Below are 113151 nucleotides of genomic sequence, written 5' to 3'. Positions count from 1 at the left end.
TGCGCTGTCGCAGCGCGAAGGCATCGATGTCTGGATGAGCGAAGGCACCTGGCTCGCCACTGGGGCCCCCGACTATGCGGGGCGCCTGCACTTGGCCCGCGATGGCGAGGCCATTGAGGTGGGCGAATTGCAGGTCCAGCCCTTCACCGTGCCCCACGATGCCCGCGAGCCCCTGCAGCTGCGCTGCACCGACGGTGCCCGCACTCTCGCCGTCCTGACCGACCTGGGCCATGCCAGCGCCCACGTCATGGCCCGGCTGGCCGGCGTGGATGCCCTGCTGCTGGAGTTCAACCACGACGTGGCGCTGCTGTCGCAGTCGCGCTATCCGCCCTTCCTCAAGCGCCGCGTCGGGGGCAACTATGGGCACCTGTCCAACACCGCGGCGGCCGAGATCGCCCGGGCCGTGAACCACGGCGGCCTGCGCCATGTGGTGGCGGCCCATCTGTCGGAGCAGAACAACCGGCCGGACCTGGTGCGCCAGGCCATGGCCGAGGCACTCGGCGCCGCCGCCCACGAGATGCTGGCGGCCGACGCCGCCGAGGGCTCGCCCTGGCTCGACGCCTGAGCCTTCAGGACCGCCACCGCGCGCCTCCGGCCCGCGGGCACCGCTTCACAGGCCGGAGAGCCGGGTGCTCATGAACAGCGACTCGCTGAACGGCAGGGATTCGGGCCCGTCGGCGCTGCCGCTGTTGATCATGCCGGTCATTTCCTCGGCCGAGATCGGCTTCGAGAACAGGAAGCCCTGAAGCTCGTCGCAGCCCATCAGCATCAGCAGCTCGCACTGGCCCTGCGTCTCCACGCCCTCGGCCACCACCTTCAGGTTCAGGGCCTTGCCCAGGCTGACGATGGACGCGGCGATGGAGCGCGCGTCCTCGCTGTGCTCGAGGTCGGCCACGAAGGCGCGGTCCACCTTCAACTCCGAGGCGGGCAGGCGCCGCAGGGCGGCGAGGCTGGAATAGCCCGTGCCGAAGTCGTCGATGGAGACATGCAGGCCCAGCGAGCGCATGCGCTCGAAGGTGGCGGTGGCGGTGTCGGTGTGCTGCATGGCCACCGATTCGGTGATCTCGCAGGTGAAGCGGTTGGGCTGCAGGCCGTGGCGCTCCAGGCACTGGGCGATGTGGTCGACCAGGTCTTCCTCCTGCATCTGCAGTGCGGAGATGTTGACCGCCACGCGCATGCGCAGCCCCATCGCCCGCCAGGACGCGGCCACACGGCAGGATTCCTCGATCACCCACCGGCCCAGCATGCCCATCAGGCCGGCGGACTCCGCCATGGGCACGAACACGGCCGGCGCCACGTTGCCGCGCACCGGATGCTGCCAGCGCAGGAGCGCCTCGGCAGCGGTGATCTGCAGGGACTGGGCATCGACCTTGGGCTGGAAGAGCAGGCGCAGCTCCTTGTTCTCCACCGCCGCGCGCAGGTCGTTCACGAAGAAGGCCTGCGCCCGCGCCTCCTCGGCGAAGGCGGGGTCGTAGACGCAGACCTTGCCCTCGCCATTGAGCCCGGCGCCCGCACGTTCGGCGGCCAGAGAGGCGAATTCGATGAGCCGGCCGCGATCCTCTGGAGCGCCCGCCATGGCCACACCGAGCGAGGCGACGAGGATCACTTGACCCTTGGCGGACTGCACCGGCAACGCCAGTTGCTCGAACGCCAGCTCGGCCACTTCGAGCAGGTCGGCACGGTTGCCAGGGATCGCCAGCGCGAACTCGCCCCCTTCCAGGTGCGCGGCCGTCGCGCCCGGCGGCAGGCAGCCCGACAGGCGCTGGGCGGCGAGCTTGACGATGAAGTCGCCGAATTCCTGGCCAAAGGCCTGCCGCATGCGCCGGAAGTGGTCCAGCAGCACCACGACGACCCCGTGAGAGCCGACACCCGCCAGATCGTCGAGCGAAGCATCGAGCCCCTTGCGGTTGCGCAGGCCCGTCAGGGCGTCGCCCCACTCCAGCTCATGCTTCTGTAGCGAGACCGCCTGCAACTCGCGCCGGATGCCCGCCGACTTCCAGCGCTCCCGCATCATCAGCAGCAGCGCGACGAGCGCGGCCAGCAGGCTCAATCCGATCAGGCCGAGCGAAACCTCGTCGAAGGCAGCGACTTTCATCGGAAGGACAGGCGAAACGGAAGGACGTCAGGGAGTCATCCAGATGATCGTCACTTTCGATCAGCTGAATCGAATCATGTCTACATTTATCAACAATTTACAACTTATGTCGCATTTAATGTGAGCAGACTGTGTCGCTGGCGCGCACGCCGACCGACCGACGCGCGCCTGAACCGACGGCCTCTGGAGGCCGTCACCCGTCGCCGCAAGCGGTTCAGAGGCCCAGGATGGAGGCCGGGAAACCAGGACGGCCCCGCGCGAAGGCATCGTCCATGCGATGCCGCAGCGACTCGACGGCCGCCTGTGCACCGCTGCTGCTGCCGCGGCTGAGCACGGGGTCGTGCCGCTCGACCGTCCAGCCCGGCGTCCACAGCCCGCTGGGCAGGTCGGCGGCATCGCGGTCGGCGCAGATCCGGCACTCGATGATGTGGTCCCAGCGCTGGCGCCAGGCGACGAAGCGCGGATGGCGCTCCCGCAGCAGGCGGTCGTCGCGCATCACCAGGCGCAGGCGGCGGGCGCTGCCTGCCCAGGCCTGGAGCGCCTGGATGACCGCGGCCTCCCCGAGCGGCCAGTCGGCGAACCGAGCGTCGGCGCACCACAGAGCCGGCCAGGCGCGGTCGGCCGCCGCGGCGAAGGCCTCGCGCAGCCGGTCGGCGAAGACCGTGGGCCCGTCGAAGGGGCCCGCGCTGAGCCTCAGCTCATCGGGCATGCACCCACCCGGCTTCGCACCAGTCGCCCAGCAGGGCCAGGGCCTCGGCGCTGGCCTTCGCCAACTCGCGCGAACCCAGTTCGCGGCGATCGGCCAACCGGCGCATCAGCACCGCGTCGCGGCCGCCGGCCAGCAGGCTTTCGCCGTTGATGAAGACATGGCGCACGTCGTAGAGCATGCGGGTGCGCCGGTCGAGCCGCACGGCCTCGACGCGCTCCGGCCATTCGCCGGGATCGAACCAGACGTTGGGCTTGGGCTCGGTCAGGGACTCGCCCAGCGCGCAGTCGATGCGCGTGGACTGGGCCAGCGCCTTCTGGACGGCGTCGCGGGCAAAGGCCTGCAGCGCCTCGGGGATGGCGGCCGGCGACTCGGAGGCCGGTTGGCCGGGGTCGGCATAGCGCCGGCCGGGTGCTTCATCGTCCGAGACGATGTCGCCCAGCCGCATGAGCAGGTCGGACGCCAGTTCGGTCTGCGCGGGCGCGCGCAGGCCCACGGAGCAGGTCATGCAGTCGCCACCCACGGCGACGCCGTCATGGGCATAGCGCGGCGGCAGGTAGAGCATGTCGCCGGGTTCGAGCACCTGGGTGTCCTCGGGCTCGAAATGGTCCAGGATCTTCAGAGGGGGGCCGGGGCGCAGCGTCAGGTCCTTCTGACGGCCCCAGGACCAGCGGCGGCGTCCGCTCACCTGCAGCAGGAAGACGTCGTAGCTGTCGAAGTGCGGGCCGACGCCCCCGCCATCGCTGGCATAGCTGATCATCACATCGTCCAGCCGTGCCTCGGGCAGGAAGCGGAAGGGTTGCAGCAGCGCGTGGACCTCGTCGTCGTGCAGGTCGACGCCTTGCACCAGCAGCGTCCATTCGCGGCGGCCCAGCGGCGGCAGGCTGCGCCGGGCGAAGGGGCCGTGGCGCAGGCGCCAGCCCTGGCGGGTGTCATGGGTGACCAGGCGGGATTCCACGCCCTCCTCGCCAGCGAGTTCGAACAGGCGGGCGCGCGACATCGGTGGGACGGTCATCGGCAGCGCCTGGCGCACCAGCAGGGGTTTCTTCTGCCAGTGGCGGCGCATGAAGGTGTCGGCGCTCAGTCCTCCGAGCAGGGGCAATCGTTGTGTCAGGGGCATGGTGGGAGAATTCTCATATGGAAATCACCCCCCAATGCGTGGTCGCCCTGACCTGGACCCTCAAGGACACCCTTGGCGAAACCCTGGACGTGCTCACCGAGCCCGTCGAATTCCTGGTGGGCGGCGACGACCTCTTCGATGCGATCGAGACAGCGCTGCAGGGCCACGGCCCCGGCGCCCGCGTGCAACTCCACCTGGAGCCCGAACAGGCCTTCGGCGACTTCGACGAGCACCTGCTCTTCCTGGAGCCGCGTGCGCTGTTCCCGAAGGAAGTGGAAGAAGGCATGAGCTTCGACGGCGCCGCCCTGCCCTCCGGGGTCAATCCGGACATGCCGAAGAACGTGCTCTACACCGTGGCCGAGATCTACCCCGAGCACCTTGTGCTGGACGGCAACCATCCGCTGGCCGGCATCGCCCTGCGGCTGGACCTGACCGTCAATGCCGTGCGCGAAGCGACCGAAGAAGAGATCGGCCGCGGTACCGCCGGCACCGGCTTCTTCCGCTTCGCGCCGATGGCGCCGGGCAGCGACTCGCTGCACTGAGCGCCCCATTTGCCGCGTCGCGACGACGCGTGCCATGAAGCACAAAGGCCGGCGCCCGAAGGGGCCGGCCTTTGTGCATTCAGGTGCGATCAGTAGCGCGAGATCTGGCCGCCGTCGATGCGCACGCGGTCGCCGATGCGCAGGTCGCCGGGGCTGGGCACATCGAAGCTGCGGTAGCCGCCATTGCTCATCTGCACGGAGACGCGATAGCTTTCGTAGACGCGGCCGGCGCCATTGCGTGCCTCGACCGCGTTGCCGGCCAGCGCGCCACCCACCACGCCCAGCATGGTGGCCGCCGCGCGGCCGGAACCATGGCCGATCTGGTTGCCCAGTACGCCACCCACCAGGCCGCCCACCACGGCGCCGCCGCCCGAAGGCGCCACCGGCGGCGTCTCGCTGCGCAACACCTCGATGTTGGCGACGATGCCGGTTTCGACATACACGGCCTGGTTGTAGGCAGGGGCCGCCGGGTACACCGGTGCCGCTGCGGGCTGATAGGGATAGCGGGTCTGGTACACCGGCACCGGCGTCACGCAACCGGCGAGCAGCGCGGCGGCGGTCAGGGCAACGGCCGGAACGGCCAGGGAGCGAATCTTGTTGTGAATCATGGTATGGATCCTCGACAGGCGGGCCTGCCCTCGGCTGATCGACTGCGCCGCCGCACCATGCGGCGTCGCGCGCGACCGCCCACCTCGGGGGTTGGAGGCGGACGCGCGGCAAAGGTTCTGGAAGGCACCCTTGCTCACAGCCGAAACAACTTCTGGGAGATGCTTACAGCTTTCCGGTGGAGCCGTAACCGCCGGCACCACGCTGGGTGTCGGCATCGAAGGTCTCGACGACGCGGAAGTGGGCCTGCACCACCGGCACGATCACCAGTTGGGCCAGGCGCTCCATGGGCGCGACGACGAACGGCGTCTGGCTGCGGTTCCAGGCGCTGACCTTGAGCTCGCCCTGGTAGTCGCTGTCGATCAGGCCGACGAGGTTGCCCAGCACGATGCCGTGCTTGTGGCCGAGGCCCGAGCGGGGAAGGATCAAGGCCGCAAAGCCAGGATCGGCCAGGTGGATGGCCAGCCCCGTGCCGATGAGCTCGCAGGCGCCGGGCGCCAGGGTCAGGGGTTCTGCCAGGCAGGCACGCAGGTCCAGGCCGGCGCTTCCGGGCGTGGCATAGGTGGGCAGTTGCTGGACCATTCGCGCGTCGAGCACGCGCACGTCGATCTTCATGGGGAGGACTGTCTTCGAGGGTTGGGCCGTGCGGCAGTGCCGCCGGCGGGAGGTCGGGGTTTGCCGTTCTGGGGGCCTTGACGAAGGCCGGCCAGCAACTGGCGGGCAACTGGCGCTGCAGCGCCGCGCCGGATAAAGCGCCTGAACACCGCGGCACCGAGGGCTGCCAGCAGCACAAGGACGCCGACAGGCGCGCCAATGGCCCACAGCACGAGAAGGCCCACGATTCCCGCCGCGGCCCAGCCCGCCACGCCTGGTGGCGCCGACAGGTCGCCCGGCGCGCTGCGCGGGCCAGGCGAAGAAGTCGCACCCGGCGACGCAGTACCGGGCGGCACCGATGCTGCGGCTGCCGAAGGTCGATCCTGTCGCGCGTGGACACGCTGCAGCGACTCGGCCGTCAACTGCTCGACATAGCGCACGAAATCGCCATTGCGGGGCGTGTTCCAGTCGGTCTCGTTCATCGGCAGAAGGATGGGAAGCCTCAGCCGCGCCACGGCCGCAGCCGGACAGCGATTTCGGAGGCGAGTTCGCGGGCGAGCGCGAGCTTGGAGGCCCGCGGCAGCTCTCGTGCGCCCTGCTCGTCGACCAGCAGCAGGCTGTTGTCGTCCTGACCGAAGGTCAGCGGCCCGATGTTGCCCACCAGCAGCGGAATGCCCTTGCGCTGGCGCTTGGCCTTGGCATGTTCGAGCAGGTTTTCGCTCTCGGCCGCGAAGCCGACGCAGAACAGTTGCCGCCCACGCGCCCGCTCGCCCTGTGCGACGGTGTGCAGGATGTCGGGGTTCTCGACGAAGCGCAGCACCGGCGTCTGGCCACTGCCGTCCTTCTTGATCTTGTGCATCTGCGGATCGGCCGGCCGCCAGTCGGCCACCGCCGCCGTCGCCACGAACACCGAGGCATCGACCACGGCCGCCTGCACGGCCTGCAGCATCTGCTGGGCCGAAGCCACGTCCACGCGCTGCACACCACGCGGCGTGGGCAGGTGCACCGGGCCGGCCACCAGCGTGACGCGGGCGCCGGCCTCGCGCGCGGCGCGGGCGATGGCGAAGCCCATCTTGCCGGAGGAATGGTTGGTGATGCCGCGGATCGGGTCCATGGCCTCGAAGGTGGGGCCGGCGGTGACCACCACATGCTCGCCCTGCAGCACCTTGGGCTGGAAGTGGGCCACGACCTCTTCGAGCAGTTCGGCCGGCTCCAGCATGCGGCCGTCGCCGGTCTCGCCGCAGGCCTGCCAGCCCTGGCCCACGCCCAGCACCCGGGCGCCATCGTCTGCGAGTTGGCGCAGATTGCGCTGGGTGGCCGGGTGGGCCCACATCTCGCGGTTCATGGCGGGCGCCACGAGCAGCGGCACGCGCTGCAGCGGACGGGCCAGGCACAGCAGGCTGAGCAGCTCGTCGGAGCGCCCCTGCACCAGCCGTGCGATGAAGTCGGCGCTGGCCGGCGCCAGCACGATCGCATCCGCCTCCCGGCCCAGGTTGATGTGGGGCATGTTGTTGGCCTGCCGCGCGTCCCATTGCGACAGGTACACGGGCTGGCCGGAGAGCGCCTGCATGGTCACCGGCGTGATGAACTGCGTGGCGGCTTCGGTCATCACCACCTGCACGGTCGCGCCGGCCTTGACGAACAGACGGCACAGCTCGGCCGACTTGTAGCAGGCCACACCGCCGGTGAGGCCCAGGAGGATGTGCTTGCCCGCCAGGTCTTGTTGCATCCGGGCAGTGTAGAGGGAGCGCCGCCCGGCCCCAGCCCTGCGTCACGCGATGTGACCGAACTGAAAAGAGGACATCGGCCGGCCGGTACAATCTCAATTTCCCATCCGCGGGCCATGGCGCCCGCGTCCGGCAATGACCAAATTCGTCTTCGTCACCGGCGGTGTGGTGTCGTCCCTCGGCAAGGGTATCGCTTCCGCCTCCCTCGCCGCCCTCCTCGAATCCCGCGGCCTCACGGTCACCCTCATCAAGCTCGATCCCTACATCAACGTGGATCCGGGCACGATGTCCCCCTTCCAGCATGGCGAAGTCTTCGTGACCGACGACGGCGCCGAAACCGACCTCGACCTGGGCCACTACGAGCGCTTCATCACGACGCGCATGCGCAAGTCCAACAACTTCACCACCGGCCAGATCTACAAGTCGGTGCTGGAGAAGGAGCGCCGCGGCGACTACCTGGGCAAGACGGTGCAGGTGATCCCGCACGTCACCAACGAGATCCAGGAATACATCAAGCGCGGTGCCGGCATCGGCACGCCGCACGAGGTGCAGATCGCCATCGTCGAGATCGGCGGCACGGTGGGCGACATCGAGTCCCTGCCCTTCCTCGAGGCCGTGCGCCAGATGAGCCTGAAGGCCGGCCCCAACAACAGCGCCTTCGTGCACCTGAGCTACCTGCCCTGGATCGCGGCAGCCGGCGAGCTCAAGACCAAGCCCACGCAGCACACGGCGCAGAAACTGCGTGAGATCGGCATCCAGGCCGACGCCCTGCTGTGCCGCGCCGACCGGCCGATTCCCGACGAGGAGCGTGCCAAGATCTCGCTGTTCTCCAACGTGCCCGAATGGGGTGTGATCAGCATGTGGGACGTGGACACCATCTACAAGGTGCCGCGCATGCTGCATGAGCAGGGCCTGGACGGCCTCATCTGCGACAAGCTGCGCCTGAACACGCCGCCGGCCAAGCTGCAGCGCTGGGACGACCTGGTCTACGAGGTGGAGCATCCGCAGAAGGAAGTGACCATCGCCATGGTCGGCAAGTACGTCGACCTGTCGGACAGCTACAAGTCGCTCAACGAAGCGCTGCGCCACGCCGGCATGAAGAACCATGCCCGCGTGAAGATCGAGTACCTCGATTCCGAGACCATCCAGCCCGACAACGTGGCGCGCCTGGACAAGTACGACGCCATCCTGGTGCCCGGCGGCTTCGGCCAGCGCGGCGTGGAAGGCAAGATCTGCGCGGCCCGCTTCGCCCGCGAGAACAAGATTCCCTACCTGGGCATCTGCCTGGGCATGCAGGTCGCCACCATCGAATACGCGCGCAACGTGGCCGGCCTCAAGGGCGCCAACAGCACGGAGTTCGACCCCAATGCCAGCGTCCCCGTGATCGCACTGATCACCGAGTGGAAGGACGCCGACGGCACCATCAAGACGCGCACGGCCAAGTCCGATCTGGGCGGCACGATGCGCCTGGGCGCGCAGAGCTCCGACGTGATGCCAGGCACGCTGGCCCACAGCATCTACGGCGACGTGGTGACCGAGCGCCACCGCCACCGCTACGAGGCCAACGTCAATTACCTGGACCAGCTGCGCCAGTCCGGCCTGGTGATCTCGGCGCTGACGCAGCGCGAGCAGCTGACCGAGATCGTCGAGCTGCCGCAGGACGTGCATCCCTGGTACATGGGCGTGCAGTTCCACCCCGAGTTCAAGTCCACGCCCTGGGACGGCCATCCGCTGTTCAACGCCTTCGTGCGTGCGGCGCTGTCGCACCAGGGCTCGGACAAGAGCGCGCTGAAGGTCGTGGCCTGAGCGGCCGGCGCCAAGGAGCAAGCATGAAACTGTGTGGCTTCGACGTCGGGCTCCAACAGCCCTTCTTCCTGATCGCCGGGCCCTGCGTGGTCGAGTCCGAGCAACTGCAGATGGACACCGCGGGCCAGTTGAAGGAAATCACCAGTTCGCTGGGCATTCCCTTCATCTTCAAGAGCAGCTTCGACAAGGCCAACCGCTCCTCGGGCACGAGCTTCCGCGGTCCGGGCCGCGAGAAGGGCCTGGCCATCCTGGCCAAGCTGAAGCAGGAGCTTGGCGTGGCGGTGCTGACCGACGTGCATTCCGAAGAGGACATCGCCGAGGCCGCCCAGGTGGTCGATGTGCTGCAGACGCCCGCCTTCCTGTGCCGCCAGACCGATTTCATCCGCGCCGCTGCCCAGTCGGGCAAGCCGGTGAACATCAAGAAGGGCCAGTTCCTCGCGCCGCACGACATGAAGAACGTGATCGACAAGGCGCGCGCGGCCGCCCGCGAGAAGGGCCTGCCGGACGACAACTTCCTGGCCTGCGAGCGCGGCGCGAGCTTCGGCTACAACAACCTGGTCAGTGACATGCGCGGCCTGGCGATCATGCGCGAGACCGGCGCACCGGTGGTGTTCGACGCCACGCATTCTGTGCAGCTGCCGGGCGGCCAGGGCACCAGCTCCGGCGGACAGCGCGAATTCGTGCCGGTGCTCTCGCGCGCCGCGGTGGCCGTGGGCGTGGCAGGCCTGTTCATGGAGACGCACCCCGACCCCAAGAACGCGCTGTCCGACGGCCCCAACGCCGTGCCGCTCAAGCACATGAAGGCGCTGCTCGAGACGCTGGTCGAACTCGACCGCATCACCAAGAAGAACGGCTTTCTGGAAGACAGCTTCAACGCATGACCCTGCCGCCCAGCCAGGACCGGATCGTCGCCGCGCTGCGCAACGCGCTGCCGCAGGCGCGGGCTGCCTGGCTGTTCGGCAGTGCGGCCTCTGGCCGCTTCGGCCCCCACAGCGATCTGGACATCGCAGTGGATCTACCGGCCCCCTTGTCGCCCGAGCTTCGGTGGGAAGCCTCCGAACAAATCGCAGCGCAGTTTGGCGTCGACGTGGACCTGCTGGACTTCCGGCGCCTGTCCACCGTGATGCAGCATCAGGTCCTGGCCACCGGCCGCCTCCTCTTCAGCCTGGACCCGGTGGCGCTGACGGGCTACTGCGCATTCGTGCTCAGCGAGTACCAGCACATGCAGGCATGGCGGCAGCCGATGGTGAAGCAACTGGCCCATCGACTGCTTCGCGCGGGAGAAGCGCGTCCATGACGGCCCTTGCTGACGCCCTGGCGCAAAAGAGCGCCCGTCTCGAGCGCTGCGTGCGCCGCGCCCGCGAAGAGCTGGCTGCGGCGGCAGACTTCATGACCGATTTCTCGCGTCAGGACGCTGCCATCCTCAACGTGCAACGTGCCTGCGAACTGGCGATCGGCATGGGCAACATGGTGATCGCGGCCCAGGGCTGGGCGTTGCCGGGCAGTGCGCGCGAAGTGTTTGCGACACTGCAGCAAGAGGGCGTGATCGACGCCGACCTGGCGGCTGTGCTGGGCCGCATGGTTGGCTTTCGTAACATCGCGGTCCACGAGTACCAGAGCCTGGATGTGGCCATCGTGGTCGCTGTCATCCGGCACGAGCTGGACGGGTTGCTGCGCTTCGCCGGCCTGTTGCTGTCGCGCCAATTCCCCGATTCGAACTGAAGGACACCTGCAACATGCCCAGCGGCTACGTCATCGCCCACGTCGAAGTCACCAACCCGACGCAGTACGAGGAATACAAGAAGTGGTCCTCCGCCGCCATGCAGGCGCATGGCGCCGAGGTCTGCGTGCGTGGCGGGCAGGTCGAGCCGCTCGAAGGCACCTGGCAGCCCACGCGCGTGGTGCTGCTCAAGTTCGCCACGTTCGAGCAGGCCAAGGCCTTCTACGAGACCCCCGAATACAAGAAGGCCCGCGAGGCCCGTGCCGGCGCCGCGATCATGAACATGATCGCCGTCGAAGGCGTCTGAGCGCGGCACGCCCGCCTGAACCGATTTCAAAAAACCGGAGAACCCTGAATGAGTGCCATCGTTGACATCGTCGGCCGCGAGATCCTCGACAGCCGCGGCAATCCCACCGTGGAATGCGACGTGCTGCTGGAAAGCGGCACCATGGGCCGTGCGGCCGTGCCCTCGGGCGCCAGCACCGGTAGCCGCGAAGCCATCGAGCTGCGCGACGGCGACAAGGGCCGTTACCTGGGCAAGGGCGTGCTCAAGGCCGTCGAGCACGTCAACACCGAGATCAGCGAAGCCGTGCTGGGCCTGGACGCCTCGGAACAGGCCTTCCTGGACAAGACCCTGATCGACCTGGACGGCACCGAGAACAAGAGCCGCCTGGGCGCCAACGCCATGCTGGCCGTGTCGATGGCCGTGGCGCGCGCTGCGGCCGAAGAGTCCGGCCTGCCCCTGTACCGCTACTTCGGCGGCATGGGCGGCATGAGCCTGCCGGTGCCGATGATGAACGTCATCAACGGCGGCGCGCATGCCAACAACAGCCTGGACCTGCAGGAGTTCATGATCATCCCGGTGGGCGCGCCCAGCTTCCGCGAAGCGCTGCGCTACGGCGCCGAGGTGTTCCATGCCCTCAAGAAGATTATCGACAGCCGCGGCATGCCCACGGCCGTGGGCGACGAAGGCGGTTTTGCCCCCAGCGTCGAGAACCATGAAGCGGCGATCCAGCTGATCCTGGAAGCCATCGACAAGGCCGGCTACACCGCCGGCGAGCAGATCGCCCTGGGCCTGGACTGCGCCGCCAGCGAGTTCTACAAGGACGGCAAGTACGTGCTCGAAGGCGAAGGTGGTCTGCAGCTGGAGGCCGCAAGCTGGACCGACATGCTGGCCACCTGGTGCGACAAGTACCCGATCATCTCGATCGAGGACGGCATGCACGAAGGCGACTGGGCCGGCTGGAAGCTGCTGACCGAGCGCCTGGGCAAGAAGGTGCAGCTGGTGGGCGACGACCTGTTCGTGACCAACACCAAGATCCTGAAGCAGGGCATCGACCAGAACATCGCCAACTCGATCCTCATCAAGATCAACCAGATCGGCACGCTGACCGAGACCTTCGCCGCCATCGAGATGGCCAAGCGCGCCGGCTACACCGCCGTGATCTCGCACCGCTCCGGCGAGACCGAAGACAGCACCATCGCCGACATCGCCGTCGGCCTGAACGCCGGCCAGATCAAGACCGGCTCGCTGTCGCGCTCGGACCGCATGGCCAAGTACAACCAGCTGCTGCGCATCGAGGAAGACCTGGGCGACGTCGCGAGCTACCCCGGCCGCGCCGCGTTCTACAACCTGCGTTGATGCGCCGGTCTTCCAGTTCGGGCGTGGTGCGGGCCACGGTGCCAGTGCAGATCGGCTGAGCGGCGATGCGCACGCGCCTCGTCATCCCGGCCATCCTGCTGTGCCTTCTCGGCCTGCTGCAGCTCCAGCTGTGGACAGGCCGCGGCAGCCTGCCCGACGTGTCCAAGCTGCGCAAGAACCTGGAAGACCAGAAGACCGCCAACCTCCGCGCCCAGCACACCAACGAGCGGCTCGAGTCCGAGGTCAACGACCTCAAGGAAGGCATCGAGATGGCCGAGGAGCGGGCGCGACAGGAGCTGGGCATGGTCAAACCCAACGAGATCCTGGTGCAGATCGCGCGCTAGGACGGCGCGTCAAGAATGCGCGCGCTGCCGCTCCCATGACACCGCGCCTCGGCACCGGCAGCGTGATCGCCGTCTGGGGTGTGTCGGCGGCAGACGGGGAGCAACTGGTCGACGCGCTGGCCCGCCGCTTCATGCAGCGGGGCATCAAGGCCATCGCGTTGGTCGGGATGGCGCCGACCGACGCACCCGAACGCCCGCCGGCTCCCGCCGATGCGCTTGCACGGGCCCATGCCTGGCGCATGCGGATCGATCAAGCGCGCCATGACGCACTCGTCGTGGCGGCCGGCAGTCCCATCGCCCTGCTCGCCCAAAGGGGCGTCCCGGTCGAAAGCTGGCCCCCCTCGCTGGTCGCCGCCGAGCGCGGCCATGCCTTCACCCTGCTGCTGCCCCCACAGGACACGGCAGGCCACGACGAGCAGGTTCTCGACGGTCGCTTGCGGGCGGGGTTCGCCGCGGCAGGCCTGCCTTGCGCCGTCATTCACGGCCGCGACGCCGCCCAACACATGTCCCGCGCCTGGTCGGCGCTGCAGGCAGCCCTGGATGCGCGGGAAGAGGCACCGGCCCCCCCGCGCCACCTGCGCGCGCCGGCGTGGAACTGCGAGCGCTGTTCCGACCCTGACTGCGAGCACCGCCTCTTCACCGACCTGATCGCTGCCCGGCAGACGCCGGCCGCGGGCTGACCCACTCATGCACCTCCGGACATCCGCCCCCTTCCCCATCCGCCGCGCGCTCGCCGCCTGTGCCGCACTGATCGCACTCGCGGCAGGAATGCCGCCCGCCGCCCAGGCCGCGGCCACTACCGTGACGGTCGAGAACCAGACGAAGCCGACGCGATGCGCCGAGGAAGACAACGTCTCGCTGCTGCTGCGTGGCGGCGTCAAGCGTTTCACCGTCGAGGCGCTGCAACCCGGCTACATCGAACGCATCGCGCAGGACACCACCGCCCCCGACTTCTCCGGCTGCAACTTCGACGGCGGCGATCATCCGACCGACCCCAAACACCGCTTCGAGCCACGCACCGTCACCTTGCACGAGGACGCCAAGTGGCGCATCGTGGGCATGACGCTGCCGGTGTTCTGGCGGCCGCAGCAGGTGCCGGTGGAAGTGGACGGCAAGCGCGACCGCGGCTTCCACATGATCCAGGTCTATCGCCGGATCGACGGCCAGATGAAGGAAGCGCTGGTCATGTACCCCTCGGACGGCTACTGGCGCATCAAGCCGTTGCCGCTGGCCCGCTTCGGGGACGGCGTCTACGGCTCCTCGATGCTGCTGGGCCCGGTGCGCCAGGAGGGCCGGCCGGTGGTCAACATCCGGGACATCCGCATTCGCACACAGCCCGATATCCGCTTCGACCTGCGATTCGCCGGTGGGGGCGCTGCACGCATCCGCCTTGCCGAGGTCAGCCGCGAGCGCACGGCGCTTGACGTGCGCTTCTCGCGGCCGGTCCGCGGCATGCAGCCCTTCTCGGTGCTGCGGTCGATGTATGTGGCGGCAGACAACGCCGACATGAGCGAGGTCCGCTGGCACGGCAGCGGCGACGCCGGTGCGGTGGCGCACACGCAGCCGCTGCCGGACTTCGGGCGCGCCTCGGGGGTGGGAGAGGTGCGCTTCGGCCGCAGCGAGCCCTCCCGACACAACACCAGCGCCCCGGACATCCGCTACAGCGCCTTCGAACGCTGAGGACGGCCGCGGCCCGCGCCCTCACAGTACGTCTTCGGGCAGCAATTTCAGCAGGAGCCAGTCGCGCACGCGGTCGATGACGTTGGCACCGGGCTCTTCGTCGAGCACCGCCTCGCTGCCGTCCGTGTGGTGCTCGATCCACTGCACGTCGTCGACGTCCTTGCGAAGGCGCAGTTCGTAGGCGCCCAGTTCGCGCACCGGCATCAGCGCGCCGAACTGCTCGATCAAGGCCGGGCTCTCGATGATGACGCCCACCTCGGTATTGAGGCGGGCGGAGCGCCCATCGAGGTTCATCGAGCCGATGAAGACGCGCTCGCGGTCCACCAGCATGATCTTGGCGTGCAGCCGCGCGCTGGAATGCCGGAATTCGCCGAAGCGGCGTTCCTTGGGCACCAGCCGCGAGCCGAGTTCGTAGATCTTCACGCCGGCCTTGAGCATGGCGAGCCGGTAGCGGGCATAGCCGGAATACACCAGGGTCTCGTCCGTGGCGTCCAGGGAATTGGTGAAGACCAGCACCTGAACGCCCCTGGCGGCCTGCTCCCGCAACAGTGCCAGGCCGGCCTGGCCCGGGACGAAGTACGGCGACACCATCAGCACCTCCCGCCGCGCGCCGTAGAGCATGGCGATGGTTCGCTGGCTCACGCTGTCGGCAAAGCTGGCTTCGGGGTCGTCGTAGGTGATCTTCTCGGGCACGTCCGACACCACGCGGCCGTCGCCTTCGGTCAGGAGCAGCCGGCCCGCGGCCAGCTGCACGCTCACGGGCGGGTGACCGAGCACATCGGTGGCCGCCTCGGGCAGCAGGTCGCGCCGGTCCTCGCAACGTTCGGCCAGCACGCGGCGGGTCCGGTCATCGTCGGGCGGCAATTCCATCAGGCTGCCGATGGGCCTCACCTGGCGGCTGTTCCAGAAGTCGTCGAAGCTGTTCGACAGCGCCGGCACCACCGGCCCGGCGGCGAGCAGGTCCATGTCGACGAAGTTGGCCTGGTCGCTGCGCATGAAGTATTCGTCAGCGATGTTGCGACCGCCCGTGATCGCCACGCTGTTGTCAGCCACTAGCAGCTTGTTGTGCATGCGGCGATTGACGCGCCGCAGATCGCCCAGGGAAAGCGCCACGCGCCAAGCCAATGGACCGCTGCGCACGGCGAGCGGATTGAACAGGCGCAGTTCGAAATTCGGTTGGGAGGCCAGGGCAGCGAAGAGCTGGTCCTTGCCAGGGGTGTACAGGTCGTCGACCAGCAGGCGCACACGCACGCCGCGGCGCGATGCATCGAGCAGTTCACTCAGGAAAAGCAGGCCTGTCGCGTCGTCCTGGAGGATGTAGTACTGCGCGTCGAGGGTCTTACGCGCAGCCCGGATCAGTGCAATCCGGGCATTCAGGGCCGTGGGCCCCTCGGGCATGAGCAGGAAGCCGGAACGACCGCGCGACGCCGCGTCCGCCGCGAGACTGGCCGCAGCGATATGGGCCAGGGGTGTGGGCCCAACGTCCGTCGCCGCGAAGGACGGTGCCGCGGCGACGGACGGTTCGGGCAGACTGGCACAGGCGGTGAGCAGCGCAACAAGTCCGAGCCCCAGGCACCGAACCAGCCATCCCACCCACGGAACCGGCGACGCGCCAGCATGAGCGTGGCGCGCCACGCGGCCGGCATGCGCCTGTGCCACTCAGCGAAGGCCGGTTACTTCTTGGGTTCGCCGGCTTCGGTCGGAGCCGGGATGGCGCCAGCCTTGTTGGCGGCGGCCATTTCCTTGCGCTTCTTCGCGCGCTCGGCCTTGCGCGACTCGTGCGTGCCCGAGATGGCCTTGGTCTGCTTCTCGGGAGCCGTGGCTTCACCACCGGTGGGAGCGGTGCCGCTCTTTTCGGCAGCGGTCATGTCGGCCTTGCGCTTCTCGCGTGCGGCGGCACGCTCGGCCTTGGTGGTCTTCTTGGCGGCAGGCGTCGGCGGTTCCTTGGTCGGATCGTCAGCCATCGCGGGGCTGGCGGCCAGAAGCGCGACGGCCAGAGCTGCAGTTGCCGCAAAGAGGTTCTTGGTGTTCATATCGTCCTCGAGATAGTTGATTGAAGCCGACCGCGAACGGCCGACACCCCATCGTGGAACCGGCTTACAAAAGCGTCAAGGGTTGTGACACAAGGAATCTGCTCCCATCCCCCCAATGGACCTGCCTCTGTGGCGCGGACGACACTCCGCGGAAGCCGCAGCTAAACAAAAAGGACAAAGCTGAACGATTACTGAACGATTGAACTGCCCGGCACCTGCCCCGGCGGCCCTGCAAAGATCTGGGCCGTGTCGACAGCATCGAAGCGGTATTGCTGACCGCAGAAGTCGCAGCCCACCTCGATGCGGCCCTGCTCGGCCAGGATGTCGTCGGCCTCCTCGCGGCCCAGGCTGCGGATCATGCTGGCGACGCGGTCGCGGCTGCAGGTGCATGCAAAGCGCGGGCCAAGCATGCCGTCGCGCGGCGCGAAGCGCAGCAACCGCTCCTCCCAGAACAGGCGCCGCAGGATGGTCTCGATGTCCAGCGACAGCAGTTCGGTCCGCGTGAGGCTGCTGGCCAGCGTCGAAATGCGGTTGTAGTCCTCGTTGCGGCCGATCTCGTCCTCGTCCCGCGCGGTGGCGCTGCCGGCCAGATTGGCCTCGCCGGCCAGCGGCAGGCGCTGGATCAGCAGGCCCGCGGCCACCTGCTCGTCGGCGGCCAGCACCAGCGTGGTGTCGAGCTGCTCGCTCTGCAGCATGTAGTGCTGCAGCACGTCCGATAGCTTGCCCAGGCGCTCGCCACGGTCGCCGAACAGGGGCACCACGCCCTGGTAGGGCTGCTGGCCCGGCAGGCGCTCCTTGGGATCGAGGGTGATGGCGCAGCGGCCCTTGTTGCCCACGTTCACCAGGTCGGCCAGGCCGGCGGTGGCCGGCACATCGCCCACCACGCTGGCCGTGGCGCGCAGGCTCAGGTCGGGCTGCGCTTCGGCCACGGCCACCTTGACCGGCCCGTCGCCGAAGATCTGGAGGATCAAGGAGCCCTTGAACTTGATGTTGGCCTGCATCAGCGTGGCTGCGGCGGTCATCTCGCCCAGCAGTTCGGCCACGGGCGGTGCATAGGCGCCCGTCTGGGTGTTGGCGGCGCGGCGGGCAAGGATCTCCTGCCAGGCGCCGTCCAGGCGCACGATCATGCCGCGCACCGGCAGGCCGTCGAAGAGGAAGGTGTGTAGTTCGCTCAAGGTTGCTTTCCTCGGCCGACGGGCCGGCGCACTGCGCCGAAGGGGTCAGCCGATCTTTTTGAGGCCCTTCGCGAAGCGATGGGCGTTTTCCACATAGTGCTGCGCGCTCTGGCGCAGCTTGGCGGCGGCAGCATCATCGAGCGTGCGCACCACCTTGGCCGGCGAGCCGATGATCAGCGAGTTGTCCGGAAACTCCTTGCCTTCGGTCACCACGCTGCCGGCACCGACGATGGAGTTGCGGCCGATGCGCGCATTGTTCAAGACCACTGCCTGGATGCCGATCAGCGAGCCGTCGCCGATGGTGCAACCGTGCAGCATGACCTGATGGCCGACGGTCACGTTCTCGCCGATGGTCAGGGGGCAGCCGATGTCGGCGTGCAGCACCGACAGGTCCTGCACATTGCTGTTGCGCCCGATGGCGATGTGCTCGGTGTCGCCGCGCACGACGGCGCCGAACCAGACGCTGGCGTTCTCGGCCAGGCTCACATTGCCCATCACCTCGGCGCTGTCGGCCACCCATGCGCCTTCGGCGAGTTGGGGGGCGGTGCCATCGAGTTCGTAGAGGGCCATGCTTGTCGTCTCCTTGTGTCGTGGGTGCACATGCGGGCAGGCCGCGGGCGAAAAATAGAATTGTAGGGATGCACCCCCGGTTGCGCGCGCTGCAGGCGCTTGTCCTTTCCGATCCCGCCCAGAAGGTGGCGGCCACCCGCGCGCTGGCAGCCGATTGCGCCCAGGCGCCGCCCGTCGACGCCTGCTGGACCGACCACGTCCGCATGCCGGACGACGGTGCGGGCGTGCCGGGCCGCCCTGCCCGGCCGGTCCGCGTGGGCGCCAAGGACGTGCCTACCCGCTCGCCCTTCACCGAGGAAGGCCGCGCGGCGCTGGTGCATGCCATCTGCCACATCGAATTCAATGCCATCAACCTCGCGCTCGACGCGCTGTGGCGCTTCGACGGCATGCCGGCCGACTACTACCGCGACTGGCTGCGGGTCGCGGACGAGGAGGCGCTGCACTTCACGCTGATCCACGGTCACCTGGAGTGCATGGGGTGGTGCTACGGCGACTTCCCCGGCCACGACGGGCTGTGGACCATGTGCGAGAAGACGGCCGACGACGTGGTCGCCCGCATGGCGCTGGTGCCCCGGACCCTGGAAGCGCGCGGGCTGGACGCGACGCCGCTCATCCAGGCCAAGCTCGCCCGTGTGGGCACGCCCGACGCGCGGGCGGCCATGGCCATCCTCGACATCATCCTGCGCGACGAGATCGGCCATGTGGCGGTGGGCAACCGCTGGTACCGCTGGCTGTGCGAGCGGGAGGGGCTGGAACCGCTGGCGCACTACCGGCGCCTGTACCGCGAGCATCAGGCGCCCCGGCTCAAGCCGCCGTTCAACATGGACGCGCGGTCGCGGGCCGGCTTCACGCCAGACGAACTGGAAGGGCTGGCGGCGGACGCGACATAGGCGCCTGTAGCGCGGACCGCGCATTGGCACGCCCGCCCTGGGCCGCCCGCGCCAACACGCCCCTTGCGCCCACTCAATCCGCCTTGATGCCCGCGGCGCGGATGATCCGGCCGTTGTTCTCGTATTCGGCCGCGATCTCCTTGGCAAAGGCCGCGGGGCTTCCGCCGGTCGGCACGTTGTCGGTGGTGGTCAGGCGCGAACGCATCTGGGGCGATTGCAGCGCGGTGTTGATCTCCGTGTTGAAACGGGCCTGCAAGGGCTGCGGCAACCCGGCCGGGGCGAAGACGCCGAACTGCGAAGAGAGGTTGGCGTCCTTGAAGCCCAGCTCGGTGAGGGTCGGCACGTTGGGCAGGCTCTCCAGCCGCGCCGGGGCGCCCACAGCCAGGGGCCGCAGCTTGCCGGCCTTGACCTGGATGGCCACCGCCGGGCCCGCGTTCGTGGACAGCACCTCGAACTGGCCCGACAGCGCATCCGTCATCTGCTGGCCGCCCCCCTTGTAGGGCACATGGGTGATGTCGACCTTGGCCGTCGCGCGCAGTTGTTCCAGCATGATGTGTCCCAACGATGCCGGCCCCGAGGTCGCCCACCGCACCGCGCCGGGCTGCGCCTTCGCCTTCGCCAGCACGGCGCGCATGTCCGCGCTGCCCTCGGCCGAGGTGGCCAGCAACACCACCGGCGAATACATGACGCTGGCCACCGGCAGCAGGTCGCGCAGCGGGTCGTAGGGCAGCTTGCCCAGATGCGGGCTCAGCACCAGCGGGCTGATGGCCGAGAAGCCGAGCGTGGCGCCGTCCGGTGCGGCCTTGGCGATGGCCTCCATGGCGATGGTGCCGCTGGCGCCCGCCTTGTTGTCGACGACGAAGGTGCTGCCGGTCTGCGCCGCCAGCCGCTCGGCCAGGGTGCGGGCCACCACGTCGGCCACGCCGCCGGGCGGATAGGCCACGATCAGGCGCACAGTCTTGGGCAGGTCCTGGGCCAGGGCCGGCAGGCCGGTGGCCGCGAGGGCCGCGCCACAGGCCGCGAGAACAGCGCCGCGGCACAGGCGCCGGCGCAGGTAGGAATCGGTCGTAAAGATCATGGCCGGATCATGCCAGCGGCCCTCGGCTTCGGCTGCCGCAGGCGGCCAGCCGCCCGGCTTCAGCCACGCGGATGGTGCCGCGCATGCAGCTGGCGCAGGCGTTCACGCGCCACATGGGTATAGATGGTGGTGGTGGAGATATCGGCATGCCCGAGCAACAGTTGCACCGCCCGCAGATCGGCCCCGTGGTTGAGCAGATGCGTGGCGAAGGCATGGCGCAGCGTGTGCGGCGACAGCGGCACACGCACGCCCGCCGCCTCGGCGTGCTTCTTGACGATCACCCAGAACATGGCCCGCGTCATGCCGGCGCCGCGCGCGGTGACGAACAGGTCGCCGCTCTGCTGGCCGCCCAGGATGGCGGACCGGGATTCGGCCAGATAGCGGCCGATCCAGCGCTCGGCTTCCTGGCCGAAGGGCACCAAGCGCTCCTTGCTGCCCTTGCCCATCACGCGCAGCACGCCCTCCTGCAGGCCGAGGTCGACCAGGCGCAGGCCCACCAGCTCGCTCACGCGCAGGCCGCTGGCGTACATCAGCTCCAGCATCGCGCGGTCGCGCAAGCCCAGCGGCGTGGCGATGTCGGGCGCGCCCAGCAGCGCCTCCACCTGCGCCTCGCTCAGCGTCTTGGGCACGCGCGCGGGCTGGCGCGCAGGCAGCAGGCGCAGGGTCGGGTCGGCCACGATGCGGTGCTCGCGCAGCGCCCAGCGGAAGTAGCGCTTGAACACCGTCAGCCGGCGGTTGGCCGAGGTGGCCTTGCCGCGCTGCGCAAGCCGCTCGCCCATATAGGCCTGTAGATCGCTCTCGCGCGCCGCCGGCAGTGTCACGCCGCGGGGTGCGAGCCATTGCGCCAGCAGCGAGAGGTCGCGCCGGTACGCGGCCAGCGTGTTGCGCGACAGGCCCTCCTCCAGCCACAGCGCGTCGATGAAGTCGTCGATGTCGGCAGGCGATGGCGTGGCGGCGGTGGAGGCCGGAGGGGTCATGGACATGCGGAAAAACAGGAAGCCGCCCGAGGGCGGCTCCAGAGAACGCCGCGCCCGCAGCGGCGGGCAGGGCAAGAACAGAACGCTCAGTCGAGCTTGAGATTCTGCTTCTTCACCACGTCCTTGTAGATCGCGAACTCGGCCTTGATCTGCGCGGCGAACTGTTCGGGCGTATTGGCCACGATGATCGAGCCGGTGTCCTCGATACGCTTGCGCACGGCGGGGTCTTCCAGCGCCTTGCGCGTGCCTGCGTTGATCTTGTCCACCACGTCCTTCGGCAGGCCCTTGGGGCCGAGGATGCCGTAGTACGCCATGCGGTTCACTGGCTCCAGACCGACCTCCTTGAAGGTGGGCACGTTGGGCAGGTCCTTCAGGCGCTGGGGCGCCGCCACCACGATGGGCACCAGCTTGCCGGCCTTGATGAAGGGCAGCGCCGAGGGCAGGTTGTCGAAGATCATCGGCACCTGGCCGCCGACGGTGTCGTTGAGGGCGGGGCCGGCGCCGCGGTACGGGATGTGCGTGACGAAGGTGCCGGTCATGCTCTTGTAGAGCTCCATCAGCAGGTGGCCGATGCCGCCGGTGCCGGACGAGCTGTACGAGTACTTGCCGGGGTTTTTCTTCAGCTCGGCCACGAAGCTGGCGTAGTCCTTGGCCGGAAAGCTCGGATGCACCGCGATCACGTTGGGCGTGGCGGCGATGTTGATGATGGGCGTGAAGTCGTTGATCGGGTCGTACGGCGTCTTGGGATTGATCGCCGGGTTGGCGGCCGTGCTCGACACCGTGGCCACGCCGAGCTTGTAACCATCGGGCGCGGCGCGGGCCGTCTCGGACGCGCCGACCACGCCGCCGCCGCCGGCCTTGTTGGTGACCACCACCGGCTGGCCCAGGATCTTGCCCAGCGGATCGGCGATGACGCGGCCCACGATGTCGGTGGTGCCGCCGGGAGCGAAGGGCACCTGCAGTTCGATCGGCTTGTCGGGATAGCCCTGCGCCCAGGCGGCGGGGGCAGCCAGCGAGCCCAGCAGGGCAGCGGCGGCGATGGCGTTCCAGTGGCGACGTTGCATCGGTTTGACTCCAGGTTCGTTTCTTGAAATGGGCGGATTCGCTTCCCGCGTGCGGCGCATCCTAGCGGCAGCCCTGCTGCCGGACCTTGAGGGAATACCTATAAGCGGCCCGTTTATGCTCCCCGGGTGAATTACGCGCAGCTGCTGTTTCCGGACTTCTCCCTCATCGCCTGCGGTTGGCTGCTGTGCCGCTACACCGCGCTGGACCGCCGGGTCTGGGACCAGGTGGAGAGCCTGGTGTATTACTTTCTCTTCCCGGTCCTGCTCTTCCATTCGATCGTGAAGAGCCCCATCGACTTTGGCTCCGCCACGCACTTGCTGGCCGCCGGGCTGGGCGTGGGACTGGCCGGCATCGCGTTCGCGTATGCGCTGCCCCATCTGCCCTGGCTGGGACGGCACATCGACCGGCGCGAGCACGCGGCCAGCGCCCAGGTGGCCTTCCGCTTCAACTCCTTCATCTGCCTGGCCGTGGCCGAGCGCCTGGCCGGCGCCGAGGGCCTGCTGGTGATCGCGGTGCTGATCGGCGTGTGCGTGCCGCTGATGAACGTCGCGGCGGTGTGGCCGATGGCGCGGCATGCCAACAGCGGGTTTCTGCGCCAGCTCGTGCGCAATCCGCTCATCATCGCGACGGCCAGCGGGCTGGTGATCAACCTGCTGGGCCTGCAGGTGCCCCACTGGATGCAGCCGACGCTCGGCCGGCTGGGCGCCGCCTCGCTGGCGCTCGGCCTGCTGGCAGCGGGCGCAGGCATGCAGTTCGGCGCACTCAACCGCGGCAAGGCGCTGGGCGTCGCGGTGCTGTCGATCCGGCACCTGGTGCTGCCGCTGGTGGCCTGGTGCCTGTGCCGGCTGCTGGGGCTGCACGGGGCCCAGGCGGCGGTGCTGATGGCCTTCTCGGCCGTGCCCACCGCATCGAGCGCCTACGTGCTCGCAGCGCGTATGGGCTACAACGGCGCGTATGTCGCGGCGCTGGTGACGCTGTCGACCCTGCTGGGCATCGTCAGCCTGCCCTTCGCGCTCAGCCTGCCGCGCTGAGTGCCGGCCTCAGGCGCGCGCGGCGGTGGGCGCCTGCGCCAGCGCCCAGTCGATGTGCTCGCGCAGCAGGGGCGCGGCGGTGTCGCGCCGCGACAGCAGCGCCGCTGCGGCCGACGCATCGCCCTGCCGCAACGCATTGCCCAGCGCGACGGCGATGTTGCGCAACCAGCGCTCATGGCCGATACGGCGGATGGGGCTGCCTTCGGTGCGGCGCAGGAACTCGTCCTCGGTCCATGCGAAAAGCTGCGCCAGCGTGACGCCCGTCAGGCCCTCGCGCGGATCGAAGTCCGGCAGTGCACTGCGCTGCGCGAACTTGTTCCAGGGGCAGGCGAGCTGGCAGTCGTCGCAGCCATAGATGCGGTTGGCCATCGCCGGGCGCAGCGCCTCCGGGATGACTCCCGCGTGCTCGATGGTCAGATAGGAAATGCAGCGTCGCGCGTCCAGCCGGTGCGGCCCGAGGATGGCGCCGGTCGGGCAGGCGTCGATGCATGCCGTGCAGCGGCCGCAGTGCGCCGCCACCGGCTCGGTCGGCGGCAGGGCGATGTCGACATAGATCTCGCCCAGGAAGAACATGGAGCCCGCCTCGCGGCTCAGCACCAGCGTGTGCTTGCCGCGCCAACCCTGGCCACTGCGACTGGCCAGCTCGGCCTCCAGCACGGGCGCGGAATCGGTGAACACGCGGTGGCCGAAGGGTCCGATCTCGGCGGCCAGCCGGTCGGCCAGCTTCTGCAGCCGGGCCCGCAGCACCTTGTGGTAGTCGCGCCCCCGGGCATAGAGCGACACGATGCCCTCGCCGGGCCGATCCAGCCGTGCCCATTCGACGGCCTGCCAGTCTTCCGGCGTCTCGCGCGGCAGGTAGTCCATGCGGGCGGTGATGACGCTGAGGGTGCCCGGCACCAGCTCGGCAGGCCGGGCGCGACGCATGCCGTGCGCCGCCATATACCCCATCTCGCCATGGAAGCCCTGGGCCAGCCATTCCGCCAGGCCGGGCTCTGCGTCGGACAGGTCGATGCCCGCGATGCCGATTTGGGAGAATCCGAGCTCCCCGGCCCACGCACGAATCCGAGCCACGAGTTGAGCATCGACCGCAGTCACCGCCCGATTGTAGAAATCGCCTCCCGCACGCTGCATTGGCAGGGCGAGGAGGACACCGCCCGCTTTGCCCAGTCGCTGGCGCAAGCCATGCAGGCCCGGCCCGAGCTGGGCCACGCGTTCATCGCGCTGCACGGCGACCTGGGCGCTGGCAAGACCACCATCGTGCGCCACCTGCTGCGCGCGCTCGGCGTCCAGGGCCGCATCAAGAGCCCCACGTATGCCGTGGTGGAGCCGCACACGACGCAGGACGGCCGGCCGGTCTACCACTTCGACTTCTACCGCTTCAGCGATCCACGCGAGTGGGAGGACGCCGGGTTCCGGGACCTTTTTGCCGGCCCCGGACTCAAGCTGGCCGAGTGGCCCGGCCAGGCGGCCGGCTACCTGCCCACCGAGGACCTCGCCATCCACATCGAAGCCATGACCCCAGACGCCGACGACGTGCGCCGCGTGCAGTTGCGCGCCTTCACCCCCAACGGCCAGGCCCTGCTGGCGGCTGTTGCGCCATGAGCCGTCGCCGCACGCCATCCCACCCTCCCGCCGCAACCGCCGACGATGCCGAGGCTGCGCCCATGACCCACGCCCTGCTCCCCGTGCAGCCCGAGCGCCGGCGCTGGCTGCAACAGGCGGGCAGCCTGGTGCTGCTGATGGGCGCGGCCGAGATCGCGCACGGCGCCTCCATCGTGGCCGTGCGCGTGTGGCCGGCCGCCGACTACACGCGCATCACCATCGAGTCCGATGCGCGGCTGCAGTCGCAGCAGCTCGTGGTGGGCGACCCGCCCCGCCTGGCGGTGGACATCGAGGGCATCACCCTCAACCCGGCCCTGCGCGACCTGGTCGGCAAGGTCAAGGCCGACGATCCCTACATCGCCGGGCTGCGGGTGGGCCAGAACACGCCCACCATGGTGCGCATCGTGTTCGACCTCAAGCAGACCGTGCGGCCGCAGGTCTTCTCGCTGGCGCCCGTGGCGGCCTACAAGCACCGGCTGGTGCTCGACCTGTACCCGCAGGAAGCGCTCGACCCGCTCGAATCGCTGATCGCCGAGCGCCTGCGCGACACCCGCACCGGCGCATCGCCTGCCGCCCCGCTGCCGCCTGCGCCCCCTGCCGTGGCGGTGGCGCCGCCGGTGGTCCAGGCCCCGCCCCCCGTGCCGGCACGGCCCGTCCCGGCCACCGATCCGTTGGGGGACCTGATCGCGCAGAAGGCCGTCCGTCCGCCCCCGCCTGCGCCGCCCACGCCCGTGGCGCCGGCGGCGCCCCCGGTCGTGGCCGAGGCGCCGCGCCCGGCGCCTGCGCGGCCACAGCGGCCCGAGCCCAACGTGGCCACCTCCACACGCACCGACCGCATCATCATCGTGGCGCTCGATCCCGGACACGGCGGCGAAGACCCTGGCGCCATCGGCCCCAACGGCACGCGCGAGAAGGACATCGTGCTGCAGGTGGCCCGGCGCCTGCGCGACCGCATCAATGGCAGCACCCTGGGCGGCAACCCGATGCGCGCCTTCATGACCCGCGACGACGACTTCTTCGTGCCACTGAACGTGCGGGTGCAAAAAGCGCGGCGCGTGCAGGCCGACCTGTTCATCAGCATCCATGCCGACGCCTTCACCACGCCGGCGGCGCGCGGCGCCAGCGTGTTCGCGCTTAGCCAGAACGGTGCCTCCAGCAGTGCCGCCCGCTGGATGGCCAACAAGGAGAACCAGTCCGACCAGGTCGGGGGCATCAGCATCGGCGAGCACGAGATTCAGGTGCAGCGTGCGCTGTTCGACATGAGCACCACCGCGCAGATCAAGGACAGCCTGAAGCTCGGTGGCGCCATGCTGGGCGAATTCCGCCGCATCGGCGCCCGGCTGCACAAGGGCGACGTCGAGCAGGCCGGCTTCGCCGTGCTCAAGGCGCCCGACATCCCGAGCGTGCTGGTGGAGACGGCCTTCATCAGCAATCCGGAAGAAGAAGCCAAGCTGCGCAGCGTGGCCTATCAGGAGGAGATGGCGGACGCTCTGTTGAAGGGCATCCACCGCTATTTCGGCCAGAACCCGCCTCTCGCGCGCAGCCGCGCGCTGTAATGCGGCGGCCTTCGCGCCGCGCGCGCGGCGTCTCTCAGGGCGGGACCGCCGCGACGCACAGCGGCCGGCGGACCGCTCCTACAGGCGCGAAGAGACCGACGAGCACACCATGCGCCCATCACATTCCAGAAAGGTGGACACCATGTTGAAGACTCGCACTTGGATTTCTGCCGCCGCGATCGGTGCGGCGGCCCTGATGGCCGGCTGCGCCGCGGGCCCGAATCAGCAGTTGGGTGCCGGCGTCGGCGCGCTGGGCGGCGCCGTCGTGGGCAATGCGATCGGCGGCAATACGGCCGCGACCGTGGGCGGCGCGGCCATCGGCGGTCTGGTCGGTAACGAGATCGGCCGCCAGCGCGACCAGCAGAACTACAACAACCAGTACTATTACCCGGACGGCAGCCGCCGCTATTGAGCGGAACGCCATCCATCAATGCCGGGGGCCGCGAACGCGGCCCCCGGCGTTTTTGCGCTGAGCAGCCTCAGCGCGCCGTTGCGGCCGGCGCGCTCGAAGCCCTCGAACCGCGCCAGGCGCCAAAGATGGCAATGAGGCCGGGCACCAGGATCAGCGCCCAGATGATCTTGTCCAGATGCTCGCGGACGAAGGCCAGGTTGCCGAAGAAGTAGCCCGCCGCGCAGATGCCCACCACCCACAGCACGGCCCCGCCGACGTTGAAGGCCGTGAACTTGGAGCGGCTCATGGCGGCCACGCCCGCCACGAAGGGTGCGAAGGTCCGGATGAATGGCATGAAGCGCGCCAGCACGATCGTGATGCCGCCATAGCGCTCGTAGAACGCATGCGCTTGGTCGAAGGCCTTGCGGTTGAAGAAGCGCGTGTTCTCCCACTGGAAGACACGGGGCCCGATGTGGCGGCCGATGGCGAAATTGCACTGGTCCCCCAGGACGGCCGCGGCCAGGAGCACCGGGATGGCGATCCCGAGGTTCATCAGCCCCGCGCCGCACAGCGCACCGACGATGAACAGCAGCGAATCGCCCGGCAGGAAGGGCATGACCACCACGCCCGTCTCCACGAAGACGATGAGGAAGAGCAGCACATAGACCCAGGTGCCATAGGCGGCGACGAAGGCCTCCAGGTGCTTGTCCACGTGGAGGATGAAGTCAATCAGGAAGGCGACGATGTCCATGGCGCGGCATTATCCGGGCCGCCTGTTGACGGATTCTTAAAATCCCGCCGTGAGCGCCCTCCTTTCCTCCTCCTCTGCCACCCGGCGCCCCATCCGGGACCTGCCGGACGAACTCATCAGCCAGATTGCCGCCGGCGAGGTGGTGGAGCGGCCCGCCTCGGTCGTGCGCGAACTGGTGGACAACGCCCTGGACGCCGGGGCGAGCCAGATCACGGTGCGCCTGGCCGCCGGCGGTGTCCGGCTGATCGCCGTCGAGGACGATGGCGGCGGCATCCCGCGCGACGAACTGCCGCTGGCGCTGCGCCGCCATGCGACCAGCAAGATCGCCAGCCTGGCCGAACTCGAATCGGTCGGCACCATGGGCTTTCGCGGCGAAGCGCTGGCTTCGATCGCCTCCATCGCCGAGCTGAGCCTGCTGTCGCGCCACGGTGGGGCGGACAGCGCCTGGCAACTGGACGCCCGCACGGGCGAACTGCGTCCTGCGGCCCGCAGCCAGGGCACGACGGTGGAAGTGCGTGAGTTGTTCTTCGCCACGCCGGCGCGCCGCAAGTTCCTCAAGACCGATGCCACCGAACTGGCGCACTGCATCGAGGCGGTGCGCCGCCATGCGCTGGCGCGGCCGGACGTGGGCTTCGCGATCTGGCACGAAGGCCGGCTGGTCGAGCAGTGGCGTATCGCGGACACGCCCGCCCAGCGCCTGTCGGACGTCTTCGGCGAGGATTTCATTGGCCAGAGCGTGCAGGTCGACCATGGCGAAGACGCCCTGCACGTTCGTGGCCATGCCGGCGTGCCGGATGCGGCGCGCAGCCGGGGCGACCAGCAGTTCTTCTACGTCAACGGCCGCTTCGTGCGCGACAAGGTGCTGCTGCACGCGGTGCGTGCCGCCTACGAGGACGTGCTGCACGGTCAGCGCCAGCCGGTGTTCGTGCTGCACCTGCAGATCGATCCGACGCGCGTGGACGTCAACGTGCACCCCACCAAGATCGAGGTGCGCTTTCGCGATGGCCGCGAAGTGCACAGCGCCGTGCGCCATGCCATCGAGAACGCCCTGGCGGCCCCACGCGCGGCCGGCGCGGCGAGCACGGACGACAGCGGTACCGGCCGGCCCGCCCCGCTGCTGCGAGGCTACGACGCGCCTGCTGCGGCGCCGGCATGGCGGCAGTCCGGCATTCCGTTCGCAGCCGAGCGGGGTGCCGGCGATTGGGCGGCCATGTGGCCCACCGCGCCTGCGGCACCGTCTGCAGCGGCGGCCCCGGGGGCGGACCAAGAGGCCGCCCCCACCCTGCCCAGCGGCCTGGGGGGCGCCCCCCTCCAGCCCCCCTGGACCGCCGGCGGCGCGGCGGCTGGCGCCCTGCGCCTCTCTTCCACACCGCCGGAGGTCACTGCCGCGGCAGCCAGCGACTGGCCGCTGGGCCGTGCACTGGCGCAACTGCAGGGCATCTACATCCTGGCCGAGAACACCCAGGGCCTGGTCATCGTCGACATGCACGCCGCGCACGAACGAATCGTCTACGAGCGCCTGAAGACCCAGCTCGACGGCCATGCGATCGCCAGCCAGCCACTGCTGATTCCCGCCACCTTCGCGGCCACGCCGGAAGAGGTGGCCACGGCCGAGACCTGCTCGGAGGTACTCGGCGCCCTGGGACTGGAGGTCTCGCCCTTCTCGCCCCGCACCCTCGCGGTGCGCGCTGTGCCGGCGCCCCTGGCCGACGGCGATCCGGTGGCCCTGGCCCGCAGCGTGCTGGCCGAGCTGGCCCAGCACGAAGCCACCACCGTCATCCAGCGCGCCCAGCATGAACTGCTCGCCACCATGGCCTGCCACGGCGCCGTGCGGGCCAACCGGCGGCTCACGCTGGACGAAATGAACGGACTGCTGCGCCAGATGGAAGCCACCGACCGCTCCGACCAGTGCAATCACGGGCGCCCCACTTGGCGGCAACTGAGCGTGCGCGATCTCGACGGACTGTTCCTGCGCGGGCGCTGAGACGGCTGGGCGGGAACGCGCCCGCGCCGGGGCTTGTGTAGGCAACTTCCTACACGGCGCTGGCACTGGGGTTTACACGGTCGTCGGAAAGGCGGGCACGCCCGTTGCATGCGGGCAAGGGTGTGCAAGGCCTGTAACGGGCCGTCACCCACACGGTGCTCAGGGGCCGCAGTTGCAAATCCCTGTGAACTTCGACCCGCCATCCGGTCTCTGTTTGCCCAATGAAACGTTGGTCCCTCATCGCGTCGGCCCTGTCTTTCACCGTCCTGGTCGGTGCAGGATGCTCCACGCTCGACGCCCAACAGCGCGAATGGATCTTTCAGCCCAGCGACCTCAGCTGGGGCAACACTGCCGAAATGACGGCGGGCATGGACGACGTGTGGATCGACTACCGCACGCCCGATGGCGATGACGTGCGGCTCCATGGCTTGTGGCTGGGCGACGCGCCGATGTCGCGCGACACGCCCGTGATGCTGTACCTGCACGGCGCGCGCTACAACGTTTCCGGCTCGGCGCCGCGCATCCGCCGCATGCACGAGCTCGGCTTCTCGGTGCTGGCCATCGACTACCGTGGCTTCGGCAAGAGCACCAAGACGCTGCCCTCCGAGGAATCCGCCCGCGAAGACGCGCGCGCCGCCTGGAAATGGCTGGCCGCCAAGTACCCCAAGCAGCGCCGCTACATCTTCGGTCACTCGCTGGGCGGCGCCATCGGCATCGACCTGGCCGCCGATGTGCGCGACGAATCCGGCACCATCGTCGAAGGCACATTCACCTCGATCTCGGACGTGGTGAGCAGCTTCAAATGGGGCTGGCTGCCCTTCAAGCCCTTCATCACCCAGCGCTTCGAGTCGCTGGCGAAGGTCAAGTCCATCGGCTCGCCGTTGCTGGTGGTGCATGGCTCGAACGACACCCTGATCAATCCCACCCTGGGCCGCAAGCTCTACGAGGCGGCCACGGGCCAGAAGATGTTCGTGCTGGTCGAAGGCGGCTCCCACCACAGCACCAACTCCGTCGGGGAGGCGCAGTACCGCGCCGCGCTGGCCCAGTTGTTCCAGATGAAGGAACGCGCACTTGGCACCCCAGCTCTCGCCACGGGCGAGCCGACGGCAGGCCTGAGCCGCCCCGCGGGTGGCGCCGCCGTGCCGCAGGCGGTGAAGCCGCCCCAGCCGCTGGGCACCTGAGCGCGGCCTGGCCACCCCTCGCTGCGGCGGGCGCCGGGCGATTTGCTACCCTCGGCAGGATGCCCGCGTGCTTCCCGGCTTCCTGCTCTCCCCCCTCGCCTGACCTTGCCCCGCGCGGCAGACGTTCACCGCGCCCGGCGCCCGTGCCGAGCGGCCCCTGCACATGACCGCGCACCTGCGCTACATCGCCTTGGCAGGCCCTACCGCCAGCGGCAAGACTGCCGCCGCGCTGGCCGTGGCGGCTGCGCTGCCGACGCCGGTGGAAGTGGTCAGCGTCGACTCGGCCCTGGTCTACCGTGGCATGGACATCGGCACCGCCAAGCCCACGCCGGACGAGCGCGCGGCCGTGCCGCACCACCTGATCGACATCCTCGACCCGGCCGAGCGCTACAGCGCCGCCGCCTTCGTGGCCGACGCCCAGCGGTTGATCGACCAGATCCGCCAGCGCGGTGCCCTCCCCCTGCTGGTCGGTGGAACGATGCTGTACTTCAAGGCGCTGCTCGACGGGCTGGACGCGATGCCGGCCGCCGATCCGGAACTGCGCCGGCGCATCGACGCCGAGGCCGCCGAGCACGGCTGGCCGGCCATGCATGCCCGTCTGGCGGAGGTCGACCCGGACACCGCCGCCCGCTTGGCGCCTGCCGACAGCCAGCGCATCCAGCGGGCGCTGGAGGTCTGGATGAGCAGCGGCCGGCCCCTCTCCGCCTTTCATCGCCGCGAGGGCGAGGATCCGACCCCTGATCCGCTGGCGAGCGGCGAGGCCCTGCTCCTCTCGCTGGAGACCGAGGACAGGGCCTGGCTTCACGCGCGCATCGCGCAGCGCTTCGACGCCATGCTGGCCGGCGGCTTCCTCGACGAAGTCGGGCGCCTGCGCCAGCGCAGCGACCTGGACCCGGCGTTGCCCTCGATCCGCTGCGTCGGCTATCGACAGGCGTGGGAGATGCTCGATGCCACGAAAGGCCGATTCCCCACGCGCGCGGAACTCGCCGAGTTGCGCGAGCGGGGCGTGGCCGCAACCCGCCAGTTGGCGAAACGCCAGATCACCTGGTTGCGCAGCATGCGCCGTCGCGAAGTGATCGCCTGCGACGCGACGACCGCGGCCGATCAGGTGGTGGCGCGGGTCCGGCAGGCGCTTGCGAAGGACGGGGCATGAACCGCCGCCCCCACCCAGAAACGGCGCCCGACGGGCGCGCGAAGGAGACGGCCTCGCGCGCCGTACCCCTCCGCATCGAGGGACTCGGCAAGTTCTATGGCCAGGGCGCGGACGCGCGACCGGTGTTCCGCCACCTGGACCTGACGGTCGCGCCGGGCGAGTTCGTGGCCATCGTGGGCGAGTCGGGCGTCGGCAAGTCGACGCTGCTGAACTGCATGGCTGGCCTCGACCACTGGGACGAGGGGCGCGTGCTGCATGGCCAGCGGGACCTCGGCACCATGGACGCCGAGCAGCGCGCGCTGTGGCGGCGCGCGCATGTCGGCTTCGTCTTCCAGGCCTTCCATGTGCTGCCCCACCTCGATGTCGCCCAGAACGTGGGGCTGCCCCTGATGCTGCTGGGCCGCAAGCAGGAGATGGCGCAGCGCGTCGCGCAGATGCTCGAGGCGGTCGGCCTGCAGGGCCTGGGCCAGCGGCTGCCGCAGGCGCTGTCGGGTGGTCAATTGCAACGCGTGGCCATTGCCCGGGCGCTGGTCCATCGCCCCGGCCTGCTGCTGGCGGACGAACCCACCGGCAACCTGGACCCGCCAACGGCCGGGAAAGTGATGGACCTGCTGCTGTCCGAATCGCGGGCCCACGGCGCCAGCCTGGTTCTGGTCACCCATTCCGACGCTGCCGCCGCCCGGGCCGACCGCCGGCTGCACCTGCGCACCGACGGTTTCCGCTGAACGCCGCCGAAGCGGCTGCGCTGGCACCTACTTGAGCAACGCGTCCGCGCCAGGCCGCTGCCAGTAGACGTAGAGCCAGGCCGGTGAGAAGCCTACCCGGGCATAGAGCGATCGCGCCAGGTAGTTCTCTGCCTCGACCTGGAGGAAGGTGCGGGTCACGCCACGCTGCACCGCCTCCGCACCCATCGCCGCCATCAGTTGACGCGCGAAGCCGTGGCCGCGAAAGCGCGGCCGGGTGCGCATGCCGTGCACGCCCATCCAACCCTCGGCAAAACAGCCGCTGCCCACGGCCGCCACGTCGCCTGCCTCGCCACCCGGGAGATCCTGCGTCAGTCGCAGGCTGACGTAGACCGCATCCCGAGCCCGGCGCAGCAGACGGACCCGGCTCTGACCGTCGACCGGATCGAAGCCCTCGCCCAGGTAGACGCGGGCCCAGTCGTCGCCCGGCGTGGGAGATATCTGGACGGCCTCCGGCCGGCCGTTGGCCGCCACGGTGGCCGGGTCGGCACACATCACCTGGGTGGGCCGGGACGGCACGTAGCCGCGCTGGCGCAAGGCTTCGGTGAGCGTCTCGAAGCCCGGCGTCTCGATGGGCAGGCGCAGCACGGCCGGCAGGCCATAGGCCTCGTAGGCCGCCTCGATGCGGGAAAGGACCGACGGGTCCTGCACGCCGTGGTGCAGGGGCACCGCGCTGCGCGCCCGGCCCACCGTGCCGCGGTCCAGTGCCAGCAGCCAGCCCGGCAATTCCTCCAGGGCATCGGGGGGCACCGCGGCCAGTGTGGCCCTTTCGATCGATTCAACGTTCACGCCAGCAACCATGACCCCATTGTGAAACGCTTCACCGTCTTTGACACCCGCCCGGCCCCCACAATCGCCCGATGTGTTCGCTGCTCAACACCTTCTCCTGGCAGGAGGTCCGCCACCATCCGTGGCGCCATCTGGCGGCCGTGCTGGCCGTCATGCTGGGCGTGGCGCTGGCGTTCTCGGTGCATCTGATCAACAACTCGGCGCTGGACGAATTCCAGCGGGCGACGCGCACCGTCAACGGCCAGCCGGATCTGGAGGTGCGTGCGGTGCAGGGCGATCTGGACGAAGCCCTGTTCGGGCAGTTGGCCGGCCTGAGGCAGGTGGCGCTGCTCAGTCCGGTGCTGGAGGCGCAGGTGCTGTTGCGCACCCGCGAAGGCAGGCTGGCCAGCCTGCGCCTGCTTGGATTGGACGCGCTGGTGCTGCCTGCCATTTCGCCTTCCCTGATGCCCATGCCCTTTCCGGGCCGCGGTGACGATCGCCTGGCCATGCTGCTGCCGGAACGCGCCTTCCTCAACGCGTCGGCGCGGCAATCGCTCGCCAGCGGTGCCGAGCAGCTCGAACTCCGCATGCCGGATGGCGCAGCCCGACGGCTCGACATCGCCGGCACCGTCGCGGCCGCCGGCCCGCCGCTGGCCGTGATGGACATCGGCGCCGCACAGGCCCTCCTGGGCCGGCAGGGGCGCCTGAGCCGCATCGACCTGCGCCTGGCGGCCGGCACCGACCGCGAGGCGCTCGCCCAGGCCATCCGCGCCCTGCCCGACTGGACGCCTGCCCTGCGGCTTGCCGAGCCGGCCGACGAGGCCCAGCGCATCGGCAACCTCTCCAGGGCTTACCGCGTGAACCTCACGGTGCTCGCGCTGGTGGCGCTGTTCACGGGTGCCTTCCTGGTCTTCTCGGTGCTGGCCCTGTCGGTGGCCAAGCGGGCGCAGCAGTTCGCCCTGCTCGGCGTGCTGGGGCTGACCGCGCGGCAGCGGCTGCGCCTGGTGCTGGCCGAGTCGCTGGCCCTGGGGGCCGTCGGCAGCGCCGCGGGTCTGGCGCTCGGGCTGGCGCTGGCCTGGGCCGCCCTCCGGCTGCTCGGCGGCGACCTGGGCGGGGGCTACTTCCGCGACGTGACACCGCCCCTGCGCGTCGACCCGGCAGCCACGCTCGCCTACGGCGTGCTAGGCACGCTGGCCGCACTGGCCGGCGGCTGGTGGCCGGCGCGCGCCGCGCAACGCCTACCAGAGGCGCAGACGCTCAAGGGCCTGGGCGACGCCTCGGGCCGGGGCGGCCGCCTGTGGCCGGCCCTCACCCTGATGGGCGCCGGCGGCGCACTCGCCTTGGTCCCACCGGTCCTGGGCATGCCGCTGGCCGCCTATGCCTCGGTGGCCTTGCTGCTGGTCGGGGGCATCGCCGCCCTGCCGTGGCTGATCCAGGCCCTTTACGGGTGGCTGGCGCCACGCCTTGCGGGCCGACTGCTGCCGCTGATGGCGATCGAGCGCGCGCGGCGCATGAGGGGCACCGCCGCCATCGCCCTGAGCGGGGTCGTCGCCAGCCTGGCGCTGTCGGTGGCGCTCACCGTCATGGTCGCGAGCTTCCGCGAATCGGTCACGCGCTGGCTGGACGTCGTACTGCCGGCTGACCTCTATGTCCGCGCGGCCGGTGCCGCAACGGGCGAACTGGCGCCGTTCGATGCCGACTTCGTAGCGGCCGCGCGGGCCATCCCCGGGGTGGCGCGGGTCGCGCCGCAGCGCATCCGACTGCTGCAACTGGATCCCGCGGCGCCCACCGTGAGCCTGCTCGCCCGCTCCATCGACCCGGAAGCGCCCGGCGACAGCCTGCCGCTGACGGGGCCGACGCTGTCCGCACCGCCCGGCCGCATCCCTATCTACGTCAGCGAGCCCATGCTGTCGCTGCATGGCGCGCGCGTGGGCGGCACGCTGGTGTCGCTCGATGCGGCATTCGGACTTCCGGCGGGCCGCTTCTTCGTGGCCGGCGTGTGGCGGGACTACGCACGACAGTTCGGCGCCATTGCGATCAGCCGGGACGACTACCAGGCCCTGACCAGCGATGGCGCGGCGAGCGAGCTGTCGCTGTGGCAAGCCGCCGGCGCGGACGAAGCACGCATCCGCCAGGCGCTGGACGGGCTCGCGCGCGTCCGGCTTGGTTCGGCTGACGCACTGGACATCGCATCGACCGCGCAGCTGCGCGCGGTGTCGCTGCGCATCTTCGACCGCAGCTTTGCGGTGACCTACTGGCTGCAGGCCGTGGCCATTGCCATCGGCCTGTTCGGGATCGCGGCCAGCTTCAGCGCGCAGGTGCTCGCGCGGCGCAAGGAATTCGGCCTTCTGGCGCACCTCGGCTTCACGCCGAGCCAGGTTCGCCGCCTCGTCGCCGGCGAAGGCGCCGCCTGGACCGGCATCGGCGCGCTGGCAGGACTGGGGCTGGGCATCGCCGTGGCCACCGTGCTGGTGAAGGTGGTCAATCCCCAGAGCTTCCACTGGACGATGGACATGCTGCTGCCACCTGGACGGCTGGCCGCGCTCTGCATGGCGGTGATCGGGGCAGGAACACTCACCGCCTGGTTCTCCGCGCGTGCCGCCGCCTCGCAGGACATGGTGCTGGCGGTCAAGGAGGACTGGTAGCGGCCCGAAGCGCCGGACGCGACGCGCAGCCCACAGCGCCGGATACGGCGCGGGTCCGGCGCCGCCTCATGGGGCGCGACGCCACCACGATCTGGAACCGGCAGCACGCCGAAACGCCGTCACCGTCGCCCAGGATGGGAAAGGAGCAGGCACAAAACAAAACCGCCTTGCTGAACTCCCGTGAGGGGCAGACAAGACGGTCTTGGACCTGAAGACTGGAGCGGGAAAACGGTCTCGAACCGTCGACCTCAACCTTGGCAAGGTTGCGCTCTACCAACTGAGCTATTCCCGCGTCTTGATCGGGCGCTGGAAGAGGCCTTGCGGCTTCCTCCAAAACTGGAGCGGGAAAACGGTCTCGAACCGTCGACCTCAACCTTGGCAAGGTTGCGCTCTACCAACTGAGCTATTCCCGCGTCTTGATCGGACGCTGGAAGAAGCCTTGCGGCTTCCTCCTTAAAACTGGAGCGGGAAAACGGTCTCGAACCGTCGACCTCAACCTTGGCAAGGTTGCGCTCTACCAACTGAGCTATTCCCGCAGAACCGAGCCTTAGATTATAGGGCTCTTTTTCGGGCCAGCGCAAGCGCCGACCCGAAATTCTTCAATGCTTGATCGACCCTTCGGTGCGCGGCTCGCCGGCGCGCTGCTTGGACAGCTCGGCCATGGCGGCGGCGGAAGCCGCCACCTCTTCTTCCGACAGCGGCTTGGGTTGCTTTTCGAGCGCCACTTCAAGCACCTTGTCGATCCACTTGACCGGCACGATCTCGAGGCCGTTCTTCACGTTCTCGGGGATGTCCTGCAGATCCTTGGCGTTCTCCTCGGGGATCAGCACGGTCTTGATGCCTCCGCGCAGAGCCGCCAACAGCTTTTCCTTCAGACCGCCGATGGCCGTGACCTCGCCACGCAGGGTGATCTCGCCAGTCATGGCCACGTCGCTGCGCACCGGGATACCTGTCAACGCCGAAACAAGCGCCGTCGTCATCGCAATACCAGCGCTCGGGCCGTCCTTGGGCGTCGCGCCATCGGGCACGTGGATGTGGATGTCCTTCTTCTCGAAGAGCTCATCCTTGATGCCCAGGCGACGAGCGCGGCTGCGCACCACGGTGCGCGCGGCCTCGACCGACTCCTTCATCACGTCGCCCAGCGAGCCGGTACGGGTGATGACGCCCTTGCCCGGCACCGTGGCCACTTCGATGGTCAGCAGGTCGCCGCCCACCTCCGTCCACGCCAGCCCGACCACCTGGCCCACCTGGTTCTGCTGCTCGGCACGACCGAAGCTGTACTTGCGCACACCCAGGAATTCGTGGAGGTTCTCGCTGTCCACGGTCACCTTCGGCGTCAGCTTCTTGAGCAGTAGCCCCTTGACCACCTTGCGGCAGATCTTGGAGAGCTCGCGCTCCAGCGAACGTACGCCGGCCTCGCGGGTGTAGTAGCGCACGATGTCGCGCACCGCGTCCTCGGTCACCAGCAGCTCATCGTCCTTCACGCCGTTGTTGCCCATCTGCTTGGGCAGCAGGTACTTCAGGGCGATGCTGGTCTTCTCGTCCTCGGTGTAGCCCGACAGGCGGATCACTTCCATCCGGTCCAGCAGCGCCGGCGGGATGTTCATCGAGTTCGACGTCGCGACGAACATCACGTCCGACAGGTCGAAATCGACCTCGACGTAGTGGTCGCCGAAGGTGTGGTTCTGCTCGGGATCGAGCACCTCCAGCAGGGCCGACGACGGATCGCCACGGAAGTCCGTGCCCAGCTTGTCGATCTCGTCCAGCAGGAACAGCGGATTGCGCGTGCCCACCTTGTTCAGGCTTTGCAGCACCTTGCCCGGCAGCGCGCCGATGTAGGTGCGTCGGTGACCGCGGATCTCGGCCTCGTCGCGCATGCCGCCGAGCGCCATGCGCACGTACTTCCGGCCCGTCGCCTTGGCGATGGATTGCCCCAGGGAAGTCTTGCCGACGCCCGGTGGGCCGACGAGACACAGGATGGGCGCCTTGACCTTTTCCACGCGCTGCTGGACCGCAAGATATTCGAGGATCCGGTCCTTGACCTTCTCGAGGCCATAGTGGTCCTCATTGAGCACCGTCTCGGCGTTCGCCAGATCGTGCTTGATCTTGGTCTTCTTGCTCCAGGGCAGGCCGACCAGCACATCGATGTAGTTGCGCACCACCGTCGCCTCGGCCGACATGGGCGACATGAGCTTGAGCTTCTTGAGCTCGGCGTCCGCCTTCTTGCGGGCGTCCTTGGGCATCTTGGCGGCGATGATCTTCTTTTCGATCTCCTCGATGTCCGCGCCGTCCTCGCCCTCGCCCAGTTCCTTCTGGATGGCCTTGACCTGCTCGTTCAGATAGAAGTCGCGCTGGTTCTTCTCCATCTGCCGCTTCACGCGGCTGCGAATCTTCTTGTCGACGTTGAGGATGTCGACCTCGCGCTCCAGCTGCGAGAACAGGCTTTCCAGCCGCTGCTGCACGTTCGACAGGTCCAGCACGGCCTGCTTGTTGTCGAGCTTGAGCGGCAGGTGAGCGGCGATGGTGTCGGCCAGGCGGCCGGCATCGTCGATGCTGGCGATGGACGTGAGGATCTCGGGCGGGATCTTCTTGTTCAGCTTGACGTACTGGTCGAACTGCTGCATCACCGCGCGGCGCAGCGCCTCGACCTCGGTACCCGCAGCACCGGCCGCTTCAAGCGGCACCACATTGGCCGAGAAATGCGTCTGGCTGTCTTCGATGCGCGCCACGCGGGCGCGCTGCTGGCCTTCGACCAGCACCTTCACGGTGCCGTCCGGCAGCTTCAGCATTTGCAGGATGGTCGAGACGCAACCCACCTCGAACATGTCGTCGACCGAGGGCTCGTCCTTGGCGGCAGCCTTCTGCGCGACCAGCATGATGCGGCGCTCGGCCTCCATGGCAAGCTCGAGCGCCTTGATGCTCTTGGGCCGGCCCACGAACAGTGGGATGACCATGTGAGGGAACACCACCACATCGCGCAGCGGTAGCAGCGGCAGATCGATGGGATCGGACGGCAGGGGAATGTGACCGGACATGGTGTTCCTCTTCAGGCCTTCTTGGCCGCCTCGCGATAGACGAGAAGCGGCGCCTTGTTTTCTTCGATGGTCGACTCGTCGACCACCACCTTTTCCACGTTGGACGCCGTGGGAAGATCGAACATGGTGTCGATCAGGGCACCTTCAAGGATGGAGCGCAGGCCACGGGCGCCGGTCTTGCGCGCCAGCGCCTTACGCGCCACCGCACGAAGGGCGGCGGGCCGCACTTCCAGCTCCACGCCTTCCATCTGCAGCAGCTTGGAGAACTGCTTGACGACGGCATTGCGTGGCTCGGTCAGGATCTGCACCAGCGCGTCTTCGCTCAGCTCGGCCAGCGAAGCCACCACCGGCAGACGGCCGACCAGCTCCGGAATGATGCCGAACTTGATCAGGTCTTCCGGCTCCACCTCGCTGAACACCTGGGTCAGGCTGCGCTGCTGCTTGCTGCGCACCAGCGCGCCGAAGCCGATGCCCGAGGCTTCGGTACGCGCCTCGATCACCTTTTCCAGCCCCGCGAAGGCGCCACCGCATATGAACAGGATGTTGGTGGTGTCGATCTGCAGGAAATCCTGATTGGGGTGCTTGCGTCCGCCCTGCGGCGGCACGCTGGCCATGGTGCCTTCAATCAGCTTGAGCAGCGCCTGTTGAACGCCCTCGCCCGACACGTCGCGGGTGATGCTCGGGTTGTCGGACTTGCGCGAGATCTTGTCGATCTCGTCGATGTAGACGATGCCGCGCTGGGCGCGTTCGACGTCGTAATTGCAGCTCTGCAGCAGCTTCTGGATGATGTTCTCGACGTCCTCGCCCACGTAGCCCGCCTCGGTCAGCGTGGTGGCGTCCGCCATGACGAACGGCACGTCCAGCTGGCGCGCGAGCGTCTGGGCCAGCAACGTCTTGCCCGAGCCGGTGGGGCCGATCAGCAGGATGTTGCTCTTGGACAGCTCGACGTCCTCGCCCTTGGCCCGTTCCTTGTGCTTGAGACGCTTGTAGTGGTTGTAGACCGCCACCGCCAGCATGCGCTTGGCCGCCTCCTGGCCGATCACGTAGTTGTCGAGGTTGCCCTTGATCTCGGTCGGGGTCGGCAAGTCGCCGCGTCCCTGTTCCCGCGCATCGCCGCCGGCGGGCAGTTCGTCGCGGATGATTTCATTGCACAGGTCGATGCACTCGTCGCAGATGAAAACGGAAGGGCCGGCGATCAGCTTCTTGACCTCGTGCTGGCTCTTGCCGCAGAAGGAGCAATAAAGCGTTTTCTCGCTGGAAGAGCCTTTTTTCTCGGCCATGAACGGATGCCCAAAACAGTAATGAACCAATGATAGCGAAAGGAAAAACGGCGTTTTCCGCAGGGAAAAACGCCGTTTTTCCTAGGACGGACACCGGCATTGCCGCCGGTGCGCCCGCATCAGCCACGCCGCGAGATGACCTGATCGACGATGCCGTAGTCCTTGGCCTCGTCGGCGGTCATGTAGTAGTCGCGCTCCGTGTCGTTCTTGATCTTTTCCAAGGGCTGACCCGTGCGCTCGGCCAGGATGCGGTTCATCTGGTCCTTGGTACGCAGGATGTCGCGCGCCTGGATCTCGATGTCCGTCGCCTGGCCACGGGCGCCGCCCAGCACCTGGTGGATCATGACCTTGGAGTTGGGCAGCGAGTAGCGCTTGCCCGGCGCCCCGGCCGCCAGCAGGAAGGCGCCCATGCTGGCCGCGAAGCCCAGGCACATGGTCGACACGTCGGGCTTGATGAACTGCATGGTGTCGTAGATCGACATGCCGGCCGTCACGCTGCCGCCCGGCGAGTTGATGTACAGCGAAATGTCCTTGTCGGGGTTCTCGCTCTCCAGGAACAGCAACTGCGCGACCACCAAATTGGCGGTCTGGTCGTTGACCTCGCCCACCAGGAACACGACGCGCTCCTTGAGCAGGCGCGAGTAGATGTCGAAGGACCGCTCGCCACGGCCCGACTGCTCGATGACCATCGGGATCAGGCCGAGGGCTTGGGTTTCCTGTGCACTCATTGGGTTTCTCCGCAAAAGATGGCGCAACTGTACTGCGCCGCATGCCGGGCTTCAGGCGGCGGACATTGCCGCCCGCGAAGCCGGTGCTGGAAAGCAAATGGGGCCTGTGCCGCACGGCACAAGCCCCACGAAGGAACGATCAGAAGGCAATCAACCTTGCTGCTGCATCAGCTCGTCGAAGCCGACGGCCTTGTCGCTGACCTTGGCCTTGCCCAGGACGAATTCGGTCACGTTGTTCTCGATGACCACGGCCTCGACCTCGGCCAGGCGGCGGTTGTCACCGTAGTACCAGCGCACCACGTCGGCCGGCTTCTCGTAGCTGGAAGCCAGCTCTTCGATGTGGGCCTTGATCTGCTCGGGCTTGGCTTCGAGGCTGTTGGCACGCACCAGCTCGGCCACCACCAGGCCCAGGCGCACGCGGCGCTCGGCCTGCGGACGGAACACGTCGGCGGGGATCGGGGCCTTGTCGGCGTCCTTGATGCCGCGCTGCTTGAGCTCGGCGCGGGCACCTTCGACCATGCGGTCGATCTCGGACTGGACCACCGACTTGGGCAGGTCCAGCTCGGACTTGGCCAGCAGCGCGTCCATCACGGCCGTCTTGTTGCGCGCCAGCAGGCGGAACTTGACTTCGCGCTCGAGGTTCTTGCGGATGTCGTCGCGCAACGCCTCGACCGTGCCTTCGCCGATGCCGAGGGACTTGGTGAAGGCCTCGTCGATCTCGGGCAGGTTGGCGGCCTCGATCTTCTTGACGGTGACCATGAAGTCGGCCTGCTTGCCGGCCACGTCCTTGCCGTGGTAGTCGGCCGGAAAGGCCAGCGGGAAGGTGCGGCTGTCGCCCACCTTCATGCCGCGCACGGCATCTTCGAACTCCTTGAGCATCTGGCCTTCGCCGACGATGAACTGGAAGTCCTCGGCCTTGCCGCCCTGGAAGGGCTCGCCGTCGATCTTGCCTTCGAAGTCGACCGTCACGCGGTCGCCGTCGGCGGCGGCGCTGTCCTGCGAGCGCAGGCCAAAGGTGCGGCGCTGCTTGCGCAGGATGTCGACGGTGCGGTCGATGGCCTCGTCGGTGACTTCGGTGGACACGCGCTCGACCTCGGCCTCGGCCAGCTCGCCGATCTTGACCTCGGGGTACACCTCGAAGACGGCGTCGAAGGCCACCTGGCCCTCGGGCGCACCTTCTTTTTCGGTGATGGTGGGCTGGCCGGCGACGCGCAGCTTGGCCTCGTTGGCGGCCTGCGAGAAGGCCTGGCCGACCTTGTCGTTCATCACCTCGTACTGCACCGAGTAGCCGTAGCGCTGGGCCACGACGCTCATGGGCACCTTGCCCGGACGGAAGCCGTCCATCTTGACGGTGCGGGCCAGCCGCTTGAGCCGCGAATCGACTTCCGCCTGGATCGTCTCCACGGGGAGCGTCAGGGTGATCTTGCGCTCGAGCTTCTCGAGGGTTTCAACGTTCACGGTCATGGTGTGAATCTCTTCCAAATGAAGGATGCTGGTGCGCGGGGGGGGACTCGAACCCCCACACCATTGCTGGCGTCAGGACCTAAACCTGGTGCGTCTACCAATTTCGCCACCCGCGCAGCTCCGGACTTTTCAGCCGATGGTGGATGATGAACAGGGCGACCTCGCCGCGAAGGCAGGGCCGCCCTGACAACAAACTAGAGGCATGGAGCACCGGATTAGGTGCCACCGACGGCAGTGGGGATCACCCGCCACGCACCGCCTGCCTGAAATTGGTCAATCGCGCATTCTAATCGGGTTCGAATGCGCTTTCGGCCTTGCTCAAGTCCCTAATGGGCAGCCGCAGGAGCGGCCGGTGTGTCCGGTTCCGACGGCGCCACGGCGTCGTCGTGGCCGATGCGGAACCAGGCCGCATACATGGCCGGCAACGCCAGCAGCGTCAGCGCCGTCGCCACGATCAGCCCACCCATGATGGCGACCGCCATCGGCCCCCAGAACACACTGCGCGACAGCGGGATCATCGCCAGCACGGCTGCCGCCGCCGTCAGCACGATCGGTCGCAGCCGCCGTACCGCCGACTCGACGATGGCGCGGCGCGTCGGCACGCCGGCCGCGCGGTCCAGCTCGATCTGGTCGATCAGGATCACCGAGTTGCGCTGGATCATCCCCATCAGTGCGATGACGCCCAGCATGGCGACGAAGCCGAAAGGCCGGTCCAGCAGCAGCAGCGCCGCGGCCACGCCCGCGATGCCCATCGGACCCGTCAGGAACACCAGCAGCGCCCGGCTGAAGCTGTGAAGCTGCAGCATCAGCAGCGTGAATACGGCGAACAGCATGATGGGAATGCCCGCCATGATCGAGGCCGACCCCTTGCTGCTCTCCTCCACCGCACCGGCCACCTCGATACGCACCGGCGGCTCGCCGCGGGCCTGCCACTTCGCCTCCAGCGCGCGCAGCGCGGGCAGCAGCTGCTGGGTGACAGTCGCGCCCTGCATGCCGTCCACCACGTCGCCCTGCACGGTGACGGCATAGGCGCGGTTCCAGCGCCAGATCACGCCCGGCTCCCACGCGAAATGCGGCTGGGCGATCTGCAGCAGCGGGATCGAACGGCCAGCGGCAGTCGTCACGTACGCATCCGTCAGGTCGGAGATGGCATCGCGCTCCTCACGGGCTTGGCGCAGCACGATGTCGATCAGCTTGTCCTGCTCGCGGTACTGGCCGATCGGGTTGCCGGTGTAGATCCCGCGCGAGGCCTGGGCGATGGACTGGCTGGTCACGCCCAGGGCGCGCGCCTTGGCCTGGTCCACGTCCATGCGGATGGACTTGATGGACTCGTTCCAGTTGTCGTTGACGCCCACCATGGACGGGTTGGTGCGGACCTCGGCCTTGACCTCGTCGGCCAAGCGCCGCAGCGTGGCTGGATCGTCGCCCACCACGCGGAACTGCACCGGATAGGGCACGGGCGGCCCGCTCGCCAGCAGCTTCACGCGGCCACGTACTTCCGGAAACTCCTGCGCCAGCAGGGTCGGCAGCTGGCGGCGCACGGCGTCGCGGGCCTTCAGGTCCTTGGTCAGCACGATGAACTGGGAGACGTTGCTCTGCGGAAAGGTCTGGTCCAGCGGCAGGTAGAAGCGCGGCGCGCCCGAGCCGATCCAGGTGGCCACGCTCTGCACGCCTTCCTGCTCCATCAGGCGCCGCTCCAGCCGCTTGACCACGGCCTCGTTGGCCTCGAAGGCGGTGCCTTCGGGAAACCAGGCGTCGACCATGATCTCCGGCCGGTTCGAGTCGGGAAAGAACTGCTGCTGCACCCGCGTCATGCCCAGAATGCCAAGCGCCAGCACGGCCAGCGTGGCGCCGATGGTGATCCAGCGGTGGTTGACGCACCAGCCCACCGCACTGCGGAAGCGGTTGTAGAAAGGCGTGTCGAAGAGCTCGTGCGGAGGCGCGTCGGGGTCGTGCGGTTTGACCTTGAGCAGCAGCGTGCCGAGGTAGGGGACGAAGTACACCGACACGATCCACGACAGCAGCAGCGCGATGACCGTCACCGCGAAGATCGCGAAGGTGTATTCGCCCGTCGTCGACTTGGCAATGCCGATGGGCAGGAAGCCCGCCGCCGTGATCAGCGTGCCGGTGAGCATCGGCATGGCCGTCACGTCGTAGGCGAAGGTGGCGGCGCGGCGCTTGTCGTAGCCCTCCTCCATCTTCCGCACCATCATCTCCACCGCGATGATGGCGTCGTCCACCAGAAGGCCCAGGGCGATGATCAGCGAGCCCAGCGAGATCTTGTGCAGCCCGATGCCGAAGTAGTCCATCGCCAGGAAGGTGACCGACAGCACCAGCGGAATGGTGATGCCCACCACCAGGCCGGGCCGCCAGTCGATGTGCCAGCCGAAGCGTCCGCCCTTGTGCAGTCCCAGCGCGATGAAGCTCACGCCCAGCACGATGACCACCGCCTCGATCAGCACCTTGACGAACTCGTTGACCGAGGTGGCCACGGTGGCGGGCTGGTCCTGCACCTGGTCGAGCCGCATGCCGGCGGGCAGCTGGGTGTTGACCTGGGCGACCGTCTCTTGCAGCGCCTTGCCCAGCGCGATGATGTCGCCGCCCTTCATCATCGAGATGCCCAACCCGATCACCGGATCGCCCTGGTAGTGCACCTTGACGCTGGGCGGATCGACATAGCCGCGCTCCACGCGCGCGATGTCGCCGAGGCGCAGCTGGTTGCCCGAGCTGCCACGGATCGGCATGGCTCTCAATTGGTCGAGGTCGGTGAACTGGCCGCCGACCCGCACCTGCAGCACGTCCTGCGGCGATCGGATGGTGCCGGCGCTCTCCACCGCGTTCTGGGCGCCGAGCTGTTGCAGCACGGCATTGAGGTCCAGACCCATCTGGGCCAGCCGCTTCTGCGAGACCTCGACGAAGACCTTCTCATCCTGCACGCCGAACTGCTCGACCTTGGCGACATCCTTCACACGCAGCAGGCGCAGGCGCAGGTCGTCGGCCACGGTCTTGAGTTCGGCCGGGCTGAAGCCCTGACCCCGCAGCGCGTAGATCACGCCGTACACGTCGCCGAAGTCGTCGTTGAAGAACGGCCCCTGGATGTTGCCGGGCAGCGTGTAGCGCATGTCGCCGATCTTCTTGCGCACCGTGTACCAGACCTGCGGCACCTCCGATGGACGGGCCGCGTCCTTCAGCTCGAAGACGACCTGCGACTCGCCGGGCTTGGAGTAGCTGCGGATCTTGTCGGCATAGGGCACTTCCTGCAGCGTGCGCTCGATCTTGTCAGTGACCTGCTCGGCCACCTGCTGCGCGGTGGCGCCGGGCCAATAGGTGCGCACGACCATGGCGCGGAAGGTGAAGGGCGGGTCCTCGTCCTGCCCCAGCTGGAAGTAGGCCGCGAAGCCCAGCACCATCAGCACCACCATCAGGTAGCGCGTGAGCGGCGCGTGGTCCAGCGCCCAGGCGGAGAGGTTGAAGCCTGAAGGCTTCTCGGACAGCGCGGCGGACATCAGCGGGCCCCGCTGGCGGCCGGGGCCGGTGAAGCGGCCGGGGCCGCGGCTGCCGCAGGCGCGCTGGCGGCGCCGGGGTCCTGTGCCGCATAGCGGTCCCGGTAGACCGTCACCTTCTGCCCCGGCGCGAGCACATGCACCCCGGCCGTGACCACCTGCATGCCGGGCGCCAGGCCCTTGGCGATCACCGCCTCGTTGCCGTCGGCGGTGGCGATCTCCACCGCCTGCGACTTCACCGTCATGCTGGCCGGATCCAGTACCCACACCGCCGAGCCCTGCCCCTCCTGGCGCAGCGCGCTGGTCGGCAGCTTGATGACGGGCGTGCCGGCCAGCGACAGCGCGCGCGGCTTGGCATAGACGGTGGCGCCCAGCGCCGGCGCCTGCGCGGCGTCGACCGCCACCTTCACGGTGTAGGTGCGGGTGACGGGGTCGGCGCTGGCGGCCACTTCGCGCACGCGGCCTTCGAGCGTCTCGGTGCCGGGCGACCAGCCGCGCACCGCCACGGCGGAACCGATGCGCACCTGCGGCGCACGGTCCTCCGGCACGGCGAAGACGACATCGCGCGGACCATCCAGCGCCACGCGCACCACGGACGTGCCGGCCGCCACCACCTGGCCCGGCTCGGCATCGACCGAGGTCACGACGCCCGGCGCATCGGCCGTCAGCACGGCATAGCCGGCTTGGTTGCCCTGCGCGCTCAGCTGCGCCCGCGACTGGTCGAACTGCGCCTGGGCGGACTTGAAGCTGGCCTCGCGCCGTTCCATCTCGGCGGCGCTGATGAAGTTCCTGGCCCGCAGCTCGCGGTAGCGGGCCAGGTCGGCCTCGGCCAGGTCGCGCTGCGTGCGCGCGGCGCTGGCCTGGGCCTGGGCCGCCTCGACCGAGAGGCGCAGATCGCGCGGATCCAGCTCCGCCAGCACCTGGCCCGCCTTCACCCGCTGGCCCAGCTCGGCCTGCCGCCGCAGCACCTTGCCGCCGACCCGGAAGCCCAGGCGCGATTCGACCTGCGCGCGCACCTCGCCGGCGAATTCGGGCTCGCTCGCAAAGGGGGTGACGGCCACCGTCATCAGCTTGACGGCGCGCACGGGTTCCTCCTGGGCCGGCTGGCGCGAGCAGCCCGCCAGGAGGGCCGCAAAGGCGCAGAGCGCGAGTGATCCCTGCACGAGGCTCCGCGGAGCCCGGTTGGTAGTCGTATGAGGCATGGCCTGGCGCCGGCCGTGAGCGGCGGCGGAACAACGGGTTGAGGCACTGGCCACAATTAATGACCGACGAGTCAGCAATCTTCGGGGAAGGGCCTTCGGGCTGTCAATCGCACCGACGCAACGCGCAGCGTCCGGCCGGCCGCGCGGGCGACGTTCAGTCGAGCGGGGCGAAAGGAAAGGCGCTAGAGGCGCTGGCCCATTTCCACCAGCCGGTTCTCCGGCAGATGGAAATAGTCCGAGGCGCGGCCCGCGTTGCGCTGCAGCCAGCTGAACAACGCCTGCCGCATGCCGCTGAACGCCGGCAGCCGCCGCCGGCCCAGCGAGGCGCGGGAGATGAAGTACGAGGTGGCCATCGACTCCACCGCCAGCCCCTTCTGGTAGGCCAGCATGCGCACGAACTCCGGGACGTTCGGCGGCTCCATGAAGCCGTAGCGCACCTTCACGGCCCAGATGCCGTGGCCCAGGTTCTGCGCCTCGATGCGCTCGCGCGCCGGCACGCGCGGCGTCTCGCAGGCCAGCATCTGCATCACGAAAACCTGCTCGTGCAACACCTGGTTGTGGTGCAGGTTGTGCAGCAGGGCATGAGGCACCGACAGCGCATCGGCCGTGAGGAAGACGGCCGTGCCACGCGCGCGGAAGGGCATCTCCAGCACCAGCGAATCGACGAAATCCGGCAGCGGAATCAGCTCGGCCACCAGCTCGGCGCGCGTCAGCCGCACGCCCTTGGCCCAGGTGCTGAACAGCACCATCGCCACCACCGCCACGGCCAGCGTCAGCCAGCCGCCGTCGGCCACCTTGAGCGTGTTGGCCACGACGAAGGCCAGGTCCACGCCCACGAAGACGATCACGCCCAGCAGCACCGCCACGCGGTTCCAGTGCCACAGCCGCCAGGCCACCAGCCCAGCCAGCAGCGTGGTGGTGACCATGGTGATCGACACGGCGATGCCGTAGGCGGCCGACAGCGCGCTCGAGCTGCGGAAGCCCAGCACCAGCAGCAGCACGCCCACCATCAGCAGCCAGTTGATCACCGGCACGTAGACCTGCCCGATGGATTCGCCGGAGGTCTGCACGACGCGCATGCGCGGCAGGTAACCCAGCCGCATCGCCTGCGCCGTCAGCGAGAAGGCGCCGGAGATCACGGCCTGCGAGGCGATCACGGTGGCCATGGCCGCCAGGCCCACGACCGGCAGCAGCGCCCAGGACGGGAAGAGCCGGAAGAAGGGGTTGTCCACCGCCTGCGGATCGGCCAGCACCAGCGCGCCCTGGCCGAAGTAGTTGAGCACCAGGGCCGGCAGCGCGATCAGCAGCCATGCGAGCCGGATCGGCCGCGCGCCGAAGTGGCCCATGTCGGCGTACAGCGCTTCGCCGCCGGTGAAGGCCAGGAACACCGCACCCAGCACGGCCAGAGACTGGGCCCGGTGCTCGACCAGGAAGCGCACTGCATGGCGCGGGTCCAGCGCCTCCAGCACGGCGGGCTGCTCGATCACCTGCATCGCCCCGCTGACGCCGAGTGTGCCGAACCACAGCAGCATCACCGGCCCGAACACCTTGCCCACCGCCCCGGTGCCGCGCCGCTGCACCATGAACAGCAGCACCAGGATCACCAGCGTGAGCGGGATCACCCAGCGCTGCAGCGCGGGTGCCTGCACTTCCAGGCCCTCCACCGCGGACAGCACCGAGATGGCCGGCGTGATCAGGCTGTCGCCATAGAACATGGCGGCGCCCAGCAAGCCCAGGCCGATGGTGGCCGTCACCATGGCGGGATGCGTGCGCCCCCGCCGGTCGGGCGAGCCAGCCGCATGGCGGGCCAGGGCCTGCAGCGCCAGGATGCCGCCTTCGCCGTCGTGGTCCGCCCGCAGCACGAAGACCACGTACTTGAGCGTCACCACCACCATCAGGCCCCAGAAGATCAGCGACAGAAGGCCCAGCACGGCCCCCGTGGTGAAGGCCACGCCGTGCTCCGAGTTCAGCGTCTCCTTGAAGGCATAGAGGGGCGAGGTGCCGATATCGCCGAACACCACGCCGAGCGCCGCCACCATGAGCGCCGGGCCGGCGGGTTGGGCGGAAGCGGAGGCGCCCTGGGGCACGGGAACGGCAGGAGCGGAAGCCATGGGGCGTGAGGGAAGTCGGGCTGGGGCGCAGCATAGCGCCGAGCCCCATCCGCCCGGCGTGCAAAGTCGGCACGCGGTCAGGAAAGCCACAGGTGCCGCGCACAATGCCCGGATGCCTCCCGCCCCCGCCCCGCCGATGCCTGCCCAGGCCGCGGCGCCCGACCACTACGAGAACTTCCCCGTCGCATCGTGGCTGTGTCCGCCGCGGCTGCGGCCGCCGATCGCCGCCATCTACCACTTCGCCCGCACCGCCGACGACATCGCGGACGAGGGCGATGCCACGCCGGAGCAGCGGCTGGCCGAGCTGGGCGCCTATCACGCGGACCTGGACGCCGTCTTCGCGAATGCGACCCCCTCGACACGCTGGCCCCAGGTCTTCGGGCCGCTGGCCCATGAAGTGCGCCGCTTCGCCCTGCCCCATCGGCTGCTGGCCGACCTGCTCGACGCCTTCGCCCAGGACATCGCCTTCACCCGCGACGGCCGCGCCTATGCCGACCGCGCCGAGTTGCTGGATTACTGCCGCCGCTCGGCGGACCCGGTGGGCCGGCTGCTGCTGCACCTGTACGGCGTGCACGACGCCCAGGCACTGCGGCAGAGCGATGCCATCTGCAGCGCCCTGCAGCTCGTCAACTTCTGGCAGGACCTGAGCGTGGACCTGCCGCGCGGCCGCCTGTACCTGCCGCTCGCGGACTGCGCCGCGCATGGGCTGCAGCGTGCCGACTTCGCCCGCTTCGCGCCGCTGGACGGTGCCGGGCCGCCGCCCGCGGCCCTGGCGCTGGTCGCCGACGAGGTGCGCTGGACACGCGTGCTGATGCGCGAAGGCGCGCCGCTGGTCCACCGCCTGGCCGGGCGCATCGGCTGGGAGCTGCGGCTGGTGGTGCAGGGCGGACTGGCCATCCTCGACAAAATCGAGGCCCAGGACTTCGACAGCTTCCGCCGGCGACCCACGGTCGGCAAGGCGGATGCGCCGCGACTGCTCTGGCGCGCCCTGCGCATGCGGGCCTGAGCCCCGGCAGGTGCGCCGCGCGCGACGGCCGCCGAGGCGGCCGATCCGCTGCGCCGCACAGCCGGCGGCATCGTCATGGCGATCCCCGACAATCGCCGGCCCAATGACCCGCCCCCTCCGAGCCGCCTGCGCCCAATGAGCACCCCCGAGCAATACGTCCAGGACAAGGCCGCCGCCTCGGGCAGCAGCTTCTATTACGCCTTCCTCTTCCTGCCGCCGGAGCGCCGTGCGGCCATCACCGCCTTCTATGCCTTCTGCCGCGAGGTGGACGACGTGGTCGACGAGGTGACCGACCCCGGCGTGGCCGCCACCAAGCTGGCCTGGTGGCGCACCGAGGTGGCCCAGGCCTTCGCCGGCGAGCCCCGCCATCCGGCGATGAAGGCCCTGATGCCGCATGCCGCCGCCTTCGGCATCGAGGCGGTGCAGCTGCAGCAGGTGATCGAAGGCTGCGAGATGGACCTGCAGCAGACGCGCTATCTCGACTTCCCCGGCCTCGCGCGCTACTGCCACCTGGTGGCCGGCGTGGTGGGGGAGGTGGCGGCGCGCATCTTCGGCCAGACCGACCCCGCCACCACCGCCTACGCCCACAAGCTGGGGCTGGCACTGCAGCTGACCAACATCATCCGGGACGTGGGCGAGGACGCGCGGCGCGGCCGCATCTACCTGCCGGTCAACGAGCTTCAGCAGTTCGACGTCAAGGCGCACGAGGTGCTGGGCCGCGTGCATTCCGAGCGCTTCGTGGCGCTGATGCGCTTCCAGGCGCAGCGCGCGCATGCGGCCTACGACGAAGCGCTGGCGCTGCTGCCGGCCGCCGACCGCCGCGGCCAGAAGCCCGGGCTGATGATGGCCAGCATCTACCGCACGCTGCTGCGAGAGATCGAGTCGGAAGACTTCAAGGTGCTGGACCAGCGCATCGGCCTGACGCCGCTGCGCAAGCTGTGGCTGGCGTGGAAGGTGCAGGCCCTGGGCCGGCTGTGAAGGCCGCTCGGCGCTCACCGCACGGCATGGCGCCAGGCGTCGGGGCGCCTGTGCCGCTGCGCAGGCCCGCATGAAGCTCGCCGTCATCGGCGCCGGCTGGGCCGGCCTGGCCTGCGCCGTCGCCGCGACGCGCGCCGGCGCCCGCGTCACCGTCTTCGAAAGCGCTCGCCAGCTCGGCGGCCGCGCGCGCCGCGTCGACGCGGACGGCCTGCCGCTGGACAACGGCCAGCACATCCTGATCGGCGCCTACACCGCCACGCTGGGCCTGATGCGCGAGCTGGACATCGCGCCCGAGGCCGTGCTGCTGCGCCAGCCGCTCGACATGCGCCATGCCGACGGCCGCGGGCTGCGCGTGCCCGCGGGCCTGCCGCCACCGCTGGACCTGGCCGTCGCCATCGCCATCGCGCGCGGATGGACCTGGCGCGACAAGCTGTCGCTGCTGCGCACCGCCAGGCGCTGGCGCCGGGCCGGCTTCGCCTGCGATCCCGCCGCCACCGTCGCCGACCTGTGCCGGGACCTCGCGCCGGCCGTGCAGCAACTGCTGGTCGAGCCGCTGTGCGTGTCCGCGCTCAACACGCCCATGCACGAAGCCAGCGGCGCCGTCTTCCTGCGTGTGCTGCGCGATGCCCTGTTCGGCGAACGTGGCGGTGCCGACCTGCTCTTGCCGCGCGTCGATCTGGGCGCGCTGCTGCCCGATGCGGCCGCCGCCTGGCTGGGTGCCCAAGGCGCGACGATCCGCCTGGGCACCCGGGTGGATGAACTCGGGCGGGAAGCCGGGGGATGGTGCATAGACGGCGAAGCGTTCGACCGGGTCGTGCTGGCGACTTCCGCCTGGGAAGGCGCGCGGTTGGTCGAGGCCATAGCGCCCGCCTGGGCAACCACGGCGCGTGCGCTGGACCATGTGCCCATCGGCACGGTCTATGTGCGCCATGCACACGGGCTCGCGGAGGGGCCGCCGCTGCGCGCCCTGCATGCCGACGCCGATCGGCCGGCCCAGTTCGTCTTCGACCTGCAGCGCCTGCGCGGCCAGCCGGGCCTGGCCGCCTTCGTCTGCAGCGCGTGCAGTGCCGGCCGGGAGGCGCTCACCGCCCAGGTCCTGATTCAGGCGGCCACGCAACTCGGTTGGCAGGGGCTCGACCCCGTGCTCACGGTGGTCGAGAAGCGCGCCACTTTCGCCTGCCGACCGGGCCTGGTCCGGCCGACCATGGCCGTGGCGCCGGGCCTGCTGGCCTGCGGCGACCATGTCGAGGGCCCCTACCCCGCCACGCTCGAAGGCGCGGTGCGCAGCGGGCTGGCCGCGGCCGCAGCGCTTCAGTAGCCCCAGGTCAGCTTCTTCGACACCCAGCCCACGCGGCCGTGGCTGCTGCGCACCTTGAGCCAGTCGCCCTGGCTGCCCATCACGCGCAGCACCTCGCCGTACTCGGCCACGGCCAGGATGCGCGCCCTGAGGCTGGCGCTGGCGCGGATGTTGAGCCGGGCGGCGGTCGACACCACGTGCCGCTGGCGGTTGGTGACCGAACGGGCCACCCAGCTGCGATCGCCCTCGAAGTCGCGCACCTGCAGCCAGCCGCCCTGGCGGCGCAGCACTTCGAGCGGATAGCCGCGGTCCACGCTCCAGCGCGCCTCGTGCTTCGTGCCGGGGCCGGCACGAAGCATGGTCCCGTCGCGCGCGGCACTGACCATTTCCCGGGCCCAGGCCGTCGACACGGTGGCCAGCATCAGCAGCAGCATCAGCACGAGGGAGGGGGTCGAGCGGCGCAGGGAGCGGGTGAACATCATCGGAATCGGTCCTTTGTCGAAAGAGGAGTGGAAAAGGGAAAAAAAGCGGCCGCGTCCCAGCGCGGCCGCCAGTGGGTGCGCCTGCCCGGCGCAAAGGTTCCCGAAAAATCCGAGGGATTCCCCGGGGTGCCGCCCGCGGCTCAGCGCAGGTCGGCCGAGGCGCCGAGCGCCACGCACAGCGCGCGCAGGTCGGGCACGATCAGTTGGGGCCGTGCGCCTTCGGCCCACGGACGCTCGTCGCGCACCAGCCAGGCGGCCTGCATGCCGGCGTTCAGGGCGCCGGTCACATCGAGCGCCGCATCGTCGCCCACATGCAGCACCTGCTCCGGCGAAACGTCCACCGACGCGGCCGCGGCATGGAAGATGGCCGCATGCGGCTTGGCGGTGCCGAAGCGGTAGGCGCTCAACCCGCCGCGGAACCAGCGGTCCACGCCGGTGAGCGCCAGGTCCGCATTGCCGTTGGAAACCGCCACCAGCGGATAGCGTGCGGCCAGCCAGTCGAGGGCCGGGGCCGCGTCCTCGTAGAGCACCACGCGCTGGCGCTCGGCATAGAAGACCTCGAAGGCGGGCTCAGCCAGGGCCGGGTCCTCGCCGGCGCGGCGCAGGGCCAGGCGGATCGATTCGCGCCGCAGGGCGGCCAGGTCGTGCGCGAGGTCGGAGCGCTCCTTCTCGGTGGCAATGCGCAGCGCGCGCAGTTCGGCTGGCGAGGCCACCAGTTGGGCCGTGCGTGGCGCATGCTGCTGCAGCCATTGATGCAGAACGCCTTCGGCGCGCTCGATGGTCGGCCACACGGGCCACAGGGTGTCGTCCAGGTCCAGGGTGATGGCGGCGATGCGCGGCAAGTCCAGGCCGGCCGTGAATGTCTCGGGCATGCACCAGAATACCGCATGCCTTCTTCGTCCCCTTCCGCCGGCGCGGCCGTCCTCTGGTGCAACCTGGGCTCGCCGGCCGCCCCCACCGCCGCCGCCGTGCGGCCCTACCTGGCCCAGTTCCTGGGCGATCCGCGCGTGGTCGAGATCCCGCGCGCCGCCTGGCTGCCGATCCTGCACGGCATCATCCTGCGCGTGCGGCCCGCCAAGTCCGCGGCCAAGTACGCCACCGTCTGGACGCCGCAGGGCTCGCCACTGGCCGTGCACACCGAGGCGCAGTCCCGGCTGCTCGGTGAAGGCCTCGCCCGGGCCGGACATGGGCAGGTCCAGGTGCTCCACGCGATGCGCTATGGCGAACCTTCGGTCGAGACGCGGCTGCAACAGCTGGCGGACGCCGGCATCCATCGCGTGCTGGTGCTGCAGGCCTATCCCCAGTACTCGGGCACCACCACGGCCAGCATGGTCGACGCCGTCAACGCCTGGTGCGGCCAGGCCCGGCGCGTGCCCGAGCTGCGCTTCGTGGCCGACTACCACGACGACCCGGCCTACATCGATGCGCTGGCCCGCAGCGTGGAGCGCCACTGGCAGGCCCACGGACGCGGTGCCATGCTGGTGATGAGCTTTCACGGCATCCCGGCGCGCAACATCAAGCTGGGCGACCCCTACGAGCAGCAATGCCTTCGCACGGCTGAGCTGCTGGCCGCACGGCTGGGCCTGCCTGCCGACGCCTGGCGCGCCACCTTCCAGTCGCGCTTCGGCGCCGCCGAATGGCTGCAGCCCTACACCGAGCCCACCTTGCGCGAGCTGGCCAAGCAGGGCCTGAAGAGCGTGGACGTGATGTGCCCGGGCTTTCCGGCCGACTGCCTGGAGACGCTGGAAGAGATCGCCATGGAGGCCCGCGAGGCCTTCCTCGAATCGGGCGGGGAGGCCTTCCACTACATCCCCTGTCTGAACGAGGACGCCGACTGGATGGCCGCGCTCACGCAGTTGGCCGAGCGGCATCTGCAGGGGTGGCCGACCCGGGCAGGCTGAACGCCGGGAGGACCGCAAGGGTCCTGCGGCATGTCCTGGCCGCAAGCGGTCCGTCATGGGCCGCCGTGGGCCCCCTCCCGCAAGCGGAGAGGGAGTGAACCCCGGCCCTGCCCGCAGGATCAGCTCGGCAGTCGCAGCCCCGACAGCGCGCGGTCCAGCTTGATGAACCAGACGCGCGTCGGCCGCTCCAGGTCGCTGCCGCGCGTGATGCGGGCCTTGACCATGCCCGTCGGGCAACCGCTGACGATGTTGCCGCTGGCGTCGAAGGTGCAGTCCTCGACGCTGCCGTCGACCTTGTTGCCGTTGGCATCCAGCAGCACCGTCGACAGGCCGAAGTCGTCGTCGTTGACCAGAGCCAGCGTGTTGTCGTCCACCAGCGCCAGGCCTTCTGCCTTCTCGGCCAGCCAGCCGAGGGCGTTGAGGTCCAGCAACTCGGTCTTCTGCATCGGCACCACACTGGCGTAGTTCGCGCCGTTGGAAGCAGCCTGGGTGATGCTGCTGATCTCCAGGTTCTCGTCCATGGCGGCGATGTCGGTCGCGCCGGCAGGCAGCACCACCAGCATCAGCTTGTTCATCACCCTGCCGTCGCTCTTGCGCGCGCCCTGCTCGATGACGATGAAGCGGCCGTTGCCCAGGCTGACCACGTCGCCCAGCTTGGCGTTGCCGGTGCGGTCCTTGTCATAGGCCGAGCCATCGATGGGATAGGCATAGGACTTCGAAGTCTCCGTCGCCGGATCGAATTCCACCCAGCGCGCGAACTTCGCGATGTGGCGCACGTCGGTGTTGCTGCCGCCCGGCGGCTTGGCCTTGAGCGACTTGCCATTGGCGTCCTTGGGATCGATGGGGCTCTGCAGGAAGCCATGCAGACGGCCGGTGGCCACGTCCAGCGTCAGGCCTTCCATGCCGCGGTTCAGCCGCCGCTTGGCGAAGATGGCCGGCAAGCCGTTGCCCGGCGCGTACTTCTTTTCGATCACGCCGGTGGCGATGTTGACGCGAGCCACGAAGGGGCCGTATTCGTCGCTGGTCCACAGCACGTTGCGGGCCTTGTCGTAGACCATCGATTCGGGGTCGAGGCCGTTGGCGTCGAAGCCCGACTTGGTCGCATCGAAGACATAGGTGTCGGTCAGCGGGATCTCGCCGGTGGAGCCCACGCTGCCCGCCTTCGGCGGCAGGCCCGTGACCTTGGTCTGCGCATCCACGCGCAGCGGCGTGCTCGAGGCCAGCACGGCGCCGCCCTTGCCCACGCGGATCAGGCCGAAGCTGGGCGTGAAGGAAGGCGCCGGGAAGACCTTGCTGACGCTGGTCGCACCGCTGGTGTCGCCGGGCACCGGCACGGTGGGGCCGTCGCCGTTGGGGCCGCGGTCGGTCACGGCATAGAACTCCAGCGCGCCATCGTCGGCCTTGCCCTTGAAGGCCAGGCCGGAGCCATAGGCGGGCAGGAAGCCCATCGGAAAGTCGGCCCGGACGGCCGCCTGCGTGCCTTCGTAGGGCACGTAGTACTTGCCGTCGGCCATCAGCTGGTAGCGCGTCACGGTCACGCCCAGCGTGCCAAGGGCATTGCTCTGCGTGTACGGGAAGGCCACGGGCGTACCCACGGCGGCGGCGAGCGTGTTCTCGAAATGCTCCCGCGCCAGCAGGCGGCGGCTGTCGTCCACGGTGCGCGCCGCCCAGGGCGCCGGCAGGCCGGCCAGCAGCGTCTGCAGCGACGTGTTGAAGTCGGCGGCCGTGGCCGAGAAGTCGAGCGCGCCGGCCTTGAGGCGGGCCTTGAGCTCGGAGGTCAGGCGGATGCCGTTGGACGGATCGCCGTCGTCATCGAGCGACTGCAGCGCCAGCAGCCGGTTGACCACGGCGTCGGCCTGCACGCCGACGGCGCCATTGGCCAGGCCAGCCAGGGTGAGCGGGGTGACCACGCTGCCGCAGGCGGCGCTGCCGAGTTCGAGCGCACCGGCGCGAAAGCGCACGGTCTCGCCCGGCTTGCACTGGAAGCGGCCCTGCGCATCCGTCTGGGCGACGGTGGCGCTGCCAGCCTGGTAGTCCAGGCCTTCGACGGCGGCATCGAGGAAGAAGCCGGTCGTGGCGGTGGGCGTCGAGGCGCCCGTGCCGGTGTTGCCGCTGCCCGCGGTGCTGCCGCCGCTCGACGAAGTGCCGGTGACCGGCACCCAGGCACTGCTGCCGCCACCGCCCCCGCAGGCCGCCAGCAGCAGGCTCGTGCCCGCCACGGTCGCCCAACCCCTCATTGCATGTCGTGTGCTCTTGCTCATCTTCATCCGTCGTTGTGGCCCGCGCACCGTGCGGCGGGCCGCCCCGATTGGCGCTCAGGGTTGTGACGGATTCGTGACTGGGAGAACTGGGACGCCCAGCGCCCCCTGGGCTCAGATGGCGAGCAGCACGTCGCCCTTGACCGGCCGCAGCCCCAGCCGGCCCGGCGAGGTGTACTGCTGGCGGTATTCCTCGAAGGGCATCGTGTCGGCGGCCTCGATCTGCCGCTGGGTCTGGACGGAGTCGGCGCTCATGGCCTCGTAACGCGCCTGCTGCTCGGGCGTCCAGGGCATGTCCAGCAACGCGAGCTGCGACTGGCGCGAGCGCTCGATCACAAAGCCGGTGAAGGAATCCGCATGCGAGGCCGCCATGGCCTGCAGCACACGGGCCGACGGCAGCGTGTCGGGCTGCGCGAGCGACTGGACGGCCGCCTCGACGGCGCGTGCATGCGCCTCGCCGCCGCCCAGGGCTGCGTCCATGGCCTCGGCGATGGGCCGGCATTCGGACAGGATCTCGCGGCCCCAGTCGGCCAGCAGCACTTCCTGACCGCCGCGGCGCAGTGTCAGGCCGGGCTGGCGGCCGGACTCGGCCACCAGATGCTGGTTGTGCTTCATCTCGACGATCTCGTCGCGGCTGTCGGGCGGGCTTTCGCGCAGCAGGCACTGCAACAGGAAGACGTCGAGGAAGCGCATGGTCTGTGCACTGATGCCCACCGGCTCGAAGGGGTCGAGGTCCATGAGGCGCACCTCCACGTATTCGACGCCGCGCTCGCGCAAGGCATGCAGCGGACGCTCGCCCGGGAAGATGACGCGCTTGGGCCGGATGGTGCCGTAGAACTCGTTTTCGATCTGCAGCAGCGTGGTGGCGAGCTGGTTGTACTCGCCACCCAGATTGCGCACGCCGATGGCCTCGTAGGGTGCATAGGGCCGCGTCAGCGCATCGGCCAGCGAGGCGCCGTAGCCGTCGAGCCCGTTGTAGCTCACGAACAGCGAGGCCTGCGCCTCGCTCTGGTAGCCCAGGCGGCCCATGCGCAGCGAGGTCGCATGGGGCTTGTGCATGGTGTAGTCGCCGATGGGATCGAGCGCATGCGGTCGCCCTTCGACGAAGCTCGCACACACCGCCGGCGAGGCGCCGAACAGCACCAGCAGCAGGAAGGCCTGGCGGCGGAAGTTGCGGATCAGCGCGAAGTAGTCCTCGCTCGACACCTCGGGCAGGGACCAGTTGTAGTGGATGCCCGAGATGGTCTGCATGCGCCGGCCATAGCGGTGGCCCAGACCCATGCGGTAGACGCTCTTGGCGCGCCCGACGTTGGAGGTGCCGTAGCGGCCCAGCGGAATGGTCTCGTCCGACGGCAGGCCGCAGGGCATGCTGGAGACCCACATCATTTCTTCGCCGCAGGCCTCGCGCAGCACGCGGTAGGTGAACTGGTGCACCTCGGTCAACTCGGCCAGGCAGGCGTCGACATCGGCATGCACGCCGGTGATCAACTCCAGCTGCGATTCGCTGAAGTCCGTGGTGATGTGCGGATGCGTGAGCGCGCTGCCCAGCGCGGCCGGATGCGGCGTGAGCGCGAGCTTGCCATCCGGCTGCGCGCGCAGGCTTTCCTTCTCGATGCCGCGACGGATGCCCTGGAGCCGGGTCGGCGCCAGGCCGCCCAGACGTTGTTGAAGTCTGTTCATGTGCATCGTCTCAAATCTGGGGATCGGGGCGGACGGTAACACCGGCCGCCGAGTCCTGCCGCCGAGGGTCCTCTCGCCCTTTTCAGGGCCCCTCGTCCTCGTGCGGCAGCAGCGTTGACTCAGGCCAAAACACGCTGCAGGAAGGCGGCGATGTCGCCGATTTCTTCCATGCACACGCTGTGCTCCATGGGATAGGCATGCCATTCCACGGCATGGCCCAGGCCCAGCAGCGTGTCGCGCGCATGCTCGGCGCGCGGCAACACCACGACGTTGTCGCGCGTGCCGTGGGCCAGGAAGATGGGCGTGGCCTGGTTGGCCGCATGACGCTCCGCCGCCGTGCGGTCCGCCAGCGGCAGGTAGCCCGACAGGCCCACGATGCCGGCCAGCGGCGACGCATGCCGCAGGCCGGTGAGCAGCGCCATGGCACAGCCCTGCGAGAAGCCGGCGATCACCGTGCGCTCGCTCGGAATCCCGCGCTCGCGCTCACAGGCCAGCAGGCCCTCGAGGGTGGCCATGGACTGGCGCAGGCCGGCCTCGTCTTCGGGCCGGCCGGGGCCCAGGATGTCGTACCACGCCGGCATGGCGTAGCCGCCGTTGATGGTCACGGGCTGGACCGGCGCGTTGGGGAAGACGAAGCGCACCGGGCCGATGGGCGCCAATGCCTCCTTCATCTCGCGCACGATGGGGACGAAGTCGTTGCCATCGGCGCCCAGGCCATGCATCAGCAGCACGGTGGCGCAGGGCTTGGGCCCGGTCTCGATCTCGATGGGCGGGCGGGAAGCAGTGGTGTTCATGGCGTGGCCTGTTGTCGGCAGCGGTTGATGTTGTCGGCCAGCCGTGGCGCGGGCGAAGGCTGGCAGCCTTCTGCGGCGGGCAGCATGCGGCACAGGCCCACGACGTGCAGGTCGGCAATGGCCTCGGTGCAGGCGGCGTAGGGCGCCAGGGCCGGGTTGGCATGGCTCTTGAAATCCCAGGCCTCGGTGAAGGCCAGGGTGCGGCCCATGGAGACCTCGAACTGGTCGCGGTCGCGCTCGGCCACGGCGCGGTCGATGGCGGCCTGCTCGGCCTGCAGCAACCGCAGCGCCGCGGCCGGAAAGTCGCGCACATCGGCCTGCGCCCAGGCGGGCGGCGCCATGCTGGCCATCGCGCCGGCCAACAGCGCAGCGACCAGGCAGGAAGCAGCCGAGGCGGGGTGGGAGAGACGAGGAAAAGTCATGCGGAAAGTGCGTGGCGACACAGGCGCCGCCGCGCGATTGGAGCGCAATCCGGCAGCCCCTGCAGGGTCGCGCGCCCAGAAGCCTGGCGCGAGGCGCCACAATACGGGGTTTCGCATTTTCGTCACCTCGTCCAGCAAGGAGTACTCACCATGGGCAACAAGATCGTCACCGAAGCCGACCGCAAGGCCACCAAGCCCCTGCCGGGCGCCATCGTCATGCGCAGCGGCGGCGGGCAGAAGCGCAGCCTGGAACGCGGCACTGCCACCCGCAGCAAGAAGAACCCGGGCAAGCGCGCCCACCAGGGTTGATCGGCCTGCCAGATGGCGAAAGCGCGGCACGTCCGCGCTTTTTTTCGTCCGCACGGCAGCCCCTTTCCCTTCCGAGACCCCATTCCATGGCCAAGAAGAACGACGACCAGATGCTGATGCGCGGTGCCATGTGCGCCCTCATCGGCGTGGTGGTGCTGCTGGCGCCCATGTGGCTCAAGTCGCCGGGCTGGCGCGAAATGATCGGCGGCGCCCAGACCGTCGGCTGGTTCGCGGTGATCCTCGGCGTGGCGCTGATGGGCGTGGCGCTATGGCGCCGGCGCCGCTGAGCGCCGAGCCTGCACCCACCGCCGGCCAGCGCACTCATGCGCCCGGCTTGAACCGCTTGGCGACCTCGACCACCGCCAGCACGACCGCCCCCGCCACGATGCCGATGGCCGCATTGGCCGCCAGCCCCAGCAGCGTGCCCGGCAATCCGCCGAACGGGTGGGCCCAACCCTCGACCGCATGGGCCACGGCCGGCACGCCGTGCACCAGGATGCCGCCGCCCACCAGAAACATCGCGGCCGTGCCCAGCACCGACAGCGCCTTCATCAGCCAAGGCGCCATGCCCACCAGCCCGCGGCCCACGGCGCGCGCCAGTGCGCCGGAACGGCGGGTGAGCCAAAGGCCCAGGTCGTCCAGCTTGACGATGCCGGCCACCAGGCCGTAGACGCCCACGGTCATCAACACCGCGATGGCGGCCAGCACCGTCAACTGGGTGAGGAATGGCTGGCCTTCCACTGCGCCCAGCGTGATCACGATGATCTCGGCCGACAGGATGAAGTCGGTGCGGATGGCGCCCTTGATCTTGTCCTTCTCCAACTGGGCCGGATCGGCGCCGCCCTCCACCATGGCCTGCACATGCTCGCGGCGCGCCTGGGCATCCTCGCCCTTGTGCAGGAACTTGTGGGCCAGCTTCTCGACGCCCTCGAAGCAGAGGAAGGCGCCGCCCACCATCAGCAGCGGCGTGATCAGCCAGGGCAGCCACGACGCGATGGCCAGCGCCGCCGGCACCAGGATGGCCTTGTTAAGCAGCGAGCCCTTGGCCACGCCCCAGACCACCGGCAACTCGCGGTTGGCCTTGACGCCCGTCACCTGCTGAGCATTGAGCGCCAGGTCGTCGCCGAGCACACCGGCGGTCTTCTTGGCCGCCACCTTGGTGAGCACCGACACGTCGTCGAGCACGGTGGCGATGTCGTCGAGCAACAGGAGGAGACTGGAGGCCATGCGGGGAGTTCTCGGTCAGGGGCACAGCGCAAGCTCGCTGCGCGCAGGAGCCTAAGGGGCGGCGTGCCGGTCCTGCGTCAGCGCAGACGTCAACCCAGCGTGCGCTTCAGCCGCACTTCCTCGATGCGCACGGTGCTGTTCAGCGCCGTGGTCTTGGCGGTCTTCATGTCGCGCTTGAAGCCGACCTGGTGCTCGAAGAAGTTGAGGGCGCGCTCGTTGCGCAGCGGCACCCAGGCGGTGACGGTGGTGCAGCCCTCGTCCTCCAGGCCTTCGGTGGCAGCATCCCACAACTGCAGGGCCACGCCCTTGCCCCAATGGTCGGGATGCACGTACAGCGCCCAGATTTCGCCGGTGGTGGGCGGCGTCTTGGGATCGCGCGAGCGGTCGAAGCCGACGAAGCCGACCACCTGGTCGCCCTGCACGGCCACCAGCACCTGCGGCTCGGCGAATTCGATGGCCTGGCGCCACTTGGCTTCGCGGGTGCCGGGCGCGACCAGCGCGTCGAGCTGGTCGTCGGGCACCAGCCCCTGGTAGGCGGCCCGGGCGGCGGCAGCGTGAATCTCGGCGATGGCACGGGCGTCACGGGTTTCGGCGGGGCAGACTTCGTACGGAGACATTCAGAACTTCTAAAAAATCGGGCCGCCATTGTCGCCGCCCGGCGCGGGTCGCCCCCGCCCCTACACTGCGCCCCTCCCCTGCTTGCTGCCATGTCCTACAGCGTCCTCATCCAGCCCTCGGGCCTTCGCTTCACCGCGCAAGCCGGCCGGAGCCTGCTGCGCGCGGCCGAGGACGCGGGCGCGGTGCTTCCGAGCTCCTGCCGCAACGGCACCTGCCGCACCTGCCTGTGCCAGGTGCGCGAAGGCGCGGTGGTGCACACCATCGAATGGCCGGGGGTGACCCGCGAGGAGCGCGCGGAAGGCTGGATCCTGCCCTGCGTGGCCGAGGCGCGCAGCGACATCGTCATCGACGTGCCGCTCGCCGCATCCTTCGGCGACTGACACGCGGGGGCCCCGGCCCCGGGGTTTCTGCCGACGCACCAGGAAGGGGCGCGACCGCACACTCCGAGCGGGCTTCGCTCCTTCACCGTGTCCGACGCGCACCTGCATCTCTGGGAAGACCGCTTCCTCTACGCCACTCACGCCATCGCCTCCGGCCTCACCGCCCGCGCGAGCGGCACGGTGCTGATCGCACCTCCCGGCCGGAGCTTCACGCTGGTGTCCGGCCATGGCGAGCGGGTACAGGCCAGCGCCGCCTGGGTGCCGCCGTTGGTGGCCCGCCGCCTGGACGCAAGCCGCTGGGGCCTGTTGTCGCTCAACATCGACCCCGCCGCCCTCAACCATCGTCTGTTGGCCAAACGGCTCGGCAGCAACCGCATTCACGTGCTGGCGCCCGACATCCTCGCGCCTCTGGCGCAGCCATGCGAGGGGGCCGTGCACGGCCAGCTCGATGCCATCCAGCTGCAGACGCTGTGCGATGAGGCGCTACGGCGGATCGTCGGCAGCGCCGCGCCGCCAGCCCCGGGAGGCACGCGCAACCTCGACCCGCGCGTCTGCCGAGTGGCTGCGGCCATCCGCCGCGATCCACAGGCATGTCCCCTGCCTGCATTGGCCGAGATCGCGGGCCTGTCGGCCGACCGGCTCACGCACCTCTTCCGTGAGCAGGCCGGCCTGTCGGTGACGCGCTATGCCCTGTGGGCCAAGATCCGCCGCGCGATCCAGCAGATGCGCGAGGGCGCACCGCTGACCCAGGTGGCGCTGGCCGGCGGCTTCTCGGACTCGGCGCACATGAGCCGGACCTTCCAGTCCTGCTTCGGGCTCGCGCCCTGCTTCCTCGCCGACCCGCGCCGCGTGCAGCTCTCGGTGGACGACGCGGCCACACGCGCCTGGCCCACCTGATCCTGCACGCGCAAGGCCGGCCCATCGGAGGGCGTCCGGACCGCACGGGCCCGCCGCCGTCCCGCCGAGTAGCGGCTATGTACAAGCCACCGGATGTGCGACGCCCTACGCTGCCGGCTGGCGTGCCAAGACGCCGCCAACAAGAAACAGGAGACCACCGTGACCCCTTCGCTCGGCCGCCATCTGCGGCCCTTGACCCTGCTTGCCATCGCCTCGCTGGCCGCCTGTGGCGGCAGCGGCGGCACCAGCCATTTCGTTCCCGCGCCCGCGCCTGCCCCCTCGCCGGCCCCGGCGCCTGCGGCTGCCTACCAGGCCGAAATCCGCCGCACCGCACTGGGCGTTCCCCACATCAAGGCCGCCGACTGGGGTGGCGTGGGCTACGGCTACGGCTATGCCCAGGCGCAGGATGCGCTGTGCACGATGGCGGATGCCTTCCTCACCTACCGCGGCGAGCGCTCGCGCTGGCTGGGCGCGGATGCGCAGGTGACCACCAGCGGCACCATCGGCCGTCCGAAGAACATCGACTCCGACTTCTTCCACCGCCAGGTGATGGACGACGCCCGCATCCAGGCCGTGATGGCGGCCCAGCCCGCCAAACTGCTGCAGATGGTGGAAGGCTTCACCGCCGGCTACAACCGCTATGTGCGCGAGCTGAAGTCGGGCGGCAGTCCCGGTCGCCACGCAGCCTGCCGCGACCAGGCCTGGGTCACGACGGTCACGACCGCCGATCTGTGGCGCCGGATGTACCAGGCCAACTTTGCCGCCGGCTACAGCAACTTCCTTTCGGCCATCGCCAACGCCCAGCCGCCGGCGCCCATCACGACCACCCGCCGGACGCTACGCAGCCCTGCCCGGCAGTACGCCGTGCTGCGCCCGCAGAACATTGCGGCGCCCGCGCTCGAAGTGGGCGGCGAGTCCGGGGTGGGCAGCAACATGTACGGCTTCGGAGGCGCGGCCACCGGCGGCGGGCCGGTGCTGTTCGGCAACCCCCACTGGTACTGGCGCGGGCCCGACCGCTTCTACCAGGCGCAGCTGACCATCCCGGGCGAGCTGGACGTGAGCGGCAGCTCCTTCCTGGGCATCCCGGTCATCCTCATCGGCTTCAACAACGGGGTGGCCTGGAGCCACACAGTCTCGACGGCGCGCCGCTTCGGCTTCTTCCAGCTGACGCTGGCCTCTGACGACCCCACGGCCTATATGCGCGATGGCCAGAAGGTGAAGATGACGGCCCAGCGCATCACCGTCGCCGTGAAGGACGGCGCCCCCGTCACCCGCACGCTCTACCGCAGCGAGTACGGGCCCATGGTCAACCTGGGCACGCTCAACCCGGCGCTGGCGTGGTCGGCCACCAGCGCCTTCGCCATCCGCGACATCAACGCCGACAACTACCGGCTGTTCCGCACCTGGATGCGCTGGAACACGGCGAAGTCGCTGGACGAGCTGATCGCCATCCAGAAGGAGGAATCGTCCATCCCCTGGGTGAACACCGTGGCGGTGGGCCGCGGCAGCAGCCAGGCCTGGTACGGCGACATCGGCGCCATGCCCAATGTGCCGCCTGCGCAGTTGTCGGCCTGCGCCACGCCGTTCAGCACGGCATTGGCGGCGGCCCTGCCCCGCGTGCCCGTGCTGGACGGCTCGCGCTCGGCGTGCAACTGGACGGTCGACCCCGCTGCCGCACAGCCCGGGGCCCTGCCGGCCACCCAGATGCCCGGGCTGCTGCGCGACGACTACGTCGCCAACATGAACGACAGCTACTGGCTGGCCAACCCGGACGCGCCACTCACGGGCTATCCGTCCATCATCGGCCCGACCGGCACGGAGGCGCAGTCGCTGCGCACCCGCATGGGCCACCTGATGGCCCGCGCACGCCTGGCCGGTACCGACGGCTATGCCGGCAACCGCGCCACGCCCGACATCGTGCAGCGCATGGTGCTGGGCAGCCGCGTGCTCAGCGCGGAGCTGGTCAAGAGCCAGGCCCTGACGCTGGCCTGCACCGCGCCCACCACGGTCAGCGTGAGCGCCGATGCCGCCACCGGCCAGACCTATTCCCCGGCGCGCACGGTGGACATCGCTGCCGCCTGCGACCAACTGCGCAACTGGGATTCCACCGGCAACGCCGACGCCCGCGGCGCGCATGTATGGGACGAGTTCTGGCGCCGGGCCGAGAAGCTCGGCGCGGCCGCGCTGTGGGCCGTGCCCTTCGACGCCGCCGACCCGCTGAACACGCCGCGCGACCTGCAGCCCGCGGCCGCCGCCAGCCTGCGTCAGGCGATGGGCGCCGCCACACTGGCGATCCAGGCCAGTGGCTTCGCGCTCAATGCGCCGCGGGGAGAGACGCTGTTCGCCACCCGCGGCGGCGTGCGCATCCCGCTCTATGGCGGCTGCGGCAATGTCGGCTACTTCACCATCGCCTGTTCCGAGCAGCGCATCGAGCAAGGCGGCTACAGCATGGACGGGGACCCCAACGGCAACAGCTACATGCAGGTGGTGCAATTCGACGCGGCGGGCGTGCAGGCCCACACCTTCCTGACCTTCTCGCAATCGGACGATCCGGCCTCGCCGCACAACGGCGACTACACCCGGCGCTACAGCGCCAAGCAGTGGCTCAAGGTGCCGTTCACCGAGGCGGAAATCCAGGCCGATCCGCAGTACAGCAGCAGCCGGATCGCGGAGTGAGGATGGCGGCGGCGGCCGTGATGCCGCCGCGCGCCTTCAGCGGCCGTGGCGCCGGTTCCAGGCCACCAGCGCCAGCACCACCGCACCGGCCGCGACGCTCAGGTGGCCGCAACCGACGACCAGCCCCACGGCCCAGCCCCAGGCCTGCACGGCGGCGGCCAGGCCGAGCAGCAGCGCGGCGCTGCCTCCGAGCCGCAGCAGCGCGGTGAGACGGGCCGGCAGCGGCCGGCCGAAGAGGTCGTCCTGGTGCCGCTCCATCGCCGCGGCCAGTAGCGCGAAACCGGCGAGCAGCAGTGCAGTGACGAGCGCGTGCATCAGCGGCCCCCTTCGGCAGCCAGCCCATCGGCCGGCGTCCGCGGGACAGCCGCCTTCGCCGATGCCCGCGGCCTGGGCAGACGGGCCTGGTGCCGCATCGTGCGCAGGGCCAGCACCGCATGCAGCGCGGCGAGGACCCACAGCGTCAGCTCCATGCCGGCGAACACGCCGTCGCCCGCCTGAAGGCTGGCCAGCAGGTGGCGACCGGTGGTCAGCCAGCTCAGCACCGGCAGCAGCGCCAGCACGGCGGCGGCGGTCCACAGCAGTTCGATCCAGGCCCGGCGGGCCGGCCGCAGCAGCGCCCAGGCCAGGGTTGCCCCCCAGACCATGAAGAACACGTCGACTTCCCATTCGGCGCGCTGCGCCATGCCGACGGGCAGCAGCCGGTTGGCCCACAGCATGCCGGCCATGGCGATGGACAGGCCGGCGATCGCGGCGATGTTCAGCCGCTCCACCAGCCAGAAGCCGAAGTACGGCCGCGCAGGATCGGGCAACCTGGCGCGGCGCTTGACGGTCCACATCACCAGGCCCGTGCCCACCATGGCGGTGCCCGCCAGGCTGACGAGGAAGTAGAGCCAGCGCGTCACGCCATCGCTGAAGCGGCCGAGGTGCAGGGCATACATCACGCCGCGGGTTTCGGCGGCCGGGCCCACGCGGTCCCTGACCTCCAGCAGGCGGCCAGTGCTGCCTTCGAAGAGCATGTACTGCGGACTGACCGACACCCGGCCTTCGTCGCCGCGCGTGACCACCACCCGCGCCACCGCGTCGCCCGGGTTGGCGATGGTCACGCGCCCCAGGGCGTCGGCGCCCCAGCGCGCCTGCGCCTGCCGAACCATGGGCCCGATGGGCGCCAGCGGCGCCGCCTGGCCGCTGGGCGTCTGCGGCTGGACGAAGGCGCTCATCTGGGCGGTGAGCGTTCGGCGCTCGGCCGGCGTCTTGAAGGCCGCCTGCTCGCCGAAGGGCATGTACAGCAGCATCAGCGTCACCAGGCCGGTGTACGTGATCATCAGGTGGAAGGGCAGCCCGAGCACCGAGAGCACGTTGTGCGCGTCGAGCCAGGAGCGCTGCCCCTTGCCCCATCGGAAGGTGAAGAAGTCCGTGAAGATCTTCTTGTGCGTGATCACGCCGCTGACGATGGCCACCAGCATGAACATGGCGCAGATGCCGGCCAGCCAGCGCCCCCACAGGACCGGCATGTAGTGGAACTGGAAGTGGAAGCGGTAGAAGAACTCGCCGCCGCGCGTCTCGCGCGCCGCCACCACCTGGCCGGTGTGAGGATCGAAGCTGGCGCTTTCGAAGGCGCGGCGCCCCTGCGCGGCCGGCTTGCGCCAGAAGGCGTCGGCCAGGGGATTGCGGTCGTCGGGCAGCGCGAAGCTCCACTGCGTGCTGTCCGGGGCGCGCGCCTGCAGGCCGGCCGTCACGCGCTCGGCCACGGTGGCAGGGTCGGGGCGGTCGGCGCGGTGCGGCACCTCGGGCCGCATCCACTGCGAGATCTCTTCCTTGAAGTAGCTCACCGTGCCGGTGAGAAACATGGCATAGAGCAGCCAGCCGACCAGCAGGCCGGCCCAGATGTGCAGGTCGGACATGCGCTGGCGCAGGCCGCGCGCGGGCGGGGCGTGCTTCTTCATCCGCCCACTCCCAAACGCCACACCCGGGCGCTGGCCAGCAGCAGTGGCAGCGCGGCGATCAGCAGCCCGACCCAGGCCCGCGTGGCGCTGCGCGCGGCGAACACCCAGATCACCGCCGCCGCGAACACCGCGAAGCTCGCCAACGCACCGCCCAACACGGCCTGCGGACGGCTCGCCGGCAGCGCGAGCGCGGCCACGCTGGTGAGTGCGCCCAGTGCATAGCCGCCGCCCACGGCTGCGGCGATGCGCGAGACCACCGGGCCGGCCTGCCAAGCCCGGGACAGCCACTGCTGCGCCAGAGGCATCGCGCCGCTCACCACGCGAACTCCGGCTGCGCCCGGGATGCGAGTGCCCCCAGGATCGAGCGGACCGGCGGCCGCGCAAACGGGCCGGCGCCGCGCCGGCGAGTAAGGAAAGGCGCGGCATCGCGCCCCGAGACAAGGGCCGCCTCGGCGGTCCGGCAGGTCGGAAACATGGACAAGGCTCCAGGCAAGACACGCGAGGGAGGCCGGCACGGAGGCCGGCACCCTCGCATCGCTGGCTGGGCCCGGAAGGCGCACCGCGTCAGGCGGCACGACCGGTCTGGCTGACGATCAAAGACGTTCTATGCAGACTTTTTGAGAATTGTTCTCATTGTAGAACGACGAACGCGCTGCCCGCTAAAATGCGCGCCTTCTTTTCCGTCCGCATCGCCGGACGCGTCTCTGGCGGGCCGGGCCCGCACCCGTTCCTCGCACAACTCATGTCGTCCAACCTGCATCCCATGCTCAACGTGGCCATCAAGGCCGCCCGCGCCGCTGGCGCCATCATCAACCGCGCCGCGCTCGACGTCGAAGCGGTGCGCGTCTCGCAGAAGCAGGTGAACGACTTCGTGACCGAGGTGGACCATGCCGCCGAGGCGATCATCATCGAGACGCTGCTGACGGCCTATCCCGGCCACGGCATCCTGGCCGAGGAATCGGGCAGCGAGCACGGCGCCCGCGATTCCGAATACGTCTGGATCATCGATCCGCTGGACGGCACCACCAACTTCATCCACGGCTTCCCCGTGTACTGCGTGTCCATCGCGCTGTCGGTGCGCGGCAAGATCGAGCAGGCCGTGGTCTACGACCCGACGCGCAACGACCTGTTCACCGCCTCGCGCGGCCGCGGCGCCTACCTCAACGAGCGGCGCATCCGCGTGTCCAAGCGCATCCGCCTGCCCGAGAGCCTGATCTCCACCGGCTTCCCCTTCCGCACCGGCGACAACTTCAAGCAGTACCTGGCCATCATGGCCGACCTGATGCCCCGCGCTGCCGGCCTGCGCCGCCCCGGCGCCGCCGCGCTGGACCTCGCCTATGTGGCCGCCGGCTACACCGAGGCCTTCTTCGAGACGGGCCTCAACATCTGGGACGCCGCCGCCGGCTCGCTGCTGGTGACCGAGGCGGGTGGCCTGATCAGCAACTTCACCGGCGAAGGCGAGTTCCTGGACCAGCGCGAACTGCTGGCCGGCACGCCGCGCATCTACGGCCAGTTGGTGCCGATCCTGAGCAAATACTCCAAGTTCGCCGGCGTGGACGACAAGCTGGCCGCCACCGAGCGCATCCGCTCGGTCGACCCCAGCCGCCGCGCCGCCGGCGCTGACGACTCGGCCGACATCTACGCCCGCTCCACTGTGGGCCTGGGCACCGAAGAGGCCGAGCCCGAAGGCGGCGCCGAGGCACCGGCGCCCGCCCCCGCCGCGCCCCGCAAGCTGACGCGCGTCAAGCGCGCCCCCGAAAGCAACGAAGGCAATCCGGGCGCGTGAGCCTGAGCACGGCCGGCCGTCCCCAGATGCGCAGCAGCCTGCGCACCGCCCTCAGCCACGACGTCACGAACGGGCTGTCGGTGGCCCTCGGCCTGCTGTTGATCTCGGGCGGTGTGCATCTGTGGCTGGGTGCGGCAGCGGCCGCATCGGCGGCCACAGGCGTCATCGTCGCCAGCCCCCCCGACCGCGCGGCGCCTCGCCGCGGCAAGCTGCGCCAGTTGCTGCCCGCGGCCCTGCTCAGCCTGCCACTCTTCTTCGCGGTGCAGATGCTGCACACCATGCCGGGGCGGCTGGGCCTGCTGCTGGTGCCGGCCTCGTTCCTGGCCTTCCTGGCCATGGCCTGGGGCAAGCGGGGCATCCCCATCGCCATCGCGCTGATGCTGGCGATGGTGTTCTCGATGGCGACACGGCCCCCTTCCGGCCTGGGCGAGGCGATGGCCCGCACGGGGCACATGGCGCTGGGCTCGGCGCTGTACGTGGTCTACGCCACGCTGATGAACCTGGTGCTCAACGCGCGCTACCGCACGCAGTACATGGCCGACCTGCTGCTGTCGATGGCGGCGCTCATGCGGGCGCAGGCGCGGCAGTTCCGCGCCCGGGACGAATCGAGCGACGTGCGCGAAGTCGACGCGCCTGCGCTCGGCGCCATGCTCCGAGCGCAGGCGGCGCTGGCCGACCAGCTGCAGTCCACGCGCGACCTGGTCTTCGAATCCCCGCGCACGCCCTACCGCCAGCGGCTGGCCGGCATGCTGATGACGGTGCTGGAGATGCGCGACCACCTGCTGGCCAGTGAGCTCGACCTGGAGATGCTGCGCAGCCATCCCCGTCACGGCGCCCAGTTGGCGGCCATGCGCCAGGTGCTGGAGGCCATGGCCGACGACGTCGAGGCCTTGGCCGATGCCCTGCTGCAGATGCGCCGGCCCGCGGTCATCGCCGACCGCCGGCAGGCGTTGGCTGCCATCCCTGCGGACGCCGACGAGACGGCGGCCTTCGGCGGCCCCTCCCCCGGCCAACTGGCCCGCGGTCTGGCCAACCGCTTGGCCCATCTGAACGATGAGACGGTGCGCCTCGCCCGCCTGGCGCGAGGCGACGAGGCGCCCGACCTGGCCGTCGTCCGCGCGCATTGGCAGGTCTTCGTCAGTCCCACCGAGTGGTCGATCCGGCCCTTCCTCGCGCTCTGGCGCTGGGACGCGCCGCCGCTGCGCCATGCCATCCGCGCCGCGCTGGCACTGGCCACCGGCTACGTCATCGCCGTGCTGATGCCCTGGGGCTCGCACGACTACTGGATCCTGCTCACCATCGTGGTGGTGCTGCGCGGCAGCCTGGCGCAGACGCTGGAGCGGCGCAACCAGCGCGTGGCCGGCACGCTGGTGGGCAGCCTGTTCGCCGTGGCACTGCTGGCCACCCATCCCGGCCCCGTCGAGCTGCTACTGGCCATGACGGCGGCGCAGGCCTTCGCCCATGGCTTCGCGGTGCGCAAATACACCCTGACAGCCGTGGCCGCCACGGTGCTGGGGCTGGTTCAGGCGCACCAGCTGTATGCCGGCGCCGCGCCCACCTTCGCGCTCGGGGAGCGTATCGCCGACACGCTGATCGGCGCCGCGCTGGCGTGGGCCTTCTGCTATGTGCTGCCATCCTGGGAGCGCACGCAGATTCCGGCCCTGGTGCGGCGGACGGTGGCGGCGCAGGCCCGGCATGCGCGGCTCTCGCTGTCGCTCGGCCAGCTGCATGCCCTGGAGACGGCACCGGAGCTGGAATGGCGGCTGGCGCGGCGGGAGGCCTTCGATGCCCTCTCGGCGCTGGTGCAGGCGACGCAGCGCTCGCTGTCGGAGCCACGTGCCGTACAGCCGCCGCTGGAACCGCTGGAGCGCCTGCAGGCTCACAGCTACCAGCTGCTGGCGCAGCTGTCGGCGGTGAAGTCCATGCTCGTGCTGCGGCACGACCGGCTGGATCCGTCTCAGGTCCAGGGTCCCCTGGAGCGCGCCGCGCGGCGTATCGACGAGGCGATCGGGCCTCGTCCCGCCGGCGCACCCGAGCGGGCGGAACTGGCGGATGCGCCGGATACCGCCCCGGCGGCCTCGCTGTCCTCCGGGCCGGTGCCCCTGCCGGACCCCTTCGATCAGGACATCAGCCCCTGGCTGTTGCGCCGGCTCGACCTCGCCGCGGGCATTGCCATGCAGATCAAGGCGGATGTGGCGCAGATCCTGCGCGACCCCGCCATGCTGCCGGCAGCCCCTTCCCAGCAACCCCGCAGCGCCTGACTGCGGTCGCCGGCCCGCGCCGGCCCACCGCCTGCGCTGCCGCATGGAGATGCCGAATGAACCTGCAAGCCATCCTGGCCCTGCCCTGGACCCAGACCCTGATCGCCGCCGTGGTGGCGGTGGTCATCGCCCTTGTCATCTTCCGCGTGGGGCGCGCCGTGCTCATGCGCGTGACGCGACCATTGCCGGTGGTCCACCTGGTGGTGCAGGCGGCCCGCGCGCCCGCCAGCGCCGTGCTGCCGTTGCTGGCCCTGCAGACGGTCTGGCAGGCCGCGCCGGATGACCTGGAGTTCATCGGCAACATCCGCCACCTCAACGGGCTGCTGCTGATCGTGTCGCTGACCTGGCTGGTCGTGCGGCTGATCGGCGGACTGGCGGACGGCATCATCGCCCGCCATCCGGTGGACGTGGCCGACAACATGGCGGCGCGGCGCATCCTGACCCAGGCGCGCGTGCTCTCGCGCACGGCGATGGTGGTGGCGGTGATCATCGGCGCGGCCATGGCCCTGATGACCTTTCCGGGCGCGCGCCAGGTCGGCGCCAGCCTGCTGGCCTCGGCGGGCGTGATCGGTATCGTCGGCGGTCTGGCCGCCAAGCCGGTGTTCAGCAACCTGATCGCGGGCATCCAGATCGCACTGACCCAGCCGATCCGCATCGACGACGTGCTGATCGTCGAGGGCGAATGGGGGCGCGTGGAAGAGATCACCGGCACCTACGTGGTGCTGCGCATCTGGGACGACCGGCGGCTGATCATTCCGCTGAACTACTTCATGGAGAAGCCCTTCCAGAACTGGACGCGCAACAGCTCGCAGCTGCTGGGCTCGGTCTTCCTGTTCGTGGACTATGGGATGCCGCTGGCGCCGCTGCGCGCCGAGGTGGAGCGCGTGGTCAAGGCCGCGCCCGAGTGGGATGGTCGCTTCTTCAACCTCGTGGTGACCGATGCCACCGAGCGCACCATGCAGCTGCGCATCCTGTGCACGGCCGCCAGTTCCGGCCTGGCCTGGGACCTGCGCTGCCGGGTGCGCGAGGGCGTGATCGACTTCATGCAGCGCGAGTACCCGCAGTTCCTGCCGCGCATGCGGGTGGAAGGCGACCTTGGCAGCGCCCGACACGAACGGACGGGGGAGGACATCGGTGCCCATCCGCCGGTGCAGCCGGGCGCGGTCTGACCCTCGACGGCGCCGCTGCTGCGGCCAACGACGGCGCGACCGCGCAGCGCCGCTGGAAAGAAGCGCTCAGCCCGCTCTGCGCCCGCGCGGTGCCTTGGGCAGCTCGGCCTGCGATGCCAGTTCGAGCGCCCTGGCCTCCAGCCGGTCCAGCCCGTCGAGAAAGGGCTGCTGTCGCTCGCCCAAGGCCTGCAGCAGCTGCCGGTTCAGTTCCGTGACCTGCGGGTAGAGCGCGTCATAGATCGCCTGTCCCCGCTCGCTGAGCGCGACGGCCACATGCCGCCGGTCACCGCTGGCCTGCTCGCGCAGAACGAGTCCCTTGTCGACCAGCGAACCGAGGGCGCGCGAGGTGCGCACCCGGTCCAGCTGCGTCTGCTGCGCCAGCTCGGACGAGCCCATGGGCCCCTTGCCCGCCAGCGTGGCGATCAACCGCCATTCGCGCCGGGTGATGCCGAAGCGCCCCTCGCACAGCCGCAGCACCATGCTGCCCGCCACCGCGATGACGCGCGACATGCGATACAGCAGCAGCGGATCGAGGGAGGCAGGACGGGCGGAGGCCGCGTCGGGACGGCGGGTCATGGGGTAAATCCGAGGGATGATGGATCTGATCCATCGATTGTGGCGGCCCTACAGTCGCGCGAGCTTCATTTCGAGCGATCCGGTAGTCACCCATGAGCCCACGCAGAACATTCCACCGCCTCGCGGCGGCCCTGGCCCTTGCCACCCTGGCAGGCGCAGTCTCCGCCCAGCCGGCAATTGACGGCCCCCTGCGCATCGTCGTCGGCTATGCCCCCGGCGGCGCCACCGACCGCGTCGCCCGCATCGTGGCAGACCGCCTCACCGCCAAGCTGGGCGTGCCCGTCGTGGTGGACAACAAGGCAGGCGCGGGTGGCCGCCTGGCCGCCCAGCAGGTCAGGAACACGCCCGCCGGCCAGAACGTGATCATGGTGGCCAACCCGGCCGTCATGGTGGTGGCGCCGCTGGTCTTCAAGGACAACGGCTACGACCCGGAGCGCGACTTCCAGCCGCTGTCCAACGTCAACAACTACGAGTTCGGCCTGGTGGTGGGCAGCGCGGTGCCGGTCAAGCAGCTGTCGCACCTGCTGGCGTGGATGAAGGCCAACCCCGAGAAGGCCAACGTGGGCGTGCCCGCCACCGGCAGCCTGCCGCACTTCTTCGCGCTCATGCTGGGCCAGAAGGCCCAGGTCAAGACCGAGGTGGTGGGCTACCGCGGCTCTTCCACGGTGATGACCGACCTGATCGGCGGCCAGATCCCCATCGCCGTCGACACCTTCGACGCGCTGCTGCCGCAGTACGAGGCCGGCAAGGTGCGCATCCTGGCGGTCTCCAGCGCCAAGCGCTCGGCCTTTGCGCCCGACGTGCCCACCTTCAAGGAAGCCGGTCTGGACATCACGGCCCTGGGCTGGAACGCCTTCTTCGCCCCGGCCTCCATGCCGCGCGACAAGGCCGACCGGCTGGCACGCGAGATCCACGACGTGATGCAGGAGCCCGACACCCAGCGCAAGTTCACCGACGCCAGGATGCAGCCGGTGGTCAGCACCCGCGCCGAAACCGAGGCGATGCTCAAGGCCTTCCGCGCCCAGTGGGCACCTGTCGTCAAGACCTCGGGCTACCAGCCATGAACGCCACCGCCGCCGCCGGGGCCGGCCGCCCCAACATCATCTTCATCGTCGCCGACGATCTGGGCTACGCCGACCTGGGCTGCTACGGCGGGCGCGACGCGCCCTTCGGCAAGGTCTCGCCCGTGCTGGACCAACTGGCTGCGGATGGCCTGCTGCTGACCCAGGGCTACGCCAACTCGCCCGTGTGCTCGCCCACCCGCTTCGGCATGATCACCGGCCGCTACCAGTACCGGTTGCGCGGCGCGGCCGAGGAGCCGATCAACAGCAAGAGCCGCGGCAGCAGCACGCTGGGCCTGCCGCCCTCGCATCCCACCCTGCCCTCGCTGCTCAAGGACGCCGGCTACCGCACCGCCCTGATCGGCAAGTGGCACCTGGGCTACCCGCCCGCCTTCGGGCCGCTGCGCTCGGGCTACGAGGAGTTCTTCGGGCCGCTGTCGGGCGGGGTGGACTACTTCACCCACTGCGACAGCCGCGGCACGCACGACCTGTTCTTCGGCGAGGAAGAGAAGCACGACGAGGGCTACCTCACCGACCTGTTCTCCCACCGCGCCGTGGATTACGTCGAGCGCATGGCCGCCGGCGAGGCGCCCTTCTTCCTGAGCCTGCACTACACCGCGCCGCACTGGCCCTGGGAAACGCGCGAGGACGCCGGCCGCGCCCCCGCCGTCAAGGACAACCTGTTCGACCTGGCCGGCGGCAACATCCACGTCTACCGCCGCATGATCCACCACATGGACGAAGGCATCGGCTGGATCGTGGAGGCCCTGCGCCGCACCGGCCGGTTGGACAACACGCTGGTCGTCTTCACCAGCGACAACGGCGGCGAGCGCTTCTCGGACAACTGGCCGCTGGTCGGCGGCAAGATGGACCTGACCGAAGGCGGCATCCGCGTGCCGTGGATCGCCCACTGGCCGGCCGCCATCGCCCCCGGCGGCCGCAGCGAGCAGCTGTGCATGACCATGGACTGGTCGGCCACCATGCTCGACGCCGCCGGCGTCGCCGCAGACCCCGAGTACCCGCTGGATGGCGTCTCGCTCATGCCCGTGCTGCGCGACCCCGCCGCCACCTTCGCGCGGCCGCTGCACTGGCGCATGAACCACCGCGGCCAGCGCGCCCTGCGCGACGGCCGCTGGAAGTACCTGCGCGTGGACGGACACGACTACCTGTTCGACATCCCGGCCGACGAGCGCGAGCGGGCCAATCTGGCGCCGCGCGTGCCCGCCCGCCTGGCCGCCATGCGCCAGCAGTGGGAGGACTGGAACGCCACCATGCCGCCCATTCCAGAGGACGCCACCGTCAGCCTGGGCTATTCGTACAAGGACATGCCGCAGCGCTGAGCGCACCCGCTGGCCGGAAAGGCCTGCGCCTTCCTAGAATCGTCCGAGGCATCCGGCCCGCCCCATCCCGGGGGCGCTGCGCCTGCAGCCCCTGGCGCGGGGTGGCGGTGCCATCCGCATTGGGAGGACGCCATGCAACCGCTGAGCTTCGGCCGCTGGGAACACTGGATGCTGGCGTCGGCCGTGGTCATGGGGCTGGCGGCCCTGGCCTGGCGCCTGTGGGATGGATCGCGCGCCTGGCGGCAGCGCCACCACCGCATCGACACGGCCCGCTCGCGCTCGGGCACCCTCGCCATGCCTCTGCAAGGCCGCAGCACCGGCGCCGTTCCCAGTGCCCCCGTGCCGTCGCCCGCGGCGGCCCCGCCGGTGGCGAACACCGCGCTGTACGACAACCCGCATCCGACGCTGCGCATCCAGTACACGGACATCTACGGGCAGGCCTCGGACCGGGTGATCACGGTCGAACGGCTGGACCTGTACCGCCAGGTCATCATCGCGCGCGGCACGGAGCGCGAGGACCTGCGCACACTGTCGATCGGCCGCATCCGCATCGCCCGGGACGCCGGCACGGGCGCCCACTTCAGCCTGGCCCAGTGGATCGAACGCATGCGCAGCCGCCAGGCCGGGACGGGCCATAACGCGTGATCCGCTGACATCGGCCGCCCCGTGCCGCCACCATAATCCGGCCGCATTCCCGCGACCTATGCGCGCCGCATCCGTCCCCACCCACTGGCCCTTCGTCCGAGGCGAGTGCGCCGCCCTGGCGCGCGCCCTGACCGCCGAGCGCTGCCCCCTCGGGCCGGCCTCCGAGTGGCCGCCGACACTGCGCATGCTCATCGACATGATGCTGCCTTCGCAGGCGGAGATCGTGCTGTTCTGGGGCCAGGACTACGTCGCCTTCTACAACGACGCCTACGCGCCCACCATCGGCAACAAGCATCCCACGGCCTTCGGTCGCCCGGGCCAGGAACACTGGAGCGAGTTGTGGGACGACCTGCAGCCGCTGCTGGACCGCGTGCTGCACTTCGGCGAGACGGTGGCCGCCCAGGACCGGCCCTTCCGCATCAACCGCCACGGGCAGATGGAAGACGTGTTCTTCGACATCTCCTACTCGCCCGTGCGCGAGCACGACGGCCGCATCTGCGGGGTGCTGTGCATCGTCAAGGAGACCACGGCCCGCGTGAACGCCACGCGCCGCCTGGCGGCCAGCGAGGCCCACCTGCGCGAGATGGAAGAGCAATGGCGGCTGGCCCAGGCGGCCGGCGGCGTGGGCGTGTTCGTGCTGGACATTCCGGCCGACACCGTCACTGCCTCGCCGGGCTTCTTCCGCGCCTTCGGCCTGCCGGCCCATGCCGCACCCGTGCCCTCGTCGATGCTGGAAACCCTGAAGGTGCCCGGCGAGGCGGAGGGCATGTCCGACACCCACAGCCGCAGCGACGGCAGCGCGCCGCTCGATGTCGAGTACCGCATCCGCCGCGCCGACGACGGCCGGCTGCGCTGGATCTGGCGCCGCGCCGAGATCGTGCGCGACAGCACCGGCGCGCCCTTGCTCATGCGCGGCGTGGTGCAGGACGTGACCGTGAGCCATTTGGCCCAGGCCACCCTGCGCGAAAGCGAGGCGCGCTTTCGCGCCCTTGCCCAGGCCGTGCCCAACCAGGTGTGGACGGCGGGCCCCGACGGCGCGCTGGACTGGGTCAACCAGCAGGTGCTCGACTACACCGGCGCCCGCCCGGACGAGCTCCTTGGCCACCGATGGCTGGCGACCCTGCACCCCGAGGACCACGCCTCGATGCGGGCCGCCTGGGCCCGTGCCTGCACTACCCTGACGCCCTACAGCACCGAGCTGCGCCTGCGCCGCCATGATGGTCAGTGGCGCTGGCAACTGGTGCGCGCTCAGCCCGTGCAGGGTGGCGACGGCAGCATGCGCTGGATCGGCACCACCACCGACATCGAGGACCAGAAGGCCGCACAGGCGCAACTGGAGGCCATGAACTCCACCCTGGCGCAGCGGGTGGAGGAACGCACGCGTGACCGCGACCGGCTGTGGCAGCTGTCCACCGACGTGATGGTGATCGCCGACCTGGGAGGCCGCATCCTGCACGTCAACCCGGCCTGGTACGCCATCCTCGGTTGGCGCGAGGAGGAACTGCTGGGTGGCCAGCTGCTGGACTATTCGCATCCCGAGGACCTGGCTGCCGCCGAACGCGAGTTCGAGCGGCTGGCGCAGGGCATCCCCACGCTGCGCTACGAAGGCCGGATGCGCCACCGCGACGGCAGCTACCGCACGCTGTCATGGACGGCCGTGCCCGACGCGCCCTATCTGCATGCGGTCGGCCGCGACGTGACGGCGCTGCGCGAATCCGAGGCGCGGCTGCGCCACAGCCAGAAGATGGAAGCCATCGGCCAGCTCACCGGCGGCATCGCGCACGACTTCAACAACATGCTCCAGGGCATCACCGGCGCCATCGAGGTGATGCGGCGGCGCGTGGCCCAGGGCCAGACCGAGGGGCTGGAGCGCTTCATGGACAGCGCCACGCAATCGGCCCACCGCGCCGCCTCGCTGGTGCAGCGGCTGCTGGCCTTCTCGCGCCGCCAGTCGCTCGATCCGAAGCCGCTGGACGTCAACCATCTCGTGCGCTCCATGGAGGAGATGCTGCACCGCACACTGGGCGAGCATGTGCGCCTGGACGTGGCGCTGGAAACCCAGGCCTGCCTGGCGGTCGGCGACGAAAGCCAGCTGGAGAGCGCCATCCTCAACCTGGCCATCAACGCGCGCGACGCCATGCCTTCGGGCGGCCTGCTGCGCATCGCCACGGCACACCTGGCGGTGAAGGACGGCGAGATGGAGCCGCTGCGCCCCGGCCACTATGTCCGCATCACCGTGGCCGACACCGGCAGCGGCATGCCCCGCGACGTACTGGCCAAGGCCTTCGATCCCTTCTTCACCACCAAGCCGATCGGCCAGGGCACCGGGCTCGGGCTGTCGATGGTCTACGGCTTCGCCCAGCAGTCGGGCGGCCATGTGCGCATCGACAGCGTGCCGGACCAGGGCACCCGCGTGGACCTGTACCTGCCCTGCTCCGACGAGCCGCCCACCGAGCAGCCGGAGGCGAGCCGCGATGCAGGCAGGCCGCTGGCGACCGAGGGCGAGGTCGTGCTGCTGGTGGAGGACGACCCAGGCGTGCGCCTGCTGGTTCGCGAGGTGCTGGTCGATCTGGGCTACCAAACGCTGGAGGCCGCGGACGGTCCGTCGGCGCTGCCCATCCTGCAGTCGAACCGCCGCATCGACCTGCTGGTGAGCGATGTGGGCCTGCCCGGCCTCAATGGCCGGCAGGTGGCGGAGATCGCCCGCCAGCAGCGGCCTGGCCTGCAGGTGCTGTTCATGACCGGCTATGCCGCGCGCGCCGCGATCCGGTCGGAGTTCCTCGCGCCCGGCATGGACATGATCGCCAAGCCCTTCGCCATCGAGGAACTCATCGAGCGCATCCGCGCGATGGTGGGACGCGGCCCGACCGAGCGCTGAGTCCTTGCGCGCCCGCACCATGCGGGACGACCCAAGCCGCCTTGGCGAAGACCGCGCGGCCCGCGGTCCGGGACGCGCCGACATGCACTGCTGCAGGCCCGCACAGGCTGGGGGTTCGCCTCATGGTCGACGCGGCGCGGCCCCTTAGAATCCGCCCGCCTTTCGCACCCGGCTCGCGGCCCACAACGCCAGCGCGCCGGGTGTCTTCGTATCTGAAAGGCCCAATTCAAAAATGGAGTAGACATGCAAGGCTTGCTGAGGCTCTCGCGCGCCATCGACTGGCTCAATGCGCAGGTGGGCAAGGTCGTGATCTGGCTGATCATGGCGTCAACGGCCATCAGTGCGCTCAACGCGCTGGTGCGCTACATCTTCAACACCAGTTCCAATGCCTTCCTCGAGGTGCAGTGGTACCTGTTCGCCTGGTCCTTCCTGGTGGCTGCGGGCTTCACGCTGCTCAACCGGGAGCATGTGCGCATCGATGTGCTCAACAGCCGCCTGCCCAAGAAGGCGCAGATCTGGATCGACATCGTCGGCTTCACGCTCTTCCTCACGCCGGTATGCCTGCTGGTGCTGTACTACACGGTGCCCATGACGATGCAGAAGTTCGCCTCGGGCGAAATGTCGGGCAACCCCGGCGGACTGATCCGCTGGCCGGTGTGGCTGGCGCTGCCGATCGGTTTCACCCTGCTGCTGCTGCAGGGCTGGTCCGAGCTGATCAAGCGCATCGCCTTCCTCACCGGCGATGGCCCTGACCCGACCGTCAAGCCCGGCGAGAAGACCGCCGAGGAAGAACTGGCCGAGGTGCTGCGCCAGCGCGCCGAATCCGACGCCCGCAATGCCAACGCGGCCGCCACGGCGCCGCAGGCCCGCTGAACCGGACGGGAGTACACGACGTGGAGTTCATCACCGCCAATTTCGCCCCGATCATGTTCGCGGGGCTCATCTGCTTCCTGCTGCTGGGATTCCCGGTGGCCTTCAGCCTTGGCGCCTGCGGGCTGACCTTCGGCATCATCGGCATCGAACTGGGGGTGTTCCAGTCCTCGGTGATGGCCTGGCTGCCGCAGCGCCTGATCGGCATCATGGCCAACGACACGCTGCTCGCGGTGCCCTTCTTCACGCTGATGGGGCTCATCCTGGAGCGCAGCGGCATGGCTGAGGACCTGCTCGACACCGTCGGCCAGGTGTTCGGCCCCATGCGCGGGGGCCTGGCGCTGGCCGTGGTCTTCGTCGGCGCGCTGCTGGCCGCCACCACCGGCGTGGTGGCCGCCTCGGTCATCTCGATGGGCCTGATCTCGCTGCCCATCATGCTGCGCTACGGCTATGACCGCCGCTTCAGCAGCGGCGTGATCGCGGCATCGGGCACGCTGGCCCAGATCATCCCGCCCTCGCTGGTGCTGATCATCATGGCCGACCAGCTCGGCAAGAGCGTGGGCGACATGTACAAGGGCGCCTTCGTGCCGGCCTTCATGCTGGTGGGCTGCTATGTGCTGTACGTGGCCTTCCTCGCCATCTTCCGGCCCGCCAGCGTGCCGGCGCTGCCCGCCGAGGCCCGCATCTACCGCGAGCCCGACGGCAGCGGTGGCTATCGCTCGCTGCTGGTGCTCATGGTCATCTCCTTTGTCGTCTCGGTGCTGGTCGCGCGCCACCTGACCGATGTGCACAGCTGGTGGAGCGGCCAGACGGTCACCTCGGTCGCCACGGACGAAAAGGTGGTCGTGGCGATGTGCGGCGGTACCTTCGTCGCGCTGGTGATCGCCCTGCTCAACAAGTACCTGCGGCTGGGGCTGCTGTCCAGGCTGGCCGAGCGCGTGACCTTCGTGCTCATCCCGCCGCTGCTGCTGATCTTCCTGGTGCTCGGCACGATCTTCCTGGGCATCGCCACGCCGACCGAAGGCGGGGCGATGGGCGCCATCGGTGCGCTCATCATGGGCTGGGCGCGCGGGCGGCTCGACATGACGCTGCTCAAGCAGGCGCTGGCCGCCACCACCAAGCTCGGCAGCTTCGTGATGTTCATCCTGATCGGCGCCACCATCTTCAGCCTGGTATTCCAGGCGGCGGACGGCCCGATCTGGGTCGAGCACCTGCTGGCCAGCCTGCCGGGCGGCCAGGTGGGCTTCCTGGTCGCGGTGAACCTGCTGATCTTCTTCCTGGCCTTCTTCCTCGACTACTTCGAGCTGTCGTTCATCGTGGTGCCGCTGCTGGCGCCCGTGGCCGACAAGCTGGGCATCGACCTGATCTGGTTCGGCGTGCTGCTGGCGATGAACATGCAGACCTCCTTCATGCACCCGCCCTTCGGCTTCGCGCTGTTCTTCCTGCGCTCGGTGGCGCCGGACAAGCCGTACGTGGACCGTGTGACCCACACGGTGATGCAGCCTGTCACCACCATGCAGATCTACAAGGGCGCCATTCCCTTCGTGCTGATCCAGCTGGTGATGGTCGGCGTGATGATCTCGTTCCCCAACTTGGTCACGGGCAGCCTCGACAAGGCCCAGAACTACGATCTCAAGAGCATCGGCGACCAGATGCGCGAGAGCCTGCAGCCCGAAGGCGGCGGGGCCTCGCCGGATGCCGGCTACGGCAGCGGCGAAGAGCCCTACGGCGGCACGCCCGCGCCGGGCGGTGACTCGCCCCCCGCGGCACCGGCTTCCCCGGAGGCGGCACCCGCCGCACCCGCCGCACCCGACGCGGACGCGCCGGCGTCCACCCCGGACGATCCGGTCAAGGCGATGGAAGAGGCGCTCAAGCGGGCGCAGCCTTCCAACTAGCCACCGCCTGCCCGCCCGCGTCCATTGCGGGCGCCTGCGCCGGACGCCGCGCCTTGCGCGATGTCGGCGCGGGACTCGCGGTCACCACCGAGGGCCATGACGACAGACGCAAAAAAGCCGCGCACTGCGCGGCTTTTTTGTTGTGCGTGCATCAAGCCGACGAGCCCGCCATCCGGCAGGCTCGGCGCCCGCGCCTTCGTCAGATCTTGACGCCGTTCATGTACTGGTTGAACGGGTACTCCGAGAAGCGGTTCCACAGGATCTGGTCGCGCTGGAAGGCGCGCATGCTCTGGTGGATGGCCTTGAACTCCGGCGACTTGGCTTCGTGGTCGGCGAAGACCTCCATCGACGACTTGAAACCCGCGTCCATCACGGCCTTGGGGAAGGCCTTCAGTTGGGTCTTTTCGGCCACCAGCTTCTTCAGAGCGATGGGGTTGTAGGCGTCGTACTTGGCGGTCATGTCGGTGGCCGCCACGGCCATCGCGGCGTTGAGGATCGCCTTGTTCTCGTCGGACAGCGCGTTGAACTTCTTCACATTGATGAAGAACTCCAGGTCGGCGCCGCCTTCCCACCAGCCGGGGTAGTAGTAGTAGGGCGCGACCTTGTTGAAGCCCAGCTTGGCGTCGTCGTAGGGACCGACGAATTCGGCGGCGTCCAGCGTGCCCTTCTCGAGCGCCTGGTACACGTCGCCGGCCGGCATGTTCTGCGGCACCACGCCGAGCTTCTGCATCGCTTCGCCGAACACGCCGCCGCCCATGCGCATCTTCAGACCCTTGAGGTCCTCGACGGTCTTGATTTCCTTGCGGTACCAGCCGCCCATCTGCGTGCCGGTGTTGCCGGCGCTGGCGGTGCGGAAGTTGTACTTGGCGAAGAAGTCGTCGAGCAGCTTGCGGCCGCCGCCGTAGTCCTTCCACGCGGTGTTCTGACGCGCGGTCAGGCCGAAGGGCACGGCGCAGCTGAAGGCGAAGACCGGGTCCTTGCCGGTGAAGTAATAGGCGGCGGACTGGGCCATCTCGATGGTGTCGCCTTGCAGCGCATCGACGACGCCGAAGGCCGGCATCAGTTCACCGGCGGGGTGCACGGTGATCTCGAACTTGCCACCCGACATGGCCTTGATCGTCTTGGACAGCATTTCGGCGCTGCCGAAGATGGTGTCGAGCGAGCGAGGGAAGCTCGATGCGAGGCGCCAGCGCACTGCGGCCTGCGCGTGCACCGCTGGCGCCACACCGGCGGCCAGGACACCAGCGAGGCCGGCATTTTTGATGATGGAACGACGATCCATGAGCTTGACTCCGTTGAACAGCTGAAATACGAACGCGGCCCGTGGCCGCGTTGTCGACTCTGAAGAGGGCCGATTCTAAAAAGATGCACCCGGCGGCCCCGTGGGGTTTCCCCTTGCGGTGCCCGGAACGCGCCCGCACAGCGCGCGGGTCAGGCCGCGCCGAAGCGCGCCTCGATGGCGCTGCGGATGCCCGCGGCATCCAGCCCCAGCCCGGCCAGCAGGCGGGCCGGGTCGCCATGCTCGATGAAGCGGTCGGGCAGGCCCAGTTGCAGCACCGGGCGCTGGATGCCCGCGGCCTGCAAGGCCTCGAGCACGGCGCTGCCCGCGCCGCCCATGATGGCCCCCTCTTCGATCGTCACCAGCGCCTCGTGGCCCTCGGCCACCTCGCGCAGCAACGCCTCGTCCAGGGGCTTGGCCCAGCGCATGTTGACGACCGTGGCATCGAGCGCCTGGCCGGCCTCGAGCGCCGGATAGAGCAGCGTGCCGAAGGCGAGGATGGCGATGCGCCGGCCCTGGCGGCGCACCTCCCCCTTGCCGTAGGGAAGGGCATCGAGCGACAGCGAAGGCACGGTGCCCACGCCCGCGCCGCGCGGATAGCGCACGGCCACCGGATGGTTCTGCGCGAAGGCGGTGGACAGCAGTTGCCGGCACTCGGCCTCGTCCGCCGGACAGGCCACGGCCATGTTAGGCACGCAGCGCAGGAAGGGGATGTCGTAGGCCCCCGCATGCGTGGCGCCGTCGGCGCCCACCAGGCCCGCGCGGTCCAGCGCGAAGACCACCGGCAGATTCTGGATCGCCACGTCGTGGATCAACTGGTCGTAGGCGCGCTGCAGGAAGGTCGAATAGATGGCGACCACCGGCTTGAGCCCTTCGCAGGCGAGGCCACCCGCAAAGGTCACGGCATGCTGCTCGGCGATGCCGACGTCGTAGTAGCGCTCGGGGAACTGCTGTTCGAACTCCACCAGGCCCGAGCCCTCGCGCATGGCGGGCGTGATGCCCACCAGCCGGCCGTCCTTGGCGGCCATGTCGCACAGCCACTGGCCGAAGACCTGGGTGAAGGTCTTCTTGGGCGCGGCGGCGGGCTTGACCAGGCCGATGGACGGATCGAACTTGCCCGGGCCGTGATAGGCCACGGGGTCGGCCTCGGCCAGCTTATAGCCCTGGCCCTTGCGCGTGACCACATGCAGGAACTGCGGGCCCTTGAGCTGCTTGAGGTTCTCCAGCGTGGGAATCAGCGAGTCGAGATCGTGGCCATCGATCGGCCCGATGTAGTTGAAGCCGAACTTCTCGAACAGCGTGGCCGGCACCACCATGCCCTTGGCCTGCTCCTCCAGCCGCTTGGCCAGCTGGAACAGTGGCGGCGCCGCCTTGAGCACGCTCTTGCCGACTTCCTTGGCCGCCGCGTAGAACTGACCGCTCATCAGCTGCGCCAGATACCGGTTGAGCGCGCCCACGGGCGGGCTGATCGACATGTCGTTGTCGTTCAGGATCACCAGGAGCCGGGCGTCGTCGTACACGCCCCCGTTGTTCAGCGCCTCGAAGGCCATGCCGGCCGTCATCGCGCCGTCGCCGATCACCGCGATGGCATGGCGTGTCTCGCCCTTCTGGCGCGCGGCCAGAGCCATGCCAAGGGCAGCCGAGATGCTGGTCGACGAGTGCGCCGTGCCGAAGGTGTCGTAGACGCTCTCGGTGCGCTGCGGAAAGCCCGAGATGCCGCCCTGCTGGCGCAGCGTGGGCATGCGCTCGCGCCGGCCGGTGAGGATCTTGTGCGGATAGGTCTGGTGGCCCACGTCCCACACGATGCGGTCCTCGGGCGTGTCGAAGACATAGTGCAGCGCCACGGTGAGCTCGACAGTACCGAGGTTGGAGCTGAGGTGGCCGCCGGTGCGCGACACGTTGTCGAGCACGCAGGCACGCACCTCGTCGGCCAGCTGGCGCAGCTGCTCGCGCGGCAGGCGGCGCAGGTCGGCGGGATCGTGGATCGTGGGGAGAAGAGGTGCCATGGGGCGATGTTCGAAAAAGGCTACCGGTCGCGCGCGACGACCATGTGGGCCAGGGCGGCCAGTGCGGCGGTGTCGGCCAGGCCGCTGGCATCGAGCGCGGCCAGCGCCTGGGCCAGCAGGCGGTCCGCTTCGGCGCGGGCGCCGTCCAGGCCCAGAAGGGCGACGTAGGTGGGCTTGTCGGCGGCGGCGTCCTTGCCGGCCGTCTTGCCCAGGGTGGCGGAATCGGCCGTGACGTCGAGCACGTCATCCACGACCTGGAAGGCGAGGCCGATGGCGGCGCCGAAGGCGCGCAGGCCCTGGGCCGCGGCCACAGGCAGCTCGCCCGCGCACGCGGCGCCCATCTCGACGCTGGCCTGCAGCAGGGCGCCGGTCTTGAGGCGGTGCATCTCGCGCAGCTGCGCCTCGTCCAGCCGACGGCCGACGCTGGCCAGGTCGATGGCCTGGCCGCCGGCCATGCCGCAGGCACCGGCGCCGCGCGCCAGCAGCGCGACGAGACGGGCCTGCACCTGCGCGGGCACCGCCGCGGCGGCGCCGTCCAACGGCGCGATCAGCTCGAAGGCCTGCGCCTGCAGGGCATCCCCGGCCAGCAGCGCACCCGCTTCGCCGAAGCGCACATGCACCGTTGGCTTGCCCCGGCGCAGCACGTCGTTGTCCATGCAGGGCATGTCGTCGTGCACCAGCGAATAGGCATGGATCAGCTCGACGCCACAGGCCGCGCGCAGGGCCGCCTCGTCCAGCCAGGCCGGCACGCCGGCCGAGCCAGCGGCCCGTGCGGCAGCCAGCACCAGCAGCGGCCGCAGGCGCTTGCCGCCGTCGAGCACGGCGTAACGCATGGGCTCGGCCAGCGAGGACGGCGCCCCGGCGCCCACCCACTGCGCGAGCGCAGCTTCCACACGCGCCAACTGCGGGCGCATCCAGGCCGCGAGTTCGACCGGCGTCCAGGCAGACGCGGCCATCAGGCGCCTGTCCATGGCTTGAGGTTGCCGGCGTCCAGCACCTTGATCTGCTCTTCCACGGCCTGCAGGCGTTCGCGGCAGAAGGCCAGCAGGCGCGCACCGCGCTGGTAGCCGGCAAGCAGCTGGTCGAGGGGAAGCTGGCCCGATTCGAGCGCGGCCACCAGTTGCTCCAGTTCCTGCAGACCTGCCTCGTAACTGGCGGGCAGGTCGGCGGTGTCGGGCGCAGGCGCGGCTGCGGGGGCGGCCTTGGGCATTCGGAAGGTTGTCGGAAGGTGAAACGCGCGATTCTAGGAGGCCCCGTCCGAGCCGCCTGTCGGCCGTGGGCGGGACCAGCGCCTTCGCCGGTCGCGGTCATCGGCCCTGGATAAAACCGGGGTACAATTCGAGCTCATTCCCTGTGCCGGCGCCAGCCGGCTTCGTTTTTTCTGCCCAATCCTCAAGGAGGCCACCCCTTCCGGGCGGAGCAAAGCAGGGGTTTCCACTTCGCGTTACCTCCCTGTGGGGAGCTTGGTCAGGTCACCCATGTCTGATTTAAGTCTTCGACTGCAGCAGGCTTCGAGCCAACTTCCGGTCTCCAGCTATTTCGACGAGGCGCTCTATGCGAGCGAAATGGAAACACTCTTCAAGCAGGGCCCACGCTACGTGGGCCACAAGCTGTGGGTGCCCGAAGCCGGCAGCTACCACACGCTGCCGCAGGAAGGCGAAGGCCGCGCGCTGGTGCACACGCCGCGCGGCGTCGAGCTGATCTCCAATGTCTGCCGCCACCGCCAGGCCGTGATCCTGCGCGGCAAGGGCGAGCTGCCGCGCCAGAGCGGCGGCCACATCGTCTGCCCGCTGCACCGCTGGACCTACAACGCCGCCGGCCCTTCGCCCACCGGCACGCTGCTGGGCGCGCCGCATTTCGCCCAGGACCCCTGCCTCAACCTGCACACCTACGGCCTGCGCGAATGGAACGGCCTGCTGTTCGAGGACAACGGCCGCGACATCGAGGCCGACCTCGCCGGCATGGGCCCGCGCGCCCACCTGAACTTCGACGGCTACGTGCTCGACCGCGTCGAGATGCACGAGTGCAACTACAACTGGAAGACCTTCATCGAGGTCTACCTGGAGGACTACCACGTCGGCCCCTTCCATCCGGGCCTGGGCAACTTCGTGACCTGCGACGACCTGCGCTGGGAGTTCAAGCCGCAGTATTCGGTGCAGACCGTGGGCGTGGCCAACCGGCTCGGCCGTGCCGGCAGCCCGGTGTACGAGCGCTGGCATGACGAGTTGCTGCGCTACCGCAGTGGCCGCCCGCCCGAGTTCGGCGCCATCTGGCTGACCTACTACCCCCACATCATGGTGGAGTGGTACCCGCATGTGCTGACCGTGTCGACGCTGCATCCCATGGGCCCGCACAAGACCATGAACGTGGTCGAGTTCTACTACCCCGAGGAGATCGCCCACTTCGAGCGCGAGTTCGTCGAGGCGCAGCAGGCTGCCTACATGGAGACCTGCATCGAGGACGACGAGATCGGCGAGCGCATGGACGCCGGGCGGCGCGCCCTCTTCCAGCGCGGCGACAACGAGGTCGGTCCCTACCAGAGCCCCATGGAAGACGGCATGCAGCACTTCCACGAGTGGTATCGCACGCAGATGACCGCCAGCGCCGCGGCCCGCGCCTGTCTCGACAGCGCGCGCGGCTGATGGGCCACCCCGGCCGGCCGATTCCCACCCAGCAGGAGAACTGACCCGCGCATGCAAAGCCTGTGGATGGTCGCTTCGGCCCTGTTCTTCGCGACCATGGGCGTGTGCGTGAAGATCGCCTCGGCCTGGTTCACCAGCGCCGAGCTGGTGTTCTGGCGCGGTGTGATCGGCATGATCTTCATCGCCGTGCTGGCGCGCCGGCAGAAGGTGTCGCTGGCCACGCGCTATCCCGGCATGCATGCGTGGCGCAGCGTGATCGGCACCGCCTCGCTGGGCGCCTGGTGGTACGCCATCGCCAACCTGCCGCTGGCCACCGCCATGACGCTCAACTACATGAGCAGCATCTGGGTCGCGGCCTTCCTGGTGGGCGGCGCGCTGTTGGCCTGGGCGCCGGTGCCAGGCCGTGGCGGACGGGTGCCGCTGCCGCCCATGCAGGGCCCGCTGGCACTCACGGTGCTGGCCGGCTTCGCGGGGGTGGTGCTGCTGCTCAAGCCCTCGGTGCACGGCACGGACGCCTTCGCCGGCCTGGTCGGGCTGCTGTCGGGCATGGCCGCGGCCTTTGCGTACATGCAGGTGATCGCGCTGTCGCGCATCGGCGAGCCCGAGACGCGCACGGTCTTCTACTTCGCAGTCGGCTCGGCCGTGGCGGGCGCCCTGTGGACGCTGTTCACCGGCTGGTCGGTCTGGTCGTGGTCGCATGCCATCTGGCTGCTCCCGGTGGGCGTGCTCGCTGCTCTTGGGCAGCTGTGCCTCACCCGCGCGTATGCCAGTGCGAAGACGCAGGCGGCGACCCTGGTGGTGGCCAACCTGCAGTACTCCGGCATCGTATTCGCGGCCATCTACAGCGTGCTGCTCTTCGGCGACCGCATCGACGCGGCGGGCTGGGGTGGCATCGCGCTGATCATCGGCAGCGGCATCGCGGCCACGGTGCTGCGCCAGCGCGCGGTGCCCAAGGCGCCGGCCGAGGAACACTGAGCGCGCTCAGGCACCGGGCAGGCGCCGGGCCCACAATGGCGGCTTCGCCCTCGGAGCCTTGCCGATGCACGACACCCTGATTTCCGTCGACCAGCTGCGCGCGCTGCAGGACAGCCACGCGCCGCTCATGATCTTCGACTGCAGCTTCGACCTGATGAAGCCGCACGCCGGCCGCGAGGCCTGGCTGCAGTCCCACATCCTCGGCGCGCTGCATGCCGACCTGGACCAGCACCTGAGCGCCCGCCATGGCGCGCCAGGCCATGACGGCCGCGTGCTGGTCGCGCACGAGGCCGACCGGCCGGCCTCCGGTGGCCGGCATCCGCTGCCCAGCCGCGAGCGCTTCGCGGCCTGGCTGGGCAGCGTGGGCTTCTCCAACGACATGCAGGCGGTGGTCTACGACCGCAACGGCGCCAACTACTGCGGCCGGCTGTGGTGGATGCTGCAATGGGCCGGCCACGCTGCCACCGCCGTGCTCGACGGCGGCCTGCAAGCCTGGCAGGCGGCCGGCCTGCCCGTCGCCAGCGGCGAGGAACCGGCGCACTTCCAGAGCAATTTCGTGCTGGGCGCGCCGCGCGTGAAGCTCGTCGACACCGACGCCGTGCGCGCCGCCATGGACAGCGGCGCCGCCCCCATCGTCGATGCCCGGGCCGGCCCGCGCTACCGCGGCGAAGTGGAACCGCTGGACCCGATCGCGGGTCACATCCCCGGCGCGCTGAACCGGCCCTTCGTGGACAACATCGGACCGGACGGCCGCTTCAAGCACGCCGACCAGTTGCGCGCCGAGTTCGAGGCGCTGCTCGGCGACCGAGCAGCCACGGGTGCGATCCATCACTGCGGCAGCGGCGTGAGCGCCGTGCCCAATGTGCTGGCCGCCCGCATCGCCGGCCTGCCCGAGCCGGCCCTGTACGCCGGCAGCTGGAGCGAATGGAGCAACACCCCCGGCCTGCCCACCCGGCAAGGCCCCAACCCGTGACCTGCATGACCTTCCGCCGACTCACCGCCCTTGCGGCGCTCTCGTCCCTCCTGTTCACCGGTTTTGCCGCGCCCGCCCTGGCCCAGCAGAAGCCTGCCCCCCGCGCCCAGCATGCCCATGTGCATGGCAAGCTGGAGCTGGACATCGCCATCGAAGGCACCGCCGTCACCATCGAGATGGAGGCGCCGCTGGACAGCCTTCTCGGCTTCGAGCGCGCGCCGCGCACCGATGCCGAGCGCGAGGCCGTGGCCAGCATGACGAAGCGCCTGCGCGCGGCCGATCAGCTCTTCGTGATCGATCCGGCGGCCGGCTGCAAGCTCGGTCCGGTGCAGCTCGATTCGCCCGTGCTCAGCGGCGACAAGGCGGCCGAGGCCAAGCCAGCTGCCGGCGCCAAGGTTGGCGATGCCAAGGCCGCAGCCAAACCCGCTGCGAAGCCCGCGGAGGACGTCGACCATGCCGACCTGGACGCCAGCTTCGCCTTCAACTGCGTCGATGCCTCGCGCGCCCGCTACATCGAGGTGCAACTCTTCGACGCCTTCAAGAACCTGCGGCAGATCGAAGCAGAGATCGTCGCGCCGCAGGGCCAGTTCAAGCGTGTGCTGCGCCGTCCCGCCGCGCGGCTGACCTGGGACAAGTGAGCGCCGCCCCCGTCCTGGAGGCCCGGAGCCTGCGCTTCGGCTGGCCCGGCGCGGCCGCGCCCTGCATCGACATCGACCATCTGGCTGTCGCGGCCGACGAGCCGGTGTTCCTGTACGGCCCGAGCGGCTGCGGCAAGAGCACGCTGCTGTCGCTGCTGGCCGGCGTGCTGCTGGCGGATGCCGGCGACGTGCGACTGCTGGGCCAGGACTGGTCGCGCCTGGGGGGCAGCGCCCGCGACCGCCGGCGCGTGGACCACGTGGGCTACATCTTCCAGCAGTTCAACCTGCTGCCCTACCTGAGCGTGATGGACAACGTGCTGCTGCCGCTGCGCTTCTCTCCGCGCCGCCGGGCCGAGGGCTCGCGCGCACAGGCCGAGGCGCTGCTGGCGCGCATGGGCCTGGATGCCACGCTCTGGTCGCGCAGCGCCCTGCAGCTGTCGGTGGGCCAGCAGCAGCGCGTGGCTGCGGCGCGGGCGCTGGTCGGCCGGCCCGAACTGGTGATCGCCGACGAGCCCACCTCCGCGCTGGACGAGGAGCGCCGCGAGGCCTTCCTCGACACCCTGCTGGCCGCCTGTCAGGAGGCCGGCAGCGCGCTGGTGCTGGTCAGCCACGACCCGCGCATCGCGCAACGTTTTGCGCGCCAGCTGCACCTGCCCTCGCTCAACAAGGCCGCGACGGCCGTTGCCGCTTCCGCCGCATGAAGACGCTGTTCGCCATCGCCGCCCGCAGCGCCTGGAACCGGCGCTTCACGCTGGCGCTCACGGTGTTTTCCATCGCGCTGTCCACCCTGCTGCTGCTGGGCGTGGAGCGCATCCGCACCGAGCTGCGCGACAACTTCTCGTCGGCCGTCTCGGGCACCGACCTGATCGTCGGCGCGCGCACGGGCAGCACGCAGCTGCTGCTGTATTCGGTGTTCCGCATCGGCGCCGCCACCAACAACATGGGCTGGAAGAGCGTGCAGGACCTGCAGGCCCACCGCGGCGTCGCCTGGGTGGTGCCGATCTCGCTGGGCGACTCGCACCACGGCTTTCCGGTGCTGGCCACCACGCCCGAGTACTTCAGCCGCTTCCACTACGGCGATCGCCAGGCGCTGGCCATGCGCGAAGGCAAACCCTTCGAGCAGCTTTTCGACGCGGTGCTGGGCGCCGACGTCGCCGAGCAGTTGGGCTATCGCCTGGGCCAGAAGATCACGCTGTCGCACGGCAGCGGCGAGCTCTCGCCCGAGCATGCCGACAAGCCCTTCACCGTGGTCGGCATCCTCGCGCGCACCGGCACGCCGGTGGACCGCACCGTGCACATCGGCCTGGAGGCCATGCAGGCCATCCACCTCGACTGGGTCGCCGGCGTGCCGGTGCCGGGGCTCAAGATCCCCGCCGAGCAGGTGCGCAAGTTCGACCTCAGCCCCAAGAGCGTCACCGCCGCGCTGGTCGGCCTCAAGAGCCGCGCCGCCGTGTTCGCGGTGCAGCGCTGGGTGGCCGGTTATACCGAGGAGCCGTTGATGGCCATCCTGCCCGGCGTGGCGCTGGACGAGCTGTGGCAGGTGGTCGGCGTGGGCGAGAAGGCGCTGCTGGTGCTGTCGGGCCTGGTAGGCATCGTCAGCCTGGCAGGCCTGGTGTCGGTGGTGCTGGCCGGCCTGAACGAGCGCCGCCGCGAGTTGGCCGTGCTGCGCGCCGTGGGCGCGGGCGCGCGCCATGTGCTGGCGCTGTTGGCACTGGAAGGGGCGCTGGTCACCGCGCTGGGCGTGCTGCTGGGCGCCATCGCCGCGGCCGTCGCCCTGGCCCTGCTGGGGCCGTGGCTGCAATCGACCTACGGCCTCGCCCTGACGATCTCGGCTCCTACACTGAACGAATGGACCTTGCTCGGTGCGCTGCTGGCAGCAGGCTGGCTGGCCAGCCTGCTGCCAGGCTGGCGCGCCTATCGCCTGTCGCTGGCCGACGGGCTCTCTCCCAGGATCTGAAATGAAACCACCCCGTTTGGACTTCCTCACTGCGTGTGGAAGTCCAATCCCCCTCAAGGGGCGCACCCAGCGGCCGGGCCAAGCCCGTTCCGCGGGTGCACTGGCATAGCCTGCTCCGCGGCCCTTCGATCAGAAAAGCGATGCCGGTTTCTTGCCCTGCGGGTGGCGCGACAGCGCTGAGGAAAACTGATATGACGACCCTACTTTCGCGAACCCTGCTCGCCGGCGCCTGCGTCGTCGCGTCTCTTGCCATCGCCCCAGCCCTGGCCGCCGGCCCGGCGCCCGAAGCCACCACGGCCACCAACCCGTTGGGCGGCAAGAGCAGCAGCCCCGCCAAGCCCGCCGCGGGCGCCAAGCAGATCACCTGGGTCGAGCTGGTGCCGCCGGGTTGGGACCCGGCCAAGGACTTCAAGGACATCGACCTCGGCAAGCTGGAGGACAACGATCCCCGCGCCGCCGAGTTGCTGCAGAAGATGCAGGACGTGCTCAACAACGCCCCCACCAATGCCGCCCTCAACGGGGTTCAGGTGCGCCTGCCGGGCTTCGTGGTGCCGCTGGAGGAAAGCAAGGGCCTGGTGAGCGAGTTCCTGCTGGTGCCGTACTTCGGCGCCTGCATCCACACCCCACCGCCGCCGGCCAACCAGATCCTGCATGTGCGGCCGCGCACACCGGTCAAGTTCCGCGCCATGGATGCCGTGTGGGTCAGCGGCCCGCTGCGCACCGAGCGCAACGACTCGATGATGGGCGCCAGCGGCTACAGCATGACGGCCGAAGCCGTCACCAAGTACACCGAGGGCGGCAAGTAGGGCCCGCAGGTCAGCTTCCCGCAGGTCGTCTGGCCGCCGCGACCTACAGGTTTGCGCGGGCAACGCCGGCAGCGGCCACCTGCCAGCACCGGAAACTCATCGACACCACTGGTCACACAGCCGAGGCGCCGCGGGTGCACCGCGACAGACGCGGCACCGTTGACCAGGAACCGGCAGGACTTCTCGTCCTTCCGACCGATGGGGACTTCCAACCATGCCCGCTTTGCCATTCATTGCCGCCGCGCCGCAGCCATCGCGCCCGGCCGCTACCCCCCGCCCGCTCTGGGTGGCCCTGACGCTGGCCCTGGCGCTCGGCGCCTGCAACCAGACGTCACCGTCGCCCGAAGCCCAGGCACCCGTTCCGGCCCCGGCCCCCGCAGCCCAGGCCGTCACAGCCGCCGCGCCGGTTCCTGCGGCCTACACGCCACCTTCGGCCAATGAGTTGTATCGGCTGGTGGCGCCCATCGCGCTGTACCCGGACAAGCTGGTGGCCCAGGTACTGGCCGCCTCTACCTATCCCGACCAGGTGACCGCCGCCCACCAGTGGCTGATGCAGAACCAGCAACTCAAGGCAGGCCCGCTGGCCGATGCCGCCAACCAGCAGCCCTGGGATCCGAGCGTGAAGGGGCTGACCGCATTCCGGCGCGTGCTGGACCAGATGGCCGGCAACGTCGCGTGGACCACGGCCCTGGGCCAGGCCTACTACAACGACCCGACGGACGTGATGAACGCCATCCAGGTCATGCGCCAGCGCGCTCGCAGCGCCGGGGAACTCAAGAGCAGTTCGCAGTTGAAGGTGGTGCAGAGCAGCGCGCCACCGGCGCAACCCGTCGCGGTGCAGCCGGGGGTGGTGGTGCAGTCCACCCCGGTGGTGGTGGAGCCGCCGCCGACCTACATCACCATCGAGCCCGCCCAGCCCGACGTGGTCTATGTGCCGCGCTATGACCCGCAGGTCGTGTACGGCGCGCCTGTGCCCTATTACAGCGGCTACAGCTACACGCCGCCCCTGCAGGTGGCCGAACCCGTGCCGGTGCAGCCCGTGGTCGTGGGCGCCCTGGCCTTCGGCGCCGGTGTCATCGTCAGCTCGGCACTGCAGCGGCACGACTGGGGCTGGCGCAACTGGGACCTGCGCTGGGGCAGCCCGCCACCGCCCCCGCCGCCCGGCGGCTGGGGACGCGACCGGCCTCCCCCCAACTGGCAGCGGCCGGCCGTGGTCTACAACAACAACATCTACATGCCCCAGCCCGCGCCGGGCTACGGCCCCCCGCCTCGGCCGTGGGGCGGCCCGCCCCCCGGCGGTCCGGATCCACGCATGCTGGCTGTCCAGCAACAGCAACAGCAACAGCGGGAGTTGGCCGAGCAGGCCGCACGCCAGAGCCAGGAGCAGCAGCGGCAGACGCAACTGATGCAGCAGCAGATGCAGCGCGACCAGCAGATGCGCGACATGGCGCAACGTCAGGCCGACGAGCAACGGCGCGTGGCCGACATGCAGCGGCAGCAGGCCCAGCAGCAGCGTCAGCTCGCCGACCAGCAGCGGGACATGCAGATGCGGCAGCAGGCGGCGCAGGCACAAAGCCGCGAACAGCAGGACCGCATGCGCCAGGCCCAGCTGGAACAACAGCGCCAGCAGCAGGAGGCGCAACGGCAGCAGGCAGACATGGCACGCCGCCAGCAGGAAATGCAGCAGCGTCAGCAGCAGGACCAGGCCCGCCGCCAGCAGCAGGCCGCCGAAGAACAGCAGCGGCAGGCCCGCGCCCAGCAGGACCAGCGGCAGGCGCAGGCGGAACGCGACCGCCAGCAAGGGCAGATGCGCGACCAGCAGCGACAGATGCAGGAGCAGGCACGTCGACAGCAGGAGCAGGTGCAGCAGCAGGCCCAGGACCAGATGCGCCGGCAACAGGAGCAGCGTCAGGAGCAAGCGCGGCAACAGCAGCAGCAAGCCCAGGAGCAGGCACGCCGCCAGCAACAGCAGGCCCAGGAGCAGGTCCGCCAGCAGCAGCAACAGGCGCAGGAGCAGGCCCGGCGCCAACAGCAGCAGGCGCAGGAGCAGATGCGCCAGCAGCAGCAACAGATGCAGGAGCGCGCCGGGCAACAGCAGCGGGAAGCACAGCAGCGGATGCAGGAGCAGATGCGTCAGCAACAGCAGCAGGCGCAGCAGCGCGCCCGCGAGGCCCAGCCGGGGCACGGCGGCGAACGGCGGGACGGGCCGCCTGGGCCGGGCCGGCCGCCGCGCCCGGGCGAGCAGCCGCCGTCCTGACCACGGCGCCCGCCGCGCATCAGGGCCAGCATGGCGCGGGCGCGGGCGGCCTGCGCTCGCAGGAAAACTGCCTCAGTGCGTGTGCGGGCGCGCAGCGCTCACGGGCGGCGCCACTCCCTCATCGTGCCCATGCCCATGCTCATCGCCATGGGACAGGCGGCTGACCCCCGTCACCAGCACGATGCCCGCCAGCAGCCACAACACCTGAAGCACTGTCTGGCGTGCGGCCAGCCTGCGCTGCAGTTGCGGGATGAGATCGGCCAGTGCCACGTACGCGAAGCTGCTGGACGCCAGCACCAGGAAGTACGGCAGCCAGCCGTGCAACCGCTCGACCAGCCACCAGCCCAGGACGCCGCCCAGCGCGGTCACCGTGCCCGCCAGGGACACCTTGATCAGCGCGGCGCGGGCATCCGGCGAGGTCTGTCGCATCACCACCAGGTCACCCACATGGTGCGGCACTTCATGGGCCAGCACCGACAGCGCGGCCAGCAGGCCGAGCCGCGTGTCGGCCATGAAGGCCGAGGCGATGAGCACGCCGTCGCCGAAGCAGTGCACGCTGTCGCCGGCCAGCACGGCCCAGCCGCCGACCCGCGGTGCATGCGCATGGGCGCGGTCGTGGGCGTGGCCCGCGCTGTCGACGGGATGGGCATGAAGACGCCCATGCCCCGGATGGTCGTGTCCATGCGCAGCGGCGTGCGCATGGGCGTCGGGCGCGGGTCCGTGGTGGTGTTCATGCCCGTGATGCCAAAGCTCGGCCTTGTCGAGCAGGAAGAAGAGCACCAGCCCGCCCAGCAGCACGGCGAACAGCACCGAGGGTTCCAGCCCGCTCTCGAAGGCCTCCGGCAGCAGGTGCATGAAGGCCGTCGCCAGCAAGGCGCCCGCGGCCAGGCTCAGCAGATGCTGCGGCCCATGGCCTGCGTCCTGCGGCCGTCCGCGCACGCCCAGGCGCAGCAGCATGCCGGCGATCCAGACGCTGCCGATGCCGGTGACGAGGGTGGCGAGCAGGATCTGGAGCAGCTTCATCGGGGGTCGGACGAACGGGAGGGATGACGAAAAAAGGCCGCCCGAAGGCGGCCCGTGCGGGAGGGTCAGGACAGCGGGCGGGCGCCATTGTCGGCGGCCCGGCCCCGCGTGGCACTCAGGCCACGCCGTTGGCTTTGAACCAGGCCGTGGCGCGCTTCCAGCCGTCCTCGGCGGCACTCTGCACATAGCTGGGCCGGTAGTCCGCATGGAAGGCATGGCCCGCCTCCGGATAGACGACGAACTGCGAGGCCTTGGCCGCAGGCGAGCCAGCGGCCAGCGCGGTCTTCATCTGCTCGACCGTGTCCAGCGGGATGCCCTGGTCCTTGCCGCCATAGAGGCCCAGCACCGGCGCCTTGAGTTCGGCCGCAATCTCGACAGGGTGCTTCGGCGTGAGCGTCGAGGCCTGCCCCACCAGACGCCCGTACCAGGCGACGCCGGCCTTGACCCGTCCGGTGGCCGCATAAAGCCAGGTGATCCGGCCGCCCCAGCAGAAGCCGGTGATGCCGGCCCGGCTGGTGTCCCCGCCGTTGGCGCCGGCCCAGGCCAGCGCGCCGTCCAGATCGGCCATGACCTGCGCGTCAGGCACCTTGGAGACCACCTCGGCCATCAGCTTGGGGATGTCGGTGTAGCCACGCGGATCGCCCTGGCGCGCATACAGCTCCGGCGCGATGGCCAGATAGCCCAGCTTGGCGAAGCGGCGGCAGGTGTCGGCGATGTACTCGTGCACACCGAAGATCTCCTGCACCACCAACACCACCGGCAGGCCCGTGCGGCCTTCCGGCGCCGCGGCATAGGCCGGCACGTCGAAACCGGCGACGGTGAACTTGACCGGCCCGGCCCGCAGCCCGTCGGCCGGTGTGCGGATGGCCGTCTGCGCAGCGATGGGCAGCGTGGCGGCGGCATAGCCCACGCCAAGTGCTGCCTTGAGGGCGGTGCGGCGGGTGGCGCCTTCGGCTTCGGCGCGGCCGGGCCGCAGGGAATCGAAATCGCGCTGGATGTCGTCTTTCAGCATGCGGTGTCTTCCTTGGCTGTAGGGGGTGTCGGAGTCTAGGCAGCGCGCGGCGCTGCGCTCGCAAAGCCCTGCGGGGTGCAGGGCCGGCCGCGCAGGGCCCTGCGAGCCCAGCTCCACAGTACGGTGGGAAGCGCCGGGCGGATCAGTCGACACGCCCGCCGCAGGCGGCTCAGCGCGCCGGCACCTTGCCCGCCGACACGTCCATGATCAGCCGAGTGGCCAGGTACAGCCGCGGCGCGATGGAGTCGATCAGCACGTACTCGGCATCGGCCGAGTGCGCGCCGTACCCCTGAAGGCCGAAGCGCTCGACCACGGCCGCCTTGCCCGACAGGCCCGCGAAGGCCGCGTCGGTGCCGCCGCCGGCCACCCTGTCATCGGCGCCCAGCGTGCGGCCAAGTTCGCCGTAGATGCCCTGTGCATGCCTGGCCAGCGCCAGCGCGGCGGCATTGGCCTCCAGCGGCGGGCGGCGGCGCTCGAACACGGCCTCGACCTTGGCCTCGGGGATCAGCTGCGTCTTCACCCGCTCCTGGATGGCGCGCTCCAGACGGTCGTAGTCGGCCACCTTGATCACGCGCACATCGGCCATGGCCTGGGCCGCCGCCGGGATCACGTTGCGGTTGTTGCCGGCCTGCCCCACCGTCCAGTTCATCTTGAGACCAGTGGACGGGTCCGACAGGTCACGCATCTGCAGCACCTGGTGGGCCATTTCGTAGAAGGCATTGACGCCCTTTTCGGGGGCCGAGCCGGCATGCGAGGCCTTGCCCTGCACCTTGAGCGTGACGGCGCCGATGCCGGCGGTGGCGAGCGACAGCTTGTCGTCGTTGGCATAGGCACCTTCGTGCGACATCACCACATCGTGCTCAGCACCCAGCTTGCTGATCAGGGCGCGCGAGCCAGGCGAGCTGATCTCCTCGTCGCCGTTGATGAGCACCGTGATGCGGCCGTAGTCCTTGAAGCCCAACTCCTTGAGCATGGCCAGCGTATGCAGGATCACCGCGACGCCCTGCTTGTCGTCGGCGATGCCCAGGCCGTAGGCCTTGTCGCCTTCGACGCGGAAGGGCTGGCGCGCGCCCATGCCGATGGTGTAGACCGTGTCCATGTGCGCGATGAGCATGATGCGCGCCTTGCCCGTGCCCTCGAAGGTGGCGCGCACCATCTTGCCGATACGCTCGGGCGTGTCGCCCATGCGGTAGACCTCGGGCGACTCGGCGCTGCCCGGCTCGATCACCGACACCTCCCCGCCCAGCGCCCGCAGTCGCCCGGCCACCAGTGCCGCCATGCGGTCCAGGCCGTCGAGATCGCGGCTGCCGGATTCGATGGCGACCAGCTGCGAAAGCGTGTCGAGCAGTGGTTGCTTCTGCTGCTGGGCCAGCGTCTCGATGCGCGCGTCGCGCTGGGCGAAGGCGGGTACGGCCGCGGCGAGCGCCAGGGCGAGCACGAGCGGGCGGAATGCATTGATGGTCAAAGTCATGATGTCGTCGTTGTTGTGGCCGATTCGGCAGGTAGCGGTCAGTGGGCCTTCTCCCAATTGGGACCAAAGCCGATCTCGGCGAGCAAAGGCACCTTGAGCTCGGCCACGCCGGCCATGATGCGCGGCACCTCGGCCCGCACCCAGTCGACTTCGGCCTCGGGCACCTCGAACACCAGTTCATCGTGCACCTGCATGATCATCTTCGTGTCCAGGCCCTGCGCGTCCAGTGCCTTCTGCACGGCGTTCATGCTCAGCTTGATGAGGTCGGCCGCGGTGCCCTGCATGGGCGCGTTGATGGCCGCACGCTCGGCGGCGCCGCGCCGCGGGCCGTTGGGCGAGCGGATCTCGGGCAGGTACAGGCGCCGGCCGAACACGGTCTCGACGTAGCCCTTCTCCTTGGCGCTGGCGCGCGTCTCGTCCATGTAGTTCTTCACGCCCGGGTAGCGCGCGAAGTAGCGGTCGATGTAGCTCTTGGCTGCGGTGTTGTCGATGCCCAGGTTGCGCGCCAGGCCGAAGCTGCTCATGCCGTAGATCAGGCCGAAGTTGATCACCTTGGCATAGCGGCGCTGCTCGCTGCTGACCTGCTCGGGCGTACTGCCGAAGACCTCGGCGGCCGTTGCCCGGTGCACGTCGATGCCCTCGTTGAAGGCCCGCAGCAGCGCCTCGTCGCCGCTGATGTGGGCCATGATGCGCAGCTCGATCTGCGAGTAGTCGGCGCTGGCGATCACCCGGCCCTCGGGCGCGATGAAGGCCTCGCGGATGCGCCGGCCTTCGGTGGTGCGCACCGGGATGTTCTGCAGGTTGGGGTCGTTGCTCGACAGCCGTCCGGTCACGGCCACCGCCTGCGCATAGTGCGTGTGCACGCGCCCCGTGCGCGGCAGCGCCATCTGCGCCAGCTTGTCGGTGTAGGTGCTCTTGAGCTTCGAGAGGCCGCGGTGCTCCAGGATCTTGGCCGGCAGCGGATAGTCCTCGGCCAGCTTCTCCAGCACCTCCTCGTCGGTGCTGGGCGCGCCGCTCGGCGTCTTCTTGACCACCGGCAGGCCCAGCTTGTTGAAGAAGATGTCGCCGATCTGCTTGGGGCTGCCCAGGTTGAAGGGCTGGCCGGCAATCTCGTAGGCCTGCTGCTCCAGCGCCACGATGCGCTGGCCCAGTTCGTGACTCTGCGAGGCGAGCGCGCCAGCATCGATCAGCACGCCATTGCGCTCGATGCGGTAGAGCGTCTCGCTGCTGGCGATCTCCAGCTCATAGACGAACTTCAGCCGCTCGTCGGCCTGCAGCTGCGGCCACAGCACGCGGTGCACGTCCAGCGTCTGGTCGCTGTCCTCACACGAATACTCGGCCGCCTTGTCGATGGACACCTGGCTGAAGGGGATCTGGTGAGCGCCCTTGCCACACAGGTCCTCGTAGTCGATGCCGCTGCGGCCGGTGTGGCGCTCGGCCAGGCTGGCCAGGCCATGGGGTTTGTGCACTTCGAGCACATAGCTCTGCAGCATGGTGTCGTGCACATAGCCCTGCACCTCGATGCCATGGTTGGCGAACACATGGCGGTCGTACTTGATGTGCTGGCCGAGCTTGTGGCGGCTGGCGTCCTCCAGCCAGGGCTTCATGCGCGCCAGTACCTCGTCGCGCGGCAGTTGCTCGGGCGCGTCCGGGTAGTCGTGGGCCAGCGGCACGTAGGCCGCCTCGCCAGGCGTCACGCTGAAGCTGATGCCGACGATCTCGGCCTTCATCTCGTCGAGCGAGCTGGTCTCGGTGTCGATGGCGACCAGCTCTGCCGCCTGCAGCCTGGCCATCCAGGCATCGAAGGCCGGCCAGTCGAGCACCGTGTCGTAGACCAGGTTGCTCGCCCGCTCGGCCGCCGCGGCCAGCGTGCCATCGAGCAGTCCGGTGCCGCCCTCGCCCGGCTGCGCGGCGCCATGGCCCAGCAGCTCGGGCGCGGCGGCGTGGGCCTCCAGGCTCTTGGCCAGGCTCTTGAAGCCGTACTGCTCGTAGAAGTCCCTCAGCGCGTCGGTCTGCAGCGGCTGGATGGCGATGCCCTCCAGCGCGGGCAGGCCCTCCACATGGCCGGCCAGGTCGCAGTCGGTGCGGATGGTGACCAGCCGCCGGCCCTGCGGCAGCCAGTCGAGCGCGCGGCGCAGGTTCTCGCCAGCCTGGCCCTTGACCTCGGCCGCATGGGCGATCAGTCCGTCGAGCGAGCCGTACTGCGTGAGCCACTTGGCGGCGGTCTTGGGGCCCACCTTGTCCACGCCCGGCACGTTGTCGACCGCGTCGCCCACCAGCGTCTGGTAGTCCACCATCAACGAGGGCGGCACGCCGAATTCGGCCGTCACGCCCGCCACGTCGCGGCGCTTGCCGCTCATGGTGTCGATGATGGTGACGTGCTCGTCGACCAGCTGCGACAGGTCCTTGTCGCCGCTGCTCACGATCACCTCGATGCCCTGGCCGGCGGCCGTGCGCGCCAGCGTCCCGATGACGTCGTCGGCCTCCACGTCAGGCACGCACAGCACCGGCCAGCCCAGCAGCCGCACCACCTGGTGGATAGGCGGGATTTGCGTGCGCAGGTCGTCGGGCATGGGCGCGCGGTGGGCCTTGTACTCGGGGTACCAGTCGTCGCGGAAGGTCTTGCCCGGCGCGTCGAACACGCAGGCCGCATAGTCGGCGCGCACCTCGCGGCGCAGGGCCTGCATCATGTTGATCATGCCCCGGATGGCGCCGGTGGCGGGGCTGTTGGGGTCGCCAGGCACCGCACGCAGGTCGGGCATGGCATGGAAGGCGCGGTACAGGTAGCTGGAGCCATCGACCAGCAGCAGCGTTTTCTTCTCGGTCATCGGGCCATTCTCCCCTGCCGCCGGAATGCGGCTGTGCGTCGGCGCCTACGGGCTGCGGCAGCCTTCGACGACAGGGGGCAAGGCCGAGGGAACATGGGGGGCGCACCTACAATCGCCCGACCATGCCTGCCCATTCCTCCCCGTCCGTGCGCGCAGCCCTGCTGGCTGCGGGACTGTCGCTCCTTCCGGCCCTCGGCCATGCCCAGACCCCGCCGCCCCAGTCGGCCTCGGCAGCCCCGGCCGCTGAATCGCAGCCGCTGGACGGGCGCCGCAACCAGAAGATCGAGCACATCACGGTGGAAGACCGCGGCGCCAAGGTCGACGAGGTGCGCTACGGCGGCGTGACGCAGAGCATCACCGTCCAGCCCAAGGATTCGGCACTGCCCTCCTACGACATCCAGCCGACGGACGGCACGCGCCAGCGCACCGGCGCGACCGACGGCAACAGTTCCAGCGGCGGTCAGCGCGTCTGGAACGTCCTCAAGTTCTGAACCGCCCGTGGCGGTCTTCACCGAAGTCCGGGCCGACGAAGCGGCCGAACTGATGCGCCGCCTGGGACTGGGCGAACTCACCGAACTGCGCGGCATCGAGGGGGGCATCGAGAACACCAACTACTTCGCCACCACCGACCGGGGCGAGTACGTGCTGACGCTCTTCGAGCGCCTGACGCCGGCACAACTTCCGTACTACCTGGGGCTGATGAAGCACCTGGCCGAGCGCGGCATGCCGGTGCCCGAACCCGCGGCAGTCGGTCCCGGGGGCGGCCCGCTCTTCGATGCCGGCGCCCCGGACACCGCCTGCCCGCTGCTGCACACCATCGCCGGCAAGCCTGCGGCCGTGGTGCGCAAGCTGCAGGGCCGCAGCGAGCTGGCGCCGACCGCCGACCATTGCAGCGCGCTCGGCGACCTGCTGGCCCAGCTGCACCTGGCGGGGCGCGACTATGGGCAGGTGCAGCCCAACCTGCGTGGCCTGCCCTGGTGGAACGAGACCGTTCCGGTGGTGCTGCCGCATGTGGATGACGCCCAGGCCGCCCTGCTGCGCAGCGAACTGGCCTATCAGAACCATGTGGCCGAGTCCTCGGCCTATGCGGCCCTGCCCCGCGGCCCCGTGCATGCCGACCTGTTCCGCGACAACGCCATGTTCGCGCACGACGGCAAAGGCGGCACGCTGCCCGTGGTCACGGGTGTGTTCGACTTCTACTTCGCCGGCACCGACACTTGGCTCTTCGATCTGGCCGTGTGCCTGAACGACTGGGCCATCGACCTGCCCACCGGCCGTGCCGACCCGGCACGCAGCCGCGCCCTGCTCGATGCCTACCAGGCCCGCCGGCCGCTGGGCGCCGCCGAGCGGGAACTGCTGCCCGCGATGCTGCGCGCCGGTGCGCTGCGCTTCTGGATCTCGCGCCTGTGGGACTTCCACCTCCCGCGTGAAGCCAGCATGCTGAAGCCGCACGATCCGACGCATTTCGAGCGCGTGCTGCGCGAACGGGTGCGTGCGCCGCAGGTGCCGGCCCTGCAGGCCGAACCCGTCGCCGAAACGCTGGGCGCCTGAGCGCCCCTTGCGCCGGCGCCGGCCGCCCCCTTCTCCTGCTCATGAAACTCCAAATCGTCTCGCCCCGCACCGGCGTCCAGTGGATGCGCGAGGGCCTGCGCGCCTTCCGCCGCCAGCCGATGGCCTTCTTCTCGCTGTTCATGCTGTTCATGTCGGCGATCGCGATGCTCTCGGTGGTGCCGCTCATCGGCGGCCCCCTGGCTGTGGCCCTGGGCCCGGCCACCACGCTGGCCCTGATGGTGGCCAGCGAGCGCACCGTCCACGGCCGTGCCGACCCCGCCGCGGGGCGGGCGGCCTCGGCCGGCATCTTCCTGCAGGCGCTGCAGGCCGTGCGCGCGCAGGCCAAGCCGCTGGTGGTGCTGGGGGTGCTGTATGCGCTGGGCGCCCTGGCCGCCGGCGGGTTGGCCACGCTGATCTTCGGCGACCCCTTCGATGGCGCCTTCGGCAACGACGGCGCGCCGCAGGCCGAGGTGGTGCAGAGCACCGGTTTCCAGATCGCCGTGCTGGCCCGGTTGCTGTTCTATGTGCCGGTGGCGCTGGCCTTCTGGCATGCGCCCGCACTGGTGCACTGGCATGGCGTGACGCCGGTCAAGAGCATCTTCTTCAGCCTGGTGGCCTGCTGGCGCAACATGGGCGCCATGACGCTGTACGGCCTGGCCTGGGCCGGCGTCGTGCTGGCGTTGAGCCTGCTGATGAGCCTGATCGCCTCGCTGTTGATCGCCGTGAGCGGGGCCGGGGCGCTGGGCATGGCCGTGATGGTGGGCGGCTCCTTCCTGCTCTCGGCCGCCTTCCTCGCCTCCGCCTGGTTCACCTTCCGGGACAGCTTCAGCGTGGAGTGAAGGCGCGGCACGCCCTGCACTTCATCACTCGACCGGCGTGAGCTTGGCCACGCTCAGCGCCAGCCACTTGATGCCGTGGCGGTTGAACTTGACCTGGGCGCGGGCGTCGTCGCCGCTGCCTTCCAGCGCAGTCACCGTGCCTTCGCCGAACTTGTTGTGGAAGACCTGCATGCCGGTGCGCAGGCCGTGCGATGGCGCTGCGCGCTGGGGCACCGTGGCGGGGGCCGGGCTGCTGCTGGCGTAGCCACCGCTGTAGCCCGACGACGAGAAGCCGCCGAAGCCACCACTGCTGCCGCCCGAGCCACCGCCTGCGCCGCTGCCGCCGAACTGCCCGAAGCCGGACTGCTTGGGCGTGAGCCACTTGAGCGCCTCTTCCGGCAACTCGTCGAAGAAGCGGCTGCGCAGGTTGTAGCGGGTCTGGCCGTGCAGCAGCCGGGTCTGCGAATGGCTGAGGTACAGCCGGCGCCGCGCGCGCGTGATGGCCACGTACATCAGGCGACGCTCCTCTTCCAGGCCCTCGAAATCGCTCAGCGAGTTCTCGTGCGGGAACAGGCCCTCTTCCATGCCGGTGATGAACACGCAGTCGAATTCCAGGCCCTTGGCCGCATGCACCGTCATCAACTGCACGGCGTCCTGGCCGGCCTGGGCCTGGTTGTCACCCGACTCCAGCGCGGCGTGCGTGAGGAAGGCGGCCAGCGGGCTCAGCGTCTCGCCGGTGTCGGCATCGGGCGCGAGCGGATCGTCCAGCACCGGCAGGTTCGGGTCCAGGCCCTGGCTGACGACGCTCTGGCGCAGCTCGTCGACCGGCAGGGCCACGGCGTCGCGGCCGAACCCTTCCTGCGTGACGAAGGCCTCGGCAGCATTGACCAGTTCCTCCAGGTTCTCCAGCCGGTCCTCGCCCTCGCGGTCGGCCTTGTAGTGCTCGATCAGGCCGCTGGCGTCCAGCACCAGCTCGACGATCTCCTTGAGCGACAGGCCCTGCGTCTGCTCGCGCATGACGTCGATCTTGGCGACGAAGGCGCCCAGGTTGGCGCCCGCCTTGCCCGGCAGGCCTTCCACGCCCTTGGCCAGCGACACGCCGCGGCTGCGCGCCGCGTCCTGCAATTGCTCGATGCTGCGCGCGCCGATGCCGCGGGGCGGAAAGTTCACGACCCGCAGAAAGCTCGTGTCATCGTCCGCGTTCTCCAGCAGGCGCAGGTAGGCCAGCACATGCTTGATCTCCGCCCGCTCGAAGAAGCGCAGGCCGCCGTACACGCGGTAGGGCATCCCTGCGTTGAACAGCGCCGTCTCGATCACCCGGCTCTGCGCATTGCTGCGGTAGAGCACGGCGATCTCCTTGCGTTCGACATCGTCGCGCACCAGCTGGCGCATCTCCTCGACCATCCACTGGGCCTCGGCGAAGTCGCTGGATGCCTCGTAGACGCGCACGGGCTCGCCGGGGCCCTGGTCGGTGCGCAGGTTCTTGCCCAGGCGCTTCTTGTTGTGGCTGATGAGGGCGTTGGCCGAGTCCAGGATGTTGCTGAAGCTGCGGTAGTTGCGCTCCAGCTTGATCTGGTGCTGCACGTCGAACTCGCGCACGAAGTCGCTCATGTTGCCCACGCGCGCGCCGCGGAAGGCATAGATGCTCTGGTCGTCGTCGCCCACGGCCAGCACGCTGTTGCCGCCCGAGGTGAAGTGGCCCAGCGCATCGGTGTGGCCGGCCAGCATCTTGATCCAGGCGTACTGCAGGCGGTTGGTGTCCTGGAACTCGTCGATCAGGATGTGGCGAAAGCGCCGCTGGTAGTGCTCGCGGACGGCATCGTTGTCGCGCAGCAGCTCGTAGCTGCGCAGCATCAGCTCGCCGAAGTCGACCACACCTTCGCGCTGGCACTGCTCTTCGTACAGCGCATACAGCTCGATCTTCTTGCGGTCGTCCTCGCCGCGGGCCTGCATGTCGCCGGGGCGCAGGCCGTCTTCCTTGGCACCGGCGATGAACCACTGCGTCTGCTTGGCCGGAAAGCGTTCGTCGTCGACGTTGAACTGCTTCATCAGCCGCTTGATGGCCGAGAGCTGGTCCTGCGTATCCAGGATCTGGAAGCTCTGCGGCAGGTTGGCCAGCTTCCAGTGCGCACGCAGGAAGCGGTTGCACAGGCCGTGGAAGGTGCCGATCCACATGCCGCGCACATTGACGGGCAGCAGCGCCGTCAGGCGCGTCATCATCTCCTTAGCGGCCTTGTTGGTGAAGGTGACGGCCAGCACGCCGCCGGGCGAGACCTGGCCGGTGGAGATCAGCCAGGCGATGCGCGTGGTGAGCACGCGCGTCTTGCCGGAGCCTGCGCCCGCCAGGATGAGCGAATGCCCCTCGGGCACCGTGACGGCCGCGCGCTGCTCGTCGTTGAGGTTGGCAAGAAGGGGGGAGTCGGCCGCCGTCGGCTCGGCGTGGGGGCCAGGAAAGGACATCCCCCGATTGTAGGAAGCGGGGCCTGCGCCGGCCCCGCGCAGGGCTGCTTACTTGGCCAGCGCGAAGCTGCCCTTCATGACGCCGGAATGACCCGGGAAGGAGCAGAAGAAGGTGTAGCTCTCACCCACCTTGAGCTTGCTCACGTCCACGGCCACCGAGTCGCTCTCGCCACCGCCCACGACCTTGGTGTGGGCGATCACGCGGGCGTCGCCGGGCTTGACGTACTGCTTGTCCAGGCCGGCCGCGATGCCGTCGTTGGCCACGGCCTGCACGTCGGCGGTCTTGGCCAGCACCCAGTTGTGGCCCATTGCGGCCTTGGGCATCTTGCCGGCATGCTTGAGTTGCACGGTGAAGCTCTTGCAGGCCTTGGGCACTTCGATGGCGGTCTTGTTGAACTGCATGGCGTCGTTGCCTTCGATCTGCACGCTGCAATCGGCGGCGTAGAGGGGCGTGGAGACAGCGGCCAGCAGGGCTGCGGCAACGATGAAACGAGACGACATGGAGAGTCTTTCGGGATGCGGTTGAAGTCGGGATGCAGCCGCGCCAGTGCGAGCCGCAGGGGCATTGTGCGAAGCGCACCACAGCATCCGCATGACATGGATCAAGCAACCGGCAGCGGCTCCCGCGCGGCCCCGCGGACTTGCGCCGCGTCAACACCGGCCCCGAATCCCTTGCAGACACTGACCTGGCATTCACAACCAGAGCACAGCGTATGTCCAGACTGTTCGCCCTCCGGGGCACCACCCTCCTCCTTGCCGCGCTGCTGAGCGGCGGCGCCTTTGCCCAGAGCACCCCGACGCCCGAAGGCAACTGGCTCGTGCGTGCACGTGCCGTGCGGCTCGACCCGGCCAACAAGTCCAGCGCCATCCCCTCGCTGCTCGTGCCGGCCGACGCCATCCACGTCAACGACAAGACCATCCCCGAGCTGGACGTGACCTACTTCTTCACGCCCAACATCGCCGCCGAGCTGGTGCTCACCGTGCCGCAGAAGCAGCGCGTGACCGTCCAGCAGAGCGCCCTGGGCGGCCCGGTGGATATCGGCAGCTTCAAGCACCTGCCGCCCACGCTGATGCTGCAGTACCACTTCCTGCCCGAGGGCACCTTCCGCCCCTACGCGGGCGTGGGTCTCAACTACACCCGCATCAGCTCGGTGAACCTGGCCGTGCCGACCGTGGGCAGCCTGTCGCTCGACAAGAGCAGCGTCGGTCTGGCCCTCGGTGCGGGCGTGGACATCAAGATCGCGCCGCAGTGGTTCCTGAACTTCGACGTGAAGAAGGTGAAGATCGACTCCGACGTCCGTCTGGGCTGGCAGACCGTCTCGAAGGTCAAGATCGACCCCTGGCTGGTGGGCGTGGGCATCGGCTACCGCTTCTGAACCCGCCCCGCCGCAACGCCTCACAACCTTGTCTCTATAGAGGCTATACGCAAACCCATAGGCCGCCCTTTGCGGGGCGCGCCTACACTCAATCACCGGGCCCAAGTTTCTTGCGCCCGGTTTTTTTGTGCCCTGCTTTTCCTGCAATGGCGGCACAGGAGGACCGGCCAGGCCAAGCGCTCATCCTTTTCGTTCACCCACGATTCCCGGAGCCTGGACTGCCATGCAAATCTTCGACTACGACAACGTTCTGCTCTTGCCGCGCAAGTGCCGCGTGGAGAGCCGCGCGGAATGCGACACCACCGTGCAACTCGGCAGCCGCCGCTTCAAGCTGCCGGTGGTGCCCGCCAACATGAAGACGGTCATCGACGAGGCACGCTGCCTGTGGCTCGCACAGAACGGCTACTTCTACGTGATGCACCGCTTCGACCTCGACAACCTGGCCTTCACGCGCCGGATGAAGTCGCAGGGTGCCTTCGCCTCGATCTCGCTGGGCGTCAAGGACGCCGACTACCGCACCGTGGACGCCATGGCCGCCGAGGGCCTGGTGCCCGACTACGTGACCATCGATATCGCCCACGGTCATGCCGACAGCGTGCAGCGCATGATCGGCCACCTCAAGCAGAAGCTGCCGCAGACCTTCGTGATCGCCGGCAACGTGGGCACGCCCGAGGCCGTGATCGACCTGGAAAACTGGGGGGCCGACGCCACCAAGGTGGGCATCGGCCCCGGCAAGGTCTGCATCACCAAGCTCAAGACCGGCTTCGGCACCGGCGGCTGGCAGCTGTCGGCGCTCAAGTGGTGCGCCCGCGTGGCCACCAAGCCCATCATTGCCGATGGCGGCATCCGCGAGCATGGCGACATCGCCAAGAGCATCCGTTTCGGCGCCACGATGGTCATGATCGGCTCGCTGCTGGCCGGCCTGGAAGAGAGCCCCGGCGAGACGGTCGAGGTGGACGGCAAGCGCTACAAGGAGTACTTCGGCTCGGCCTCGGACTTCAACAAGGGCGAATACAAGCACGTCGAAGGCAAGCGCATCCTGGAGCCGGTGCGCGGCACCTGGGAAGGCATCCTGCGCGAGATGCAGGAAGACCTGCAGAGCGCCGTGAGCTACGCGGGCGGCAAGCAGCTGATGGACATCCGCAAGGTCAACTACGTGATCCTGGGTGGCGACAACGCGGGCGAGCACCTCTTGATGTGAGCCGCAACGCTGCGCATATAATCGCGCGATTGCGTTGGGGGGGTAGCTCAGCTGGGAGAGCGCCGCGTTCGCAATGCGGAGGTCGGGAGTTCGATCCTCCTCCTCTCCACCAACACTTCCAAACCCGTTGATTCGTCAACGGGTTTTTTCTTTTTTGCGCACCCCGGGACCCGCGCCGAGTTGGCGTCTCAAACGACTGTCGTGCCTTTGCAGGCGGGGTAGGTCGAGCAGCCCCAGAACGGGTGACCAGCGGCGCTTCCTCGCCTGGCCACCCGCTTGACCATGGCGCTGCCGCAGGCCGGGCACGCAGGCGTCGTCGCTGCCTTGGATGGCATTGATGACGCCTCTGGGACTTCTGAACGTCTGCCTGCCCGGATCAAACGCCGCAGTTCCTCTCCGTTCACGAGTTTGATGTTCCTACCTTCGGCGAAGGCGACGGCGTCATCGGTGAAGCGGCCTGAGGTCACGATGAACGCGCCGTCTGCGCCTTTGGCTGCCATGACGCCATAGACCTCGCGAGCCACGGCGACGCCGACCCGTGTGGCCCTCCACTGCTTGCACTGGACGAAGAATGTTTCCCGGCCTCTGCGCAGCACCAGGTCAATGCCGCCGTCCCCGCCCCCGCCTCCGGTCTCCTGCACGCTGTAGCCCTGCTGCCTGAAGCCTTCGCCCACCAGCATCTCGAACTGCTTCCAGGTCATGTCGTCCAGAGCGCTGGCGCTCTTGGCCTCCTGCACCGTCTGGAGCAAGTTGCTCCGCTGCCGACGCTTGATGGCGGAGGCCGCAGCACCTGCAAGACAAATCAATGGGACCACCCACTGACCGACATAGGCGGCCGCGTGAAGGAACCCCGCCGTCGCGACATTGGCGACGTCTTTCGTCGTAATGCCTTGTGGCAGTGGCTGAGAGGCCCACCCATGCAACAACGCGAAGCTCACCACAGCAAGCACCACGCCCGCCCACCAGGGCAGCAAGGCCACCGCCTCCATCAAGTCTTCCGCAGCACCCGTGCTCTTGCGTCTCGCCACCTGCTTCTCCTGGAACATCCACTTCGACTGCGAACATTTTGATACGTCGCCGAATCGAAGATGAACACCCAGGCTCAGCCATTTGGCAGGTCAGCGTGAACGCTCCTTGTCGCTTCTCTCGTGTGCGGCCAGCACGCCCTCCTGAACTCTCCTGGCACGCGTCTCTGCCTTTGCGGCCTCGTCAATGCGGCGGACGATGAAGTTCCGCTTGCCCGGTGGCAGGGCATCGAAGGCCGCCTGGGCGCCTTCCGCCGCCAATGCAGTCCGCAGATCGTCCGGAATCTCCACCCTGCTGCGGTCCAGGACAGTGATCCTCAGGCGAATGCAGTCACCCGTACGGGCGGATGTCTGCTTGCGGATCCGGGCCTTGATCCGGATGTAGTGCCGCCCTCCGCCCACGGGAAACAGACTCACCTGAAAAGGCTCGGAGTCATTGACACGTGCCATGACCAGCACCGGCCCTTTAGTACCGAGCGCCTCGGTGATCTCGGCCGGCACAGCAACAGCGCAGTAGTCCATGCCTTCCGCCCAGTCCTCCAGGAGCGCCTCGAACATGAACTGCTTGCCTGCCGGGGGTGCCGATGACTTCATGCAGGATGATCCCCGGGAGCGTCCGCCGCCTCGTCGAGCGGTTGGCGATCGAATTGACCAGGGGTCGAGACGAATATCTCGCTGCGGTTGCGGCCATTGGCCTTGGCCCGATAAAGCGCCGCATCCGCCGAACGAAGCAATTCGCGCCCAACGGCACCGTGTTCCGGGTACACGGAAATTCCGCAGGACAGCGTGGCATTGATCGACGCCTCGCCAAAACCGACGGGGCTCTCCATGAATCGACGCCGCAGTTGCTCGGCACGCCGGGCCGCCAGATCGGCGGGGCAATCGGGCAGCACGATGACGAATTCCTCGCCGCCGTACCGGTAGACCAATTCGTCGCTGCGCGCGGCGGCCTTCATGATCGATGCCAGCGACTTGAGCACCTCGTCGCCCACGTCGTGGCCATGCTGGTCGTTGATGTTCTTGAAGTGATCGATGTCCACCATCAGCAGAGCCAGCGCGCGCCCCTCGACCTGGGCCGACTCGAGGGCGGACGGCAATGCCTTTTCCAGATGTCGGCGATTGAGCAGGCCCGTGAGCGGATCGGACATCGTCTGCTCATAGAGCCTGGCCTGCAGCGCCCTGATCTCCTCGACCTGCGCGCGGAGCTTCATTTCGCTGCCGTGCTGGTACATCGCCCGCCGATAGCCGTCGAGCGCATAGGTCACGAAGAACAGGGTGAGCGACAGCATCGCCAACAAGGTGGTGCGCAGGTCGGTGTCGAAATGCACGCCGCTCCAGTTGCCGCTGGCGATCACCAGGCCGGCACCGAGTCCCATGGCGCCGACCACCATCGGCAGGCCGCGCAGCCCGTAGAAGACCACCATGTGAAGGCAGGCGCCCGCAAACATGGTGAAGGAAATCCACAACGGGAAGCCCAGGCCGGCCATCCAGCAACCCGCCCAGAAGCCATCCAGCAACTGGTTGCGATGCTCGGCCTTGCGCTGATCTGCCGACCGCAAAGCAACCCCATAGGCAAGCTGGGGATACAGCAGGAATTGAAGGGCCAGCAGCAGCCACGCCGTGAAGCTCGAACCCACCCCCCACAGGTGCGAGGCAACGGTGAGGAACAGCAGCACATAAAAGATGCTCCGGTTGCGCCGGTTCATCCTCACGAGCCAATAGACACGAGGCTGCTCCCCGGAAGGCGCGGCGGACGCAGAGGGGTGCGGAAAAATCTTCAGCATCGCGCCGGGCTGCGGGCGTTGGACGGAGAAGCCGTGTCGTGCTGAATCCGACGCCGGACGATGGCTCCAGGGCCCTGCTGCAAACTTTTTGCTGAAACTCGCATGTCGGCAACATTCTGATGCACATCGGCACTGGCTCGATGCACCGATGAAAGCCGTTCGAGCCGCCCATATGGGCCCCTTGCCCTGGAACTCGGCCCTGCGCGCGGCGCGATGGCTCAG

At 69.4% G+C, this 113151-nt stretch carries 101 protein-coding genes and 5 tRNA genes (1 of these 106 running past the window's edge); 53 read left to right on the top strand and 53 right to left on the bottom strand.

What is annotated here, in order from left to right; all coding sequences use genetic code 11:
• Positions 1-565 carry the 3' portion of an MBL fold metallo-hydrolase gene (locus KBC94_RS18335; RefSeq protein WP_294373199.1) on the top strand. It extends 215 nt beyond the left edge of the window, so only the last 565 of its 780 coding nucleotides appear in the window; its start codon lies beyond the left edge, outside the window; its stop codon occupies positions 563-565.
• A 45-nt stretch (positions 566-610) separates the two neighbouring features.
• Here KBC94_RS18335 and KBC94_RS18330 read toward each other — a convergent pair whose 3' ends face one another.
• From KBC94_RS18330 to KBC94_RS18320, 3 genes are all read right to left on the bottom strand, one after another.
• On the bottom strand, positions 611-2095 hold the full coding sequence (locus tag KBC94_RS18330; RefSeq protein ID WP_114802895.1) for a bifunctional diguanylate cyclase/phosphodiesterase: 1485 nt from the start codon (positions 2093-2095) through the stop codon (positions 611-613).
• Positions 2096-2309: 214 nt separating this feature from the next.
• A complete protein-coding gene (locus KBC94_RS18325) occupies positions 2310-2804 on the bottom strand; it encodes a hypothetical protein (protein ID WP_294373196.1) in 495 nt (164 codons plus the stop codon).
• Positions 2794-3921, bottom strand: coding sequence for a cupin domain-containing protein (locus KBC94_RS18320; protein WP_294373194.1), 1128 nt, complete (start codon positions 3919-3921; stop codon positions 2794-2796). Before KBC94_RS18320 ends, KBC94_RS18325 begins: the two co-directional genes overlap by 11 nt.
• Before the next feature lie 17 nt (positions 3922-3938).
• Between KBC94_RS18320 and KBC94_RS18315 the strand changes: the two genes are divergently transcribed.
• On the top strand, positions 3939-4463 hold the full coding sequence (locus KBC94_RS18315) for a peptidylprolyl isomerase (RefSeq protein ID WP_043117948.1): 525 nt from the start codon (positions 3939-3941) through the stop codon (positions 4461-4463).
• An 89-nt stretch (positions 4464-4552) separates the two neighbouring features.
• On the opposite strand, the gene KBC94_RS18310 is transcribed toward KBC94_RS18315, so the two are convergent.
• The 4 genes from KBC94_RS18310 to coaBC form a co-directional block, all read right to left on the bottom strand.
• Positions 4553-5068 carry a glycine zipper 2TM domain-containing protein gene (locus tag KBC94_RS18310; RefSeq protein WP_294373267.1) on the bottom strand — a complete coding sequence of 172 codons (516 nt, stop codon included), beginning with the start codon at positions 5066-5068 and terminating at the stop codon, positions 4553-4555.
• A 166-nt stretch (positions 5069-5234) separates the two neighbouring features.
• The gene (dut, locus tag KBC94_RS18305) at positions 5235-5684 is read right to left on the bottom strand and encodes a dUTP diphosphatase (RefSeq protein WP_294373192.1); all 450 of its coding nucleotides are present in this window, start codon (positions 5682-5684) and stop codon (positions 5235-5237) included.
• Complete coding sequence (locus KBC94_RS18300) at positions 5681-6145, bottom strand: hypothetical protein (protein WP_294373191.1); 465 nt, start codon at positions 6143-6145, stop codon at positions 5681-5683. Before KBC94_RS18300 ends, dut begins: the two co-directional genes overlap by 4 nt.
• Positions 6146-6165: 20 nt before the next feature.
• A complete protein-coding gene (coaBC, locus tag KBC94_RS18295) occupies positions 6166-7392 on the bottom strand; it encodes a bifunctional phosphopantothenoylcysteine decarboxylase/phosphopantothenate--cysteine ligase CoaBC (RefSeq protein ID WP_294373189.1) in 1227 nt (408 codons plus the stop codon).
• 133 nt (positions 7393-7525) lie between these two features.
• On the opposite strand from coaBC, the gene KBC94_RS18290 reads away from it, so the two are divergent.
• The 9 genes from KBC94_RS18290 to KBC94_RS18250 all read left to right on the top strand — a co-directional run bounded on the left by KBC94_RS18290 (position 7526) and on the right by KBC94_RS18250 (position 14582).
• On the top strand, positions 7526-9196 hold the full coding sequence (locus KBC94_RS18290) for a CTP synthase (protein ID WP_294373187.1): 1671 nt from the start codon (positions 7526-7528) through the stop codon (positions 9194-9196).
• Between the two features lie 23 nt (positions 9197-9219).
• Positions 9220-10077: a 3-deoxy-8-phosphooctulonate synthase gene (kdsA, locus tag KBC94_RS18285; protein WP_294373184.1), complete on the top strand. Its 858-nt coding sequence runs from the start codon at positions 9220-9222 to the stop codon at positions 10075-10077.
• Complete coding sequence (locus KBC94_RS18280) at positions 10074-10493, top strand: nucleotidyltransferase family protein (RefSeq protein WP_294373182.1); 420 nt, start codon at positions 10074-10076, stop codon at positions 10491-10493. The genes kdsA and KBC94_RS18280 overlap by 4 nt, the downstream gene beginning before the upstream one ends.
• Positions 10490-10918, top strand: a complete 429-nt coding sequence (locus KBC94_RS18275; RefSeq protein WP_294373181.1) for a DUF86 domain-containing protein — start codon at positions 10490-10492, stop codon at positions 10916-10918. The genes KBC94_RS18280 and KBC94_RS18275 overlap by 4 nt, the downstream gene beginning before the upstream one ends.
• A gap of 14 nt (positions 10919-10932) precedes the next feature.
• Positions 10933-11223 carry a DUF1330 domain-containing protein gene (locus KBC94_RS18270; protein WP_234193897.1) on the top strand — a complete coding sequence of 97 codons (291 nt, stop codon included), beginning with the start codon at positions 10933-10935 and terminating at the stop codon, positions 11221-11223.
• 48 nt (positions 11224-11271) lie between these two features.
• The gene (eno, locus tag KBC94_RS18265; RefSeq protein WP_234193896.1) at positions 11272-12558 is read left to right on the top strand and encodes a phosphopyruvate hydratase; all 1287 of its coding nucleotides are present in this window, start codon (positions 11272-11274) and stop codon (positions 12556-12558) included.
• Positions 12559-12623: 65 nt separating this feature from the next.
• Positions 12624-12902 carry a septum formation initiator family protein gene (locus KBC94_RS18260; protein ID WP_294373177.1) on the top strand — a complete coding sequence of 93 codons (279 nt, stop codon included), beginning with the start codon at positions 12624-12626 and terminating at the stop codon, positions 12900-12902.
• A gap of 35 nt (positions 12903-12937) precedes the next feature.
• Positions 12938-13582 (top strand): hypothetical protein, encoded by a 645-nt coding sequence (locus tag KBC94_RS18255; RefSeq protein WP_294373175.1) that lies wholly within the window; start codon positions 12938-12940, stop codon positions 13580-13582.
• Between the two features lie 7 nt (positions 13583-13589).
• The gene (locus KBC94_RS18250) at positions 13590-14582 is read left to right on the top strand and encodes a hypothetical protein (protein ID WP_294373173.1); all 993 of its coding nucleotides are present in this window, start codon (positions 13590-13592) and stop codon (positions 14580-14582) included.
• Between the two features lie 21 nt (positions 14583-14603).
• On the opposite strand, the gene KBC94_RS18245 is transcribed toward KBC94_RS18250, so the two are convergent.
• The 4 genes from KBC94_RS18245 to KBC94_RS18230 all read right to left on the bottom strand — a co-directional run bounded on the left by KBC94_RS18245 (position 14604) and on the right by KBC94_RS18230 (position 18360).
• Positions 14604-15980 carry a phospholipase D family protein gene (locus tag KBC94_RS18245; protein WP_294373171.1) on the bottom strand — a complete coding sequence of 459 codons (1377 nt, stop codon included), beginning with the start codon at positions 15978-15980 and terminating at the stop codon, positions 14604-14606.
• Positions 15981-16255: 275 nt separating this feature from the next.
• The gene (locus KBC94_RS18240) at positions 16256-16615 is read right to left on the bottom strand and encodes a hypothetical protein (RefSeq protein ID WP_234193892.1); all 360 of its coding nucleotides are present in this window, start codon (positions 16613-16615) and stop codon (positions 16256-16258) included.
• A 188-nt stretch (positions 16616-16803) separates the two neighbouring features.
• Positions 16804-17790 carry an Hsp33 family molecular chaperone HslO gene (locus KBC94_RS18235; protein WP_294373166.1) on the bottom strand — a complete coding sequence of 329 codons (987 nt, stop codon included), beginning with the start codon at positions 17788-17790 and terminating at the stop codon, positions 16804-16806.
• Positions 17791-17835: 45 nt separating this feature from the next.
• A complete protein-coding gene (locus KBC94_RS18230) occupies positions 17836-18360 on the bottom strand; it encodes a gamma carbonic anhydrase family protein (RefSeq protein ID WP_294373164.1) in 525 nt (174 codons plus the stop codon).
• Positions 18361-18428: 68 nt separating this feature from the next.
• On the opposite strand from KBC94_RS18230, the gene KBC94_RS18225 reads away from it, so the two are divergent.
• Positions 18429-19250, top strand: coding sequence for a ferritin-like domain-containing protein (locus KBC94_RS18225; protein WP_294373162.1), 822 nt, complete (start codon positions 18429-18431; stop codon positions 19248-19250).
• 73 nt (positions 19251-19323) lie between these two features.
• Here KBC94_RS18225 and KBC94_RS18220 read toward each other — a convergent pair whose 3' ends face one another.
• The 3 genes from KBC94_RS18220 to KBC94_RS18210 form a co-directional block, all read right to left on the bottom strand.
• The gene (locus tag KBC94_RS18220; protein ID WP_294373160.1) at positions 19324-20328 is read right to left on the bottom strand and encodes a tripartite tricarboxylate transporter substrate binding protein; all 1005 of its coding nucleotides are present in this window, start codon (positions 20326-20328) and stop codon (positions 19324-19326) included.
• 59 nt (positions 20329-20387) lie between these two features.
• A complete protein-coding gene (gene xerD / locus KBC94_RS18215) occupies positions 20388-21311 on the bottom strand; it encodes a site-specific tyrosine recombinase XerD (RefSeq protein ID WP_294373158.1) in 924 nt (307 codons plus the stop codon).
• Positions 21312-21391: 80 nt separating this feature from the next.
• A complete protein-coding gene (locus KBC94_RS18210; protein WP_294373156.1) occupies positions 21392-22369 on the bottom strand; it encodes a tripartite tricarboxylate transporter substrate binding protein BugE in 978 nt (325 codons plus the stop codon).
• A 126-nt stretch (positions 22370-22495) separates the two neighbouring features.
• On the opposite strand from KBC94_RS18210, the gene KBC94_RS18205 reads away from it, so the two are divergent.
• Complete coding sequence (locus tag KBC94_RS18205) at positions 22496-23401, top strand: AEC family transporter (protein WP_294373153.1); 906 nt, start codon at positions 22496-22498, stop codon at positions 23399-23401.
• Between the two features lie 9 nt (positions 23402-23410).
• Here KBC94_RS18205 and queG read toward each other — a convergent pair whose 3' ends face one another.
• Positions 23411-24463 (bottom strand): tRNA epoxyqueuosine(34) reductase QueG, encoded by a 1053-nt coding sequence (queG, locus tag KBC94_RS18200; RefSeq protein ID WP_294373265.1) that lies wholly within the window; start codon positions 24461-24463, stop codon positions 23411-23413.
• An 18-nt stretch (positions 24464-24481) separates the two neighbouring features.
• On the opposite strand from queG, the gene tsaE reads away from it, so the two are divergent.
• The 3 genes from tsaE (at position 24482) to KBC94_RS18185 (ending at position 26971) form a co-directional block, all read left to right on the top strand.
• Positions 24482-25003 carry a tRNA (adenosine(37)-N6)-threonylcarbamoyltransferase complex ATPase subunit type 1 TsaE gene (gene tsaE, locus KBC94_RS18195; protein ID WP_294373263.1) on the top strand — a complete coding sequence of 174 codons (522 nt, stop codon included), beginning with the start codon at positions 24482-24484 and terminating at the stop codon, positions 25001-25003.
• Between the two features lie 62 nt (positions 25004-25065).
• The gene (locus KBC94_RS18190; protein WP_294373151.1) at positions 25066-26559 is read left to right on the top strand and encodes an N-acetylmuramoyl-L-alanine amidase; all 1494 of its coding nucleotides are present in this window, start codon (positions 25066-25068) and stop codon (positions 26557-26559) included.
• A gap of 142 nt (positions 26560-26701) precedes the next feature.
• Positions 26702-26971, top strand: coding sequence for a glycine zipper domain-containing protein (locus tag KBC94_RS18185; protein WP_017761537.1), 270 nt, complete (start codon positions 26702-26704; stop codon positions 26969-26971).
• Positions 26972-27038: 67 nt separating this feature from the next.
• Here KBC94_RS18185 and KBC94_RS18180 read toward each other — a convergent pair whose 3' ends face one another.
• Positions 27039-27701: a DedA family protein gene (locus KBC94_RS18180; RefSeq protein ID WP_294373148.1), complete on the bottom strand. Its 663-nt coding sequence runs from the start codon at positions 27699-27701 to the stop codon at positions 27039-27041.
• Between the two features lie 49 nt (positions 27702-27750).
• Between KBC94_RS18180 and mutL the strand changes: the two genes are divergently transcribed.
• From mutL to KBC94_RS18160, 4 genes are all read left to right on the top strand, one after another.
• Positions 27751-29685 (top strand): DNA mismatch repair endonuclease MutL, encoded by a 1935-nt coding sequence (mutL, locus tag KBC94_RS18175; protein ID WP_294373146.1) that lies wholly within the window; start codon positions 27751-27753, stop codon positions 29683-29685.
• A 221-nt stretch (positions 29686-29906) separates the two neighbouring features.
• Positions 29907-30866 carry an alpha/beta fold hydrolase gene (locus KBC94_RS18170; RefSeq protein ID WP_294373145.1) on the top strand — a complete coding sequence of 320 codons (960 nt, stop codon included), beginning with the start codon at positions 29907-29909 and terminating at the stop codon, positions 30864-30866.
• A gap of 163 nt (positions 30867-31029) precedes the next feature.
• A complete protein-coding gene (miaA, locus tag KBC94_RS18165; protein ID WP_294373143.1) occupies positions 31030-32019 on the top strand; it encodes a tRNA (adenosine(37)-N6)-dimethylallyltransferase MiaA in 990 nt (329 codons plus the stop codon).
• Positions 32016-32744 carry an ABC transporter ATP-binding protein gene (locus tag KBC94_RS18160; RefSeq protein ID WP_294373141.1) on the top strand — a complete coding sequence of 243 codons (729 nt, stop codon included), beginning with the start codon at positions 32016-32018 and terminating at the stop codon, positions 32742-32744. Before miaA ends, KBC94_RS18160 begins: the two co-directional genes overlap by 4 nt.
• A gap of 27 nt (positions 32745-32771) precedes the next feature.
• On the opposite strand, the gene KBC94_RS18155 is transcribed toward KBC94_RS18160, so the two are convergent.
• Complete coding sequence (locus tag KBC94_RS18155) at positions 32772-33551, bottom strand: GNAT family N-acetyltransferase (protein ID WP_294373138.1); 780 nt, start codon at positions 33549-33551, stop codon at positions 32772-32774.
• A gap of 71 nt (positions 33552-33622) precedes the next feature.
• On the opposite strand from KBC94_RS18155, the gene KBC94_RS18150 reads away from it, so the two are divergent.
• A complete protein-coding gene (locus KBC94_RS18150; protein ID WP_294373137.1) occupies positions 33623-36175 on the top strand; it encodes an FtsX-like permease family protein in 2553 nt (850 codons plus the stop codon).
• 216 nt (positions 36176-36391) lie between these two features.
• Here the strand turns inward: KBC94_RS18150 and KBC94_RS18145 are convergent.
• The 11 genes from KBC94_RS18145 to KBC94_RS18095 all read right to left on the bottom strand — a co-directional run bounded on the left by KBC94_RS18145 (position 36392) and on the right by KBC94_RS18095 (position 49426).
• Positions 36392-36467 (bottom strand) — tRNA-Gly (locus KBC94_RS18145).
• 45 nt (positions 36468-36512) lie between these two features.
• A tRNA-Gly gene (locus tag KBC94_RS18140) sits at positions 36513-36588 on the bottom strand.
• A gap of 47 nt (positions 36589-36635) precedes the next feature.
• Positions 36636-36711 (bottom strand) — tRNA-Gly (locus KBC94_RS18135).
• Positions 36712-36774: 63 nt separating this feature from the next.
• Positions 36775-39210 (bottom strand): endopeptidase La, encoded by a 2436-nt coding sequence (gene lon / locus KBC94_RS18130; protein ID WP_294373135.1) that lies wholly within the window; start codon positions 39208-39210, stop codon positions 36775-36777.
• An 11-nt stretch (positions 39211-39221) separates the two neighbouring features.
• A complete protein-coding gene (gene clpX, locus KBC94_RS18125) occupies positions 39222-40490 on the bottom strand; it encodes an ATP-dependent Clp protease ATP-binding subunit ClpX (protein ID WP_294373134.1) in 1269 nt (422 codons plus the stop codon).
• A gap of 119 nt (positions 40491-40609) precedes the next feature.
• Positions 40610-41218 (bottom strand): ATP-dependent Clp endopeptidase proteolytic subunit ClpP, encoded by a 609-nt coding sequence (gene clpP, locus KBC94_RS18120; RefSeq protein ID WP_043112356.1) that lies wholly within the window; start codon positions 41216-41218, stop codon positions 40610-40612.
• A 150-nt stretch (positions 41219-41368) separates the two neighbouring features.
• Entirely contained in the window at positions 41369-42682 is a 1314-nt protein-coding gene (tig, locus tag KBC94_RS18115; protein WP_294373131.1) for a trigger factor, read from the bottom strand.
• A gap of 29 nt (positions 42683-42711) precedes the next feature.
• Positions 42712-42798 (bottom strand) — tRNA-Leu (locus KBC94_RS18110).
• A 210-nt stretch (positions 42799-43008) separates the two neighbouring features.
• Complete coding sequence (locus KBC94_RS18105; RefSeq protein WP_294373129.1) at positions 43009-46188, bottom strand: efflux RND transporter permease subunit; 3180 nt, start codon at positions 46186-46188, stop codon at positions 43009-43011.
• On the bottom strand, positions 46188-47387 hold the full coding sequence (locus KBC94_RS18100; RefSeq protein WP_294373128.1) for an efflux RND transporter periplasmic adaptor subunit: 1200 nt from the start codon (positions 47385-47387) through the stop codon (positions 46188-46190). Before KBC94_RS18100 ends, KBC94_RS18105 begins: the two co-directional genes overlap by 1 nt.
• Positions 47388-47569: 182 nt before the next feature.
• The gene (locus KBC94_RS18095) at positions 47570-49426 is read right to left on the bottom strand and encodes a potassium transporter Kup (RefSeq protein WP_114802919.1); all 1857 of its coding nucleotides are present in this window, start codon (positions 49424-49426) and stop codon (positions 47570-47572) included.
• A 208-nt stretch (positions 49427-49634) separates the two neighbouring features.
• On the opposite strand from KBC94_RS18095, the gene hpnC reads away from it, so the two are divergent.
• The 3 genes from hpnC (at position 49635) to hpnE (ending at position 52800) form a co-directional block, all read left to right on the top strand.
• Positions 49635-50504: a squalene synthase HpnC gene (gene hpnC, locus KBC94_RS18090; RefSeq protein WP_294373126.1), complete on the top strand. Its 870-nt coding sequence runs from the start codon at positions 49635-49637 to the stop codon at positions 50502-50504.
• A gap of 135 nt (positions 50505-50639) precedes the next feature.
• Positions 50640-51482 (top strand): presqualene diphosphate synthase HpnD, encoded by an 843-nt coding sequence (gene hpnD, locus KBC94_RS18085; RefSeq protein ID WP_294373124.1) that lies wholly within the window; start codon positions 50640-50642, stop codon positions 51480-51482.
• Positions 51483-51552: 70 nt separating this feature from the next.
• Entirely contained in the window at positions 51553-52800 is a 1248-nt protein-coding gene (hpnE, locus tag KBC94_RS18080) for a hydroxysqualene dehydroxylase HpnE (RefSeq protein WP_294373122.1), read from the top strand.
• Here the strand turns inward: hpnE and KBC94_RS18075 are convergent.
• Both KBC94_RS18075 and KBC94_RS18070 read right to left on the bottom strand, forming a co-directional pair.
• A complete protein-coding gene (locus KBC94_RS18075) occupies positions 52794-53258 on the bottom strand; it encodes an SH3 domain-containing protein (RefSeq protein ID WP_294373121.1) in 465 nt (154 codons plus the stop codon). The genes hpnE and KBC94_RS18075 overlap by 7 nt on opposite strands.
• 143 nt (positions 53259-53401) lie before the next feature.
• A complete protein-coding gene (locus tag KBC94_RS18070) occupies positions 53402-54133 on the bottom strand; it encodes an HAD-IA family hydrolase (protein WP_294373119.1) in 732 nt (243 codons plus the stop codon).
• Between the two features lie 15 nt (positions 54134-54148).
• On the opposite strand from KBC94_RS18070, the gene hemH reads away from it, so the two are divergent.
• Entirely contained in the window at positions 54149-55162 is a 1014-nt protein-coding gene (hemH, locus tag KBC94_RS18065) for a ferrochelatase (protein ID WP_294373117.1), read from the top strand.
• 119 nt (positions 55163-55281) lie between these two features.
• Here the strand turns inward: hemH and KBC94_RS18060 are convergent, their stop codons facing one another.
• From KBC94_RS18060 to KBC94_RS18045, 4 genes are all read right to left on the bottom strand, one after another.
• Positions 55282-57399 (bottom strand): esterase-like activity of phytase family protein, encoded by a 2118-nt coding sequence (locus KBC94_RS18060; RefSeq protein ID WP_294373115.1) that lies wholly within the window; start codon positions 57397-57399, stop codon positions 55282-55284.
• Positions 57400-57534: 135 nt separating this feature from the next.
• Positions 57535-59100 carry a glutamate--cysteine ligase gene (gene gshA, locus KBC94_RS18055; protein ID WP_294373113.1) on the bottom strand — a complete coding sequence of 522 codons (1566 nt, stop codon included), beginning with the start codon at positions 59098-59100 and terminating at the stop codon, positions 57535-57537.
• Positions 59101-59219: 119 nt separating this feature from the next.
• Positions 59220-59894 carry a carboxylesterase gene (locus tag KBC94_RS18050; RefSeq protein WP_294373111.1) on the bottom strand — a complete coding sequence of 225 codons (675 nt, stop codon included), beginning with the start codon at positions 59892-59894 and terminating at the stop codon, positions 59220-59222.
• Positions 59891-60316, bottom strand: a complete 426-nt coding sequence (locus KBC94_RS18045) for a hypothetical protein (protein ID WP_294373110.1) — start codon at positions 60314-60316, stop codon at positions 59891-59893. Before KBC94_RS18045 ends, KBC94_RS18050 begins: the two co-directional genes overlap by 4 nt.
• 150 nt (positions 60317-60466) lie before the next feature.
• Between KBC94_RS18045 and KBC94_RS18040 the strand changes: the two genes are divergently transcribed.
• Positions 60467-60625, top strand: coding sequence for a hypothetical protein (locus KBC94_RS18040; protein WP_017759941.1), 159 nt, complete (start codon positions 60467-60469; stop codon positions 60623-60625).
• Positions 60626-60711: 86 nt separating this feature from the next.
• On the top strand, positions 60712-60912 hold the full coding sequence (locus KBC94_RS18035) for a hypothetical protein (protein ID WP_294373107.1): 201 nt from the start codon (positions 60712-60714) through the stop codon (positions 60910-60912).
• Between the two features lie 34 nt (positions 60913-60946).
• Here KBC94_RS18035 and KBC94_RS18030 read toward each other — a convergent pair whose 3' ends face one another.
• Positions 60947-61852, bottom strand: coding sequence for a DUF808 domain-containing protein (locus KBC94_RS18030; protein ID WP_294373105.1), 906 nt, complete (start codon positions 61850-61852; stop codon positions 60947-60949).
• 89 nt (positions 61853-61941) lie between these two features.
• The gene (locus tag KBC94_RS18025; protein ID WP_294373103.1) at positions 61942-62469 is read right to left on the bottom strand and encodes a GNAT family N-acetyltransferase; all 528 of its coding nucleotides are present in this window, start codon (positions 62467-62469) and stop codon (positions 61942-61944) included.
• 90 nt (positions 62470-62559) lie between these two features.
• On the opposite strand from KBC94_RS18025, the gene KBC94_RS18020 reads away from it, so the two are divergent.
• The 3 genes from KBC94_RS18020 (at position 62560) to KBC94_RS18010 (ending at position 66423) form a co-directional block, all read left to right on the top strand.
• Complete coding sequence (locus tag KBC94_RS18020; RefSeq protein WP_294373101.1) at positions 62560-62850, top strand: 2Fe-2S iron-sulfur cluster-binding protein; 291 nt, start codon at positions 62560-62562, stop codon at positions 62848-62850.
• An 87-nt stretch (positions 62851-62937) separates the two neighbouring features.
• The gene (locus KBC94_RS18015) at positions 62938-63747 is read left to right on the top strand and encodes an AraC family transcriptional regulator (RefSeq protein WP_294373099.1); all 810 of its coding nucleotides are present in this window, start codon (positions 62938-62940) and stop codon (positions 63745-63747) included.
• A 159-nt stretch (positions 63748-63906) separates the two neighbouring features.
• Entirely contained in the window at positions 63907-66423 is a 2517-nt protein-coding gene (locus tag KBC94_RS18010; RefSeq protein WP_294373098.1) for a penicillin acylase family protein, read from the top strand.
• A 36-nt stretch (positions 66424-66459) separates the two neighbouring features.
• Here the strand turns inward: KBC94_RS18010 and KBC94_RS18005 are convergent, their stop codons facing one another.
• From KBC94_RS18005 to KBC94_RS17995, 3 genes are read right to left on the bottom strand one after another with little or no spacing between them, the layout of a single operon-like run.
• Positions 66460-66738 carry a DUF3325 domain-containing protein gene (locus KBC94_RS18005; protein WP_114802928.1) on the bottom strand — a complete coding sequence of 93 codons (279 nt, stop codon included), beginning with the start codon at positions 66736-66738 and terminating at the stop codon, positions 66460-66462.
• A complete protein-coding gene (locus KBC94_RS18000; RefSeq protein ID WP_294373094.1) occupies positions 66738-68366 on the bottom strand; it encodes a PepSY domain-containing protein in 1629 nt (542 codons plus the stop codon). The genes KBC94_RS18005 and KBC94_RS18000 overlap by 1 nt, the downstream gene beginning before the upstream one ends.
• A complete protein-coding gene (locus KBC94_RS17995) occupies positions 68363-68671 on the bottom strand; it encodes a DUF3649 domain-containing protein (protein ID WP_294373260.1) in 309 nt (102 codons plus the stop codon). The genes KBC94_RS18000 and KBC94_RS17995 overlap by 4 nt, the downstream gene beginning before the upstream one ends.
• A gap of 437 nt (positions 68672-69108) precedes the next feature.
• On the opposite strand from KBC94_RS17995, the gene KBC94_RS17990 reads away from it, so the two are divergent.
• Genes KBC94_RS17990 through KBC94_RS17980 form a run of 3 tightly spaced genes read left to right on the top strand, consistent with a single transcriptional unit; the run spans position 69109 to position 73582 of the window.
• On the top strand, positions 69109-70152 hold the full coding sequence (locus tag KBC94_RS17990) for an inositol monophosphatase family protein (protein ID WP_294373092.1): 1044 nt from the start codon (positions 69109-69111) through the stop codon (positions 70150-70152).
• 26 nt (positions 70153-70178) lie between these two features.
• Positions 70179-72413 carry an FUSC family membrane protein gene (locus KBC94_RS17985; RefSeq protein WP_294373259.1) on the top strand — a complete coding sequence of 745 codons (2235 nt, stop codon included), beginning with the start codon at positions 70179-70181 and terminating at the stop codon, positions 72411-72413.
• A 56-nt stretch (positions 72414-72469) separates the two neighbouring features.
• Positions 72470-73582 (top strand): mechanosensitive ion channel domain-containing protein, encoded by a 1113-nt coding sequence (locus KBC94_RS17980; protein WP_294373091.1) that lies wholly within the window; start codon positions 72470-72472, stop codon positions 73580-73582.
• Positions 73583-73648: 66 nt separating this feature from the next.
• Here the strand turns inward: KBC94_RS17980 and KBC94_RS17975 are convergent, their stop codons facing one another.
• On the bottom strand, positions 73649-74158 hold the full coding sequence (locus tag KBC94_RS17975) for a MarR family transcriptional regulator (RefSeq protein ID WP_294373089.1): 510 nt from the start codon (positions 74156-74158) through the stop codon (positions 73649-73651).
• Positions 74159-74250: 92 nt separating this feature from the next.
• On the opposite strand from KBC94_RS17975, the gene KBC94_RS17970 reads away from it, so the two are divergent.
• The 6 genes from KBC94_RS17970 (at position 74251) to KBC94_RS17945 (ending at position 82847) form a co-directional block, all read left to right on the top strand.
• Positions 74251-75222 (top strand): Bug family tripartite tricarboxylate transporter substrate binding protein, encoded by a 972-nt coding sequence (locus KBC94_RS17970; protein WP_294373087.1) that lies wholly within the window; start codon positions 74251-74253, stop codon positions 75220-75222.
• Positions 75219-76559: a sulfatase-like hydrolase/transferase gene (locus KBC94_RS17965; RefSeq protein ID WP_294373085.1), complete on the top strand. Its 1341-nt coding sequence runs from the start codon at positions 75219-75221 to the stop codon at positions 76557-76559. The genes KBC94_RS17970 and KBC94_RS17965 overlap by 4 nt, the downstream gene beginning before the upstream one ends.
• A 132-nt stretch (positions 76560-76691) precedes the next feature.
• Positions 76692-77204: a hypothetical protein gene (locus KBC94_RS17960; RefSeq protein WP_294373082.1), complete on the top strand. Its 513-nt coding sequence runs from the start codon at positions 76692-76694 to the stop codon at positions 77202-77204.
• A gap of 58 nt (positions 77205-77262) precedes the next feature.
• The gene (locus KBC94_RS17955) at positions 77263-80082 is read left to right on the top strand and encodes a PAS domain S-box protein (protein WP_294373081.1); all 2820 of its coding nucleotides are present in this window, start codon (positions 77263-77265) and stop codon (positions 80080-80082) included.
• 243 nt (positions 80083-80325) lie between these two features.
• Positions 80326-80955 carry a TRAP transporter small permease subunit gene (locus KBC94_RS17950; RefSeq protein WP_294373079.1) on the top strand — a complete coding sequence of 210 codons (630 nt, stop codon included), beginning with the start codon at positions 80326-80328 and terminating at the stop codon, positions 80953-80955.
• A gap of 20 nt (positions 80956-80975) precedes the next feature.
• A complete protein-coding gene (locus KBC94_RS17945) occupies positions 80976-82847 on the top strand; it encodes a TRAP transporter large permease subunit (protein ID WP_294373077.1) in 1872 nt (623 codons plus the stop codon).
• A gap of 199 nt (positions 82848-83046) precedes the next feature.
• Here KBC94_RS17945 and dctP read toward each other — a convergent pair whose 3' ends face one another.
• The 4 genes from dctP to xseB all read right to left on the bottom strand — a co-directional run bounded on the left by dctP (position 83047) and on the right by xseB (position 87342).
• Positions 83047-84129: a TRAP transporter substrate-binding protein gene (dctP, locus tag KBC94_RS17940; RefSeq protein ID WP_017762306.1), complete on the bottom strand. Its 1083-nt coding sequence runs from the start codon at positions 84127-84129 to the stop codon at positions 83047-83049.
• A gap of 149 nt (positions 84130-84278) precedes the next feature.
• The gene (gene dxs / locus KBC94_RS17935; protein ID WP_294373072.1) at positions 84279-86132 is read right to left on the bottom strand and encodes a 1-deoxy-D-xylulose-5-phosphate synthase; all 1854 of its coding nucleotides are present in this window, start codon (positions 86130-86132) and stop codon (positions 84279-84281) included.
• A gap of 20 nt (positions 86133-86152) precedes the next feature.
• Complete coding sequence (locus tag KBC94_RS17930) at positions 86153-87088, bottom strand: polyprenyl synthetase family protein (protein ID WP_294373070.1); 936 nt, start codon at positions 87086-87088, stop codon at positions 86153-86155.
• Positions 87088-87342: an exodeoxyribonuclease VII small subunit gene (gene xseB / locus KBC94_RS17925; protein ID WP_234193837.1), complete on the bottom strand. Its 255-nt coding sequence runs from the start codon at positions 87340-87342 to the stop codon at positions 87088-87090. Before xseB ends, KBC94_RS17930 begins: the two co-directional genes overlap by 1 nt.
• A 268-nt stretch (positions 87343-87610) precedes the next feature.
• On the opposite strand from xseB, the gene KBC94_RS17920 reads away from it, so the two are divergent.
• The 8 genes from KBC94_RS17920 to KBC94_RS17885 all read left to right on the top strand — a co-directional run bounded on the left by KBC94_RS17920 (position 87611) and on the right by KBC94_RS17885 (position 96380).
• Positions 87611-88774 carry an aromatic ring-hydroxylating dioxygenase subunit alpha gene (locus tag KBC94_RS17920; RefSeq protein ID WP_294373068.1) on the top strand — a complete coding sequence of 388 codons (1164 nt, stop codon included), beginning with the start codon at positions 87611-87613 and terminating at the stop codon, positions 88772-88774.
• A 51-nt stretch (positions 88775-88825) separates the two neighbouring features.
• The gene (locus KBC94_RS17915; RefSeq protein WP_294373066.1) at positions 88826-89749 is read left to right on the top strand and encodes a DMT family transporter; all 924 of its coding nucleotides are present in this window, start codon (positions 88826-88828) and stop codon (positions 89747-89749) included.
• Between the two features lie 64 nt (positions 89750-89813).
• Entirely contained in the window at positions 89814-90722 is a 909-nt protein-coding gene (locus tag KBC94_RS17910) for a sulfurtransferase (RefSeq protein ID WP_294373064.1), read from the top strand.
• 5 nt (positions 90723-90727) lie between these two features.
• On the top strand, positions 90728-91360 hold the full coding sequence (locus KBC94_RS17905; protein WP_294373063.1) for a DUF2796 domain-containing protein: 633 nt from the start codon (positions 90728-90730) through the stop codon (positions 91358-91360).
• Positions 91357-92061, top strand: a complete 705-nt coding sequence (locus KBC94_RS17900; protein ID WP_294373061.1) for an ABC transporter ATP-binding protein — start codon at positions 91357-91359, stop codon at positions 92059-92061. The genes KBC94_RS17905 and KBC94_RS17900 overlap by 4 nt, the downstream gene beginning before the upstream one ends.
• Positions 92058-93317, top strand: coding sequence for an ABC transporter permease (locus KBC94_RS17895; protein WP_294373059.1), 1260 nt, complete (start codon positions 92058-92060; stop codon positions 93315-93317). The genes KBC94_RS17900 and KBC94_RS17895 overlap by 4 nt, the downstream gene beginning before the upstream one ends.
• Before the next feature lie 191 nt (positions 93318-93508).
• Positions 93509-94123, top strand: a complete 615-nt coding sequence (locus KBC94_RS17890) for a DUF3299 domain-containing protein (RefSeq protein WP_294373057.1) — start codon at positions 93509-93511, stop codon at positions 94121-94123.
• Positions 94124-94337: 214 nt separating this feature from the next.
• On the top strand, positions 94338-96380 hold the full coding sequence (locus KBC94_RS17885) for a DUF3300 domain-containing protein (protein ID WP_294373055.1): 2043 nt from the start codon (positions 94338-94340) through the stop codon (positions 96378-96380).
• Between the two features lie 72 nt (positions 96381-96452).
• On the opposite strand, the gene KBC94_RS17880 is transcribed toward KBC94_RS17885, so the two are convergent.
• The 4 genes from KBC94_RS17880 to polA form a co-directional block, all read right to left on the bottom strand.
• On the bottom strand, positions 96453-97403 hold the full coding sequence (locus KBC94_RS17880) for a ZIP family metal transporter (protein ID WP_294373054.1): 951 nt from the start codon (positions 97401-97403) through the stop codon (positions 96453-96455).
• 115 nt (positions 97404-97518) lie between these two features.
• Positions 97519-98415 carry a dienelactone hydrolase family protein gene (locus KBC94_RS17875; protein ID WP_294373050.1) on the bottom strand — a complete coding sequence of 299 codons (897 nt, stop codon included), beginning with the start codon at positions 98413-98415 and terminating at the stop codon, positions 97519-97521.
• A gap of 169 nt (positions 98416-98584) precedes the next feature.
• Complete coding sequence (locus KBC94_RS17870) at positions 98585-99886, bottom strand: M20/M25/M40 family metallo-hydrolase (protein ID WP_294373048.1); 1302 nt, start codon at positions 99884-99886, stop codon at positions 98585-98587.
• A 38-nt stretch (positions 99887-99924) separates the two neighbouring features.
• Positions 99925-102714, bottom strand: coding sequence for a DNA polymerase I (gene polA / locus KBC94_RS17865; protein ID WP_294373045.1), 2790 nt, complete (start codon positions 102712-102714; stop codon positions 99925-99927).
• 122 nt (positions 102715-102836) lie between these two features.
• Here polA and KBC94_RS17860 point away from each other — a divergent pair, with 122 nt between their 5' ends.
• From KBC94_RS17860 to KBC94_RS17850, 3 genes are read left to right on the top strand one after another with little or no spacing between them, the layout of a single operon-like run.
• On the top strand, positions 102837-103205 hold the full coding sequence (locus tag KBC94_RS17860; protein WP_234193825.1) for a hypothetical protein: 369 nt from the start codon (positions 102837-102839) through the stop codon (positions 103203-103205).
• A gap of 7 nt (positions 103206-103212) precedes the next feature.
• Complete coding sequence (locus KBC94_RS17855; RefSeq protein WP_294373042.1) at positions 103213-104265, top strand: homoserine kinase; 1053 nt, start codon at positions 103213-103215, stop codon at positions 104263-104265.
• A 41-nt stretch (positions 104266-104306) separates the two neighbouring features.
• Complete coding sequence (locus KBC94_RS17850; RefSeq protein WP_294373040.1) at positions 104307-105104, top strand: BPSS1780 family membrane protein; 798 nt, start codon at positions 104307-104309, stop codon at positions 105102-105104.
• Positions 105105-105128: 24 nt separating this feature from the next.
• Here the strand turns inward: KBC94_RS17850 and KBC94_RS17845 are convergent, their stop codons facing one another.
• Positions 105129-107543, bottom strand: coding sequence for a UvrD-helicase domain-containing protein (locus tag KBC94_RS17845; RefSeq protein ID WP_294373039.1), 2415 nt, complete (start codon positions 107541-107543; stop codon positions 105129-105131).
• Positions 107544-107591: 48 nt separating this feature from the next.
• Positions 107592-108044: an azurin gene (gene azu, locus KBC94_RS17840; RefSeq protein ID WP_294373037.1), complete on the bottom strand. Its 453-nt coding sequence runs from the start codon at positions 108042-108044 to the stop codon at positions 107592-107594.
• 212 nt (positions 108045-108256) lie between these two features.
• Between azu and KBC94_RS17835 the strand changes: the two genes are divergently transcribed.
• The 3 genes from KBC94_RS17835 (at position 108257) to KBC94_RS17825 (ending at position 110232) form a co-directional block, all read left to right on the top strand.
• Complete coding sequence (locus KBC94_RS17835) at positions 108257-108919, top strand: OmpW family protein (protein ID WP_294373036.1); 663 nt, start codon at positions 108257-108259, stop codon at positions 108917-108919.
• Positions 108920-109142: 223 nt separating this feature from the next.
• Positions 109143-110120, top strand: a complete 978-nt coding sequence (locus tag KBC94_RS17830; protein ID WP_294373034.1) for a GMP reductase — start codon at positions 109143-109145, stop codon at positions 110118-110120.
• A gap of 36 nt (positions 110121-110156) precedes the next feature.
• Positions 110157-110232 (top strand) — tRNA-Ala (locus KBC94_RS17825).
• Between the two features lie 76 nt (positions 110233-110308).
• On the opposite strand, the gene KBC94_RS17820 is transcribed toward KBC94_RS17825, so the two are convergent.
• From KBC94_RS17820 to KBC94_RS17810, 3 genes are all read right to left on the bottom strand, one after another.
• Complete coding sequence (locus KBC94_RS17820; protein WP_294373031.1) at positions 110309-111166, bottom strand: restriction endonuclease; 858 nt, start codon at positions 111164-111166, stop codon at positions 110309-110311.
• A 72-nt stretch (positions 111167-111238) separates the two neighbouring features.
• Positions 111239-111739: a YdeI/OmpD-associated family protein gene (locus tag KBC94_RS17815; protein ID WP_294373029.1), complete on the bottom strand. Its 501-nt coding sequence runs from the start codon at positions 111737-111739 to the stop codon at positions 111239-111241.
• On the bottom strand, positions 111736-112851 hold the full coding sequence (locus KBC94_RS17810; protein ID WP_294373028.1) for a GGDEF domain-containing protein: 1116 nt from the start codon (positions 112849-112851) through the stop codon (positions 111736-111738). The genes KBC94_RS17815 and KBC94_RS17810 overlap by 4 nt, the downstream gene beginning before the upstream one ends.
• Between the last annotated feature and the right edge of the window lie 300 nt (positions 112852-113151).

The sequence above is a fragment of the Pseudacidovorax sp. genome (assembly GCF_017991995.1).
GTDB lineage: Bacteria > Pseudomonadota > Gammaproteobacteria > Burkholderiales > Burkholderiaceae_C > Xenophilus.
This window is presented reverse-complemented; position numbering and strand designations above follow the sequence as displayed.

Bases quoted from the DNA above. Each gene is read 5' to 3' on its own strand.
- KBC94_RS18330 (WP_114802895.1), bottom strand. From the start codon at position 2,095: ATGAAAGTCGCTGCCTTCGACGAGGTTTCGCTCGGCCTGATCGGATTG.
- KBC94_RS18325 (WP_294373196.1), bottom strand. From the start codon at position 2,804: ATGCCCGATGAGCTGAGGCTCAGCGCGGGCCCCTTCGACGGGCCCACG.
- KBC94_RS18320 (WP_294373194.1), bottom strand. From the start codon at position 3,921: ATGCCCCTGACACAACGATTGCCCCTGCTCGGAGGACTGAGCGCCGAC.
- KBC94_RS18315 (WP_043117948.1), top strand. From the start codon at position 3,939: ATGGAAATCACCCCCCAATGCGTGGTCGCCCTGACCTGGACCCTCAAG.
- dut (WP_294373192.1), bottom strand. From the start codon at position 5,684: ATGAAGATCGACGTGCGCGTGCTCGACGCGCGAATGGTCCAGCAACTG.
- KBC94_RS18300 (WP_294373191.1), bottom strand. From the start codon at position 6,145: ATGAACGAGACCGACTGGAACACGCCCCGCAATGGCGATTTCGTGCGC.
- coaBC (WP_294373189.1), bottom strand. From the start codon at position 7,392: ATGCAACAAGACCTGGCGGGCAAGCACATCCTCCTGGGCCTCACCGGC.
- KBC94_RS18290 (WP_294373187.1), top strand. From the start codon at position 7,526: ATGACCAAATTCGTCTTCGTCACCGGCGGTGTGGTGTCGTCCCTCGGC.
- kdsA (WP_294373184.1), top strand. From the start codon at position 9,220: ATGAAACTGTGTGGCTTCGACGTCGGGCTCCAACAGCCCTTCTTCCTG.
- KBC94_RS18280 (WP_294373182.1), top strand. From the start codon at position 10,074: ATGACCCTGCCGCCCAGCCAGGACCGGATCGTCGCCGCGCTGCGCAAC.
- KBC94_RS18275 (WP_294373181.1), top strand. From the start codon at position 10,490: ATGACGGCCCTTGCTGACGCCCTGGCGCAAAAGAGCGCCCGTCTCGAG.
- KBC94_RS18270 (WP_234193897.1), top strand. From the start codon at position 10,933: ATGCCCAGCGGCTACGTCATCGCCCACGTCGAAGTCACCAACCCGACG.
- eno (WP_234193896.1), top strand. From the start codon at position 11,272: ATGAGTGCCATCGTTGACATCGTCGGCCGCGAGATCCTCGACAGCCGC.
- KBC94_RS18260 (WP_294373177.1), top strand. From the start codon at position 12,624: ATGCGCACGCGCCTCGTCATCCCGGCCATCCTGCTGTGCCTTCTCGGC.
- KBC94_RS18255 (WP_294373175.1), top strand. From the start codon at position 12,938: ATGACACCGCGCCTCGGCACCGGCAGCGTGATCGCCGTCTGGGGTGTG.
- KBC94_RS18250 (WP_294373173.1), top strand. From the start codon at position 13,590: ATGCACCTCCGGACATCCGCCCCCTTCCCCATCCGCCGCGCGCTCGCC.
- KBC94_RS18245 (WP_294373171.1), bottom strand. From the start codon at position 15,980: ATGCCCGAGGGGCCCACGGCCCTGAATGCCCGGATTGCACTGATCCGG.
- KBC94_RS18240 (WP_234193892.1), bottom strand. From the start codon at position 16,615: ATGAACACCAAGAACCTCTTTGCGGCAACTGCAGCTCTGGCCGTCGCG.
- KBC94_RS18230 (WP_294373164.1), bottom strand. From the start codon at position 18,360: ATGGCCCTCTACGAACTCGATGGCACCGCCCCCCAACTCGCCGAAGGC.
- KBC94_RS18225 (WP_294373162.1), top strand. From the start codon at position 18,429: ATGCACCCCCGGTTGCGCGCGCTGCAGGCGCTTGTCCTTTCCGATCCC.
- KBC94_RS18220 (WP_294373160.1), bottom strand. From the start codon at position 20,328: ATGATCTTTACGACCGATTCCTACCTGCGCCGGCGCCTGTGCCGCGGC.
- xerD (WP_294373158.1), bottom strand. From the start codon at position 21,311: ATGTCCATGACCCCTCCGGCCTCCACCGCCGCCACGCCATCGCCTGCC.
- KBC94_RS18210 (WP_294373156.1), bottom strand. From the start codon at position 22,369: ATGCAACGTCGCCACTGGAACGCCATCGCCGCCGCTGCCCTGCTGGGC.
- KBC94_RS18190 (WP_294373151.1), top strand. From the start codon at position 25,066: ATGACCCACGCCCTGCTCCCCGTGCAGCCCGAGCGCCGGCGCTGGCTG.
- KBC94_RS18185 (WP_017761537.1), top strand. From the start codon at position 26,702: ATGTTGAAGACTCGCACTTGGATTTCTGCCGCCGCGATCGGTGCGGCG.
- KBC94_RS18180 (WP_294373148.1), bottom strand. From the start codon at position 27,701: ATGGACATCGTCGCCTTCCTGATTGACTTCATCCTCCACGTGGACAAG.
- KBC94_RS18170 (WP_294373145.1), top strand. From the start codon at position 29,907: ATGAAACGTTGGTCCCTCATCGCGTCGGCCCTGTCTTTCACCGTCCTG.
- miaA (WP_294373143.1), top strand. From the start codon at position 31,030: ATGACCGCGCACCTGCGCTACATCGCCTTGGCAGGCCCTACCGCCAGC.
- KBC94_RS18160 (WP_294373141.1), top strand. From the start codon at position 32,016: ATGAACCGCCGCCCCCACCCAGAAACGGCGCCCGACGGGCGCGCGAAG.
- KBC94_RS18150 (WP_294373137.1), top strand. From the start codon at position 33,623: ATGTGTTCGCTGCTCAACACCTTCTCCTGGCAGGAGGTCCGCCACCAT.
- lon (WP_294373135.1), bottom strand. From the start codon at position 39,210: ATGTCCGGTCACATTCCCCTGCCGTCCGATCCCATCGATCTGCCGCTG.
- clpX (WP_294373134.1), bottom strand. From the start codon at position 40,490: ATGGCCGAGAAAAAAGGCTCTTCCAGCGAGAAAACGCTTTATTGCTCC.
- clpP (WP_043112356.1), bottom strand. From the start codon at position 41,218: ATGAGTGCACAGGAAACCCAAGCCCTCGGCCTGATCCCGATGGTCATC.
- tig (WP_294373131.1), bottom strand. From the start codon at position 42,682: ATGACCGTGAACGTTGAAACCCTCGAGAAGCTCGAGCGCAAGATCACC.
- KBC94_RS18105 (WP_294373129.1), bottom strand. From the start codon at position 46,188: ATGTCCGCCGCGCTGTCCGAGAAGCCTTCAGGCTTCAACCTCTCCGCC.
- KBC94_RS18100 (WP_294373128.1), bottom strand. From the start codon at position 47,387: ATGCCTCATACGACTACCAACCGGGCTCCGCGGAGCCTCGTGCAGGGA.
- KBC94_RS18095 (WP_114802919.1), bottom strand. From the start codon at position 49,426: ATGGTGGCGGCGCTCGGCGTGGTGTTCGGCGATATCGGCACCTCGCCC.
- hpnC (WP_294373126.1), top strand. From the start codon at position 49,635: ATGCCTGCCCAGGCCGCGGCGCCCGACCACTACGAGAACTTCCCCGTC.
- hpnD (WP_294373124.1), top strand. From the start codon at position 50,640: ATGAGCACCCCCGAGCAATACGTCCAGGACAAGGCCGCCGCCTCGGGC.
- hpnE (WP_294373122.1), top strand. From the start codon at position 51,553: ATGAAGCTCGCCGTCATCGGCGCCGGCTGGGCCGGCCTGGCCTGCGCC.
- KBC94_RS18075 (WP_294373121.1), bottom strand. From the start codon at position 53,258: ATGTTCACCCGCTCCCTGCGCCGCTCGACCCCCTCCCTCGTGCTGATG.
- KBC94_RS18070 (WP_294373119.1), bottom strand. From the start codon at position 54,133: ATGCCCGAGACATTCACGGCCGGCCTGGACTTGCCGCGCATCGCCGCC.
- hemH (WP_294373117.1), top strand. From the start codon at position 54,149: ATGCCTTCTTCGTCCCCTTCCGCCGGCGCGGCCGTCCTCTGGTGCAAC.
- KBC94_RS18060 (WP_294373115.1), bottom strand. From the start codon at position 57,399: ATGAGGGGTTGGGCGACCGTGGCGGGCACGAGCCTGCTGCTGGCGGCC.
- gshA (WP_294373113.1), bottom strand. From the start codon at position 59,100: ATGAACAGACTTCAACAACGTCTGGGCGGCCTGGCGCCGACCCGGCTC.
- KBC94_RS18050 (WP_294373111.1), bottom strand. From the start codon at position 59,894: ATGAACACCACTGCTTCCCGCCCGCCCATCGAGATCGAGACCGGGCCC.
- KBC94_RS18045 (WP_294373110.1), bottom strand. From the start codon at position 60,316: ATGACTTTTCCTCGTCTCTCCCACCCCGCCTCGGCTGCTTCCTGCCTG.
- KBC94_RS18040 (WP_017759941.1), top strand. From the start codon at position 60,467: ATGGGCAACAAGATCGTCACCGAAGCCGACCGCAAGGCCACCAAGCCC.
- KBC94_RS18035 (WP_294373107.1), top strand. From the start codon at position 60,712: ATGGCCAAGAAGAACGACGACCAGATGCTGATGCGCGGTGCCATGTGC.
- KBC94_RS18030 (WP_294373105.1), bottom strand. From the start codon at position 61,852: ATGGCCTCCAGTCTCCTCCTGTTGCTCGACGACATCGCCACCGTGCTC.
- KBC94_RS18025 (WP_294373103.1), bottom strand. From the start codon at position 62,469: ATGTCTCCGTACGAAGTCTGCCCCGCCGAAACCCGTGACGCCCGTGCC.
- KBC94_RS18020 (WP_294373101.1), top strand. From the start codon at position 62,560: ATGTCCTACAGCGTCCTCATCCAGCCCTCGGGCCTTCGCTTCACCGCG.
- KBC94_RS18005 (WP_114802928.1), bottom strand. From the start codon at position 66,738: ATGCACGCGCTCGTCACTGCACTGCTGCTCGCCGGTTTCGCGCTACTG.
- KBC94_RS18000 (WP_294373094.1), bottom strand. From the start codon at position 68,366: ATGAAGAAGCACGCCCCGCCCGCGCGCGGCCTGCGCCAGCGCATGTCC.
- KBC94_RS17995 (WP_294373260.1), bottom strand. From the start codon at position 68,671: ATGCCTCTGGCGCAGCAGTGGCTGTCCCGGGCTTGGCAGGCCGGCCCG.
- KBC94_RS17990 (WP_294373092.1), top strand. From the start codon at position 69,109: ATGTCGTCCAACCTGCATCCCATGCTCAACGTGGCCATCAAGGCCGCC.
- KBC94_RS17985 (WP_294373259.1), top strand. From the start codon at position 70,179: ATGCGCAGCAGCCTGCGCACCGCCCTCAGCCACGACGTCACGAACGGG.
- KBC94_RS17980 (WP_294373091.1), top strand. From the start codon at position 72,470: ATGAACCTGCAAGCCATCCTGGCCCTGCCCTGGACCCAGACCCTGATC.
- KBC94_RS17975 (WP_294373089.1), bottom strand. From the start codon at position 74,158: ATGACCCGCCGTCCCGACGCGGCCTCCGCCCGTCCTGCCTCCCTCGAT.
- KBC94_RS17970 (WP_294373087.1), top strand. From the start codon at position 74,251: ATGAGCCCACGCAGAACATTCCACCGCCTCGCGGCGGCCCTGGCCCTT.
- KBC94_RS17965 (WP_294373085.1), top strand. From the start codon at position 75,219: ATGAACGCCACCGCCGCCGCCGGGGCCGGCCGCCCCAACATCATCTTC.
- KBC94_RS17960 (WP_294373082.1), top strand. From the start codon at position 76,692: ATGCAACCGCTGAGCTTCGGCCGCTGGGAACACTGGATGCTGGCGTCG.
- KBC94_RS17955 (WP_294373081.1), top strand. From the start codon at position 77,263: ATGCGCGCCGCATCCGTCCCCACCCACTGGCCCTTCGTCCGAGGCGAG.
- KBC94_RS17950 (WP_294373079.1), top strand. From the start codon at position 80,326: ATGCAAGGCTTGCTGAGGCTCTCGCGCGCCATCGACTGGCTCAATGCG.
- dctP (WP_017762306.1), bottom strand. From the start codon at position 84,129: ATGGATCGTCGTTCCATCATCAAAAATGCCGGCCTCGCTGGTGTCCTG.
- dxs (WP_294373072.1), bottom strand. From the start codon at position 86,132: ATGGCACCTCTTCTCCCCACGATCCACGATCCCGCCGACCTGCGCCGC.
- KBC94_RS17930 (WP_294373070.1), bottom strand. From the start codon at position 87,088: ATGGCCGCGTCTGCCTGGACGCCGGTCGAACTCGCGGCCTGGATGCGC.
- xseB (WP_234193837.1), bottom strand. From the start codon at position 87,342: ATGCCCAAGGCCGCCCCCGCAGCCGCGCCTGCGCCCGACACCGCCGAC.
- KBC94_RS17920 (WP_294373068.1), top strand. From the start codon at position 87,611: ATGTCTGATTTAAGTCTTCGACTGCAGCAGGCTTCGAGCCAACTTCCG.
- KBC94_RS17915 (WP_294373066.1), top strand. From the start codon at position 88,826: ATGCAAAGCCTGTGGATGGTCGCTTCGGCCCTGTTCTTCGCGACCATG.
- KBC94_RS17910 (WP_294373064.1), top strand. From the start codon at position 89,814: ATGCACGACACCCTGATTTCCGTCGACCAGCTGCGCGCGCTGCAGGAC.
- KBC94_RS17905 (WP_294373063.1), top strand. From the start codon at position 90,728: ATGACCTTCCGCCGACTCACCGCCCTTGCGGCGCTCTCGTCCCTCCTG.
- KBC94_RS17895 (WP_294373059.1), top strand. From the start codon at position 92,058: ATGAAGACGCTGTTCGCCATCGCCGCCCGCAGCGCCTGGAACCGGCGC.
- KBC94_RS17890 (WP_294373057.1), top strand. From the start codon at position 93,509: ATGACGACCCTACTTTCGCGAACCCTGCTCGCCGGCGCCTGCGTCGTC.
- KBC94_RS17885 (WP_294373055.1), top strand. From the start codon at position 94,338: ATGCCCGCTTTGCCATTCATTGCCGCCGCGCCGCAGCCATCGCGCCCG.
- KBC94_RS17880 (WP_294373054.1), bottom strand. From the start codon at position 97,403: ATGAAGCTGCTCCAGATCCTGCTCGCCACCCTCGTCACCGGCATCGGC.
- KBC94_RS17875 (WP_294373050.1), bottom strand. From the start codon at position 98,415: ATGCTGAAAGACGACATCCAGCGCGATTTCGATTCCCTGCGGCCCGGC.
- KBC94_RS17870 (WP_294373048.1), bottom strand. From the start codon at position 99,886: ATGACTTTGACCATCAATGCATTCCGCCCGCTCGTGCTCGCCCTGGCG.
- polA (WP_294373045.1), bottom strand. From the start codon at position 102,714: ATGACCGAGAAGAAAACGCTGCTGCTGGTCGATGGCTCCAGCTACCTG.
- KBC94_RS17860 (WP_234193825.1), top strand. From the start codon at position 102,837: ATGCCTGCCCATTCCTCCCCGTCCGTGCGCGCAGCCCTGCTGGCTGCG.
- KBC94_RS17850 (WP_294373040.1), top strand. From the start codon at position 104,307: ATGAAACTCCAAATCGTCTCGCCCCGCACCGGCGTCCAGTGGATGCGC.
- KBC94_RS17845 (WP_294373039.1), bottom strand. From the start codon at position 107,543: ATGTCCTTTCCTGGCCCCCACGCCGAGCCGACGGCGGCCGACTCCCCC.
- azu (WP_294373037.1), bottom strand. From the start codon at position 108,044: ATGTCGTCTCGTTTCATCGTTGCCGCAGCCCTGCTGGCCGCTGTCTCC.
- KBC94_RS17835 (WP_294373036.1), top strand. From the start codon at position 108,257: ATGTCCAGACTGTTCGCCCTCCGGGGCACCACCCTCCTCCTTGCCGCG.
- KBC94_RS17830 (WP_294373034.1), top strand. From the start codon at position 109,143: ATGCAAATCTTCGACTACGACAACGTTCTGCTCTTGCCGCGCAAGTGC.
- KBC94_RS17820 (WP_294373031.1), bottom strand. From the start codon at position 111,166: ATGTTCCAGGAGAAGCAGGTGGCGAGACGCAAGAGCACGGGTGCTGCG.
- KBC94_RS17815 (WP_294373029.1), bottom strand. From the start codon at position 111,739: ATGAAGTCATCGGCACCCCCGGCAGGCAAGCAGTTCATGTTCGAGGCG.
- KBC94_RS17810 (WP_294373028.1), bottom strand. From the start codon at position 112,851: ATGAACCGGCGCAACCGGAGCATCTTTTATGTGCTGCTGTTCCTCACC.